The following is a 115343-nucleotide window of genomic DNA, read 5'->3' as shown; positions in this document are numbered from 1 at the left end:
CTCAGCAGGGCGAGCCCGTATCCCTGGGCGCGGGGCGCGCCGGCGATGTGCCGGTCCTCGATGAGGGCGTGCAGGAGCAGGGGGTTGCCTCCGCTGGCGCGGAAGAATGCGTCGGTGTCCCAGGGTGTCGCGTCGTCGGTGTGAGTGTCGGCGAGCGGGGCGCCGGCGGCGGGTGTCCCGGCCCCGCCGTGCAGCACCGCGGCAACGCCCTCGCGAGTGAGGGGTGCGAGGCGCAGCTGGTGGAAGTGCGGCTGACGGCGCAGCTCGGCGCGGAACGGCGAGTGCTGCGTCTCGAACTCCGCCTCGTCGGTGAGGACCATCAGGACGCGGGCCGAGCCGAGTCGGCGCGCGATGTAGAGGAGGCAGTGCAGGGAGGGGACGTCGGCGTGCTGGACGTCGTCGACGGCGATCAGCAGGGGCGTCTCGGCGGCGAGGTCGAGGACGGCCACGCCGAGGCCGTGGACGATGCGCACGACCGCCGCTTCGACGGCGTCGTGGTCCGGCCGGGGAGGGGCGTCCGCAGACGCCCCGTCCCTCAGTAACCGGTCCACTCGGGCCATGAGCTCGCCCGGCAGGGCGTCGCTGCGCAGGAGTTGGCTGAGCACCCCGAAGGGCAGGAACTGCTCGGCGCGCGAGCAGGTGGCACGGAGTACACGGACGTCCTCAGAGGCCCGGTCCGCGCACACTCTCAGGAGTTCGGTCTTGCCCGTCGTCGCCGGGCCGTTCAGCAGGACGATCTGTCCCCGCCGTCCGCGGCACTCGTCCACCAGGCGGTCCAGGTACCGCACCTGTTCGTCCCGCTCGACCAAACGCACCCGTTCACCCCTGCCACCGCTGTGTGCACCGCCGGTTGTAGCTGCCCGTCACTCCGCCGGCTTGTGCGCGACGGCCATGACGTAGTCGATGCCTGCGAGTTCCTTCTTCAGCAGGTCCTGGTCGCTCCAGTTGCGGACCATGCCCTTGTAGCTGGTGGAGCTGACCTTGGCCTTGTACGAGGGGCTGGCGAGCCTGTTGACCATGAACTGGCGGTACTGCTCCCACACGCGGTCGCGGATGGAGTCGACGCGTGCCTGCTCGAAGCCGGCGTCGGCGAGCTGCTTGGTGTAGGTGTCGGCGGTGTACCAGTTGGCCTCGTCGTAGCTGATGAGGATCCAACTCAGGGCGCGCGACTTGAGTTCCTTGCGCACCACGTCGTCGTTGGTGGGCAGGACATCGGCGACGGCGAGGACACCGCCGGGCCGCAGCACGCGGAACGCCTCCTTGAAGAAGTCGCTGCGCGGGTAGAAGTGGAAGGCGGATTCGAGGGCCACCACGCGGTCGAAGGTGTTGTCGGGGAAGGGGATGTCGGTGGCGGAGCCCTGCTGGAAGTCGAGCCTGTCCGCGACTCCTTCCTTCGTGGCCCTGCCGCGTGCGTGGTCGATCTGGTGGGGCGTGATGTTCAGGCCGTGGATCTTCTTGGGCTGTCGTTCGCGCAGCCAGGAGAAGTCCTGGTCGCCGTAGCCGAATCCGAGGTCGAGGACGGTGTCGCCGCTCTGTATCCCGGCGGCGTCGGCCAGCTTGGTGGCCATCTCCTCGGCTGCTTCGTCGAGGCTGGTGACGCCGTCGTTCCAGTAGCCGAAGTTGCAGTACGTCGTGGTGCGCTCGACGAACTCGAAGCTCGGCGGCATGAACTGGTAGAGGCGGCGGGTCCGTTCGACGGGGTCGCCCGTCGTGATCATCTGGACCAGCTTGCCGAACTGCTTCACTGCTTCGAACATCTGCGGAGCTGCCTTTCCCGTGCTGTGTGACATGAGGGGAGTTCAGGGCTGCGTGTGCCCGAGTCGGCCACGCAGATCTTCGACGAGCGCGGCCAGGTCGTCGCGGTCGTGGGCGGTGCCGAAGAGGTAGAAGTCGGGGCGCACGAGCATGCCGGTCGCGGTGCCTGCGGCCGCTTCGGCGAGGTAGGGGAGGTAGACGTCGTCGATGTCGACGACCTCGTGCTCCCCGGCCTTCTCCGGGGCCGTGCCCGCGGGCAGCACCCGCACCAGTTGGGTGTCCAGGGCGTCGAGGAACGCCAGGTCCGCGGGGTCGAGGAGGAGCCGCGGGTCCTCGGTGCAGAGCAGGGTGAATCCGGTGCCGACGACGTCGTCGAACAGGCCGGTCCTGCCGCCCTGTGCCACCCGTGCCTGCGGGACGAGGTTGCCCGCGCCGGGCTGGGGTGCGTGGCCGGCTCCGGTACGCAGCAGTCCGCCGGTGAGCGACTGGGCGAGGGCGGGGCCGCCGGACGCCGCCTGGTCGCGGCCGCCGCGGGCACGGGCGCGGGCGGCCAGCAGGAAGGCGTCGCGTCCCGCGGCCGCGGCCCGGTCGGTCTGGCAGATCACCTCGCCCAGGGCGATGGACGTCTCGATGGCCGACCGTACGTGGGAGTTGCGTTCGACGGTGTAGGTGTCGAGGAGCTGCTCGTCGGCGAGGCCGCCGAGTACGAGGTGCAGCTTCCAGGCGAGGTTGACGGCGTCGCGGAAGCCCGAACACATGCCCTGCCCGACGAAGGGCGGCATGACGTGTGCGGCGTCGCCCGCGATGAGGAGCCGGCCCGAGCGCCACTGGTCGGCGCAGCGGGCCTGTGTGGTGTAGACGGCGTGCCGTTCCAGGGTGGCGTTGTCGGGGTCGAGGCCGAAGAGTCCGAGGAGTTGCCAGATGTTGTCGATGTCGCCGAGTTCTTCGACGGTCTCGCCGGGTACGCGCATGAACTCCCAGCGACGGTGTCCGGGGCCTGCCGAGACGGCCGTGCGCGGCCGGGCCGGGTCGCAGATCTGCAGGTTGTTGGGCTTGTACGCGCGCTTGTCGTGTGTGACGACGTCGCAGATCAGCCAGTCGTGGGCGAAGGAGTAGTCGGTCACTGCGGAGTCGATGCGGCCGCTGACGAAGCTGTTGGCGCCGTCGCAGCCGATCACCCAGCGGGCGGAGTACGTGTGCCGGCCGCCGTCGGCGTCCTCGGCGACGACGTCGACCCGGCCCTCGTGCTCGGTCAGTTCCACGGCGACCTGACCGCGGTGCACGGTGACGCCGGGGAGTTCCGCGCCGCGTGCGGCGAGCTCCGCCTCCAGGCCCGGCTGGTACATGGATGTCGACTCGGGCCAGCCCGAGGGGCTCTGTCCGGGTACGTCCATGTGGATGAGGGTCTGGCCGCGGGCGTTCTCCCACACGTACTCGCCGGTGGGCTCGCGGATGCCGTCCAGGCGGCCGGCGACGCCCGTGGCGGCGAGGATCCGGGCCGCCTCGCCGTCGTACGCGACGGCCCGCGGCATGCTGTACGGCTGCGGCCAGCGTTCGACGACCGTGACGGTGTGGCCGTGCTGGGCCAGCAGGATCGTCGCCAGCTGGCCGACGGGCCCGTAACCGACGATCAGCACATCGGAGTTCACCACGTCTGTTCTCCCTGAGCGTTCACGCGAAGGGCCCGGACCATGTTCAGGACCCCAGTTCGTTGTCGATGAGCCCGAACATCTCGTCGTCGGTGGCCGAGTCGAAGTCGAAGTCCTCGACGTCTGCACCGAGTTCGTCGGCTCCGCCGCCCAGGGACCACCACTTGGCGGTCAGTGCCTCCAGGCGGGCCACGACGTGCGCATGCAGTTCGTCGTCGGCGCCCGCTGTGGCGAACGCCTCCTCCAGCCGGTCGAGTTCGGTGAGGACCGCGGGCCTGGCCTCGGGGACCGTGCCGAGCCTGCCGCCGAGGTGGTCGGCGAGGACGATGGGGGTGGGGTAGTCGAAGATCAGCGTGGCAGGCAGCCGCACACCGGTGGCGGCGGTGAGGCGGTTGCGCAGGTCCACGGCCGTCAGCGAGTCGAAGCCGATGCCGCTGAACGCCTGGGCGGCCTCGATCGACGCGGCGGTGTCGTGGCCGAGTGCGATGGCCGCCTCGGAGCGCACCAGGTCGAGGAGTGCCTCGGCCCGCTCGGCGTCGGGCAGGGCGGTCAGGCGCTGGATGAGCGAGGGCCCTTCGGCGGCCGCGGTGGCGCGTGCGGTTCTGCGCGGGGCGCGGACCAGGCCGCGCAGCAGCGGCGGCAGGTCCGCCGGGTCCGCGTCGCCGAGCACGGCGAGGTTCAGTCGGGCGGGCATCAACTGGGCGTGGCCCGACCGCAGGGCGGCGTCGAGGAGGCGCAGGCCCTCTTCGCTGCTCAGGGCGTCCATGCCGGCGCGTCCGCCGCGTCGCAGTTCGCCGGTGCCGAGCTGCCGTGTCATGCCGCTCGTCTGTGCCCACAGCCCCCAGGCGAGGGAGGTGGCGGGCAGGCCGTGCGCCTGCCGGCGCTGGGCCAGGGCGTCCAGGAAGGCGTTGGCCGCGGCGTAGTTGGCCTGGCCCGGGGTGCCGAGGAGGCCGGACGCGGAGGAGAACAGGACGAAGGCGGCCAGGTCGGTGTCCCTGGTCAGTTCGTGCAGGTGCCAGGCGGCGTCCGCCTTGGCGCGCAGCACGGGCTCGAAGCGTTCGGGGCCGAGGGAAGTGACCACGCCGTCGTCGAGGACGCCGGCGGCGTGCACGACGGCGGTCAGCGGGTGGGCGGCGGGGATCGCGGCGAGGACGGCAGCCAGGGCATCGCGGTCGCCCGCGTCGCAGGCGGCGAGGGTGACCCGGGCGCCCTGCTCGGCCAGTTCGGCGCGCAGGGTGCGGCTGGCTGCAGAGGCGTCGCCCGTCCTGCTGACGAGCAGCAGGTTGCGCACGCCGTGTTCGGCGGCCAGGTGCCGGGCGACGAGGCCGCCCAGGGTGCCGGTTCCTCCGGTGATCAGTACGGTGCCCTCGGTGTCGAGGGTGCGGCCGTGTTCGGGTGCGGTGGCGGGCAGTCGGGCGAGGCGTGGCACGAGTGCGCGGCCCGCGCGGATCGCGATCTGCGGTTCCCCGGAGGCGATGGCGGCCAGGGCGGCCTGCCGCGAAGCTTCGTGTCCGTCGAGATCGGCCACGGCGATGCGGCCGGGGTGCTCGGACTGCGCGACGCGCACCAGGCCCCACACGGCGGCCATCGCGGGGTCGGGGGCGTCGCTGGTCCCGGTCCCTTCGGGCAGGCAGCCGCTGCGGGTGAGGATCAGGAGGCCGGGTCCTTCATGCCTTTCGTCCCCTTCGTTCAGGTGGTTCTGGACGGCCCGCAGGACGCGGTCGCACAGTTCGCGTGTCCGCTCGGGGCCCTCGGCCGCCGTGGTGTCGGTGAGGTCGACGAGGAGCGGGCCCGGGGACTGCGGGGTGCGGTCGGGCAGGGGCAGCGGGGTCCAGTTGAGGTGGTGGATGAGGTCGTGGGGGCTCTGGTGGCCGCGCAGCTGGTCGGCGGCTACGGGTCGGAACACCAGCGAGGCGAGCGAGAGGACCGGTGCGCCCGCGGGGTCGGTGGCCTCCAGGGAGAAGGCGTCGGGTCCCGCCGGGGCGAGCGTGACGCGCAGCGCGGTGGCTCCGGAGGCGTGCAGGGTGAGGCCGTTCCAGGCGAACGGGAGGAGCAGCCGGTCCTTGCCGATGCCGGACAGGGCGCCGAAGCTCGCCGCGTGCAGAGCGGCGTCGAGGAGCCCGGGATGCAGGCCGAACTCCCGGGCGTCGGCCGCTCGTTCATCGGGCAGGGCGACTTCGGCGTAGACCTTGTCGCCGTGGGTCCAGGCGCTGTGCAGTCCGCGGAAGAGCGGTCCGTACGCGTAGCCGGCCTCACGCATGGCCGGGTAGAAGCCGTCGACGTCGGCGCTCTCCGCAGCCGGCGGCGGCCAGGTCCCGGTGGCAGTCGGCGGGGCGTCGGCCGTGGCGGGGGCGAGCAGGCCGTCGGCGTGCCGGGTCCAGGGCGCGTCGGGGGCCGCGTCGGCCGGGCGGGAGTGGACGGTCACGGGCCTGCGGCCCGTCCCGTCGGGGGCGGCGACGGCTATCTGGAGCTGGACGGCGCCCTGTTCGGGCAGGACGAGCGGGGCGGCGGTGATCAGTTCGTCGAGGTGGGGGCAGCCGGTTTCGTCGCCGGCCCTTACGACGGCGTCGACGAGTGCGGTGCCGGGCACCAGGACGGCGCCGCCCACGGTGTGGTCGGCGAGCCAGGCGTGGGTGGACAGGGAGAGCCTGCCGGTACAGAGCACTCCGTCGCTGTCCGGCAGGGTGACGAGGCCGCGCAGCAGCGGGTGTGCCGCGTCGGTGAGTCCGGCCGCGCCGGCGTCGCCCGCCGCCGTGCCGGAGTCCAGCCAGTAGCGGCGGCGTTGGAAGGCGTAGGTGGGCAGGTCGACGGGGCGGACGGCGCTGCCGGTGAACAGCGGGGCCCAGTCCACGGGGACGCCGCGGACGTGCAGCCGTGCGAGCGCGGAGACGACGGCCTGCGGTTCACTCCGGTCGCGCCGCAGCGTGGGTACGGCGGCGACGGCTTCGCCCGCTTCGGCGAGGCAGTCCTGGACCATCGCGGTGAGCACTCCGCCGGGGCCCAGTTCGAGGAACGTACGGACTCCGTGGTCGTGGAGGGTGCGTACGGCGTCGTGGAAGCGGACGGACTGGCGGATCTGGTCGGTCCAGTAGTCGGGCGAGCACAGTGTCTCGGCGTCCGCGGACGTTCCGGTGCTGGTCGAGACGAAGGCAACGGTGGGCGGCCGGAAGGTGAGCCGTTCCACGACGGCGCGGAAGTCGTCGAGCATCGGCTCCATGAGCGGCGAGTGGAAGGCGTGGCTGACGTGGAGCCGCTTGGTGACGTGGCCGCGTGCGGCGAGTTCCTCGGCCAGCCGCAGGACTTCGGTCTCGTCGCCGGAGAGCACCACGGACGAGGGGCCGTTGACCGCGGCGACGCTCACCCGGCTCTCAAGGCCGGCGAGCAGTGGCAGGACGTCGTCCTCGGACGCCTCCACCGCGACCATGGAGCCGCCGTGCGGGAGCGCCTGCATGAGCCTGCCGCGCGCGGCGACCAGGGCGCAGGCGTCGGTCAGCGAGAGCACTCCGCCGACGTGCGCGGCCGCGAGTTCACCGACCGAGTGTCCGGCGACGGCGTCGGGCCGTACTCCCCAGGACTCCATGAGCCGGTACAGCGCCACTTCCACGGCGAACAGCGCGGCCTGGGCCATCGCGGTCTGTTCCAGGAGCGCCGGGTCGTCGCCGAAGACCACGTCGCGCAGGGGGCGGGGCAGCCGTGGGTCCAGTTCGGCGCACACCTCGTCGAAGGCTTCGGCGAACACCGGTTGGGTGGCGTCCAGTTCGCGGCCCATGCCGATGCGCTGGGCGCCCTGTCCGGTGAAGAGCACCGCGCAGCGTCCGGTGGCCGGGGCGCCCTGGGTGAGCGCGGCGGCCTGTTCGCCGCGGGCCAGGGCCCGCAGTCCGGCGAGGAGCCCGTCCCTGTCGTCGGCGACGACGACGGCCCGGTGCTCCAGGGCGGAGCGGGAGGTGAGGGAGTACGCGATGTCGACAACGTCGGGCGCCAGGGGCCCTTCGGCGAAGTCCACGAGGCGTTCGGCCTGGGCGCGCAGCGCCTGCGGGGTGCGGCCGGAGAGCAGCCACGGCACGGCGGGCAGCTGCCGCGATCGGGTCGGGTCGTCGGCATGCTGCGGGGCCGCGGCGGATGGGGGGCCGTCCTCGGCGGGGGCCTGTTCGAGGATGACGTGGGCGTTGGTGCCGCTGATGCCGAACGACGACACTCCGGCCCGTCGTGCCCGGTCGTCGACGGACCAGTCGCGGGGCTCGGTGAGCAGTTCGACGGCGCCGGTGGTCCAGTCGATGTGCGGGGAGGGCTCGTCGACGTGCAGGGTGCGGGGCAGGACGCCGTGCCGCATCGCCATCACCATCTTGATCACGCCTGCCACGCCGGCGGCGGCCTGGGTGTGCCCGATGTTGGACTTCAGGGATCCCAGCCACAGCGGGTGGTCCGCCGCCCTGTCCTGGCCGTAGGTGGCGAGCAGGGCGTGCGCCTCGATGGGGTCGCCCAGAGTGGTGCCGGTGCCGTGTGCCTCCACGGCGTCCACGTCGGCCGCTGTCAGCCCGGCGTCGGCGAGGGCCTGCCGGATGACGCGCTGCTGCGATGTGCCGTTGGGGGCGGTGAGTCCGTTGCTCGCGCCGTCCTGGTTGATGGCCGTACCGCGTACGACGGCCAGGACCGGGTGGCCGTTGCGGCGGGCGTCGGACAGCCGCTCGACGAGCAGGAGGCCCGCTCCCTCGGACCAGCCGGTGCCGTCGGCCGAGGCGGCGAAGGCACGGCACCTGCCGTCGGTGGACAGCCCCTGCTGCCGGGAGAACTCGACGAATCCGTCCGGTGTCGCCATCACCGTCACGCCGCCGGCCATGGCCAGGTCGCACTCGCCCGACCGCAGGGCCTGGCAGGCCATGTGCAGGGAGACGAGGGACGACGAGCAGGCCGTGTCCACGGTGACGGCGGGGCCTTCGAGACCGAAGGTGTACGCCACGCGTCCGGAGAGCACGCTCGCCGCGTTGCCGGTGACGAAGTACCCCTCGACGCCGCGCCGGTCGGGGCTCTGTCCGGCGCCGTAGTCCTGATGCATGGCGCCGACGAACACGCCGGTCCTGCTGCCGTGCAGGGACTGCGGGTCGATGCCCGCCCGCTCCAGGACCTCCCACGCCGTCTCCAGGAGCAGCCGCTGCTGAGGGTCCATCGCCAGCGCCTCGCGCGGCGAGATCCCGAAGAAGGCGGCGTCGAAGTCGCCCGCGTCGTAGAGGAAACTCCCGTGCCGGACATACGACTTGCCGGTCTTGGCGGGGTCGGCGTCGTAGAGGTCGTCGACGTTCCAGCCGCGGTCGGTGGGGAACGCGGCCACGGCGTCGCCGCCGGCGTCGACGAGTTTCCACAGGTCTTCCGGGGAGGCGACGCCGCCCGGCAGTCTGGCGCTCATGCCGACGATGACGATCGGGTCGTCGTCGGGTCCCGCGACGGCCGGGCCCGACACGGGCGGCTGCTCAGGACCGGTCCCGAGCAGCAGGCCGCGCAGCCGGTCCGCGAGGGCCCTGGGCGTCGGGTGGTCGAAGACCAGCGTCGACGGCAGCGTCAGTCCGGCCGCCTCGGCCAGGCGGTTGCGCAGTTCGACGGCGGTCATGGAGTCGAAGCCCTGGTCGCGGAAGGCGCGGGCGGCGTCGACGACGTCGGCGCCGGTGTGGCCGAGCACGGCGGCGGCTTCGGCGCGGACCAGGTCGAGCACGGCCCGGTCGCGCTCGGGCCCGGTCAGCGCGGCGAGCCGCGCCGCCAGACCGGTGGCGGGCCGCTGTTCGTCCCCGTCGGGCGCCGTCGGCGCGGCCTGTGCGGCGCGTACGTCGGGCAGGTCCTGGAGGAAGGGGCTTGGGCGGCTCACGGTGAACGCGGCGTGGAACCGCACCCAGTCCATGTCCGCCACGGCCACGCAGGTGTCGTCGTGCTCGACGGCGCGCACCAGTGCGGCGAGGGCGCTGTGCGGGGGCATGCCGAGCAGGCCGAGGCGCCGCAGTCGTTCGGCGGTGCCCGCCGCGGCGCCGAGTCCGATGCCGCCTCCCCACGAGCCCCAGGCCACAGCCGTAGCGGTCCGGCCTGCGGCGCGGCGCCGCTCGGCGAGGGCGTCGAGGTAGGCGTTGGCAGCGGCGTAGGCGCCCTGGCGGCCCGCTCCCCATACGCCGGCGCCGGACGACATGAGGACGAACGCGTCGAGGGGGGTGTCGCCGAGAAGTTCGTCGAGCAGTGCCGCACCCGCGGCCTTGCCGGCCAGGACCCGGGTGAACTCCTGGGCGTCGGTGGCGTCCAGGGGGCTGTCCTGGCCCACGCCCGCGGCGTGCACCACCGCGGTGAGGGGGTGCTCGCCGGGCGCGTTCGTCAGGAGGTCCTTGAGGGTGTCGCGGTCGGTGGCCCCGCAGGCGGCGACCGTCACGCGTGTTCCCCGGGCGCGGAGTTCGGCGGCCAGTTCCTCGGCGCCCGGTGCGTGCGGGCCGCGCCTGCTGGTCAGGATCAGGTGTTCGGCGCCGGCCTCGGCGAGTCGGCGTGCCGCCTCGGCGCCGATGCCGCCGGTGCCGCCGGTGACCAGGACGGTGCCGTGCGGTTCCCATCGGCGGGCGGGGGGCGCGTCGCCGAGGGGTGCCGGTGTCAGGCGCCGTGCGAAGAGGCCGGTCGGCCGTACGGCCAGCTGATCCTCGCCGTCGCGCCGGCCGAGCGCTCCGGCCAGTCTGCTCAGGGCCCGCTCGTCGAGGGTCTGCGGCAGGTCCACGAGGCCGCCCCAGGTGTGCGGCCGCTCCAGGGCGGCGACCCTGCCAAGGCCCCACACCATGGCCTGTGCCGGGCTGATCGCCGGACCGCCGGGGCCGGTGGTGACGGCGCCGCGGGTGAGCGTCCACAGGGGGGCGCCGCTGTCCGTGTCGGCGAGGGCCCGCACCAGCGCGGCCGTTCCCGCCAGGCCCGCGGTGTGGCCGGGGGCCTCCGGCACGGCGCGTTCGTCAAGTGCGAGGAGGGACAGTACGCCGTCGAAGTCGCCCTTCTCGGGGGCGTGTTGCCGGATGACCTCGGCGAGTTCGCCGGCTTCGGCGTGGCGCGGGTCCACGGCGATCCGCTCGAACTGCGCGCCCAGGGCCCGCAGACCGTCGAGCAGCGTGTCCGTGTCCTGCCCGCCGGTGGCGGCGTCGGCGGCGCTCTCACCGGCGGTGGGGACGACGGCGAGCCAGCGGCCCGTGAGGGTTCCCGCGGTGTCGCCGGCCAGCCGCCGCCAGGTCACGCGGTAGCGCCACGCGTCGGCGGCGGACCGCTCCCGGTACCGTCTGCGCCAGTCGGAGAGCACCGGCAGCACGGCGGCGACCGCGCTCAGGTCGGCGCCCGCGTCCTGGCCGCCCGCCCGCAGGGTCGTGGCGAGGGCCTGCGGGTCGGCGCTGTCGACGGCTTCCCAGAACGCCGCTTCGGCGGGGTCTGCCGTCGCCGTGGCGCCGGATTCGGGGACCGCTTCGAGCCAGTAACGGCGGCGCTGGAACGCGTAGGTGGGCAGTTCCACTCGGCGCGCGCCGGTGGCGTGGGGGGACGGCGACCAGTGCACCGGGAGGCCGCGCACCCAGGTGGCGGCGAGCGAGGTGAGGAAGCGCCGCAGACCGCCTTCGTCGCGGCGCAGTGTGCCGCAGGCCAGTACGTCGGCGCCGGTGTGCTCGGCGGTCTCCTGGACCGCGGGGGTCAGCACCGGGTGCGAGCTGACCTCCAGGAAGAACCCGAAGCCCTGCGCCAGCAGGGCGCGGGTGGCTTCCTCGAAGCGGACGGTCTGGCGGAGGTTGCGGTACCAGTACCGCCCGTCGAGTTCGCGGGTGTCCAGCCAGCGGTTGTCGACGGTGGAGTAGAAGGGGATGTCCGAGGAGCGCGGGGTGATCGGCCGCAGGGCCCGGACGAGTTCGTCCTCGATCTGTTCGACGTGCGCCGAGTGCGAGGCGTAGTCCACGGGGATGCGGCGCGCCCGCACCCCGTCCTCGGCGAGTTCGGCGGCGAGGGCGTCCAGCGCGTCGAGGGCGCCGGCGAGGACGACCGAGGAGGGGCCGTTGACCGCGGCCGTGGCGATCTGTTCCCCGTACGCGGTGGCGGCAAGGCGCCGGGCGGCCTCGTCGGGGGCGAGCGCGACCGGCATCATGCCGCCGCGGCCCGCCAGGTGCTGGGCGATGGCCCTGCTGCGCAGCGCCACCACTCGGGCCGCGTCCGGCAGGGACAGCGCCCCCGCCACACAGGCGGCGGCGATCTCGCCCTGGGAGTGGCCGAGTACCGCGTCCGGTTCGACGCCGTGGGAGCGCCACATCCGGGCGAGGGAGACCATGACGGCGAACGACACGGGCTGGACGACGTCGCAGCGGTCGAGGGTGGGCGCTCCGGGGACCTGCCGGACGACGTCGAGGAGCGACCAGTCGACGTGCGGTGCGAGCGCGTCGGCGCACTCCGTCATGGCCTGGGCGAACACCGGCGAGGAGTCAAGGAGTTCGGCGCCCATGCCGGCCCACTGGGAGCCCTGGCCCGGCAGGACGAACACCACCTTGCCTTCGAGGTCCGCGCTGCCGGTGAGCACGCTCGGCGCGGGGGTGCCTTCGGCCAGGGCGGCGAGGCCGTGCCGGGCCTCTTCCCGGTCGGCGGCCACGACGACGGCCCGCTGCTCCAGGGCTGCGCGGGTGGTTGCCAACGCCTGTGCCACGTCGGTGAGTTCCTGCTCGGGCCGGGCGGTCAGATGGGCGTCGAGGCGGGCCGCCTGGGCCTGCAGCGCCTGATGTCCACGCGCGGACACCGGCAGCGGCAGGGGGCCTTCGTCACCCGTCCGCTCGCCGTCGCTGTCCGGGACGGGCGCGGGGACGTGCTCGAGGATGACGTGGGCGTTGGTGCCGCTCACTCCGAAGGAGGAGACGGCGGCCCTGCGGGGCCGTCCCGTCTCCGGCCAGGCGCGTGCCTCGGTGAGCAGTTCGACCGCGCCCGCCGCCCAGTCGACGTACGAGGAGGGCTCGTCGACGTGCAGGGTCTGCGGCAGCACACCGTGCCGCATCGCCATGACCATCTTGACGACGCCGGCCACGCCCGCGGCGGCTTGTGCGTGCCCGATGTTGGACTTCAGCGATCCGAGCCACAGCGGGCGGTCCGCGGGCCGTCCCTGGCCGTAGGTGGCGAGGAGCGCCTGGGCCTCGATGGGGTCACCCAGGGTGGTGCCCGTGCCGTGCGCCTCGACGGCGTCGACCTGGTCGGAGGTGAGCCGGGCCTGGGCCAACGCCTGGCGGATCACGCGCTGTTGGGCGGGTCCGCTGGGTGCGGTCAGGCCGTTGCTCGCGCCGTCCTGGTTGATCGCGGAACCGCGCAGCAGTGCGAGGACCTGGTGGCCGTTGCGCCGTGCGTCCGACAGCCGTTCCAGGAGGAGTACGCCGACGCCCTCGGACCAGGAGGTGCCGTCCGCGGCCTCGGCGAACGCCTTGCACCTGCTGTCCGGGGCGAGCGCGCGCTGCCGGGAGAACTCGACGAACGAGCCGGGCTCGGCCATGACGGCCGCGCCGCCGGCCAGTGCCATGGTGCACTCGCCCGCGCGCAGCGCCTGCGCCGCCAGGTGCAGGGCCACCAGGGAGGAGGAGCACGCGGTGTCGACGGTGATCGCGGGGCCTTCGAGGCCCAGGGTGTAGGCGACGCGGCCGGAGACGACGCTGCCCGCGGTGCCGATCCCGAGGTAGCCCTCGGTACCCTGCGGGGCGTGTGCGGCGCTGCTTCCGTAGTCGTGGTGCATCAGACCGGAGAAGACGCCGACGTGCTGGCCGCGCAGTGACGTCGGGTCGATGCCGGCCCGCTCGAAGACCTCCCAGGAAGTCTCCAGGAGCAGCCGCTGTTGCGGGTCCATGGCGAGCGCCTCGCGCGGCGAAATCCCGAAGAAGGCGGCGTCGAAGTCGCCGGCGTCGTGGAGGAATCCGCCCTCGCGGACGTACGTCGTTCCCTGCCGGTCGGGGTCGGGGTCGTAGAGGGAGGCGATGTCCCAGCCACGGTCGGCGGGAAACTCGGTGACGGCGTCGAGGCCCTGCTCCACGAGCTGCCACAGCTGTTCGGGAGAGGTGACACCGCCCGGCAGCCGGCAACCCATGGCCACGATGGCGACGGGGTCGTCGTCGGCGGCCGCCGTGACCACGGGGACGGGGGCAGGCACGGCGGTGTCGTCCAGGAGGACGTCGCGCAGGTGGCGGGCGAGCGCGGCCGGGGTGGGGTGGTCGAAGGCCACGGTGGCCGCAAGGCGCAGGCCGGTCGCCTCGGCCAGCCTGCCGCGCAGCTGGACGGCGCCCACGGAGGTGCAGCCGTGCTCCTTGAACGCCCGGTCGGCGCCCATGGCCTGGCCGCCGGGCAGGTCGAGGACTTGCGCGGCGTGGGTGCGTACGAGGTCGAGGAGCACGCGGTCGCGTTCGGCGTCCGGCAGGGCGGTGAGCTCCTGGCGCAGGGCGGCGCCGTCAGCGCTGCTGCGGGGGGCCGAGCGCTCGGTCAGCTCGATGATGTCGCGGAGCAGCGCGGGTATCTCGTCGGCGCGCAGCGCCTCGGGGACCGTGCGCAGCGCCACCAGGACGGCGTGGTCGGCGGTCCTTGCCGCGTCGAGCATGGCCCGGCAGTCGTGCGCGGAGAGCCTACCGATGCCTGTACGGGGCGCCGGGGCGTCGTCGGCGCCGAGTCCGTCGCCGGGTCCCCACGCCAGGGAGAGCGCGGGTTGCCCGGCCGCGCGGCGGTGCTGGGCCAGGGCGTCGAGGAAGGCGGCGGCCGCGCCGTGTTCGGCCTGCCCGGTCGCGCCGAGCAGGCCGGCCGCCGAGGAGAAGAGCACGAAGGAGGCGGGGTGGTCGTCGGCGGTCAGCTCGTGCAGGTTGAGGGCAGCCGCCGCGGCGGCGGGCAGGAAGCCGGTGGTCTGCGGGTCCTGGCGGCCCCAGGTGTGGAACACCGCGGTGAGGGGCCGTTTGTTGCGTGCCAGTACGTCCGCGAGCGCGGCGCGGTCGGTGAGGTCGCAGGCCTCCAGGGTGACCCGGGCGCCTGCGCGGGTCAGCTGGGCCTTGAGGTCGGCCGCGGCGCTGTCCGTCTCCCCTCCCCTGCTGACCAGCAGCACATGGCGTACGCCGTGGCCGATGACCAGGTGGCGGCCGGTCTCGGCGGCGGCCTCGCCGTCGGCCTCGCTGATCAGTACCGTGCCCCGGGGGTCGGGGGCGGGTTCGCGCTCGCCGGCCGCGAGGGTCGCCGCGCGGGCGAGCCGGGGCAGCAGGACGACTCCGGAGCGCACCGCGAACTGCGGCTCGTCGTGGGAGAGGGCGAACGGCAGCGCGGCGGTGGTCCGGTCGTCGCCGCCGTCCAGGTCGGCCAGGACGAGGCGGCCGGGATGTTCCGTCTGGAGGCACCGCGCGTGGCCCCACAGGGCGCTCTGCCACAGGTCTGCGATGTCCTCGTCGGGCGCGGCGGCGACCGCTCGGCGGGTCGTCAGGAGCAGTGTGCCGTCGGCGAACCGCTCGTCGCGGAGCCAGTCCACCAGGTCGCGGGCGTGCTGCCGCACTCCGTCGTGTCCGGTGTCCCGTCCCGCGGCGAGCACGGTGACGTCGGGGGCGGGTACGCCTGCCGTCACCGCGGTGCGCAGGGCCGCCGGGTCGGGGTACGCGGTCACTTCCAGGCCCCGGGTGAGGAGTTCGGCGGTGAGGTGCACGGTGTCCCGGCCGACCAGCGCCCAGCGTCCTGCGGGCACGGCCGGCGGGGGGACGGAGGGCAGGGGGACCCAGTCGAGGCGGAACAGCGACTCGTAGTGGCTGGTGCCGGACGCGCGCAGCCTGGCGGGCTGTTCGAGCAGGACATGGCGGGTGATCTTGCCGGATGCGGTGCGGGGCACCTCGGCGATCTCGTAGAGCTCCTCGGGCACCTTGAAGTACGAGAGCTGTTCCCGGCAGGCGGCGAACAGGGCCTGCGGGTCGAGCCCTTCGGGGCCGGGGACGATGCAGGCCACCGGTACTTCGCCGAGCGTCTCGTGCGGTTTGCCGACGACGGCGACGTCGGCCACGCCCGGCACCCGCCGCAGCACCGACTCGACCTCGCCGGGGTGGATGTTCTCGCCGCCCCGGATGATCAGTTCCTTGATGCGGCCGGTCACCGTGAAGTACCCGGCGGCGTCGCGGCGGGCCAGGTCGCCGGTGCGGTACCAGCCGTCCTGGATCGCCTGGGCGGTGGCCTCGGGCTGGTTGTGGTACCCGGCCATCACGCTTGGACCGCTCACCCAGACCTCGCCCTCGGTCCCGCTGCCCACGTCCAGGCCCGTTTCCGGGTCCACCAGGCGCACGCCGAGGCCGGGTACGGGCAGGCCGCAGGAGCCCTCGACGCGGGCGCCGCTGGGCCAGTTGATCGTGATCGAGCCGCAGGTCTCCGTGCTGCCGTACGCGTCGAGCAGCGGGGCGCCGAACGCCTCCTCGAAGGAACGGCGCAGCTCCGCCGTGGTGATCGCGCCGCCGACCAGGCACATGCGCAACTCGGGTGCGGTGAAGCCCTTTTGTCGGGCCGCCCGGACCAAGTGGTGGTACATGGTGGGCACTCCGGCCAGGAAGGTGGCGGAGTCCTCCCTGAGCGCGTCGAGGACCTCTTCGGCCTCGAACCCGTCGACGATCCTCGCGCTCGCGCCGACCGCGGTGACGCCCAGCACGCAGGCGATGTGGGACAGGCTGTGGAAGAGCGGCAGCGGCCACAGCACGCGGTCGTCGGCGGACAGTCCGGGGACGGGGGCGTAGCAGGCGGCCACCGACCACAGGCAGTTGCGCTGCGTGGACAGCACGCCCTTGGGGCGGCCGGTGGTGCCCGAGGTGTAGAGCATCCAGGCCAGGTCGTCGAGTCCGAGGTCGTCCCGCGGCCCGGTGGCGGGTTCGGTGGTGGCCAGCGCCTCGAAGGCGAGGCTTCCCGCGGGCGCGTCGGCGGGTACGCCGCGGCTGCCGATGACCACGACGCGCAGGTCGCGGCGGTCCTCCAGGACGCGGGCGAGCTGCGGGAGGTGGGCGGGGTCGGTGATGACGACGCGGGCGCCGCTGTCGTCGAGGAGGTGGGCCAGTTCGGCATCGGTGGCACGGGGGTTGAACGGCGAGCCGATCGCGCTGGCCCGGGTGATGGCGAGGTAACACTCCACCATCTCCACACAGTTGCCGAGGTAGATGGCCGCACGGTCCCCCGGCTGCAGCCGCAGTCCCGCGAGGTGGCCCGCCAGCCGTCCGGTGCGCTGTTCCAGCTCGGCGTAGGTCACGCTCCTGCGGGCGTCCCGGAAGGCGACCTTGCCCCCGAACCGATCGGCGTGCGCCCGCAGGAGTTCGGGCAGCGGCCGGATCAGTTCAGTACGCAGCATGTCACCACATCCGTCGGTTGAGCGGGGTACCTCGCGCGGCCCATATCCGCCGCCGACTCACGGCACAGGGCCGGTCGTCGATCAGTGTCGCGGCACGGCGCGCTGTTCTGTACCCCTGTCCTCCCCCTAGGTCATCCCTATGTTTCTCCCGTACCGCGAAGGAGAAGTTCTCAGGACCCCGGTGCGAAGAACTCCCCGGCGCGGTGAATTTCTTGGGCTCCGCGCATTCGGCACCGCCGCGGTACGCGCATTTCGGAATGCGGCCGCATTGTGCGCCGTGAACAATGCGAGGGCCCGGCCGTCGTGGACGGCCGGGCCCTGTCGGCGGTGCGGTCAGTCGGCGGCGACCGCCGGGCACAGAGCGAGCAGATCGGCGGGCTCGCGCAGCACGGCGTCGGGCCCGGCGGCCAGCAGGGCGGCCGCGTCGCTCTCGCCCCACAGGGCCGCGACGGCCGTCACGCCGGCGCCGCGGGCGCTGGCCAGGTCGGTCACGGCGTCGCCGACCATCATCGCGCTGTGTGCCTCGGCGCCGAGCAGGTCGAGGGCGTGCAGCACGATGTCCGGTGCGGGCTTGGGGCGGGCGATCTCGTCGGAGCCGATGACGTGGTCGAACAGGTCGAGGACGCCGAGCTGTTGGAGCAGCGAACGGGCCCGGGGGCCGCTCTTGCCCGTGGCGATGGCGAGCCGGAAGCCCCGCTCGCGAAGGGTGCGCAGCAGCTCGGGGACCCCGTCGAACATCGGGACCAGGTGGGCCATGCGGTAGCTCTCGCGGACGAAGGGCTCCTCCATGTCCAGCGGGAGGCCCATGATCCGCATGATGTCGGGGAAGTAGCGGCCCAGGTGGCGGTTGTACTCCTCGAACGGCGCCGGGCCCTCGCCCACGACCTCCGCGTAGGCGATCGAGAACGCCTTGCGCATCACCTCGGTGCTGTCCACGATGACCCCGTCGAGGTCGAAGACCACGATGCTCTTGGGGTGTTCCAGGGGTGCGGTGGTCGCGGTCGGGGTGTCCTGGGTGAGGCCGGTGGTGCGCGGGTCCATGCGGTACTCCCTCGTTGTCGCGTGCCGCCGGGCGGCGCGTCCGCGGGCCGAAGCGTAGAGGCGCTCGATGACCCCGATGGTCCTGCGGGCCTCGGCGACGGCCCGGCCTCTGCCGTCCGGGTCGGCCAGCTCGGCCGGGAGCGCGTCGAGTTGCCGGTCGTACTCGGCGCCGATCGGGTCCTGTGCGACGGGCACCTCGGTGCTCTCTCCGTCGCGGGTGTGTGTGAGGGCCGATCCGTCGTGGCGGTTCGGGCTGAAGCCGAAGGTGCAGCGCAGTGTCGTGGTGCCCGCGCTGCCCTCCACGCGGATGAGCGTGACGTCGCGCGGCTCGTGCGAGGCCCAGCTCGCGCGCAGCGAGACGGAGACGCCGTCCTCCGTGACGAGGAATCCGCGCGCGGTGTCCTCGACGTCGGCGGCCGCCTCCGGTGCGCCGTGGGGCTCCTTGTCGTCGCGCCAACGGGCCCGTGCGGTGCCGTTGTTGACGAAGTCGCCGGAGACCGTGCCGGAGACCTGCTCGACCGCGGTGGCACCGAGCAGCGGCGAGACGGTGTCGAGCAGGTGCCAGCCGAGGTCCACCAGCGCGCCGCCGCCCGAGAGCTGGGCCTGGGTGAACCAGCCGCCCGCGTCCGGCACTCCGCGCGCCCTGACCCAGGACGCGTCGACGTGGCGGATGCGCCCCACGGAGCGGGCCTGTTCGTACAGGGCGCCGACGTCGGCGCGGAAGCGGGCCGCGCTGCCGGCCAGCAGGACGGCGCCGCCCTCGCGTTCGGCAGCGGCCAGCCGGTCCGCCTCCTCGGAGGTGAGGCACACCGGCTTCTCCACGAATACGGATATGCCCTTGGCCAGCAGCTTCTCCGCGATGTCGGCGTGCAGGTGGTTGGGCACCGCGACGACCGCGAGGTCCACGGAGTCCGGGGCAAGCTCCACGACGTCCGTGTGCAGCGGGACGCCTTGGTGCTCGGTGCCTTCGACTGCCGGGTCCACTACGGCAGTGACTTCGTAGGACGGGTGCCCGACGAGCCTGGGCAGCCAGATCGACCTGCCCGCCCAGCCGAGACCGACCACCACCGTGCGTACGGGCCGCCCGCCCGCCGGTCCACCGGCCGGCCGCTCGCTCATGCCGCGGCCACGGTCTCGGCGATCACGGACGCGATGTCGTGCATCTGCTGTTCGGTGCCGAGCAGGGTGCGGTGGTGCAGCCAGATGGAGTCCCGCGTCAGGGCCTCGGAGTTCGGGCACCGGCGGGCCAGCTCGTCCACCGAGAGGTCCGGGGCGTTGGCCTCCCAGAACCCGTCGCTGCGGTAGACGGCGCGGAAGCCGACGAAGGCCGGCAGGCCGCGCTCGATCAGGGCGTCCACGAGAGCGTTGCGCCGCTCCTCGCCGAGCTCGGGGACCCGGAACATGGCCATGTAGTGCGGGTTGCGGTCGTTGCGCTCGTCCCTGGACTGCGGCACGACGCCCGGTATCTCGGCGAGCAGGCTCTCAAGGAGCGGCCACCGCTGCTCGCGGGTGTCGATCTGGTCGCCCAGGCGGCCCAGTTGGGCGCGCAGCACCGACGCCGAGAACTCGTTCAGGCGGAAGTTCGACCCGGATGTGCCGTGGAAGTACTTGCGGTCGGTGCGCGGCCGCCCGCAACTGTGCCGCAGGAACGCGGCCTCGTACTGCTCGGCGTCGGGGAAGAGCACCGCGCCGCCCTCGCCCGCGGTCATCAGCTTGCCGTTCTGGAAGCTGAAGGCGGCGACGGAGCCGAGCTCGCCGACCTTCTGGCCGCGCCACTGCGCGCCATGGGCGTGCGCGGCATCCTGGATCAGCGGGACGCCGGAGTCGGCCGACAGCTTCTGCAGGGCGTCCATGTCGGCGAAGTGCCCGGCCATGTGCACCGGCATGATGGCCCGGGTCCGGGGGGTGATGGCCGCCTCGACGGCAGCCGGGTCGAGGCAGTAGGTGTCCAGATCGACGTCGACGGGGACGGCGACGGCCCCCAGCCGCTGCGCCGCCTGCGAGGACGAGATGAACGTGAAGGCGGGGACGATGACTTCGGTTCCCGGGCCGACTCCGAGCACCTGCAGCGCGAGCTCCAGGGCGTGCGTGCCGTTGGTCACCGCGAGCGCGTAGCGAGCGCCGTGGTACTCGGCGAACTCCCGCTCGAAGGTGTCGACCTCACTGCCCCCGATCCGCCACCACTGGCCCTGTTCCAGCGCACGTTGCAGCCCCGTCCGCTCGGTGTCGTCGAACTGGGGCCAGGCGGGGAATTCAAACGTCTGCGGTGAACGACCAGTCATGATTTCCACACTTCCTCACGGATTCACTTCACTTGAGCCCGAAGCTACCGCAGGAAAAGAATCGCCCACCCCCCTCGATGACCCCCTAGAACCCCCCTTGACGGAAACCCGTGACGACAATCGACGGCACTTCAAAAAAAGTCCCCCTGTTCGCCATTCGACAGACAGGGGGCGCACCGGAATTCATAGGGGTTCTCAATTCTGTGCGCCGCCCCAGCATTTCAGGCAGGTCGCCGCCGCGTGCTTCCACCGGCTCGCCCCGGGCCCGCGAAGATCGGCAGGACAGGGCCTAGTCGCACGGCCCGGTCCGCGTCCCCCCGGGCCCTTTCCGTGTGGTGACCGCCGGGCACGACCGAACGCGCCGAGGACGCGGCGAAAGCGTGGCCGGCCGAACGCGGCTACCGCTACAAGAACCTCAGGAGCAACGCCGAGGACCTCTCCCAGGCGCCACTGGGCAAACGGCAGCGTCGGGCCGCAGCGCAGAAGGACGGCTGATCCCGCAGCGGCACTCCCGCCGACCGCCGGCGTCGACCCCCAGGCACGCGAGGACCTCTGGCGGATCATCGGGAGCGTGCACGAGGCCGGCCAGACCGTGGTGCTGACCACGCACCACCTCGACGAGGCCGAGGCCCTGTGCCGACGCCTCGCCGTCATCGCCCACGGGCGGCTGCGCACCCGCGACACCCCCGAGGCGATCAAGGCGACCAGCGGCGCGCAGACCGTCATCACGGTCCGGTACGACGCCGATGCCGCCCCCGTCGAAGACGCGGTACGGCGCATCCCCGGCGGCCCGCACGACGTCGTCGTCGTCGACGGCCCGACCCTACGGGTGCGCAACCACGCGCCCCGACGGCGTGCTGGGTCACCTGCTGCGCGAAGCAGGCGCCGCGGGTCTGACCGTCCGCGATGCCGCCACCACACCCCCCGGCCTCCTCACCCTGACCGGACGTGACTACCAGCCATGACCGACTCACCCCTCACCGCAACCGTCCCCCGCAAGCAGTCGTCCCGCCGGGCGGCCTGGCGTGCCTACCGGGCGCTGACCGCCCGCGACCTGCACGTCCTCGGCCGCAACCCTCCGGTCCTGCTCCTGCAGGTGGGTCTTCAGCCGCTGCTCTTCACCTTCGCCTTCGCGTACGTGATGCCCAGCATCGGCAGTGGGCTCGGCGGAGCCACCTCGTTCTCGACGATCCTGCTGCCCGGCCTGATAGCCGGCACCCTGACGCTGCAGCGCATCATGTCCGTCACCGGGCCGCCGGCCGCCGAACTCGGCCCCGGCCGCGAGATCACCGACCGCGCCCCGGCCCCGCTGCCCGTCTGGGCGCTGGGCCTCCAGAAGATCACCTCATCGGCGGTCTTCGGCCTGATCTCGTCCCTCGTGGTCATCCCGATCGTGTGGCTCGTGCACGCTCCGGGCGCCGCGCCGCGAGCCCAGGTCGACAACTGGCCCCTGCTCGTGGTCACCCTGGTCCTCAGCGCGCTGCTCGCGTCCGCGCTCGGGCTGCTGCTCGGTACAGCGATCGACGCCTCCGCCTTCGGCGCACTGCTGGGCCTGCTCCCGGCCGCCGGCACGATGCTGGGCTGCGTCTACTACCCGTGGACCGCACTGGACTCGATCGGCTGGGTCCAGGTGCTCACGCTCGCCAACCCGCTCGTCTGCATGAGCGAGGGCCTGCGTGCGAACCTGACGCCCGCCACCGGTCACATGCCGACCTGGGCCTACCTCACGGCCCTCACCTTCGGCACGGCCACCCTCGGTCACCTCGGCCTGCGCCGCTTCACCCGGCGGGTCCGGACCTGAGGCGCCCTGCCCCGGCTCCGGACCTGAGGCGCCCTGCCTCGGTGGACGCCGGATGCACTGCGACGCAGCACGTCGAGGACCTGGACCCGGCGGACAAGCACGGCACGACGATCAGCGCCGAAGACGGGGCGGCCGAGTGGATTCACCGGCAGTCCGGCACCGCTCGGCCGCTGCCCACCGGCCGACCCGATCGCCTCACCTCGAAGCAGGCTTGTCCGTACCGGTCTTGTCCGACCCGGGCTCTTCCATACCGGCCATGCCCTTACCGGCCGTTTCCTTACCGGCCGTTTCCTTACCGGGCTTGTCCGGAGCGGCCTTGTCCGGAGCCGTCTTGTCCGGAGCGGCCGTGTGGGTCGTCATGTCGTGCGGGTCGTACCCCGGCACGGTGCCGTCCGGCTTGGCGACCAGCAGCAGTCCGGCCATGCCCATGTCGGAGTGGCTCTGCACATGACAGTGGTACATCCAGGCACCGGCGCCCACGTGTTCGCCCGCGATGACCTGGAAACCGAAGGAGTCCGCCGGGCCCACGATCTTCGTGTCGATGACCCGGCTCGGATCGTCGGGGCCGGTGAGCAGGCCGGTCCGGTTGTCCGCCCAGCGATGACCGTGGATGTGGAACGTGTGGTAGTACTCGCCGTGGGTGATCATGACCACTTCCAGCCGGTCGCCCACCGTGGCCTCGAAGTTGGGGCTCTCATGGGCCGCCTTGTTGTTGATCGTCATGTCGTTGAAGACGATCGTGATCGTCTTGTCCGGCAGGATGTCTCCCTTGCGCCGGACGATCACCGGACCGTACAGGCCCTTCCGGATACCTCCGGTGCCGTGGTCCGTGCCGACGACATGGTCGTGGTAGTGCCAGTAGCCGGCGCTGCCCGGCTGCCAGGTGCCGTCCTTGCGCCGGCCCGGCGCATGGGTGCGCCAGGTGTAGGTGCGGGTGTCGCCCGGCTCGACGATGCTCTTGTTCATCCGGGTGCCGTCGCTCGCGATGTCGTAGTCGACGCCGTGCGCGTGAAGACTGGCCGGTACGTCCATCGCGTTCTCGAACTCGATGTGCAGGGTGTCGCCCTCGTTGATCTCGATGAGGGGTCCGGGCACCGACGCCTTGCCCTTCTCCAGGCCGTACCCCATCCGACCGTCCGCCAGCTTCTCCGCGTACAGCTTGAGATGGCGGACGACGCCGCCCGCCGGGGCGGTCTTCGGTGGGGGCTCTGCCGAACTGGCCTCGATCGCACCGAGCGACAACGATGTCACCCCGGTCGCGGCCGCCACTCCACCGCCTACCAGCAATCGCCGGTTGAAGCTCCTTCTGTCCATGTCGAACTCCCCACTGCACTAAGGAATTTACGGAGTCTTTGCGAACGCGCCCGGCTCTCGGGGACTGCGGAGATACGGAGGTTACGGGGATCACGGCGGCTTCAGGGGGCGCCGGAGCGGGCGGGGCGCGGGCTCCCCCCGGACGGCCCACACCGTAGCCGGGGGATCTTCGTTTATCCACACCCAGGACAAAGTTCGTGCCATTGCTGCCATAGCTATTGGCGAGTCGCGAAAAGAGGTCTAGCTTCATCCGCTGTTGCAGTGACCAAAGAGGGGTGGGTGACCACATGCAGCGCACACCACATCACAGGTCCAGATCGCGACGCGGACTTGCGGCGGCCCTGGCGGCCGGCGCACTGACCGCCTCCTTGCTCGGCGCCAACACCGCCGACGCCAGGCCCCATCCGGAGCCGCCGCGAAGTATGGCGACAACGTTGTCCCTCCCGTCGCCGCCGGGCGGCGCCAACGTCAAGGTGCTGGTGTTCCACGCCTCCGCCACCGAGGAGTCCCCGACCGTCGACGCCGGAATCGCGGCGATCGAGAAGATCGGGCTCACCGGACCCGAGGCGGGCCGGTTCCGCACCGTCGCCACCGACGACCCGGCCGTCTTCACCAACGGCAAGCAGCTCGGCAAGTACAACGCCGTGGTCTTCCTCACGGGTGGCGGCGATGTGCTCGACCCGGAGCAGGAGGCCGGCCTGGAGGCGTACATGGAGGCGGGCGGCGGCTTCCTCGGCATCCATGACGCGGCGCGCACCGAGCCGTACTCGGACTGGTTCACCGGTCTGATCGGAGCCCGTCCGGCGGCCGGCGGCCCGACGACCGTACAGCGAGCGACGGTTGAGATCGGTGACCGGCAGCATCCGGCGACCAAGACTCTGCCGCTGGAGTGGAAACGCCCGGACAAGTGGCTGAACTGGACGAAGAACCCGTCCGGCGATGTGCACACCGTGGCCCGCGTGCGGGAGATCACGTACAAGCCCGGCGCGAGCGCCAACGGCTGGGACCATCCGGTCTCCTGGTGCCGGGACTACGACGGCGGCCGGTCCTTCTACACGGCGATGGGCGGTACGGTCGACAGCTTCGCGGAAACCGACTTCCGCGACCATCTGCGCGGCGCGCTGGCCTGGACGACGCGGATCGCGCAGGCCGACTGCAAAGCGACGATCACCTCCAACTACAAGGCGCAGCGCGTCACCCAGCCCAATCAGCCGGGCCAGAACGACCAGATCGGCGAGCCGCACGGCCTGGTCGTCGCCCCGGACGGACGGGTGCTTTACATCGGCCGCGGCGGCGCCGACAGCAGCAAGCCGGTCGTCACCGACTGGAACGACCCGGAGATCGGCAAGGGGCTGGGACAGATCCATGTCTACGACCCGAAGACCGGGAAGGTCACCCTCGCCGGCGCGCTGACGATCTTCGGCAACAAGGGCGGCGGCGACGAGCTGGTCAAGGTCGAGGAGGGGTTGCTCGGGATCGAGCTGGACCCGGACTTCGAGAAGAACGGCTGGGTGTACCTGCATTACACACCCCACTCGAAGATCGACCGCGACAAGCAGATGGCGGTGCGTCAGGTCTCCCGCTTCACCCTGGACCTGGCGACCAACAAGCTCGATCTGTCCTCCGACAAGGTGCTGTTGCACTGGCCGGTCCAGATCCACAGCTGCTGCCACGCCGGCGGCGGGATGGCCTGGGACTCCAAGGGCAACCTGTACATCGCCACCGGTGACAACAACTCCTCCGGCTTCAGCGACGGTTACTCCGGCAACAACCCTGCACCCAACTACAAGGGCGTCTCGTTCGCCGATGCCCGGCGCACCGCGGGCAACACCAACAACCTCAACGGCAAGATCCTGCGGATCCACCCCGAGGACGACGGCACCTACACCCTGCCCGAGGGCAACCTCTTCACCGGCAAGGAGCCCGACGAGGGCGGCGGCAGGACGCGCGGCGAGATCTATGTGATGGGCGTGCGCAACCCCGCCCGGATCTCCGTCGACAAGGCGACCGACACGCTGTACGCGGGCTGGGTCGGCCCCGACGCGGGCGCGCCGTCCACCACCTGGGGTCCGGCCAAGTACGACACGTTCGCCGCGATCACCAAGGCGGGCAATCACGGCTGGCCGTACTGCATGGGCAACAAGCAGCCCTATCGGGACCGCAATCTGCCGGATCCGGGCAAGCCGCTCGGCTGGTACGACTGCGACCACCCCAAGAACGAGTCGCCGAACAACGACGGCCTGGTGAATCTGCCGCCGATCACCTCCAACACCATCTGGTACTCGCCGCAGGGCGGTGGCGTGGATTACCCGCGCGACGCGAACGGTATCCCGAGCTACAAGGCGGAGGAGCAGAAGCAGCTGCTGCCGTGGCTCAAGGGCGGCGGTCAGGCCACGATGAACGGTCCGGTCTACCGGTACGACGCGGCGAGCGCCAGCGCCGACAAGTGGCCCTCCTACTGGGACGGCAAGTGGTTCGTCGGTGACTTCTACGACGACACCCAGCCGCGGCACGCCGTGCTCACCGACCCGAAGACGGCCGGCAAGGGCGGTCTGCCCACGCACGCCGAGTCCCTGAAGAAGATCATCCCGGTCGGGGCGGACGGCATCCGCAACCTGATGGACTGGAAGTTCGCCCCGGACGGTTCCCTGTACGTCCTGGACTACGGGCGCGGCTTCTTCACCTCCGACTCCAAGTCCGCGCTGTGGCGTGTGACGTACAAGGGCGGCGGTCCGACCCCGGCCGCCGCGGACCTGGCCAGGAAGGCGGCAGTGGGATGAGACACCGTTCGATCCTCTCGCGACGGCGCTACCGGCCCGCCCGGTTGTGGCTCGCCCTGCTGGGTTCGTTCCTGATGGTCCTGGGGCTGACCTCGACAGCGGCGTACGGCCGCACGGCGGCTCCCGGCACCACGGCGGCCGACCAGGTCCTCACCTGGACGGCGGGCGACTCCATCGACCACTATCTGTCCGCTCCGAAGACCGCGGTGGCCGGCAAGGCGACCATCGTCTTCGAGAACAGCGCGGCGACCGGGAACACCACGGGAATGCCGCACACCCTCACCTTCAGCGTCTCGGACCCGGAGTTCAACAACGACGTCTCGCTGAACATCCTCGCCAACCCCGCCGACGACCAGGGCGGCAAACACACCGCCGAGGTCACGCTCTCCCCCGGCCGGTACTTCTACCACTGCACCATGCCGGGGCACGAGGCGATGCAGGGCATCCTCACCGTGACGGACGGCGGCGGTACCGACACCACCGCGCCCGAGACCTCGGCGAAGCTCGACGGCGACAAGAACGCCGACGGCGCCTACGTCGGCCAGGCGACGGTCACCGTCTCGGCGACCGACGACGGCTCGGGGGTGGACACCGTCGAGTACGCGGTCGGGGCGGACGGCGCCTGGCAGCCGTACACCACGCCGATCGTGGTGAGCGAGGTCGGCACGCACACCATCCGGTACCGCGCCACCGACAAGGCGGGCAACACGGCCGCCGAGAAGTCCGTCGACTTCGCGGTCGCCGCGCCGCCGACGGACGACAGGACGCCGCCGGAGACCTCGGCGACCGTCTCCGGGGAGAAGGACGACCAGGGGCGGTACCTCGGAATGGCGACGGTCACCGTGACCGCCTCCGACACCGGGTCCGGCGTCAACACCATCGAGTACGCGATCGGGGCGGACGGCGCCTGGAAGCCCTACACCGCCCCCGTGATGGTGCACGAGACCGGCACGCACCAGGTCCGCTACCGGGCCACCGACAGGGCGGGCAACACGGCCGCGGAGAAGTCCGTCGACTTCACCGTCGTCGCGCCGCCGACGCAGGACACGACGCCGCCGGAGACCTCGGCCTCGGTCCAGGGCGACAAGAACTCCGACAACGCCTACATCACCAGCGCCAAGGTGACCATCACCGCGACCGACGCCGAATCGGGCGTGGACAGGATCGAGTACTCGCTCGACGGCGGCCCGTACCTCGCGTACACCGGCACCGTCATCGTCGACCGCGTCGGCTATCACACCGTCGCGCACCGCGCGACGGACAAGGCCGGCAACACCTCCCTGGCGAAGCAGGTGTCGTTCACCGTCGCGGAGAGCGGGGGCGTACCGGCTCCGAACTGCCCGGAGTTCGACGAGCGGCTCACCGTCATCGTCGGCACGGTGGACACCGGGGTTCCCAACCGGATCACCGGCAATCGCTGCACGATCAACGAGCTGATCGAGGACGAGAAGGACTGGTCGTCGCACGCACTGTTCCTCAAGCACGTCGACACCGTCCTGGACAAGCTGCTCACGGCCGGTGTGATCGACGCCCGCGAGCACAAGAAGATCTACCGGGCGGCCAAGCAGTCCGGGATCGGCAACCCGGGCCAGGACGAGGGCTACAAGAAGCTCTTCGACGGCACGGCGGCGTCCTTCGCCAAGTGGCAGCAGGTGGGCGGCGGCAGGTTCGGGCTCAACGCCGACGGCACGATCACCAGCTCCACCACGGTGGACGGCATGGGCATGCTCTGGTTCCCGGGACGGCAGTACGGCGACTTCTCGCTCAAGCTCCAGTGGCGGGACGACGCCCCCGGCACCGGCAACGCCAACAGCGGTGTGTTCGTCCGCTTCCCGAACGTCCACGACAACCCGGAGGAGTCGCGTCCGGAATGGGTCGCCATCAAGTACGGCCACGAGGTGCAGATCCTCGACCGTCCGGACGGCGACATGTACAAGACCGGCTCGATCTACGGCTTCGACCGGATCGGTCTGGCCGGCGCCGGGGTCACCCCCAAGGGCACCTGGAACGACTACGAGATCCGGGTCGTCGACCAGCACTACTCGGTCTACCGCAACGGTGTTCTGCTGAACGAGTTCGACAACAACGGCGGTCAGGTCTTCGAGCCGCCGCGGGGTGACGACCCGGGAACCGACGGCCGGCGGTACGCCTCCGGTTACATCGGGCTCCAGGTCCACAGCACCACGGACGTGGTCTCGTACCGCGACATCCGGATCAAGGAGCTGTAGCCCGAACGGGTGTCAAGTGGCCGTGACCGCGTGCTGGGGCATGTGGTCACGGCCTCCCGGGTGCCGGTGGCGCCACACCCAGAACACCGTGCAGGAGACCAGCAGCCATCCGGCGAGCACCAGGTACGGGAAGATCCGCTGATGGCCCTGGTAGTAGACGGCAGCATGCTGGGCATTGACCGAGGCGCCCGGGGGGAGCCAGCGGCCGATGAAGCCGAGCACCGACGGCAGCAGCGGCCAGGACACCGCGCCGCCGGACGACGGGTTGCCGAGCATCACCATGAGTCCCCAGGTGGGGAGCATCGCCCAGCGCCCGATCAGGGTGTTGAACATGGTGAAGACCATGCCCGTGGTGAGCATGGTGAAGGCGAGGATCAACCACGACTGGACGAACGGCAGGTCGACGGAGCCGAGCAGCCAGTCCACCACGGCGGCGATGGCGAACCCGCCGAGCAGGGAGTAGGCGATGGTGAACCCGATCCGCTCCAGGGGCCGCAGCGCCTTGGCGTGCACGCTCAGCTGGATCGCGCCGACGAAGCCGACGATCACCGCGGCGAGCGAGATGTAGAAGAGAGCGAGGCCGCGCGGGTCGCCCCGCTGCAGCGGCTTCACGTCCGTGACCTTCACCGGCACATGGGTCGCTTGCCCCACCTTCAGCGTGGACTCGGTGAGCAGCTGGGCGACCGAGGCCCCGGACGCGCTCGCCACGTCCAGGCCGACCCCGCCGTTCTTCGACCGCAGGACGGCGAAGACCTTCTGCTCCTCCAGCGCGGTGCGGGCTTGGGCACCGTGCGCGTACGCGTGCAGCACCAGCGAGGTGTTGAGCGCGCCCTCCAGCCGGTCGAGGAAGACCTTGTCGCGCGGCGTGTCGAGCGGGCCGACCGCGGCGACCGGGATGTTGCGCGGAGTCGGGTTGGCCATCGCATATGTGTAGGAGCCCGCGAAGAGACCGGCCGCGGCCGCGATGATGAACAGGAGCACGACGGCGGGCAGATACGGGGACTCCTTGAACGCCGCCCACCGGTCACCGCGGGCCAGGGGCCGGCCGTGTGCTCCATGCGGGGCGGAGGGCTCCAGATCGGGTGCGCTCATGCAGCGCCGTCCTCGTCGCGCCGCGCCCGGCTCGGCTGAACCCGCTTCGGTTCGCCCGGCATCTTCGGGTACTCCGGCGGGTAGGGCAGGTCGCCGAGTCCGCGCTCCCGTTCGTCGCGGTCGGCCAGCTCCAGCAGCCCGTCGAGCCGGAAGGCGTGCTCGTCCATGTCCGCGTGGACGTCGCCCGACTCCGCGTACCGCTTCGGCATGGTCCGGATGTCGAAGTCGCGCGGTTCGGCGTCGTCGATCTCCGCCCAGCGCAGCGGGGCGGAGACCGGGGCGTGCGGGAAGGGGCGTACGGAGTAGGCGGAGGCGATCGTGCGGTCACGGGCGGTCTGGTTGAAGTCGACGAAGATCCGCTCGCCGCGCTCCTCCTTCCACCACGCGGTGGTGACCCGGTCCGGCATCCGGCGTTCCAGTTCGCGCCCGGCGGCGATGGTGGCGCGCCGGACCTCGGTGAAGGTCCACCGCGGCTCGATGGGGACGAAGACGTGGATGCCCCGGCCGCCGGAGGTCTTGGGCCAGCCGCGCAGACCGTGGTCGTCGAGGACGGACCGCAGCTCATGGGCGGCCCGCACCGCGTCCGCGTACTCCGTCCCGGGCTGCGGGTCGAGGTCGATGCGCAGTTCGTCCGGGTGGTCGGTGTCGGCGCTCCGGACCGGCCAGGGGTGGAAGGTGAGCGTGCCGAGGTTGGCGGCCCAGAGGACGGCGGCGAGTTCGGTGGGGCAGATCTCGTCGGCGGGACGACCGCTGGGGAACGTGATCCGGGCGGTCGGGATCCAGTCCGGGAGGTTCTTCGGGGCCCGCTTCTGGTAGAAGAACTCGCCGTCGACGCCGTCCACGAAACGCTGAAGGGTGGTCGGCCGGTCGCGCAGGGCGCGGGTGACGCCGGGGCCCACGGCCAGGAAGTACTCGGCCACGTCCCTCTTGGTGTAGCCCTTTTCGGGGAAATAGACCTTGTCCGGACTGGACAGCCGTACGGTCCGTCCGCCGGCTTCCAGCTCCACCGCATTTCCCGCTGCACCCATGACGGTCACGGTAAGTCGAGCTCACATATGCCGCATATCGGGAGACTTATGGGCACCCATGGACAAGAATCGGAGCCATGGATCTGCCGGTGATGCCGCCTGTGAAGCCGATGCTCGCCAAGTCCGTCCCGAAGATCCCGCCCGGTATGCAGTACGAGGCCAAGTGGGACGGCTTCCGTGCGATCGTGCACCGGGACGGCGAGGAGGTGGTGATCGGCAGTCGCACCGGAAAGCCGCTCACCCGCTACTTCCCCGAGCTGGTCACGGCCGTCCGGGAGAATCTGCCGCCGCGCTGTGTGATCGACGGCGAGATCGTGGTCGCGTACGACGGACGGCTGGACTTCGACCGGCTCAGCGAGCGCATCCACCCGGCCGATTCCCGGGTCCGGCTGCTCGCGGAGCAGACCCCGGCCAGTCTGGTCGCCTTCGACATCCTGGCGGTGGGCGACGATTCACTGCTCTCCACCCGGCAGTCCGACCGTCGTGCCGTGCTGGAGGCGGCCCTGTCCGGTGCGTCGGCCCCGGTCCATCTCGCACCTGCGACCACCGACCCGGCGCTCGCCCGGGAGTGGTTCGAACGCTACGAGGGCGCGGGACTCGACGGTGTGGTCGCCAAACCGCTCGATCTGCCGTACCGCCCCGACACCCGGGTGATGTACAAGATCAAGCACGAGCGGACCGCCGACTGCGTGGTGGCGGGCTACCGCTTCCACAAGAGCGGTCCGGTCGTGGGCTCACTGCTGCTCGGCCTGTACGACTCCGAGGGGGTCCTGCAGCACGTCGGGGTCTGTGCGGCCTTCTCGATGAAGCGCCGCGCGGAACTGGCCGCGGAGCTGGAACCGCTGCGCGTCGACTTCACCGGCCATCCGTGGGCGGCCTGGGCGGATGCCGAGGCGCACGAACGCGCCCGGCTGCCCGGGGCGCCGAGCCGCTGGTCCGGGAAGAAGGACCAGTCGTGGGTGGCGCTGCGCCCGGAGCGGGTCTGCGAGGTGGCGTACGACCACATGGAGGGCGACCGCTTCCGGCACACCGCCCAGTTCCGCCGGTGGCGGCCGGACCGCACCCCTGGCAGCTGCACCTACGCGCAGCTGGAGGAGGTGGTGCGGTACGACCTGGCCGAGGTGCTGTCAGCCGGCGGAGGCTGAACCCGACGGCGTGGCACACGGGTCCTCGCTCGTGCTCGGGTCGGGCGACGGGGACTCGGTGGCTCCGGCCGAGTCGCTCGGATCGGGTGACGGGGAGTGTGTCGGACAGCCCGGGCTCGTGCCCGGTTCGGGGGCCGAGGTGCTGGGGTCGGGACTCGTTCCGGGGTCCGGGGTGGCCGATCCGCTGTCGGTCGGATCCGGGGAACCGCTGCCCGGATCGGTGGGGTGCGGGGAGCCGCTCGGGGGCGGGGAACCGGTGGGTGAGCCGGAGGGCTTCGGCGACGTCGACGGCGAGGGACCGGGCGAACCACCGGGCTGCGGGCCGATGATGATGCCACCGCCGGGGGCGCCGGGACCGCCCACCGGGTGCGCCGGCTTGTTCGGTCCGCCCGCGCCGGGGCTCTTCGGCACGGTGCCCTTGCCGTCGGCCACCGGGTGGATGCCCTTGCGGTAGAACTCCAGCCAGGACAGCACGGTGCGCAGATAGGTGTCGGAGTGGTTGTAGCTGAGGATCGCCCGGTCCAGATCGGCCTTCACGGACAGATCCCGCGCACCGGCGCAGAGGTAGTACCCGGCGGCCAGGGCCGCGTCGTAGACGTTGTTCGGATCGCGGCGGCCGTCGCCGTTCCCGTCCCTGCCCCAGTGGGCCCAGGTGGACGGGATGAACTGCATCGGGCCGACCGCCCGGTCGTAGCGGGTGTCGCCGTCGTACACGCCGCCGTCGGTGTCCGGGATGCTGGCGAAGCCCGCGCCGTCGAGCACCGGCCCGAGGATCGGGCTGAGCGTCGTACCGTGGGCGTCGACCCGTCCTCCGCCCGCCTGGCCGGACTCGACCTTGCCGATCGCCGCGAGCAACTGCCACGGCAGATGGCATCCGGGGTCGGTGCGCCCCAGCACGCCCTCCGCCTTGCGGTAGGCGGCGAGCACCGTGGCGGGGATGCCCGCCTCGGCCCACGAGCGCGCGGCGGCCGGACTCTGCTTCACACCGTGCTGCGGCGGTTCGGGCGAGACCAGCGGTGGCAGTTCGGTGTGGTACGAGTCGTCGTTGGGCACATGCGTCCAGATGACCTCGTCGGCCTCCTGGCGTTCCTTCGCGGTCTGTTCATGGCGGATGTGTCCGGGCGCCTGGGACGCGGTGAGCGCGGCCATCGCGGCGACCGCGGCTGCTGTGCCGCCGAGTCCGCGGCGCATGGTGCCGATGAACCTCATGCGTGCTCCCCTCTGCGCCGGGTCACTGGGTGAACGTATCGATGGCGGAGATGCGCCAGGTGTCGCCGCGGCGAACAGCGTCCACGGCGAACATGGCCGCCGCGTAGGTCGTCTCGTCCGACGTGCCGGTACGGGTGTTGCTCTGGTCGGCGAAGATCAGCAGCCGGGCCCGGTCGCCGTCGAGGAGTTCCACGCCGCTGTCCGTCACGGTCGTGGTCAGCACGAGCTTCTGCTTCTGCCCCTCGGCCCGTACCTGGGCGAGCATGTCGGCGTGCTGCCGGACCGCCTTGCCGACCAGGTAACTCCTCACCGCGCGCTCGGACTTGCCGGGTGCGGCGTAGTTGTACGAGAAGACCGCGCCGACGGCCTCGGAGATCTGCCCCTTCACCTCACTGGTGCGGCCGATGTCGGTGAGGGCGGAGTTCCGGCGGGCCGGGTCGTCGCGCAGGCTGCCTGCCGAGCTGAACGCCCAGGCCGCGAAGGCGCCGAGCAGCACGGTGAGTGCGCACAGGACGGCGGGCAGCCGGATGCGCAGACGGGATGTCCGCCCGCCTCGCGGTTGTGCCTCCTTCTTCGCCGGATCCGGTGTACCGGTGTCGTCCGTGACGGCGTCGTCGGTGGGCGTCCGCTCCGCGGCGGGCGTCTTCCCGGGCGCCTCGGGTGAGGGGTCCGGTGTCGTGGGCTCGCGCGGCGGGGCGGAGGCGGTGGCGCGTTCCGCGGCGACGGTGGCCAGTCGGCGCTGACGATTGACGAGGTGACGGGTCGTCGGCATGTCGTGGGTCCTCTCGGTGGCGGGGTGGGGGCGTCACGGCCAGGGTTCTTCGTTCGGATCGGCCGGATCAGCGAGCGGGGCCCGGCAAGATCCGAACGAGAGGCCCTGAGGGCTGTCCCGTAATCCGTGGTGGACGCCAGGGATGACGGGACAGCCCTCAGCCGGCCGTGTTGCCGACGGGCGCCTGGCCGAGGGCACCGAGCTTCCACCCCTCGGAGGTACGGGTGAGCTGCCCCAGCATCCGACTCTCCTTCACCGCGGGCTTGCCCTTCGGCGCGGTCACGGTGACCCGGAGCGCCACCATGACCCCGGCCTTGCCGGCCCGGTCGTCGAGTTCCGTCACCGCCCCGGACAGGACCTGGGCCGTGCTGACGGTCTTCGCCTGCTCGATCTGCTTCGCGAACGCGTCCCGTCCGTCGACGAGTTGTTTGTGCAGATCACCGGTGGTGGAGTCCTCCCAGCTGTCGAGGCCCTTCGCCAGCTTCCGGTGGTCGAGCGTGTTCATGTTCTGCACGGCCTGCTCGCCCGCGGCCAGTGCGTCGTCGCGGGCCTGCGCGTACGCCGCCGATTCGTCGTGCGCGGCTTCGTACCGGGCCACTGCGCCCCAGCCGGCCGCGCCGGCCGCCGCGACGGTCAGCACGATCGCCACCGCCACCAGCGGGTTACTCGTCATCCGTACCCGTGCCATTGCTGTCTCTCCCCTGCCGGCCGATCCGTGCCGATTCGCGCGTGCGGGCTCTGTCATCTGGAGGTGATCTCGACGACGGTCCAGTGGCCGTCCCTCAGCCGGGCCGTGACGGAGAGCTGTGCCGCCGCCGTGGTGGCCGGTTTGCCCTCGCGTTCGTACACCTGGTCGAGGAAGACGAGCAGATGGGCGCTGTCGCCCGTCAGCCGGGTGACTCCGGCGCGTACGACGTGGGTGGTGAGCGTCAGCTTCTGGTCGGCGGCCTGCTTCTCGACCTGGCCGAACAGGGCCGCGTACTGCTGGAGGGCCTTGCCCGCCAGCAGTTGCTTCGCCGACTCCTTGGTGACGCCGGTGGCCTGAGGGCTGTACGAGAAGACCTTGCCGAGCGCGTCGCTGACATCGCCGGCGACCCGGCTGGTCCCCGCGCTGTCGGTCAGTGCGCGGTTCGAGGTGGCCGGGGTGTCCCGCAACTGCCTGCCCTTGGCGAAGAGCGTGCCGCCGGCCGCGAGGAGCACGACGACCAGCACCGCGGCCACGACGCGCGGCCAACGGCGGTCCGTCCCGGGCCTGTCCGTGCCGTCCTCGTCGGCGTCGGGTCCGCCGACCTCCTCGATCTCCTCGATCTCCTCGACATCCTCGGTGCTCTCGGTGTTCTCCGCCTCCACGTCCGTGCTCACGACCGCCGTCCCTCCGCGCTGCTTCATGCGCCGCCCCCGACCGGTATGGCGGTGAGCGCCTTGACCTTCCAGCCGTCCGGGGTCCGTGCGAGCGTGGCGCCGAAGCGTTTACGCTCGGTTCCGCCCCTGCCGGTGCGCGGGGTGACCTCGACGTCGACGGTGGCGATCAGCTCCGCCGTGCCGGTCCGCTCGTCGAGCGCGGTGAGCGCCGCGTCGGTGACCTTGCCGCGTGCGGTGGAACCGGACTTCGTCAGTTCGCCCGCGTCCTTTCCGCGGGTGCGCCTCAGCTGGTCGTGCAGCGGCCCGGTCGAGGAGTCGAGCCAGCCACCGAGGCCCGCGTCGACGCTCTTGGCGTCTTTGCCGTCCAGGCTGTTCAGCCGGGCGAGGTGGTGCTTTCCGTCGGTCAGCGCGGCATCGCGCGCCTTCGCGTACGCCAGGTCCTCGTCACCGCGCGCGTCGGCGTAGGACCAGCCGCCGAGTGCGCAGATCAGCGCGGCGGCGAGCAGTGCCGCCCAGACGCTCACGGTCTTCGTACGGGACGTCATGCGCCGCCTCCCTCTCCGAGTCCCAGCAGACCGGCCATGCCGTCGTCGGCCGTCGAGGTGTTCCCGGTGACGCCGAGTGCTCCGGGAAGCCGGTCCGCGGAGCCGTGCCCGAGGAGCATCGAGCCCGGCTTGGCGGGCGCGGGCACGGCGCCGCCCTTCGGCGCGTTGGCGCTGCCTCGGACATTGATCCCGGTCCCGGGCGACGAGGTGCAGCGTGCCTTGGTGTTGAACGGTTGGCCGGCCGAGGTGTCCAGGCCGCTGCGGTAGGGCGTGGAGCCGTACCCGGCGGTGCAGGGCAGCGGTTCGAAGAAGGTGACCGACATGCCGAACCGGGCGCCGTTCCCGTCCACCGCGCTCGATCCCGCCGCCGCCACCGCGGGCAGTTTCACCAGGAGTTCCTCCAGTCCGCGCTGCCGGGTGACGGCGACCTCCGAGGTGGTGAGGAGATTGGCGACGACGACACCGAAGCTCGGGTCGAGATCCCGCAGCAGTCCACTGATCTGGCCGGTCGCGTCGGGGGCGACCGCTATCAGCCTGCGCAGGTCGGTGTCGGATCCCTTGAGTTCGGTGGCCAGTTGCTGGGCACCGGAGGCGAAGCCCTTGAGTGCCTCGCCCTGTTCGGCCTGGGTGCGCAGCACGGTCTCGCCGTCGACCATCAGCCGGGTGTTGACGGGCAGCGCGTCGTCGGCCGCCTGCACGAAGTCGCTCCCGGTGTCCAGCAGCACCTGGAGGTCGTCGCCGCGCCCCTCGAACGCGGTGCCGAACTCGTCGACGACGGTGCGCAGGGATTCCAGGTCGACCGAGCCCGCCAGGTCGTTGACGCTGGTGAGGACGGTAGTGACGGGGGCCGGGACGGTGGTGTCGGCCTGCTCGATCACCGAGCCGTTCGCGAGGTACGGGCCCTCGGTACGGGTGGGCCGCAGATCCACGTACTGCTCGCCGACAGCGGACAGGTTGGCGACGACGGCCTTGAGGCTGTCCGGGATGGGCGGGGCGTCGTTCTCGATGCGCAGTTCGGCCTCGACCCCGTCGTCGGTGAGCTCGATCGGACCGACCCGGCCCACCGACACGCCTCGGTAGGTGACGTTGGAATGGGTGTACAGCCCGCCGGTCCGAGGGAGTTGCACCGTGACGGTGTAGTAGCCGCGCATGCCGATGTAGTGACCGAGGTCGGCGTAGCGCACCCCGAGATAGCCGAGGACGAGCACCGCGATGATCAGGAAGGCGATGTTCTTCAGCCGGATGGCGAGGGTGATCATCAGCTGGTCCCCTTCGTGCCCGACAAAGCGACCGAGGGCAGCGGCAGCGGCAGCGCCGAGCCGGATTTCGCGTTCGTGGGGGCTGGGATCGTGTCCGGGTCCAGTGCGGGGATGACCTGAGTGCCGGGCATGGCCGTCACATCCAGGTAGACATTGAGGTAGTCGCCCTTCACGCCACGCAGCACCTCGTCCGTGAACGGGTAGGTGAGCAGCACCTGGAGGGAGTCCGGCAGGTCCCTGCCGGAGTCGGCGAGCGCCTTGAGGCTGGGGGCGATGGCCTTGAGGTCGGCGATCATGTCGGCCTTGCTCTTGTTGATCGTGTCGACGGCGACGGTCGAGAGGGTGTCGAGCGAGCGCAGCATGGTGAGGAGCGAACCGCGCTGCTTCTCCAGGACCTTCAGGCCGGGGCTGAGCCCGGTGAGGACCGTGCCGACGTCCTGTTTGCGGGTGGCGAGGGTGGCGGCGAGCCGGTTGACGCCGTCGAGTGCGTCGGTGATGTCCTGCTTGTGGCCGTCCAGGTTCGTGACGAGGGTGTCGACCCGGTTCAGCATGGAGCGGACCTGGGGTTCCTGTCCGGCGAGTGCCTTGTTGAGTTCGGTGGTGATGGTCTTGAGCTGGTTGAGGCCACCGCCGTTGAGGAGCATCGACAGGGCGCCGAAGACCTCCTCGACCTCGGGATTGCGGTTGGTCCGTGTCAGCGGGATCCGGTCTCCGTCGGCGAGCCGGCCCCGGGCGGTGCCGGTCGCGGGCGGCGAGAGCTGGATGTACTTCTCGCCGAGGAGGCTGGACTGTTCGAGGTGGGCGTAGGCGTTCCGGGGCAGTTCGACCTTGCCGTTGACCCGCATGGTGACCTTGGCGTTCCAGCTGTCCGAGCCCAGCGAGATCTTGGTGACGCGGCCGACGGCGACGTCGTTGACCTTGACCGAGGACTGCGGGGAGAGACTGAGGACGTCCGCGAATTCCGCGGTGATCTCGTAGGGATGGTCACCGAGATCGGCGCCGCCGGGCAGCGGCAGCTGGTCCACGCCGGTGAACGTCGGCAGGCCGGCGCCGGTGACGACCAGGGCGAGGCCGACACCCACGGCCAGCACCGCGGCGACGCCGGCCGTGCGGGCTCCGGGTCTGCGCAGGGCCGGGCTCATCGGTTCGCCCCCTTCTTGTCCGTGGTCGTCTTCACCGGGGTCCCGTAGACGGTGCCGACGGTCGGCAGCGGCAGGGCGGGCAGCGCCTTCTGCCGTGCGGCGTCCACCGGTGCGAGGCCCGCGAGTCCGGTGGCCGGGCCCTCGGTGAGGGGTCCGCCCATGGAGAGCTCATTGAGGTTCGTGCGGCCGTTGAGGGTGCGGTTCACCGGGTCGTAGGCGTTGACCACGTTGTCCGCGGCGAGAGGCAGCGTGTCCATCGACTCGGCGAGTGAGGCGCGCTGGTCCACCAGGGTCTGGGTGAGCGGCACCAGGGCGTCCACGTTCGCCTTCAGGGCACCGCGGTTCTTCTGGATGAAGGTCTTGACCTGGCCCAGGGCGGTGCCCAGCTCCTTCAGGGCGGCGCTGAGGTTCTCCTTGTCGTCGGCGAGGAATCCGGTGACCGAGTTGAGCTGCTGTTCGGCGGCGCGCACATTGCCGTCGTTGTCCTTCAGCATGGTGGTGAAGGTCTGCAGGTAGGACAGCGTGTCGAAGAGGTTTCCGCTGCTCCGGTCGAGGGTCTTGGTCGCCTTGCCGAACTGTTCGATGGAGTTCCCGATGGCCTTTCCGTTGCCGTCGAGGTTCTTGGCGCCGGTGTCGAGGAGTCCGGAGAGCGCTCCGTCGGCGTTGGCTCCCTCGGGGCCGAGGGCCTTGGACAGCTTCGTGATGGAGTCGTACAGCTGGTCGACCTCCACCGGCGTGGCGTTCTTCGCGGCGGGCAGCACCGCGTGGTCCGCGATCAGCGGCCCGCCGTCGTACGCGGGGGCGAGCTGGACGTAGCGGTCGGCGACGAGGCTCGGGGCGACGACCACGGCGTGCGCCTCCTTGGGGACCTTGATACGCTTGTCGACCCGCAGGGTGACCCTGACCTCTTCGCCGCGCGGCGTGACCGACTCGACCCTGCCGGCCTTGACGCCGAGGATCCGCAGGTCCGATCCGGCGTACACACCGGTGGCCCGGTCGAAGTAGGCGGTGATGGTGGTCGTTCCCTCGTCGTCCATGGCCCTCACCCCGGTGGTGGCCGCGACGGCCACCACGACGAGTCCGGCGCCGATGCCGACGATGCGCGTCATTCTCATCTCATCGGCCGCCTTGCTGCTTGGGTGGCTTGCATTCGGGTCCTGCGGGTGTACCGGCGGGCAGGTAGTTCTTCGGGACGACCCCGCAGACGTAGTTGTCGAACCACCGGCCGCTGCCGAGGGTGTTGCCGACGAGGCGGTTGTACGAACCGGCGAGCGACAGCACCTTGTCGAGGCTCTTGCGGTTCTTCACCAGCACCGCCGTGACCCGGCCGAGCGAGTCCAGGGTGGGCCCCAGCTGCTTGTCGTTGTCCTCGACGAGGCCGGTGAGCCGGGTTCCCAGGTTCCGGGTGCCGGTGAGCAGCAGATGGATGGAGTCGCGGCGCGCCTGGATCTCGCCGAGCAGCAGATTGCCGTCCTCCAGTAGGGTTTCGAAGCTGCTCTTCTTGTCGGCGAGCGTCTTGGTGAGCTGCTTGCTGCCCTTGAGGAGGGTGGCGAGCTGGGCGTCCCGTTCGGAGACCGTCTTCGACAGGGCGGAGAGCCCGTCGGCGGCGCTCTTCACGTCCGGCGGAGAGTCCTTGAAGGTGGCGGAGATCGTCTCGAAGCTTTTGGCGAGCTGCTGGGTGTCGATCTCCCCGATGGTCTCGCCGAGTCCGTTGAACGCCTGGGTGACGTCGTACGGAGAGGTGGTGCGGCTTACCGTGATGCGCTCGTGCGGGTCCTGCGGGGCGTCGCCCAGTGGGTCGACGGCGAGGTACTTCTCGCCCAGCAGCGTCTTGATGGCGATGCCCACGGTGGAGGAGTTGCCGATCCAGACGTCCTTCACCTTGAAGCCGACCTTCACCTTGGCGCCGTCGAGCGAGACACCGGTGACCTCACCGACCTTCACTCCGGCGACCCGTACCTCGTCGCCCTCGCCGAGTCCGGCGGACTCGGTGAAGTCGGCGTGGTACGTGGTGCCGCCGCCGATGAAGGGCAGCGAGTCGGCGCGGTAGGCGGCCAGGCCGACGAGGGCCAGGACGATCAGTCCGACGACGGCCACGGCGACGGGGTTGCGTTCCCGTACGGGTTTGATCCTCATGCCCGGCACCTCGGTTTCGTGACCACGATGCCGGTGGGCGGGGCGCTGCCGTCCGAGGTCGTCACACCGCTGACCTTGGCCTCGCAGAGGTAGAGGTTGAGCCACGAGCCGTACGAGGCGAGGCGGCCGATCGCCTCCATCTTGGCCGGGGTCTTCCGCAGGAAGTTCTCGATCTGCGGCGTTCCCTTGCCCAACTGGTCCGACAGGCGGCCGAGTTGCTTGATGTCGTCCTTGAGTGGCTTGCGGCCGTCGTCGAGGAGGTCCGCAGTGACCGTGGTGAGCGCGCCCATCGCGGCCACCGCCTGACCGAGCGGTTTGCGGTCGCCGGCGAATCCGGTGACGAGTTTCTGGAGGGTGACGACGAGGTCGTCGAAGCCTGCCTCGCGGTCGTTGACGGTCTTCAGGACCGTGTTGAGGTTCTTGATCACCTCGCCGATCACCTTGTCCTTGGCGGCGACCGTTCCGGTCAGCGAGCCGACGTGCTGGAGGATGCTGTCGACGGTGCCGCCCTCGCCCTGGAGCACCTGGACGATGGAGCCCGCGAGCTGGTTGACGTCCGGCGGGGAGAGTCCTTCGAAGAGCGGCTGGAAGCCGTTGAAGAGCTGGGTGAGATCGAGCGCCGGCGTCGTGCGGGAGAGCGGAATGGTCGCTCCGGCCGCGAAGCTACGGCCGACCGGTCCCGCGCCCTGGTCGAGGTCGATGTACCGCTGACCGACCATGTTGAGGTACTTGATCGAGGCGGTCACCGAGGCGGGGAGCTTGCGTCCCTTGCGGACGGCGAAGCCGACCTCGGCGAGCCGCTTGTCGGCCACCTCGATGGACTCGACCTGACCGACCTTGACCCCGGCGATCCGCACGCTGTCACCGACGATCAGCCCGGTGACGTCGGTGAACCTGGCCCTGTACGTGGTGGTGTCACCGACCCCCGTGTTGGCGATGGACAGCGCCAGGACGGTGGTGGCCAGAACGGTCACCAGAATGAAGACGATCGATTTCGCGAGTGGTCCCGCGAGGGAGCGGCGCTTCACTTGAGCTTCACCTCCGCACCGCGGAAGGCCGGACCGATGAGCACGCTGCTCCAGTCGGGCAGGGTCTGCGGCTGGACTTTCAGTGAGGGAGCGACCAGTTCGTTGACCAGTCGGCTCTCCTGCGGGGAGTTGGGCATGCCGAGTGCGGAGTCCCGGTCCGAGGGTGTGGTGACGGCCGGTTCGCCGCCGCGCGGGCCGGCGGCCGGTTCGACCGCCCGCGTCGTACGGGCGTCGGCTGTCGGTACGGTCCGGCCCACGTACGGCACGGAGTAGCAGTGCGGTCCGCCGGTCGCGTCGTAGACCGGGGTGTCCCGGCCGGGCACGTACGTGCCCCTGGACTTCACGCTCTTGACGGTGACGTGAAGTCCGGGCCGGCTGGTGCCCTTGCCGAGCGCCTTGTCCATGGCCGGGACGAAGCCGGCCATGGTCCGCAGGGTGCAGGGGAATTCGTCGGAGTACCGGCCGAGCAGTTCCAGTGTCGGCCTGCTCGTCGCGGAGAGCCGGATCAGGTTGTCCTTGTTCTCCCGCAGGAAGGAGGTGACGTCCTGCGCGGAGGCGGTGGTGGCCCCGTACAGGTCGGCCAGTTCCGCCTGTTGTTCGGCGATCGTGCCGCTGGTGGTGGTGAAGTCGGTGAGTGCGTCGAGGACGTCGGGAGCGGCGTCCTCGTACACCTTGCTCACCTTGACGAGCTCCTTGATATCGGCGTTGAGCGTGGGGAGTTGGGGGTTGAACCTGGCCAGGTGGGCGTCGAGCGTGCGGAGTGTGTCGCCGAGCTTCTCACCGCGCCCTTCGAGCGCCTGGGAGACCGCGCCCAGGGTGGCGGCGAGCTTCTCCGGCTTCACCGCGGTCAGCAGCGGCAGGACGTTGTCCAGGACTTCCTCCAGCTCGATGGCGTTGCTGGAGCGGTCCTGCGGGATGACGGCCCCGGCCCGCAGTGTCTGCGCGGACGGCACCTCGGGCGGTACGAGCGCCACGAACCGTTCCCCGAAGAGCGTGGTGGGCAGCATCTGGGCGGTCACGTCGGCCGGTATGCGGTCGAGCTTGTCGGGTTTGATGGCGAGGGTGAGCCGGGCCCCGTCCCCGTCGGCCGAGATGGCGCGGACCTGTCCGACGACGACGCCGCGGAGCTTCACGTCCGCATTGTCGTGCATCTCGTTGCCGACGCTCCCGGTGCGTACGGTCACGGTGGCGTCATGGGTGAAGTCCTTCCTGTACACCGAGACCGACACCCACACGAGCACCGCGGGTACGAGGAGGAAGGTGACTCCGGCGAGTCTGCGGCGGACGGTCTGCGCGCGGCGAGCGTTCATCAGCCGGCCACCTTCACCGTCGTCGTGGCGCCCCAGATGGCGAGGGAGAGGAAGAAGTCGGTGAGGCTGATCAGCACGATGGCGTTGCGCACCGACCGGCCGACCGCCACGCCCACTCCGGCGGGCCCGCCCGTGGCGTGGAAGCCGTAGTAGCAGTGGGCGAGGATCACCATCACGCTGAATATCAGCACCTTGAGCACCGACAGCAGCACATCGTCCGGGGAGAGGAAGAGATTGAAATAGTGGTCGTAGGTGCCCGCGGACTGTCCGTTGAACAGGACGGTGATGTAACGGGACGCGAGGTACGAGGAGAGCAGCCCGATCGCGTACAGCGGGATGATCGCGACGACGCCGGCGATGATCCGGGTGGTGACGAGGTAGGGCATGGACCGCACGCCCATCGCCTCCAGGGCGTCGACCTCCTCGTTGATCCGCATCGCGCCGAGTTGGGCGGTGAAACCGGCGCCGACGGTCGCGGAGAGAGCGAGTCCGGCCACGAGGGGCGCGATCTCGCGGGTGTTGAAGTAGGCGGAGATGAAGCCGGTGAAGGCGGAGGTGCCGATCTGGTTGAGGGCCGCGTACCCCTGGAGGCCGACGACCGTGCCGGTGGCGAGGGTCATCGCGATCATCACGCCGATGGTTCCGCCGACGACGCCGAGACCGCCGCTGCCGAAGGCAACCTCGGCCAGCAGTCGCTGGACCTCGCGGAGATAACGGCGCAGCGTCCGCGGGATCCAGATCAACGCCCGGACGTAGAAGGCGAGTTGTTCACCCGATCGATCGAGCCAGCTGAGCATCGACATCGGTCAGCTCCCCTTCGCGGGGACGATCTGGAGGTAGATCGCCGTGAGGACCATGTTCACGAAGAACAGCAGCATGAAGGTGATGACGACGGACTGGTTGACCGCGTCACCGACGCCCTTGGGGCCGCCGCGCGGGTTGAGCCCGCGATAGGCGGCGACGATGCCCGCGATGAAGCCGAAGATCAGCGCCTTGACCTCGCTGATGTACAGGTCGGGAAGCTGGGCGAGGGCGGAGAAGCTGGCGAGATAGGCCCCGGGGGTGCCGTGCTGCAGCATCACGTTGAAGAAGTAGCCGCCGAGCGTCCCGACGACGGAGACCAGACCGTTGAGCAGAACGGCCACCAGCATCGTGGCCAGGACACGCGGGACGACGAGCCGCTGGACGGGCGAGACACCCATGACCTCCATCGCGTCGAGTTCCTCGCGGATCTTCCGCGAACCGAGGTCCGCGCAGATGGCCGAGCCCGCCGCACCGGAGATCAGCAGTGCCACGATGATCGGGCTGGCCTGCTGGATGACGGCCAGGACGCTGGCGCCGCCGGTGAACGACTGGGCGCCGAGCTGCTGGGTCAGTGAGCCGACCTGCAGGGCGATGACCGCGCCGAACGGGATGGAGACGAGCGCGGCGGGCAGGATGGTGACGCTGGCGACGAACCAGAACTGTTCGATGAGCTCCCGCACCTGGAAGGGCCTGCGGAAGATCTCCCGGCTCACGGTCCCGGCGAGGGAGAACAGCTTCCCGGTCTCGCGCAGCGGGGCGAGCAGCCGTGCCGGAGGCCGCTGCTCCGGTGTCTTCGGCCCGGCCGAGTCGGCCCCGGGCGGCTCGGGAGGTCTCACCGGCATGGGCGCCGTCATGGGCGTCCACCGCCCGCGGCCGGGGCGTAGCTGTTCATGATCGCCGTACGGGCGGCCTCCGGCAGCTGGCCCATCATCGACAGGACCCGTTCCCGGCGGCGCAGGGCGGCCTGCCGTACGGGCATGCCGGGCGACGGCTCCAGCTGCGGCACGACGGTGCGCGGACCGTTGGCGGAACTGATGCCGACGCCGTAGCCGTTCACCTCCTCGGCGGCGAGCGTCGCTGCGTCCTTCTCCTCGGCCATCCCGATGGGACCCTCGCGGCGTCCCGCGAGGAATTGGGAGACGACCGGCACATCGCTGGTGAGCAGTACCTCGCGCGGCCCGAAGGTGACGAGATTGCGGCAGAACAGCATGCCCATGTTGTCCGGGACGGTGGCCGCGATGTCGAGGTTGTGGGTGACGATGAGCATCGTCGCGTCGATCTGCGCATTGAGATCGATGAGCAACTGGGAGATGTAGGCGGTGCGGACCGGATCGAGTCCGGAGTCCGGTTCGTCGCAGAGAATGATCTGCGGGTCCAGGACGAGGGCTCGGGCCAGCCCGGCGCGTTTGCGCATACCGCCGGATATCTCACCGGGGAGTTTGTCCTCGGCACCGAGCAGACCGACGATGTCGATCCGTTCCATGACGATCCGGCGGATCTCTGATTCCTTCTTCCGGGTGTGCTCGCGCAGCGGGAAGGCGATGTTGTCGAAGAGCGACATCGAGCCGAAGAGGGCACCGTCCTGGAACATGAGCCCGAAGAGCTTCCGGGTCTCCATGATGTCGCGCTCGGGGCTGTTCACCATGTCGACGCCGTTGATGAGCACGCGCCCCTGCTCGGGCTTCAGCAGACCGATGATGGATTTCAGGAACACGGTCTTTCCGGTGCCGGAAGGACCGAGCATGACGCTCACCTCGCCGGCGGGCAGTGTGAGGGTGACGTCCTGCCAGATGTTCTGCTTGCCGAAGGACTTCGTGAGGCCCTCGACGACTACTTCGATTCCCATCGCCCCTCCTTCGAAGTTGTTGTGAACGAAGTCATCTGTCAGCGCTCCGGCTCTGAGAAATCCAATGGCGGCTCGTCACCCATGCACCAGGAGGCGCACGGTATGTCCGTCGAAACCGCCAGGACAAGCCGTTGAACAGCGGAAATCAACGAACGATGTGCTGGATGTGGATCACTTGTCACTCGTTGACAAATCAGTCGCCCGGATTTGTCGAAACTTGCGCAAGCACTCCGGTGGACAGGTCGGGGGCCCACGGCCCGTTGTGTCGGAGCCGCAGGAACCCGACAACCGCGGGCGCTGCGCCCCGGGTTCGGGGCGGGGATGCGTAGCCGCCCGTCGGGAATTCTGGGCATGGGGCGTGCGACCAGACGTCTCATGCGCCCGACATGCGGATACGGATACATTTCCGTGCTGGTCACATGGGACGCTACGGCTGAGTAACCTGACTTCGCAATACTGGATGCCGAACTTTCTCCACGGTGCCCAAGGGGCAGCGTCTCTTTGTAATCGAGTGAGTAATCTGCGGGACAGAGCTGTCCGGGAGTGAGGAATTCCGCAGGACGCGGGGGTGTCATTCGCTCGGGGATTGGCATCTGCCGCACATGCGGCGTCCGCGGCAAAGTGCCCGGCCGTACAGCTGCACGGCCGTCGGCCCCCGAGCCCTGAGGGGTTCGGGGGCCGACGGCCGCAGTGCCGGGTCAGCGTTCCGGAATGGGCTTCTTCGCGGGACAGTCCACGCTGTCGGGGTTGCTGAGCACACACAGCGGGGCCTGCGTCATCTTGATGTAGTTTCCGCTGCCGGAGATCGAGGCCGTCATCAGAGGTGACAAGTCCTCGTCGACACCGCAGCCCGTGAATGCCGGGATGTCTGTTTCACCGTTCATGGTGCCGCCGCGGTTGACCGTGTATCCCGAGGGCGGATTACCCGTACCGAACGCGTGGAGTGTCTGCTTGATCGGTTTGACCGTCCGGCAGTTGGGGCCCACGTCGAGGGGTTCGCCATTGACACGGACATCACTGAGCGTGAGCTGGAAATCGGCGGTGACGGTCGTGTCCTCCGGGATTCTGGGGTCGGCGTTGTGACTGACGGACTCGATGGAGGCGGGCGGGCCCACCTGGGACAGCACCATGGTCGCCGTGGTCGGCATGAATCCGTAGGTGAGGAACGTCCCCTTGGCCGGAGGGAGTTGCCGACGCCCGTTGTATTCGAAGTCCGCCTCGCTGAGCACGGTGAAGGTGTCCGTGCACGGATCGGCGATGTACGTCTTCATCAGGACGACGTTCAGCTTTGCGGGCCCGAGCAGCGCCGCGCCGTCGAGCTTCTTGACGTTCGTGAACCCTGCCACGTAGGCCTCGGCCGGCGTGGGAACGGAGAACGGCGGGAAGGGGCATGGTTCGGGGTCGGAGTCGGAGTCGGAGCCCCCCGCCTTGACCGCGCGGCGGGCGTCGTCCAACTTCTTCCGCTGGTCGGGCGGGAGTTTCCCGACGAGGTCGGGAAGGCCCGGGGCGGGCTCGACGGGCTCTTCCGCCGCCGGACCGCCGATGACCGGCGAGGCGAGCGTGCCGTCCGCCCCGTCCACGAGCCGGCAGGCCACGTCGATGGGTTTCGGGACGGCGGGCGAGCCGTCCTGTTTCAACGGGCTCAGGGTCAGAGTCAGGTCCGAGGCGGACAAGGTCGCGGTGCCGGGCGAGCCGAACGTGGCCGTCGGTACCTCGCCCGCGGCTTCGAGCCCGAGGCTGTCCCGCCCCGCGATGTCCTGGACGGGAGCCGCGAATCCGGACCAGTCGGCGGTGACGGAGTCCTTCGACGTGGTGTGCAGGACTTTCAGTTGCACGAGAGCCGACACGGCCGTGGCGTCGAGTCCCGCCAGCTCGTCCAGGGCGGCCTTCGGCAGATCGACCTCCACCGTCACATCGCGGGGCTGGATCGGCCGTCCCACCTTGCCGGCTGCCGGAAATCGACCTGCGACGACGGCCGTCACCGCATATGAATCGTCCGGGAATTGACAATTGTATTCGAGGGATTTCTCCGACCGTTGCGGCTCGGCCGCTGAATCCGCTCCGGGAAGTAAGGTGGCCGCGACAACCACGAGGCCACCTGCGGCAAATCGCGCCGGCCGGCGCGTTGTCCAGCGCACGTTGGCTGCCATGTCTCCATACCTCCGGGACTCACATTCGGCTCACCGCGTGGGCGTTTGATCCACCGGCAGCACCGCCCGGCCTACCGGACGGTACGGTACGCGCCGCCGCAACCGAGGGGAAGCGGTGAATCCTGAATGATCCACCGGCCGCGGCGAACGCCGTCATTCTTGGCAATCGGTGACAATCGACGAACAGGACACTGTCATTCATTGAGTGCCGGGACAGCTCCGGGGGCACCCACGTCACACCGGACGGCCCGGCCGCGACTGCGCGGCCGGGCCGTCCGCTACGAGCGGGTCATCGAGCGCGCGGCGGGTCAGCTGTACGTGATGACGGGCGACGCGCCGGAGGTGCTCTTGACGGTGTAGGTGCCCTTGAAGGTAGCCGTCGCACCGACGATTCCGCAGCCGGCGCCCACCTTGTTGCTGATGGTCAGTGTGCGCGGGCTGGTCGCGGCGGGCGCGACGGCGAGGGTGCCGTTGGCGCCCCCGGTGGTCGGGTTGTTGTACTCACCGTCCACCGAGCCCGTCACCACGAAGGTGCAGGGGCCGAGAACGCTGGAACCCGAGACCGTGGCCTTGATGTTGTCGATGTATCCCTTGGTCAGACCGGTCGCGTTGGCACCGGCGCCGGCCGTGTAGCCACCCGGCGTATTGCCGTTGATCCGCCACGGACCGTTGGCTCCGGAGGTCTCGCTGGTGACGGTCCAGGTACTGCTGAACGGACCGGTGCACGGCGCGTTGAACGTGGCGGTGGTGATCTGGGCGAGCACCGGCCCGGCGACGGGCGAGGCGGGGGCGGTGCCGTTGGCCGTGGCGGTGGCGCACTTGATCTGGTTGCCGACGTTGTCGGTGAGGATGGTCTGGCCGGCGGCGCCGGTGAAGCCGCCCGTCGGCGTGATGGTCCAGGCCGCGGTCGGACCGGCCATCGCCGACGGAGCGGTCAGGGCGACCGCGGCGGCAGCGGCGGCGGCCGCGGTCAGGATGCTCGTCTTCCTACGCATAGAACTTCTCCCTTTTCCTGTCCCGTTGCTGAATCAGTGGGGTGCGACGCAGACGGAAAGGACTGTCACGACCCACCGTGGAATTTTCTTGGGGAGGTGCTCCCGCCGATGTGGCGAGCGGGTCACTGCTTCGCCGGAAATAATTCGGACACATCATGTGTGCGATCGATTCCGACAGATTCGATAGTCCACCGAAATGGTTGACCAAGATCCGGGCGACGGTATTGATTGATCCGGCCTTGTCGCGACTACCGTCCGGTACGGTACTCCACCTATTCCGAGTTGAGAAGGGATTCGGCTCTTCCTGTCTTTCGCTTCCGCATTTCGGCGGTACGGATTTGGTCGTGAACTGCCCCACCACATCTGGTGACGCCGATCCGTCGAAATGACAGATGCTGCGCCCGATCGCCGGGCCGCTGTCCGCGGCGCGCTAAGGGCTGTCCCGTAATCCATGGTGGATCAGCGCGCGGCGTCAGATGCGGTGCATCGCAAGGCGGAGGGACGTCCGCATACTGGATGTATTCGGACGTTCCGACAATGCGGCGAGGATGGGGCCTCCCCTGTTCGAGCGCAGCCGAGAGCTTGGGGAAGTAGCTGCCGTCGCGCGCCCGCCAGGGATTACGGGACAGCCCTTGGTCCGACGGCCGGTCACAGCATCAGCGTGCGGCGGAGTGCCAGTACCGCGAGAGCGCCTTGCCCTCGTCCGGAGCCAGGGACGCCGGGTCGTACGGACTCGCGAAGTACGTCGCGGTGTTGTTCAGGACCACGTTGTTCTTGCCCGTCGCCGAAGGAAGGCCGGTCTTCAGGTTGACCGCCCAGTCCAGCAGGCCGGCGCCACAACCGCTGGCCCCCGGAACGGCATAGCCGGAGTCGCCCTGGTCGGCGCCGTCGAAGGTGTAGCGCCCCATCTCACCCGTGTCACTGGGCGTCCCGTCGCCCGCGAACTGCTGGAGCGAGAGGGAGGGGGCCGTCGTGTTCTGCGGCTTCAGCACGATCGGGTTCGAGGTCGTCCCGATGTAGCACTTGTCCCCGAGGAACGGGTTCCGCAGATGGATGCGGACCGGGATCGACAGGATCGGCTGGCCGGTGCCGAAGCTCGCGGCCATGTTGAAGTCCCCCGGAGCACCAGCCGGTTCGATCGTGGCGGTCACCTTGTTGAGGGTGCTGTTGGTGATCTGGTTGCAGATTCCCGAGACGACCGGGATACCGCTCGGGCACATGAGACCGAGCAGACCACCCGGGAGGTTCGCGGAGTCGGCGACGAGCGCACCCTCCGAGGGAGCCACCAGCGACGTGGTGCCGTCGCTGTGCTGGATCACTCCGAGCTGGAGGTCGGTGTTCCCGGTCGGTACCTGCGTGTTGCCGAGCTTGATCGACCCGCTGGCCGAATGCGAGGAGATGCAGGTCGCGATGTTCGTCACGCCGTCGGCCGCCAGCATGGCGGGCGCGTCCACCGGACACCGGTTGAACGGCGCCCAGTGCCCGTTCAGTTGAGTGGCCGCGGTGGCCGTTCCGGTGGACAGCACGGCGACGAACGCGGTACAGGCTGACAGCAGCCCCACGCGCGCTCCGGTCGAAGCGATTCTCATGTCGTCCCCTCTTGACTGCCGCCCCGTTGGACGGCGGTCGTACATGGAGTTGGCCGGTTTCAACGCAGGCGGCATCGGCGCCAGGGGCGACTGCATGCGTTGTGTGCGGGACTTTCTGGGGCACGGCCACGTCAGGTGAACGCCGACGGCCCGGTTTCAGTAGTGCGTCGCGGGTGGATCCGGAGCCCGGAGACCGAGCAGTCAATTACCGGCTAATTGCATGCCGTAATTGGCCGAGCCGTGATGTTACTTGCGGGAAACACGGCGACACAATCCTGCCGGTTAAGATCTTTTGCGATAATCGATTTTTGATCCAGAAATGAGCAGACGGAGCCTGGAGGCTTGTCAACGGATGCGCATGTGAAGGCGCGACGGATGGCATCGCGGGGTACGGGACCTCCCCCGCACGAGGAAGAGCCGGCCGGCGGCGGTCGCCCGAACGTGGTGAACGCGCCACTCGGCGCGGCGACACTCGGCGCGGCGACACTCCGGCCGGTGCGGCCACCCACGGCCGTCACGCGGGCGCGACCGCGTCCGGGAGGCCGTTCCGGAGCGGTGTGCACACGGCGGACGTCGTCGACCGCCCCGCTCCCGCCGCCCGCCGCGCCGCTTCACCGGTGCCGGAATTTTGTCGTCGAGGAACAAGCGGCCGAAATATGTTGTCCGGAAGTGAGTATTGCCGCCCCACCTGCACGGAAGCCCCACAACGCGGCCGAGATGCGTGCCCCTTGCACTCCGATCTTGCACAAGTGGTGGGCATGGCAGCTGACTTGGTCTATCTTCATCGCGAACTTGGTACGCACCTGCCGGTTGATGGGAGCGCTTTCCCCCCACCGCCTCACCCCCACCGGGCGCCGGAGAGCAAAAGGGGACAGTCATGCCAGAACTTATACAGCCGTCGGACATCGGAGACCCCCTGGGTCCGCTCCCCCAGGAATTCGCCGCAATCATGCGGCCCGAACTTCCGAGCCTGATCAAGGAAATCGGCGTCGAGGTCACCCGGGCCTATCCGGAATACGCGCGTCTACTCAACGGCCCGAACGGTCAGGCCATTCGTGTCGGCGTGGAACAGAGCCTTGCGTCGTTCGTCGATCTGGTCGCCGAGCCGTCCACCTCCACCACGCTTCGCGACGACATGTGCCGTCGTTTCGGGCGGTTCGAGGCCTATGAGGGCCGCAGTATGGAGACGCTGCAGGGGGCCTATCGGCTCGGCGCCCGGGTGGCGCTGCGCCGGGCCAAGAAGGTCGGCCGGACCTACAGCTTCTCCCCCACCCTGATGCTCAGTTTCGCCGACGCGCTGTTCGCGTACATCGACGAACTGGAGTCGCTCTCCCGCGAGGGTTTCCTGGAGGTGCAGTCGCAGTCCGGCGAGCAGAGCGAGGCCATGCGCCGCCGCCTGCTGCACCTGGTCCTCGCCGGGCGACCGGTGCCCCGGACCGCCATCGCCGAGCTCTGCGAGCAGACCGGCTGGACACTGCCGGAGCAGGTGACCCTGGTCGCCGCCCGAGCCCCGGCCGGGATCGACCGGGCCGGCCTGGACCGTGACGTACTGGTCGACCTCAGTGATCCGCAGCCCCACTTACTCATCCCGGGGCCGCTCGACGACGCGCGAAGACAGATGCTTGAGCGCGCCCTCCTCGGCACCCGGGCAGCCATCGGACTCACCGTCCCCACAGCGCTCGCCTCGGACTCAATCCGCTGGGCCCGCCGGGTCCTCGAACTCATCGACGCCGGGATCGTCGCGGACGCGCCGCTCGTACGGTGCGAGGACCACCTCATCACGCTGTGGCTCCTCTCCGACACGGCCCTCCTCGATCAACTCGCACGGCGCGAACTGGCTCCGATCGCGGGAATCAGCACCAACCGGCGCGAGCGACTGATCGAAACGCTCCGCGTCTGGCTCGAAACCAGGGGGACCGCGGCCCACATGGGCGAGCTGCTCAATGTGCATCCCCAGACCGTCCGGTACCGGATGCGCAATCTGGAGACCATCTTCGGTGCCCAACTGGTCGATCCCGAAAGCCGGTTCTCGACCGAGGCCGTACTACGGGCACTCCAACTGCGCGAGCGGGGCACCGACGTGTCTCTCTAGCTCCGTGACCGACCGGGGGCACGAGTCGGCCGCCGCGCGCCCGAGCACGGCGGGCCGGAACACAGATGCAGCACGTACGTCACGATGAGTCAACTTACTTACGGGTAAGAAGAAATACCCGATCACTCTCAAACGGTTGCCACACGGAGACGTTCTCAACAAGAAACCCGGAACTGCGTCCCGTACACATGGAGGAGTCGGCCGCCCACCCGGTGGCCACGCCGAGAACCACCTCCTGGCCAACCATCCGAGAGGGCACCCCTCATGACCGCCTCACACCTCCTCGTACCCGTGCCGATCCCGGACCGGGTCGCCGCGCTGATCGGGTCCTGCATCCCGCCGCACATCCTGCAGGCGGAGTTCGACGCCGCATGCGCCGCGCGCGAGGTGCGCAGCTTCCGTGGTCCACGGCTCTGCGGCGAGGACCAGGCCGACCGCGAACAGGCGCTCTCCGAGCTGGCGCGCGCGAACAAGATCCTCGCCGCCCACCACCCGGGGCTGCCGGTGCGTCCCGGCAGCTCCTGGTGACACGCCCGCACCCCTGCTCCCCACGCGCCTTGCGAAGGGTCGGCACGGCGCATACCTTACCCAGAAGTAAGCTTACTTCAGAGTAAGGAAGTGGCGTGGCCGACAACAGCAGCGACGATCTCGTCGGCGAACTGGCCGGGCTCGGCTTCGCGGCCGCCTCCCCCGAGGAGTTCGCCCGCATCGTCAAGGGCCTGTCCGCCAGGCAGCTCGGCGAGGTCATGCACGGCGAACTGCGCTCCCGGGTGCTCGGCGAGGTCTTCGGCCGGATGAAGCAGCAGTTCCGCCCGGAGGCGGCGGGGCAGCTGAAGGCACTGATCCGCTGGAAGACAACCGGCGACAGCGACGCGGTCTTCGAGACCTCCATCTGCGGGGGCACCTGCACCGTCAGCGAGGGGCGTTCCGAGGCCGAGCCGCGCACGACACTGGTGATGGGGGACGCCGAGTTCCTCAGACTGGTCTCCGGCAACGGCAACCCGGTGACGATGTTCATGATGCGCAGGCTGAAAGTGGCGGGCGACGTCGGGCTGGCCTCGGGCCTGACCCGCTGCTTCGACATCCCGAAGGCCTGAGCCCCTGAGCTGGTTCCCCCTTGCCCTCACCGAGGAGCAGCAGGACCTGCGCGACTGGGTGCACGGCTTCGCCGCCCAGGTCGTCCGGCCGGCCGCCACCGAGTGGGACGCCCGCGAAGAGACCCCGTGGCCCGTCATCCGGTGAGCCGCCAGGATCGGCCTGTACGGTTTCGAGTATGTCCCGCGATGCCAAGATCTACACGATCTTCGAGGGGACGAGCGAGATCCAGCGGCTGGTGATCACACGGGCGATCTCCGGGCGCCACATCCGCTGAACCGCTTCCGGCCGGCCCCTCGCCGGGATCAGCCGGGGACCGGGGTGAACCGGACCGGCAGCGATCGCGGGCCCCGGGTGAAGACGCCCTGCTCGAAGGGGGTGAAGCCGTCCGCGAGCCGCAGCTCCCCCAGCGCGTCGAGCAGCTGGTTCACCCCCGTCTCCACCTCCGCCCGAGCCAGCAGCGCGCCCACGCAGAAGTGCCGGCCGAGCGCGAACGCCAGGTGGTCGGCCGCCGCCGAGAACGCGGTGGTGCTGGTCAGATCGGAGCGGAAGATGTCGAAGCGGTCGGGCTCCCTGTAGCGGGACTCGTCGCGGTTGGCGGAACCGATCAGACAGGTGACGGTGGCCCCGGCGGGCACCGTGCCACCACTGAGCTCCACCTCGGTCGCCGTCTGGCGCATGATCATGTGGACCGGCGGGCTGTGGCGCAGCGTCTCCGCGAAGGCCCTCTCGATGAGGGAGCGGTCCTCCCGTACAGCGGCGAGCTGTTCGGGGTGGGCGAGCAGGTTGGCGAAGAGGGAGGCGATGGCCTTGTCGCTGGTCTCGCCGCCCGCCGCGAGCAGCAGGCTGCAGAACGCCTTGATGTCCTCGTCGCTCATCCGCACCCCGTCGACCTCGGCGGCGCAGAGCGCGGAGAGCAGATCGTCGCCGGGCGCCTTCCGGCGCTGCCGGATGATCGGGATCATGTACTCGGCGAATTCCTCGCGGGTCCGCTGACCTGCCGCCGCCACCTCCGGGTCTCCTGCGAGATTGCCGAGGAAGGCGATGACGGTGGTGTACCAGCCGTGGAAGCGGTCGTGGTCCGCCCTGTCCAGGCCGAGCATGTCGGCGATGACGAGGACCGGGAAGCGGGTTGCGAACGCGTCGACGAGGTCGGCCTCGCCGGTGTGCCGGAAGGCGTCGATCAGCTCGCGCGCGTTGCGCTCGATGACCGGCAGCACCTTCTCCTGAAGGTCCGCTCCCCGGAAGGCGGGGGCGACCAGGGCCCGGCGCACGGCGTGCTCACGTCCGCTGAGCTGGAGGATCGTCCGGCCGTGGACCGGTTCGATCTGCCAGTCGTAGTTCTCGGTGGTGAACTCGCCGGCCTTGTCCTTGAAGATCCGTGCCACGTCCTCGTACCGGGAGACGAGGTAGCTGTTCGTGGCCTCGTGCCGGATCAGCGGGGCGCTCTCGCGCATGATCCGGTAGGCCCCGTAGGGATCGGCCGCGAAGGCCGGCGAGAGAATGTCCGGAAGTGGCGACGCTTGCGATGCGGTCGACTCGTACGGGGCAGACGTCATGACGCTCCAGGGTCGTTGACGGGCAACGCCGTCAAGGTTATTGATCCGCCGTCCGCAGACACACCCTCTGGGGGAACACCATGTCCGAGCGCCCGCGCCCGTCCCTGCTCCTCGTCACCGACCTCTCCTACGAGGCTCGTGGCCGCCGCTACTGCGACGAGGACATCCATCTGTCGTCGCGGCTGCGGGAGGAGTTCGATGTCGCGCTCTGTCACCCCCGGGACGCCGCCGCGTTGCTCGACGGCTTCGACACGGTCGTCATACGCAACAGCGGTCCGGTGCTGCACTACCAGGAGGCGTACGACGCGTTCCGCGCGCGGGCGCTGGAGCTGGGCGTACCCGTCTACAACCCGCTGCACGGCCGCGGGGACATGGCGGGCAAGCAGTATCTGGTCGATCTGAGCCGGGCGGGACATCCGGTGATCCCCACGGTGGACCGGGCTGCCGATCTGGGGCTGCTGCCCGCGGCCTCCCACTACGTGGTCAAGCCGAAGCTGGGAGCGGACTCGGTCGGTCTGCGGTTCGTACCGGAGGCCGCACTGCCGGTGAGCGACGACGGCCTGACGCTCGTCCAGCCGCGGATCGACTTCCGGTACGAGGTGTCGTTCTACTTCGTCGACCGGGACTTCCAGTACGCGCTGTACGCGCCGCGTCCGGAGCAGCGGTGGGTGCTGGAGCCGTACGCCCCGAGTGCGGCGGATCTGGAGTTCGCGAGCTCGTTCGTGGAGTGGAACAGCCTCGACCACGGCATCCAGCGGGTCGACGCCTGCCGGACCGCGCAGGGTGAGCTGCTGCTCGTCGAGTTGGAGGACCTCAATCCGTATCTCTCGCTGGACCGGGTGGCAGAGCCGGTGCGGGAGGCGTTCGTGACCCGGCTGAAGGCCTCCCTGCGGGATCTGTCGGCCTGACGACACGTCCGGCCGTCCCCCACATGCGGCGGACGGGGCCCGGTGTGAGGGTGCAAGCGTGACCACTGCCAGCGAGACAGCCCCCGCCGCGCAGAGTGCCGCCGCGCCGCCCGTACTCGATCCGCGCCGCCGGAACATCGTCTTCGCGACGATCGTGCTCGGGCTTCTGCTGGCCGCCCTGGACCAGACGATCGTCGGCACCGCACTGCCGACGATCGTCTCGGATCTGGGCGGCGCCGCCCATATGTCCTGGGTCGTCACCGCGTATCTGCTCGCCGAGACGGTGGCGACGGTCCTGGTGGGCAAGTTCGGCGACCTGTTCGGCCGGAAGATCATCTTCCAGCTGTCCGCGGTCATCTTCATCACCGGCTCGTTCCTGTGCGGCCTCGCGACCAACATGACCTTGCTGATCGTCTGGCGCGGGCTGCAGGGCATCGGCGCCGGCGGGCTGATGGTCACCTCGATGGCACTGATCGCCGATGTGATCCCGCTGCGCGAGCGCGGCAAGTACCAGGGCGCGCTGGGTGCCGTCTTCGGGGTGTCGACGGTGATCGGGCCGCTGCTCGGCGGGCTCTTCACCGATCATCTGAGCTGGCGCTGGGCGTTCTACGTCAATGTGCCGATCGCGATCGTGGTGGTCATCGCCGCCGCCCGCACGATCCCGTCGGTGAGGGCCGTGGGGCGACCCGTGATCGACTATCTGGGCATCGCCCTGGTCACGGTCGGCGCGAGCGCGCTGATCCTGGCGACCAGTTGGGGCGGCAACACGTACGCGTGGGGCTCTCCCGTCATCCTCGCTCTCTTCGCGGGCGGCGCCGTCGCGCTGGCGCTCTTCTGCGTGGTGGAGTTCCGGGCGAGGGAACCGATGCTGCCGATGCGGCTGTTCCGGAATCCGGTGTTCACCGTCTGCTCGATCCTGAGCTTCGTCGTGGGGTTCGCGATGCTCGGCGCGATGACCTTCCTGCCGACGTATCTGCAGTACGTGGACGGCGACTCGGCGACCCTGTCGGGGGTACGGACGCTGCCGATGGTCGTCGGGCTGCTCGCCGCCTCGATCTTCAGCGGCAACGTGGTCTCCAAGACGGGCCGGTACCGGGTCTTCCCCATCGTGGGCTCGCTGGTCATGGCGGTCGGGCTGTATCTGCTCTCCCGGATGGGCCCGGACAGCGGGGTGTGGCTGGAATCGCTCTACATGCTGGTGCTCGGCGTCGGTATCGGGCTGTCCATGCAGGTGCTGACCATCGCCGTGCAGAACACGGTCGACTACGCGGACCTGGGTACGGCGACATCGGGCGTGACGTTCTTCCGTACGCTCGGCAGTTCCTTCGGCACTGCGGTCTTCGGCACGATCTACGCCAACGCGCTGAAACCGAATCTCACCGACGGCGTCGCCGCGGCGGCTCGGGCGGGCGGCGACCCCGCGGTGCTGGCGAAGGCCTCGCAGAGCCCGCAGGGGCTGCACGCTCTGCCGGCCGCGCAGGCCGCGCCGCTGGCCCAGGCGTATGCCGACACGCTGCACACCGTGTTCCTGTGGACGGTGCCCGTCGCGGTCCTGGGGTTCGTCGTGGCGCTGTTCCTGAAGGAGGTGAAGCTGCGGGACACCGCGCGGGTCGGCTCGACGGACATGGGCGAGGGCTTCGCCCAGCCCAGCGCGGGCGACTCGGCCCGGCTCCTGGAGTTCTCCGTGGCCAAGATCCTCCGTGACGCGGGTCCGGACACGGCACGGCGGATCGTCGCGGAGTCGGACACCCGGCTGGACGTGGCGGGGGCCTGGGCGGTGATGCAGGTCGAGCTGTTCACCCGAATGGTCGGTCACGCGGGACTCGGCCTGATCGCGACCCGGCACCGGGTCCCGCCGGAGGTGCTGGTCCCGGTCTTCGACCGGATGATCGAGGAGGGCTATCTCACCGGCGACGGCCACCTGTTCACGCATACGTCCGCCGGGAGCCGGGAGGCCGCGGCGATCAGTGTCGCGTGGGCGCGGTGGCTCAACGAACGCCTGGACGAGCACGGGTCACGTCCCGACGACCGGCAGCTGCGGGCCGCGGTGGACATGATCGCCAAACGGCTGCTGGCGGAGGATCTGACGCAGGAGCTCTCGCCGGAGAAGGCCCGGGTCGGGGCCGCCCTCTGAAGGGCTCGTCACCGCCCGTCCGGTTCACTCGACGAAGTCCGCCGTCGAGTACACCCAGGCACCCCCGGAGCGGACGAAGCGGCTCTTCTCGTGGAGCGAGTCCGGCCGCCCGCGGTCCGTGTAGTGCGCGCGGAAGGTGACCGTCCCGGTCGTGTGGAACGGACTGCCGTCCGTCGTCTGCAGGATCTCCAGGCGCACCCATCGCGTCCCGGGGTCGAAGTCGACGGCGGGCGGCCGGGTGTCCGGGTGCCAGGTGCGCAGCAGGTACGCCTCGTCCCGGACGACGAACGCGGCGTACCGGGAGCGCATGAGTGCCTCGCAGGTCGGCGCGGCGGCGGTCCCGGCGTGCAGGCGTCCGCAGCAGTCCCCGTACGCGGCGGGCAGGCCGCAGGGGCAGGGCGACTCCGCGGGGAAGGCGGATTTCCGCGCGCCGGCGGTGGCGGGCCGCCCCGGTCGTGTGGTGCGTCGTGACATGCCTCCATTGTCACCCGGGGAACGGGGGCTCAGCGGGCCGGGGTGAAGCGGCGACGGTACTCGCCGGGGGTCAGTCCGGTACGGCGGCGCAGCTGGATCCGCAGGTTCGTCGCCGTACCCAACCCGCTGGCACGGGCGACCACGTCGAGACGTTCCTCACCGCGCTCCATCAGCCGGCAGGCGAGGGTGATCCGGCGTTCGGTCAGCCAGCCGTGCGGGGTCGTGCCGAGCTGGGCGCGGAAGCGGCGGTGCAGGGTCGCCGGGCTGACGGCGGCGCGGGCGGCGAGGCCGGTCACGGTGAGACCGGTGCCGAGGTGCTCCTCGGCCCAGGCCAGGAGCGGGCCGAGCGAGGTGTCGGGGACATCGGGCAGGGGATGCTCGACGAACTGGCGCTGGCCGCCGTCGCGGTGGGCCGCGAAGACCAGGCGGCGGCTCACGGCGGCCGCGATCTCGGCGCCGTGGTCGGAGCGGATGATGTGGAGGCCGGTGTCGAGGGCGGCGGCGCTGCCGGCCGCGGTGATCACCCGGCCGTCCTCGACGAACAGCACATCGGGGTCGAGGCGGACCCGCGGGTGGCGGGCGGTGAAGGCGTCGGCCCAGCGCCAGTGGGTGGTGGCCCGCCGGCCGTCCAGCACCCCCGCCGCGGCCAGCGTGAACGTACCCGTGCAGAAGCTGACCAGTCTCGCTCCCCGGGCGTCCGCGCGCCTGATCGCGTCGAGGACGGCCGAATCGGGTTCGGTCTCCGGGTCGGGACGGTTCGGCACGACGACGGTGTCGGCCCGGTCGACGGCATCGAGCCCGGCGACGCCGGAGAGCTGGAAGAAACCGTGGTGCATGTGCACGGTCGGGGTCTCGGCACAGAGCTCGAACGCGTACCAGGGCACCGGCAGTTCGGGGCGGCGCAGCCCGAAGAGCTCCGTGGCCACGCCCATCTCGAAGGGGTTGGAGCCGGCGGAGACGATCATTGCGACCCGGTGCGAGGATTCTTTCGCCATGTGCGATTCCTAGCACTCGCCGGGGCGGGAGCCAAGGCCGAGGATGGGGATCATGAGCGATCAGACGACGAAGACCTCGCCCGACCCGATTCTGCTGAGCGATGCGCTGAAGACGTTCGAGGCGCTGTGGAGCCCCCGGATAGTGACTCGTGTCAACGACTACGACGTGCGCATCTCGAAGGTCCGCGGAGAGCATGTGTGGCACGTCCACGAGGACACCGACGAGTTCTTCCTGGTGCTCGACGGCACGCTGGACATCCGACTGCGCGAGCCGGACGGGGAGCGCGCGGTCACCCTCGCCCCCGGCGCCGTGTTCGTCGTGCCGCGCGGGACGTGGCACAAGCCGTCCGCCTCCGGCGATGCCTCGGTGCTGTTCTTCGAGCCCTCGGGTACGCCGTCGGTGGGCGACCGGCACGACGAGGTCCCCGAGCACGTGGACGCGACGACGGGACACGCGCTGGGGAGCTGAACACGCCGCCGGCCCGCCGGGGTTGACACCACGACGGGCCGCAGGTCAGAGTCCCGGCGATGGAGACCACCGAGCTGACCCCTGCCGAACGCCGTGTATGGGATGCCTTCCCGAGCGGCGTTCCCGTCGATTTCCGAACCGGCGTGGAGGCCGAGGACGACCCGGCGACCGGGGCGAGCTGGGGGCCGGAGCGCATCATACGCGGGGAGGTCCTGCGGGCCCTGCTGATCGGCAGCCCGCAGGAGGACGGCGAAGTGGCCGCGCTACGCGTGCTGGGCGCACGCGTCTCGGGCTCCCTGAACATGCGGTACGTGACGGCCGAGTGCCCCGTGCTGCTGGCCGGCTGCCACTTCGAACAGGCGCCGAATCTGTATGGGGCGCAACTGCGCCAGCTCAACCTCAGCGATTCGGTGCTGCCGGGCCTGACCGCCGCCACCATCAGGATCGACGGCGTGCTGAGGCTCACCGACTGCCGGATCTCCGGCCCCGTCAGGCTCGGTGGATCGAAGGTCACCCAGGCGCTGTTCCTCGACCGCACCCGGATCGGGGTGGCCGCCGACGGCACGACGGCTCACAACGACGAGACGGTCCTCCAGCTCAACCACGCGACCGTCGAGGACGACATATGGGCGCCGGGGCTCGTCGTGCACGGCGAGTCCCGTCTCGATGGTGCCGCGGTCACCGGGCAGGTCCTGCTGAACGACGCCCGGCTGCTGAATCCCGGGGGCGATGCTCTCCGGGCGGAGACCCTGACGGTCGGCTCCGACATCCACGCGATGCGGATCCGGGTCGAGGGGCGGACCGATGTGCGCGGCAGCCGGATACCGGGGCAGCTCAACTTCGCCCACGCGCGGCTGTCGAACCCCGGCGGTGTCGCCGTGCGCGCCAGCAGCTGCACGATCGGCGAGCTGTGGCTCCGGGATGCCTCCCCGATCGAGGGAATGGTGAATCTGCGTCGCGCACGGATCGACCTCATTCATGCCGCCCCCGCCGTCTGGCCGCGCGCCGTCCGCCTGGAGGGGCTGACATACACCGTGCTGCTTCCCCATCTGCCCGCCGAGCAGCGGCTGCCGCTGCTCGATCGCGAGGAGGAGGGATACGTTCCGTCCGCCTACGAGCAGCTGGCGGGAGCGTACCGGCGGATCGGTGACGACGACGCGGCACGGACCGTGCAGCTCGCCAAGCAGCGCACGCACCGCGTCACCCTGCCGGGGCACGCGAGGGTGTGGGGGTACCTGCAGGACGTCACCGTGGGGTACGGATTCCGGCCGGTCCGAGCGGCGGCCTGGCTCTTCTCGCTGCTGCTGATCGGGTCGCTGGCATACGGGCTGCACCACCCGCCCCCGTTGAAGGCCGACGAGGCCCCGCCGTTCAGCGCGTTGTTCTACACCCTTGATCTGCTGCTGCCGATCATCGACTTCGGGCAGGAGAAGGCGTTCAACCCACAGGGCTGGTACCAGTGGCTGTCGTACGTGCTGATCGCGGCCGGGTGGCTGCTCGCCACGACGATCGCCGCCGGCATCACCCGGTCGGTCAGCCGTCAGTGACGGGCCGGCGCACGAACGTCGGCCGTCGGCGACCGGTCGACGCCGACCGGTCGGGCGCGGATGACGGGCCGGCGCCGGACGGTCAGGGCTTGCGGGCGACACCCGCGTAACCCGGGATCGGCTCGTCGCCGGGCACCTCGACGACCTCGCCGAGTTCCGGGCGCCAGTCCGCGGAGAGCGAGACACCCGGCTCGACGAGTTCGAGTCCGTCGAAGAATGTGGTGAATTCGGCGTGGGAACGCAGCCGCAACGTCATCCCGCGCGCCTTGTACATGGCGGACGCCTGCGCCGCGCCCTCGGGATCGAAGTCCCCGGTGGTGTGCGAGAGCACCAGATAGCTGCCTGAGGGGAGCCGCTCGACCAGTCGGTCGACGAGTTCGGCGGCGCCGTCCTCGTCGCCCAGGAAGTGCAGCAGGGCCAGCAGCGAGAGCGCGATCGGCTGGTCGAAGTCGAGGACCCTGCCGGCCTCCTCCAGGATGACTTCGGGTTTGCGGGCGTCGGCCTGGATGTACTCCGTGGCGCCCTGGGGGGTGGAGCGCAGCAGGGCCGCCGCGTGCGCGAGAACGATCGGGTCGTTGTCGCAGTAGACGACGCGCGATTCGGAGGCGGTCCGCTGGGCGATCTGATGGAGGTTCGGCTCGGTGGGTATGCCGGCGCCGATGTCGAGGAACTGGCGAACCCCGTTCTCCGCCAGCCACCGGGTGGCCCGGTGCATGAAGGCCCGGTTGACCCGGGCCATGTCGCCCCCCCTGGCGTCGACGGCCAGCAACTGCCGGGCCATCTGCTCGTCGACCGGGTAGTTGTCCTTGCCGCCGAGGAACCAGTCGTACATCCGGGCGGGATGCGGCTTGCTGGTGTCGATCTCGATGGCTCGGGGATCCTGCCCGGTCATAGCACGCTCCATGGGTCCGTAGGTCGGCGAACAACAACAGTGTGGGACGGGGACGGCTCCGGGAGAGACGGATCGGGCCGGGAAGGCGTGGATTCAGGTGAGGAGGAAATCCGCCTGGCCGGACTTGGCGCCCTGGATGAAGGCGGCGATCTCACCGTGGGAATAGATCAGGGCGGGGCCATCGGGATCCGCGGACTGGCGTACGGCGACTCTCCCGTCGGACAGCTTCATGGCTTCGACGCAATTGCCTCCGTTCCCGCCGCTCCACGGCTTGTACCAGCCCTCGGAGCCGAGTTCGGCGGCCGGCATGCCGTTGTATATGGGATCCATCACAGCTCCTTGCGGAAGTCCCGGAGGATTTCCTTCGTGCGTTGTGCAGTTGCGGCCTGAGCCGCCATGCGGTCCATGACTTCGAGGTAGGAGGCCACCTCGGGGCGCGCGTCGAAGTAGACGGCACCGGTCAGGTACTCGCTGTAAACCATGTCGGGGAGTTCGGGGACGCCGAAGCGGAAGAGGACGAAGGGGCCGTAGGTTCCCGGGTGGTGTCCGGTCGAGAATTCCGCGATCTGCAGCGTCACATGCGGCATCTCGGTCGCCTCCAGCAGCCGGTCGATCTGCCCTCGCATGGCGTCGACGCTGCCGACGGGGCGGCGCAGCACCGTCTCGTCCATCACCACCCAGAGCTTCGGGGCGTCCGGCCGGGAGAGCAGGGACTGACGCTGCATTCGCAGCGCCACATGGCGCTCTATGTCCTCGGGTCTGGTCTGGCCCACGGCTCCGGTGCGCATCACCGAGCGTGCGTAGTCCTCGGTCTGCAGCAGACCGGGGACGAAGTGCGGCTCGTACATGCGCAGGAGGCTCGCGGCGCCCTCCAGGCTGACGTACATGCTGAACCAGTCGGGCAGCACATCGTGATAGCGCTGCCACCAACCGGGCTTGTTCGCCTCCTCGGCGAGCTCCACGAACGCTTCGGCCTCGTCGTCGCCGATCCCGTACGCCTTCAGCAACAGCTGGACATAGGGGATCTTGAGAGCGACCTCGGCGGTCTCCATCCTGCGTATCGTCGCAGGTGCGACCCGCAGCACCTTGGCAGCCTGGTCACGGCTCAGGCCGACCCGCTCCCGCAGATCCTGCAGGCGCTTGCCGAGAACGACCTGACCCACGGTCGGGGCGGACCGCGGTTCGCTCACTTCAGACCTCCCGATGCGCTGTTTGCCAGCAGTGTGCCATGCGCGGGGCTCCCAAGACACAGTCACTCTGGAATTTTCAGAGTGCCCCTTGCCAAGTGTTCTCGACAGAGGGAGAGTTGGTGAGTGAACCAGTTCACTTAGTCACGACCGTGCTCATTCGCGTGAGATCGCGGAGCGTGACGCAGCCCCCACTGTGAGGAATCGGTTGTGGCACCTGGCAGTGCGCTTATCCCCCGGCTCATGGATCTCAGCCCCGGGACGGAAGCGCTCCGGTACTGCTTCGCGCTGCCGGCGCACCCCGAATCGGTGGCCGGTGCGCGGCGGCTGACACGGGCCCGGCTCGACGAATGGCGGCTGGACGAGGACGCGCACGAGGCGGCGATCCTGATCGTCTCGGAACTGGTCACCAACGCGGTGGTGCACACCATGAGCGCTCGTGTCGTGTGCGAGCTGCGCTGCCTCGACGGACGGCTGCGCATAGCGGTGCAGGACCAGGGACACCAGCCCGGCGGGCCGCGGCTCTGCCGCACCTCCGACGACGAGCACGGACGCGGCCTGCTGCTCGTCGACGCGATGAGCAGTTCCTGGGGTTCCCGCGACGCGGGCAACGGCTCGGGCCGCATCGTCTGGGCGGAACTGCCGCACGGCTCGGAGCGGTCATGCTGAAGAACGCGATGTCCCATCTGCTCGGAGCGCGCCGCTCCCGGCAGCCCCTGCGCGCCACGGGCACGGTGCAACTGCCGCTGCCGCCCTCGCTGTCGGCGAGCCTGGGCTGCGACGCGGTGGGCGTGCCCTCCCGGTACGGCTTCCGGCTGATGTCTCACCTGCCTCGTACCGGTTGTGTCTTCGCGGACGCCGACCGCTGGTGGTGGATCGTGCCCGCGGGTTCCGATCTCGATCTGGACTGGCCCGCACAGGCCGCCTATGCGAAGGGGGCGTTCGTTCCTGCCGTACGGCCCCGGCTCATCCACCAGCCCGACAGCCGTACGCCGTACACTCCGCCCATCCCGCTCTTCCTGATGGTGTGCCAGGTGACGGGAGTGACGCCGTCGTGGGCACCGTCCGGCGACGCGCGCGCCGTCTCCGCTCCCTGACGCGGGCGAGGGGGCGGAGGATTCCCACGGGAATCCTCCGCCCCCTCGCCCCGCTCACTTACGGAACGTCAGCCAGTCGACGGCGCATCGGCGTTGACGGACGAGGTGGCGGCCGACCGGATCAGCGCCGTACTCGACGTCACCGATCCGGAACCCCTGCCACCGGACAGTCCGCTTCTCGACCTGCCGGGCGCCTTCCTGACACCGCATCTGGCGGGCTCGCTCGGCAATGAGCTGGAACGGCTCGGGAGCGCGGCGGTGGACGAGGTGGAACGGCTGGTCTCGGGACTGCCCTTCGCTCGCCCCGTGCACAGGGAAGAGCTCTCGCACAGCGGCTGACCTACTGCTTCCCTCCCCGGGCAGCCCGCTCACGCTGCGTTGTCAGTGGTCCGTTCTACTGTGGCACCACTGATCGAAAAGCCCGCCGCAGCGCGGGCTGTCCGGGTGTGAAGGGGACGGGACCGTGCGCCGCTGGGAGTACGTCGAGGGCAGTGCGTCGAAGTTCTGGGAGACCGAGGCCGAGGGCGTCGTGGTGACGGTGCGCTACGGGCGGTGCGGGAGCGACGGGCGTACGCAGACGAAGGAGTACGCGTCGGCCGAGGCCGCGTCGGCGCAGGTCCGCAAGACGATCGCGGAGAAGGAGAAGAAGGGGTACCGCGAGGTGGGGGCGGCGGCCGAGGGCGCCGCGGAGGCGGTCACCGCGACCGCGCCGGGCGCGGCTCCGGACGCGGGCCCTTCGGCGCCACCCGGAGCCGAGGCCCTTGTCCTGCCCGACGAGGACACCTTCGTGCTCCCCGCCAACTGGCGGCGGACGCTCCACCCTCGGCGCGGTGGTGCACACCGGGTGCCCGGCAAGGTGCGGCGGGAGACGCTCGACAAGGTCGAGGCCCGGATCGCCGAAGAGACCACCTGGATCCAGGAGTTCGTGGACGCGCCACGTTCGGCTGCCGGGCCCGCCGACCACCTGCGGTCGCATGTGGCCGGAAGCCCCTCGACGGTGGGGGCGGCCGCTCTGGCAGCGGTCATCGGGCTCTATCCCGTGCCCCACTCCGCGTGGGCGGACCACTGGTGCGAGCGTTACGGTCTGCCGTTCGCCGCGCGGGCCGCGGTGGAGATGTTCTCGGTCGATGCCAACTGGCAGCAGAGCGGCAGCCGGCGGAGCGACCCCTGGCTTGAGACGCTGGCAGGGCCGCGCCACGCGTACTGGGCGAGGGATCGCCGACCGGCGATGGACCGGGTCCGCGCGCTGCTCGCCGCGGCCGACGAGGAGACGTACCGGCAGACGGTCGAGGTGCTGGCCGGATGCCGCACCGATGCCCTGCGCAAGATCATCGTCTCCTATCTGGTACCGAGTGAGACCGACTGGGTCGAGGACCTCTGCGCGGATCCCGGAGTGGGTGCGGAACGGGACCACACCCTGAGCGCTATGGTGTTCAGCTCTCTGAACTCGGCCGCCCAGATGGAGCGGTTCCCCCACCGGCCGGGCTTCACCGACGGCGTCGCGTTCATCGCGACGGTCGCCGAGGGCATCGGACCGGCCGTCGCCACCCCTCTGGCCGAATCCCTCGACGGCAACCACTACTACTCCGACAGGGTGAAGCTCGCCGCCAACTCCCTGGTGGAGCTTCCCACCGACGAGGCGTTCCTCGGCCTGCTGGCCCATGCGGACTCGAAGCACGTCCGTCCCGCTCTCCTCGACGCCATGCGCCGCTACCCCGTCCGTGCGGTGCGGCTCCTGGCCGCCGAGCTGCACGGCGATCCGGCCGCGTCGTCCGGCCGGACGGCACAACTGCTCCGCGGTCATATCGGCGCCCACCACGAGCTGGTCACGCTCGCACTCGGGGACCTGGACCCCGAGGTCGTGGCGGTCGTCGAGCCCCTGCTCAACCCCGAGGATCTGATCGCCGACGCGCCCGTGGACGCGCTGCCCGCCGTGCTGACGGCGCCGCCGTGGTCCCGGCCCCGCACCACGGTGAAGGAAGTGGTCGTGACAGGTCCGGCCGCCGTGTCCGAGCCCTCGCTGGAATGGCTGCCCGAGGAGCGGGCCGCGTGGGCGGCCACCTCCTCCTGGTACACGACCGACCGCGTCCAGAACGACTGGGAGAAGGACAGCGCGGCTCTGCGGCGCGAACTGAGTCTGGGCGATCTGCGGCCCGCCCGGGTCTTCGTCCACGGGCCCGAGGAGGTGGTCGCACCGCTCCTGCCCGCCTGGGATCCGACCGACCTGTGGGACGGCCTGGACACCCTCAAGCCGGTCGTCGCACGCTTCGGCCTCGCCGCGTTGCCGCTGCTGTTGCGCGCCGTGCCCCGGCAGCCCAGCGCGCTCGCCCCGCTGCTGCTCCCGTTCGTCGACGTGCAGGTCGCCCGGCACATGGCGGACTGGGCGGTACGGCTCAAGTCCACCGCGACGACGGCTCGTTCCTGGTTCACCCGGCACGGTGTCGCGGCCGCGCCGCTCCTGGTGCCGGACGCCGTGGGCAGGAAAGGCGCCGCACGGCGCGCCGCCGAGCAGGCACTGACGCTGATCGCCGCAGTGCACGGCGACGCCGTGGTGCGCGATGCCGCGCGGGTGTACGGGGCGCAGACGGAAGCCGCGATGGAGGTGCTGCTGTCCGCGGACCCGCTGGAGCGGGGGCTGCCCGCCAGGATGCCGGTGCTGCCGGGCTGGGCGGAGCCCGCGCTGCTGCCCCAGATCGTGGTCCGGTCCGGCGGTGCGCTGCCGGTGCAGTCGGTGCGCCATGTCCTGACGATGCTGGCGCTGTCGAAGCCCGGCGAGGCGTACCCGGGGATCGCCCAACTCGTGGAGGCGGCCGATGCCCCCTCGCTCGCCGGTTTCGCCTGGGCCCTGTTCGAGCAGTGGCAGCTGGCCAATCTGCCCGCGAAGGAGTCGTGGGCGCTGCACGCGCTGGGGCTGCTGGGCGACGACGAGACGGTCCGTCGGCTCACCCCCGTGATCCGGTCCTGGCCCGGTGATGGCGCGCACCACCGGGCCGTGGAGGGACTCGATGTACTGGCGTCCATCGGCACCGATGTCGCTCTCCTGCATCTGCACGGCATCTCGCAGCGAGTGAAGTTCAAGGCGCTCAAGGCACGGGCCCAGGAGAAGATCGCCGAGGTCGCCGCGGGGCTGGGGCTGACCGGGGAGCAGCTCTCCGACCGTCTGGTGCCGGACCTCGGCCTCGACGAGGACGGTTCGACGGTCGTGGACTACGGCCCCCGTTCGTTCACGGTCGGCTTCGACGAGCAGTTGCGGCCCTATGTGCTGGACGGTGACGGCAAGCGCCGCAAGGATGTGCCGCAGCCGGGCGCCCGGGACGACGCGGAACTCGCCCCGGCCGAGCGCAAGCGGTTCATGGCGCTCAAGAAGGACGTCCGGACGATCGCCTCCGACCAGGTGCGCCGGCTGGAGGCCGCGATGGTGTCCGGGCGTCCCTGGACGGCCCAGGAGTTCCAGGAGCTGTTCGTCGGTCATCCGCTGCTGTGGCATCTGGTGCGCCGGCTGGTGTGGCTGAGCAAGGCGGACGACGGTGTGCGCACCGCCTTCCGGGTCGCCGAGGACCGTACGTTCGCCGACGCCCAGGACGATGTCTTCGCCCTGGCCGACGACGCGACCGTGCGGCTCGCGCACCCGCTGGATCTCGGGGATGAACTGACCGTCTGGTCGGAGGTGTTCGCCGATTACGAGATCCTTCAGCCGTTCGCGCAGCTCGGGCGCGCCGTGTACGAACTGCCCGAGGAGGAGGGCGCGGGATACCGGCTCACCCGGTTCGAGGGGCTCAAGGTGCCGACCGGGAAGGTCCTCGGGCTGCAGCGGCGTGGCTGGGAGCGCGGGGCACCGCAGGACGCCGGAGTGGAGCGCTGGATCTCCAAGCGGCTGGCCGACGACTGTTATCTGGTCATCGCGCTGCACGAGGGCATCGCGGTCGGGGTGGTCGACATGTTCCCCGAGCAACTCCTCGAAACGGTCTGGCTCGACGGCCGGCCCGATGATCACTGGGCCAGTGGCGCCCACCCGCACCGATTCACCGATCTCGACGCGGTGACCGTGTCCGAACTCCTCGCCGACCTGACGGAACTGACCGAGGGCGTCGCCTCATGACCGTGCAGAGGGAGACACATGTCGAGACGCCGGACGGCGGCCCGGTCGCGGTGCAGCGCCCACCGGCCGAGGTGCGGTACGCCGAGGAGCTGGCCGCGCTGCGGTCCGACGACCGCGATCCGCGACCGCCGGGCTGGGAGCTGAGCCTGCGCGCGGCGCGCCGTTTCGTCATCGGCGACGCGGAGGCGGGAGTCAGCCGGAAGTTCGTCGGCCACCCCTCGCTGGTGGACCGGGCGCTGGTGACACTGGCGACGAGCCGCGGGCTGATGCTGGTCGGAGAGCCGGGTACCGCCAAGTCGCTGCTCTCCGAACTGATCGCGGCCGCCGTCAGCGGCGACTCGACGCTGACGGTGCAGGGCGGCGCGGCCACCACCGAGGACCAGATCAAGTACGGCTGGAACTACGCGCTGCTGGTCGCCGAGGGGCCCTCCACCCGCTCGCTGGTCCCGGCGCCGATGCTGCGTGGCATGGCCGAGGGCAGGCTCGTACGGTTCGAGGAGATCACCCGCTGTCCGCTGGAGGTGCAGGACTCGCTGCTGTCGCTGCTCTCCGAACGGGTAGTGGCCATCCCCGAGCTCACCGGACCGGACGGCATGGTCTTCGCGCGGCAGGGCTTCAACGTCATCGCCACGGCCAACACCCGGGACCGGGGAGTCAACGAGATGAGCGCGGCGCTCAAGCGGCGGTTCAATTTCGAGACGGTGTTCCCGATCCCCGACCTGGACACCGAACTGGCGCTCGTCGAGGCGGAGGTGACGACGCTGCTGCGACGTTCGGGAGTGGAGCCACCGCCGGACCGCGATGTGCTGGAGGTCCTGGTCGGTACGTTCCGCGAGCTGCGCGCGGGGGCCGGTGAGAAGGGCGGGCCGGGTGGCGGCGCGGGCGCTCCTTCAGCGGTGATGAGCACCGCGGAGGCCGTCTCGGTCGCCCATGCGGTGGGCGTGCGCGGCTGGTTCCTGCGCGGCGAGCCGGGCAGTGTCGCCGATGTCGTGGCCTGTCTGGCCGGGACGGCGGCGAAGGACAGCCCGGAGGACCTGGCCAGGCTGCGCCGCTATCTGGAGCAGCAGGTGCCGCGTCGTCGCGGTCCGGTGTGGCAGGCCCTGTACGACGCACGCCATCTGCTGGCGGACTGATGCCGGCGCTGTTCCTGGGGGTGCGTCACCACTCCCCCGCCTGCGCACGGCTCGTCGAGCGGATCGTCGAGGAGCTTCGGCCGGCCCATGTGCTGATCGAGGGTCCTGCCGAGATGAACGGACGGCTGGACGAGCTGCTGCTCGGCCACGACCTGCCGGTCGCGGTGTTCAGTCACTACCGCGACGGGGAGCGGGCCGCGACGTCCTGGGCGCCGCTCTGCGACTACTCTCCGGAGTGGGTCGCTCTGCGGGCGGGACGGGCGGCCGGTGCCGAGGTCCGCTTCATCGATCTGCCGGCCTGGCATCCCGCGTTCGCCGAGCGCACCAACCGCTATGCCGACGCGGAGGTCCGCTACGCGGAGGCGACGGAGCGGCTGTGCCGGCAGTTCGCGGTGGATTCCTCCGACGCGCTCTGGGACCGGCTGTTCGAGGTCGAGCCCGAGGACGGTCTCGCAGCACAGCTCGATGCGTACTTCGCGCTGGTGCGCGGCGACGCGCAGGCCGACGCGGGCGACCGGGCGCGCGAGACGTACATGGCGGCATGGGTGCGGACGGCGGTCGCCGTGGCCGGGGACCGGCCGGTGCTGGTGGTGACCGGCGGTTTCCACCAGCCCGCGCTCCGTGCGCTCACCGCGTCCGGTGAGGAGGCCGGCGACGGCTGGGGGCGGGGCGCCGACGGATGGCCGGAGGTGCCCGCCCCACCGGACGGGGCCCTGGCGGGGAGTTTCCTCGTGCCGTACTCCTTCCGGCAGTTGGACGCCTTTACCGGCTACCAGTCGGGGATGCCGTCGCCGGGCTACTACCAGGAGCTGTGGGAGGCGGGCCCCGAGGCCGCGGCGGACGGTCTGCTGCGCATGGTCGTCGAACGGCTGCGGGCACGCCGGTTCCCGGTGTCCACCGCCGATCTGATCGCCGCGCGGAGCCTGGCACAGGGACTCACGGCGCTGCGCGGCCACCCGCGCCCTGCCAGGATCGATGTCCTGGACGGTCTCGCGGGCGCGCTGATCACGGACGACCTGGACCACCCGCTCCCGTGGACGAGCCGGGGCGTGCTGCCGGGCGGAGCCCATCCCGCCGTGGTCGAGATGGTGGCCGCCTGCCGTGGCGACCGCACCGGGCGCCTCCACCCCGGCACCCCTGCGCCGCCGCTGGTTCACGACGTGGCGGCTCAGCTCGCCGGGCTGGCGCTGGACGGCGGCCCCGGGACCTCGTACCGCCTCGATCTCACGGACGCCGCCGCGCTGGAGCGCAGCCGGGTGCTGCACCGGCTGCGGGTGCTGGGGGTTCCCGGTCACGGGAGGACTGCGGGCCCCGAGCACGGAAACGACCCGGTCTTCACCGAACGATGGGAGTCGCAGTCCGCCTCGGGGCGCGAGGCGGCGCTGGTGGAGGCGGGGGCGTACGGCGCGACCCTGGCGGAGGCCGCGGCCGCCGCGCTCGCCGAGCGGACCCACGATGCCACGGCCGAGGCCGATGAGCTGGCGCGGGCGCTGTTCGACGCCGTGCTGTGCGGGATGGAGGGGTTCTCCGAGCAGTTCCTCGGAGAACTCGCCTCCCGGGTGGGCGGGTTGAAGAACGTCGGTGCGCTCGGGGAGATCCTCTCCACAGCCCTGGGGCTGTGGCGGCACGACCGGGTGTTCGGGGTGGCGCACGGTCCGCTGCTCGCCGCGGTGATCGACGGGGCGGCGACGCGGCTGCTGTGGCTTCTGGAGGGGACACGCGGTGGGCGGGGCGTGGACTTCCCCCGTCTGCGGGCCGTGGTCGCGGCGCGGGACGCGGTGCTGCACGCGCCCGAGGTGCTCTCCGTCCGGCCGGAGACGGTGTGCGCGATCGCGTGGCGGATCAGTGGCGACCCGGAGGCGCCGGTCGATCTGCGCGGCGCCGCGTTCGGACTGCACCGGACCCTGACGCGGCACCCGGGCACCTCCGGGGATCCGGCCGAGGCGGTGCGTCCCGTGGCGAAGGCCGGCGCGGACGCGCTCGGCGACTGGCTTGCCGGGCTGTTCGCGCTCGCCCGCGACGAGCTGACGGGCGCCGTGGGACACGGGAGCGGGGACGGTGGCGCGGAGTCGCTGATCGATGTGCTGGACAGCCTGGTGTGTGCGCTGCCCGACGACGCGTTCCTGTCGGGTCTGCCCGCGCTGCGTCAGGCCTTCGCGTTCTTCCCGCCGCGCGAACGTGAACGGATCGCCGGTCGGCTGTTGGAACGGCGCGGGGTGCGCGGCTCCACGCGTTCCCTGCTGCGGACCGCCGCGGACCCGCTGCTGATCGCCCGTGCCCGTGATCTGGAGGAGTCCGTGTCGCGGCTGCTGGCCCGTTATGACCTGGGAGCCACCCCATGACCCTGCCCGAACACGTACCCGACCCGGCGCCCGCGCCCGGGAAGAGCCGCGAGACCGCGCCCGAAGCCGCTCCCGACGAGGGGCTGGAGCGCTGGCGACTGGTCCTCGGTTCCGCCGCCGAACAGCACACCGGACCGCTGGGACCGGGCAACGCGGGCCGGGACGCCGCACTCGACTGGCTCTACGGCCGCGACCCCGACCTCGCCCGACGCGGCGTGCGCCGCACCGGTACCGCCCCGCGCACGGGTGGTGACGGCCCGTCCGCCGTGACCGCGGTCGACTGGCTCGACGACGTCCATCGACTCTTCCCGAAGGAGACCATCGAGCGCCTGGAGCGGGACGCCGTCGAGCGGTACGGCATCCAGGAGATCGTGACCGACCCCGCCGTACTGGAACGGGTCGAGCCGAGCCCGACCCTGCTGCGAGCCCTGCTGCGCACCAAGCACCTGATGAACCCGCAGGTGCTGCGGCTGGCCCGGCGTATCGTCGAGTCGGTGGTGAAACAGCTCCTGGCCAGGCTCCGGCCGGAGATCCGCCGGGCCTTCCACGGCACCCGCTCCCGCAGGCCCAGCCGGGTGGCGGTGGCGAGGGACTTCGACTTCCGGCAGACCGTACGGGCCAACCTCGCCCATTACCAGCCGGCCGAGCGACGTCTTCTCATCGAGCGCGCCCACTTCCACTCCCGTACGCAGCGCCATGTGACGCAGTGGCAGCTGATCCTGCTGGTCGACCAGTCGGGCTCGATGGCCGGATCGGTCATCCACTCCGCGGTGACCGCCGCGTGTCTGTGGGGCCTGCCCGGTCTCAAGACGCACCTGATCGCCTTCGACACCCAGGTGGTGGACCTGACCTCCGATGTGACCGACCCGGTGGAGCTGCTGATGCGGGTGCAACTGGGCGGGGGCACCGACATCGCGCGGGCCGTGGAGTACGGCGCGGGTCTGGTGGAGAATCCGCGGCGCACGATCGTCGCGCTGGTCACCGACTTCTACGAGGGCGGTGACCCCTACCGGCTGTTGCGCACGGTGCGGGCGCTGGTGGAGCAGGGCAGCACCGTGCTGGGGCTGGCCGCGCTCGACGAGGACGCCAACCCCGACTACGACCGTCAGCTGGCCGGGCGGCTCGCCGCGGCCGGGGCGCACATCGGGGCGATGACACCGGGCCGCCTCGCCGAGTTCGTCGCCGGAAGGCTGGGCCGATGACCGGGACGCCGGGCGACACCACGCGCCCCGATCTGCTCGCCCTCACCCCGGACACGCTCGCGGCGCTGGCCAACCGGGGGCTGGTCAAGCGAGCCACGAAGGAATTGGACACGGGCACGGCGCCCGCTCTCACGACGGACCCGGACGCCACGGTGCGGGCCCGTTTCGAGGACGGCACCACCACCGCGCTGCCGCCCGGTACCGGTCTGGACGACGGCGACTGCAGTTGCGCCGCACCGGGCATATGCCGCCATCTCATCGCCCTGGTACTGGCCTACCAGCGCGGGGACGGGGTCGCGTCGGCCGGTGCCGCTCCCCTCACCGACTGGTCCCCGGGCGGCAGCGACGACGCGGCCCTCTCGGAAGCCGTGGGCGCCCGTCCGCTCGCCGCGGCCCGCCGTACCTTCGAGCGGGGTTACGCCGCCGTGGTGCACCGCCCGTCCCCGGAGCACCCCGAGCCTCGGGTCGAACTCCCCACCTGCTCGGTACGCTTCCCGGTCCCCGAGGAGATCGCGTACGCGCTGACGGACGCGGCCGCCGCGCTGCGCGGCGAGGCGGTGGCTCTCGCGGTCTGGGCGTTCCGGGCCGCCGACGCGGCGGGGAGCGACGGGCTCACCGTCCCCGTGCGGGTCGGCGGGCGCGCCACGGCACCGCCGACGGCCGGGCCCGCGCTCGACGCGGCCGTCGAGCTGGCGGACGAACTGCTGGCGGAGGGCGTGGCCCATGTCGGCCCGGTCCTCGGCGGAGCCCTGGCACGGGCCGGTGCCGGGCTGGCCACCGCGTCGATGCACTGGCCGGCTGGCGCGCTCGCCGAGTTGACGGACCAGCTCACGGCATACGCCGACCGCAATGCCCACTACCGCCCGGAGCTGGTCGCCGCCCTGCTCACCGAAGTCCATGCCCGGCGGCGCGCCGCCGCACTCCCCGGCGTGCTGGGCACCCGCGAGGCCGGCGACACCCCGCTGCGCCGGGTCCGGCTCGTCTCGCTCGGCTGCCGTGTGCACGGCACGCCGCAGTCCCTGGTCTCCGAGGTGTATTTCGCCCATCCCGGCGCGGGCACCGTCCTCGTCCTCCGCAAGGCCTGGACGGCCGCCGAGGGCCAGGAACTGACCGGCCACCGGCTGTCCACCCGCCGCGTCCTCGCCACGCCGCTGGGTTCCCTGGCCGCCGGGAGCCTGGTCAGCGAGAGCGTACGGCGCACGGCGAGCCGCGCGCTGACGATCTCCCGCGGCCGGCTCGGCACGACGACCATCACCCCCGTCGGTGCCGCCTGGGCGGAGCTGCCGGAACCCTTGCTCGTACGGGACCTGTCCGCGCTGACCGCGGGCTGGGAGGGGAGGCCGCCCCGGATGATCCGTCCGAGGGTCGAGGCGGAGTCGGTCCATGTCGTCGCGCTGTCGGCGGTGGAGAGCGTCGGTTACGACCCCGCCGAGCAGCGCCTCGAAGCCGTCGTGCGCGACGCCTCGGGGACCACCGCGCTGGTGACGTCGCGGTACCGGCCGGAGTGCCCCGGTGCGTTGGACGCCCTGGCCGATGCGCTGGAGGGCGGCGCCACGCATGTCAGCGGTGCGGTGCACCGCACCGGCGGTGGGATCGGGATCGACCCGATGGCGGTGCTCACCCCGGGCGGAGTGGTCGTGCCCGATCTCGCCGCCGGTGACGGTTCGGCGGCCCTGGCGGCGGCGGTGCGTCGCCCGTCCGATCCGCTGTCGGCGGTGCTGGACGAGGCGATGTCCGCCATGTCGGCCGTGCCGCACTCCGGGCTGCGCCGTCTGACGGGCCCTGCCCGCTCCCGTATCGACGAGGCGGCGACGGCGCTCTCGCGCACCGGTCTGACCCGTGCCGCGACGTTGTTGCGCGTCTTCCTCGACACGCTGGACGGCGCAGCCGCGCTGGACGGGGAGGGCCTCACCGGCCCCTCAGGTGCCTGGCTGGACGCCCAGCTCCACCTCCTGGTCAGCAGTGAAGTACGGTCCTCTCAGACCGACTTCACCGACGGCCCTCAGGGCCGGTTCAGATAGGCGAGGCCGGGATGCACCTTCATGTACCCGTCGAGGAGACGTCCGGCCACCGTCACCGAGTCGACCAGCGGGTGGAGCGCAAAGGCCTTCACGGCGGCGGCGCGCGAGCCGCTGTCCGCCGCGTCCAGCACCGCGCGTTCGACGGCCTTGACCGCGGTGACCAGTCCGACGGCGTGGTACGGAAGCGGGTCGACGGCGACGGGACGGGCGCCGTTGGCGTCGACCAGGCACGGCACCTCGATGACGGCGTCCGCGTCGAGCACGGAGAGCGTCGTGCGGTTGCGGACGTTGAGGATCAGCGAGGTCCGTTCGTTCCGGGCGACGGCCCGCATGAGGGCGAGCGCCACCTTCTCGTAGCCACCGGACTCCAGATCGCTCTCGTCCCGCTCGCCGACCCCGGCGACCTCCCGGTTCTCCGACATGTAGGTGGCTTCGCGTTCGGCGCGGGTACGGTCCCAGGACCGCAGAGCGGGGGCGGCCGGGTCCTTCATCCGGGCGTAGAAACCCTCCTGCTGTTCGCGGAGGAAGGCACCGCGGGTCTGCTCGGCCTCCTGGTAGGCGCGTACGGCTTCCCGGTTGAAGTAGTAGTAGTGCAGGTACTCGTTGGGGACGGCGCCGAGCGACCGCAGCCAGTCGGCTCCGAAGAGCCGGCCCTCCTCGAAGGAGCCGAGCAGGACCGGGTCCGCCAGCAGGCGCGGGAGTTCGTCCCGGCCGTCGACGTGCAGTGCGCGGACCCAGCCCAGGTGGTTGAGGCCGACGTAGTCGATCCGGGCCCGGTCGGGGTCGGCGCCCAGCACTCCGGCGATGCGGCGGCCGAGGCCCACCGGGGAGTCGCAGATGCCGATGACCCGGTCGCCCAGGTGGCGGGACATGGCCTCGGTGACCAGGCCTGCCGGGTTGGTGAAGTTGATGACCCAGGCCTGCGGGGCGAGCCGGGCGATGCGCTGCGCGAGGTCGACGGCGACGGGTACGGTGCGCAGCCCGTACGCGATGCCGCCCGCCCCGACCGTCTCCTGGCCGAGCACACCTTCGTCGAGGGCGACCCTTTCGTCGGCGGCCCGGCCTTCGAGGCCGCCGACGCGGATCGCCGAGAAGACGAAGTCGGCGCCACGCAGTGCCTCGTCGAGCTCGGTGGTGGCGGTGACGGCGGGAGCGTCGGGCACGTTCTCGGCCTGTTCGCCGAGCACCCGGGCGACGGCGGTGAGCCGGTCGGCGTCGGTGTCGTAGAGGGTGACCGCGGACACGCGGCCCTCGGCGCGATCGGCGAGCAGTGCTCCGTACACGAGGGGAACCCGGAATCCGCCGCCGCCCAGAATTGTCAGCTTCACGCTTCCGCATGGTACGGGGACCGGGCGGGACGGGGTCCGAGCGACTCCGCACGGCCGACTCCGCACGGCCGATTCCGCCGGACGTCCACGGCGGCCGGCCCGGTGGCCGCGGGCCGTTGGGCCACGGCCACCGGGCCACTGGTCGGTCCCGTCCGCGCACCGATGGGCGAGTCGGGTCAGTCGCCACTCCACCAGCGCGAGACGGCACGCCACAGCCTCGCCGGTGCGGTTCTGCCGCGCTGCTGCGGGATCCGGCCGGCGGCGGACGGCTCGGCGGAGGTGTCCCCGGACCTGTCGGTGGCCGTCGCCGTGGACATCGCTCGGGTCGTGGCGGGGGCCGGGGCCGGACCGGGTGCGCGTCCGGGCGTAGGGGCGGTGTGCCGGACCGTCGACTGCACCTCCCGGTCCTGCCGCTGCGGGTTCAACCTCCCCATGGACGGCGGTTCCTTGTCGTCCTGCGGCAGGCGCGCGGCGAAGTCCGCCGGAAGCTCCACCAGATGCCGGCTCATGATGTTCCCGATCCACCTCAGTTCGCTCTCGTCGACGGCGAGTTCGAGGTCGGGGAGCCGCATCAGCAGGGCATCGACGCCGACATCCGCGATGGCGCGTCCGATGTCCTGCCCGGGGCATTCATGGGGGCCGCCGCTGAACGCGAGGTGGGCCCGGTTGCCCGCCATGTCGGCGCCCAGGTCGGGCCGGACCACCGGATCGCTGTTGGCCGGTGCGATGCCCACGATCAGGGCGTCGCCCGCCTTGATCCGCTTGCCGCCCAGTTCCGTGTCGCCGACCGCCCAGCGGCCGAAGACCGCGGTGAACGGCGGCTCGTCCCACAGCGTCTGCTCGACCGCCTCCGGCACCGTCATGTGGCCGCCGCTGAGCCTGGCGCGGAAGCGGGGGTCGGTGAGCACCATGCGCAGGACGTTGGCGATCAGGTTGGCGGTCGACTCGTAGGCGGCGATGAGGAGCAGCCGCAGATGCTCACTGACCTCCTGGTCGTTCAACGCCGCAGGATGCTCGACGAGCCAGGTGGCGAAGTCGTCCGCCGGTTCGCGGCGGCGGCGCCGGACGAGCCGGGTCAGCGCTTCGAGGACATAGGCGTTGCTCGCGACGGCGGTCGCCGTGCCCCGGGTCATGTCTCGGGCGGCTTGGACCATCCGGTCGTTGTACTCCTCGGGCATGCCGAGGATCGCGCACATCACCATCATCGGCAGCCGCTCGGCGAACTGACTGACCAGGTCGACGCGGCCTTCCTGGCAGAAGTCGTTGACGAGCCGGTTGCTGTAGCGGTTGACGTGGCGGCGCACCCCGCGGGTGTCGATGCGGCCCATGCTGTCGGTGACCGCGCCGCGCTGGCGTTCATGGGTGGCTCCGTCGGCGAAGACACAGATCGGCTGCCAGGTGAAGATCGGTGCCAGCGGGTGGTCGGGGGCGACGGTGCCGTCCTGCAGGGCCCGCCACCGCCGGGAGTCGCGGGAGAACTGCGAGGGGGTACGGGTCATGTGCAGGTTCTCGCTGTGCCCGAGGACCAGCCAGGCGGGCACGTCACCGTGCAGCAGTACGGGGGCCACGGTGCCGTGCTCGGCGCGCAGTCTGTCGTACAGCCCGTTGGGGTCGCGCTCGGCCTCCGGGCCGTAGAACCGGCGCACACCGCCGCGGCCGGTACCGAGACCGTGGGCCGGGCACTCCGGGGGCGGAACCGGCCCCTGGGCCGCTCCGGACTCGTAGGGGAATGGGGTTGTCACGATCACTCCAGGATGAGGATTCCAAGGACCAGACGGATGGGACGCGCGGGGGGTGTGTACTGCGGTCAGGCGAGCGGCAGGGCCAGACTGTGCAGATAGCGCATCAGGGTCATCAGTACGTCTCGGCTGGAGGCGCGCAGCCGGGCGTCGCAGTCGATCACCGGAACCTCTTCGGGGAGGTCCAGGGCGCTGCGGAGCGCCTCGACAGGGTGTTTCGGCGCGTCGGGAAAGGTGTTGACGGCGACGACGAACGGCACGCCGCGCTCCTCCAGCCGTCCGATGACGTCGAAGCTGACTTCGAGGCGGCGGGTGTCGATGAGAACCACCGCGCCGAGGGCGCCTTCGAACAGGCCGTTCCACAGGAACCAGAACCGTTCCTGGCCCGGGGTGCCGAACAGATAGAGGATCAGTTCCTCACTGACGGAGATCCGGCCGAAGTCCATGGCGACGGTGGTGGCGGTCTTGCTCTCCACCCCGAAGTTGTCGTCCACGCCGACACCGGCCTGGGTCATGGTCTCTTCGGTGGTCAGCGGCCGGATCTCGCTGACGGATCCGACCATGGTCGTCTTGCCGACCCCGAACCCGCCGACGATCACGATCTTCACCGCGGCGGTCGCCGTGGTGGGTAGGACGTCCTCGCGCCGGGGGCCGGTGATCGTGTCAGAGTTTCTGAAGTCCATGCATCACCGCTTCGAGAAGGGACCTGTCCGGGAGAGTGGCGCGGACGATGGGCGCGCGCGATTCGATGAGTTCGGTCGCGAGGAGTTCCGTGAGGAGCGACGTCACCACGCTGAAGGGCAGACCTAAGTACGCCGAGACCTCGGCGACGGATAACGGCGCCTGGCAGAGCCTCAGGATGACCGCCTGCTCGGGCTGGACCGTCGGCGACGGCTGGGCCTTCGCGACGACCATCGTGACCAGGTCGAGCGGCGCCCGCTCGCTGCCGTCGGGATCGCCGGTGATCACGTACAGCCGTTCCGGATCGCTCAGCGCCGGATCGGCTTCTCGGCGTTCTCGTCGGGGAGAGTTCATCCGGCCTGCCCGTCGTGGCGGGGCGGACTCGTCAGATGGGCACCGATCCTGACGACCATGTCCCGCATCCGTGACCCGACGAGCCCCGCGTCGACCGTCTCACCGGCCAGGACCGCGAGGTACGCACCGGTTCCGGCGGCCATCAAGTAGAAGAACCCGCCGGTGACTTCGATGACGACCAGCCGCATGAGGCCGTCGCTGTACGGGATCTCGGAGGCGACAGCGGCGGCCAGGCTCTGCAGTCCGGCACAGGCCGCCGCGAGGCGGTCGGCGACATCGGGGTCGCCGCCGTGCCGGGCGATGCGCAGACCGTCGGCGGAGAGCACCACGATCTGATGGATGTCCGGCACGTCGTCGGCCAGTTCCTTGAGCATCCAGTCCATGTTTCCCCGCTGCTGGATCACTTCAGGTCTCCCTTGTCCCACGCGTCATCAGAGTCTTCGTCGGTCTTCGGCTCCTGCGGCACCCCGTTGACGGCGTTGGTGAAGGCTTCCAGCCAGAGGCCCGGGGGCTGCTCCTTGCCGCCGTCGTGCCCCTGGCCGTGGCCGGCGGGGTGGCCGTTGGTGTAGCCGTTGCGCTGTCCTGCGCCGGGGGCGGCGTGCTGTGCGGGAAGGTTGTGCGAGCCCAGGGGCGCACGACCGCGGCTGCGGCGTTGCGGGAGCCCGCCCGCGGTCCACTCGGTCACCACGGGGACGTCGTCCTCCATGGCTGCCGCGGGGAGTACCGGCCGGGTGACGGGTGCGACCGGTCCGGTGGCGGGACGCTCGGCCACGGGGCGGGGCTTGCGACGTGCGGGCACGACGTGCTTCATCGCCTCCTGGTCGATGTCGCTGGTCGGCCTCGACGTGGCGCCGATGCCGTGGGCGATGCCGGGAGCGGGTCCGGTGGTGATCATGGCGCGGGGCACGATGAGTACGGCACGGACGCCGCCGTACGCGGACTGCCGCAGCGAGACCTGGAGGTCGTACATCCGCGAGAGCCGTCCGACGACGGCCATGCCGAGACGCGGGGACTCGCCGAGGTCGTTCATGCTGGAGCCGGCCTGGGCCCTGGCCAGCATGTTCTCGGCCCGCGCGCGGGCCTCCTCACTGAGCGAGACGCCGCCGTCCTCGATCTCGATGGCGATGCCGGTCTGCACCTCGACGGCGGTGACGTGCACCCGGGTCTGCGGCGGGGAGTAGCGCGTGGCGTTGTCGAGGAGTTCGGCGCAGGCGTGGATGAGCGGTTCGACGGCCGTGCCGATGATGGCGACCTTGGCGATCGAGTGCAGATCGACCCGTGGGTACTCCAGGATCCGCGACATGGCGCCGCGCAGGACGCTGAACAGCGGTACGGGCTTCGGCCACTGCCGGCTGGGCCGGGCGCCGCCGAGCACCGCGATGGAGTCGGCGAGCCGGCCGATCAGCGCGGTGCCGTGGTCGATGCGGAGCAGGTCGTCGAAGACGTCGGGGTTGCGCCCGTGGTGCTCCTCCATCTCCCGCAGCTCGCTCGCCTGTCGGTGGACGATCGCCTGGACGCGCCGGGCGACGTTGACGAAGGCGCGCTGCGCGGAGTCGCGCATCGCCTCTTCGTCGTCGATGATGTTCAGCACCGTGTAGACGAGGGTGCGCTGGGCATCGGGCAGGTCGCGGTACAGCTCGTCCGCGTCCACCACGTCCCGGAGCACCTCTTCGGGAGAATTACCCACGCGCAGCCGGTGGATGGCGGCCGGCAGGAGCTCCTTGCTGATCCGTACGGTCTCGTCGTCGTGGGTGGCGATGCGCCGTTCCAGGTCGGCGAAGCGCCGTTCGTAGACCGCGCGCTGGGTACGCAGACCGCGCGCCCTGCGGGCGAGTTGAACGGTGAGTGCGACGACCACGACGGCGGCGAGCGCGCCGCACCAGACGACTGGTATCCGCGCGGCCGGGGAGACCAGTGCCACCGCGGCTGCGGTGGCTCCGCCCGTCAGCAGCACGGGCAGCAACATGGCACGAACGACGGGGATTCCTCGTTCGATCGGCGGTGATTCAACACGAACCATCTAAAACCTCTGGCGGTTGATTCTGGGAGGTATACGCGCGTACGAGACACTTGGGCACAAGCGCTCGAATTCATATCAACTCGACTGCGCTGCGCGTGAGCTTAGTCAGATCGAATCAGTGCTTCGGCACATTCACCCAACCCCCTGCGCGAGCGATCCCGCGGTTATACACTCACGAGTTTTTGCACGCACAGCCTCCACACATGCACAAGGAGTAACGATCAAGAGGGATGGGCGACCAGGACCCTCTTCCGTACCGCAGAGAGGTACGTGGCCACAGCCACTCACCGGGGCCGCTTCATCCACCTCTCACCTGGAGAGAGCCGAAACCCAGCAGAATCTGGCAGATCAGCACCAAGCGTTACTTATTCCATCCAGCAGGATGTCCCGCAGAACGGAACACGCGCACATGCGATCGAAGCAGATCGAAAGGCGCACATTCATGACTGAGGCGCGGGTGCACGGCAAGGTCGTGTGGGTGACGCGGCGCGGCTCATCGCCTCCCGCGTTCCGCCGCGGACCCGCGCACCGGTGCCGCCCACGGCACCTTCGACAGCCGCACCGCGATCCGGGCCGTCACCCCGGATCATGTGCGGGTACGTCCCGTCGCGGGGCGCACCGCAAGCGCAGAGGAAGAAGAACGGACACACCATGGAGCCGACGCGGGACTACACCATCGAATCGCTGGACACCGGGCTCAGGATGATGCAGCTGTTCCTCACCCACGACACTCTGACGGTCTCGCAGGCCGCCGGGCTCCTCTCCGTCGGCCGGTCCACCGCCCACCGGGTGCTCAGCACCCTGGAGGGGCGTGGCTTCGCGACCCGGGACTCCTCCGGCCGCGGCTATGCGGCCGGTCCCGAGCTGGTACGGCTCGGCCGCCCGGCGGGTTTCGGCACGGCCGTCCGCGAACGGCTCGGGGCCGTGCTGGACGACGCGGTGCGCCGCACCGGCGAGACCGTGCAGAGTGCGGCGCTGATCGGCGACCGGATCGTCATCACCGACGGCCGGGAGTCGCCGCATCCGGTGCGGGTCGTGCTGGAGAGCTGCCGCACGTACCCCGTCCACGCCACCTCGGGCGGCAAGCTGCTGCTCTCCCGCATGACGACGGAACAGGTCCACGCCCTCTGCCCGCAGGAGGAGCTGTCGGCGCTCACGCCGAACACCCTCACCTCACGGTCCGCCCTGCTCACGGAGCTCGACGGGATCCGTGCGCGCGGATACGCGCTCAGCCGCGGGGAGTCGGTCCCGGGCGTGAACACCGTCGCCGTCCCGCTGGCCGGGGCGATCTGGCGGGACCGGATCGCCCTGATGGCATCCTCACCTGTCGACCGCGGTGACGACGAGGCGCTCGTCCGCCGCGCCGAAGAACTGCTCCGCTCCGCCGCGCTGTTGGGCGCGGTCCGACTTCAGTGATCCTCCGGCGCCCCGGACCCGCGGCGATCACCCGACGCCCGGAGTCACGCCGATCTCGTGTCGCAGCCGATCGGTACGGGCGGTCCGCCGCCCGCCGGCCCGGTGGAGCCGCCGTGGTCCGTGCGCCGGTCGCGGCCGTGCGCCCACCCTGGGATTTGTCGATCCCTTCGCAGCCGACACCGATACTGGCCGTTCCGTCGGTCCCCGACGCCGGGGCAGGATGGTGGTGACGGCGATATGCGGGGAAGCGGGTGGGGTGATGCGGTCGGCGGGCCGGTTCGGCGCGTGCCTCGGGGGGATGGTGCTGGTAGCGGTCGCCGGTGTGTCCGGCTGCCAGAAGCCGGATGTCTCCCGTACCGAGGCGGAAGGTTCGGCCATCGCGATCCGGTACGAGGCACCGACGGGCTCCGACCGGGACGACGCCGCGTTCCTGCGAAGGCAGAAGGTGGTGGAGGAGGCCGCGTCGGCGATCGCCGCTCTGGTCACGGTGGACCGCCCGATATCCGTCGGCGTGGTCTCGTGTGATGGCGAAGGGTCCTCCTACGACCCTGAGCTCACCCGCGTGGAGGTCTGCTACGACGAAGTCTCCGAAACGCGGGAGCTTTTCCGGCGGGCCGGACCCCGGCAGGCGGACGACGACGTGGCGGCCGTCATGCTGGAAACGCTGTTCCACGAGACGGCGCACGCCCTGGTGGACGTCTTCGAACTGCGCGTGCACGGCCGGGAAGAGGATTTCGCCGACCAGTTCGCCGCCCTGATGCTGCTGCGCAAGGGCGCCTCCGGCGAACAGCAGTTGCTCGCGGCTGCCGAGGCCTGGCACCTGTCCGAGGTCACGAACGAGGATGTCGACGGCGGGCCCGACGAGCACTCCTCGGACGGTCGGCGTGCAGTCAACCACCGCTGCTACGTCTACGGCGCCGCTTCCGGCCGCCACCGGGGCTTGGTGGGCCCGGACGCCCTGCCCGCCGAGCGGGCGAAGGGGTGCGCCAAGGAATGGAACGCCGTACGCGCCTCGTGGATGACAGTACTCTCACCGCACCTGCGGGAGGGCTGAAACCCTCCGTACGCACCCGACGCGGCAGTCGTCCTCGACAGCACGCGAACGGGCCCGTACGGGGTGATCCGTACGGGCCCGGCGATCACTGACCGGCCGTCATCGCTGCGGGTGTACGCGGACGACGCGCGGCTTGCCGTGCGGGCCGGTGCTTCCCTCGGGGATTCCCACAGTGCCGCGGAGGAGCGGGAGCTCAGCGGCGAGAAGGGCGGTGGTGCCCGGAGTGACCAGGGTGTATTCCTTGCCCAGGCCGCCTTGGTCGGTGTCTATGTAGTTGGACACCTCGCCGTCGGTCCACACCACGATCAGGTCGTCCTGCCAGCCGTTGTCGGTGAACTCGCCGGCGGTGATCAGTTTGGCGTGGTCGGCCCAGAGGCTGTTGGGCGCTCTGATCTGGGTCTCCTTGTGAAGCCCCAGGTTGTCGACGTCCGTGTAGAGGGTGACTTCGCCGTCGACCCAGCGGACCATGAGGTCGTAGACCTCGGTCGAGGTGCTGCCGTCGAAATCGCCGCCGGTGATCACGGTGGCGTTCTTCCAGGTGGCGTTGGGCTTCGCCAGCTGGGTTTCGCCGTGGAATCCCTTCTCGTCCACGTCGGTGTAGAGGGTGACTTCGCCGTCCGACCAGCGGACGATCAGGTCGTCGGGCCACTTGTTGCCCGCGTACCGGCCGGTGGCCAGACCAAGCGCGTGCTTCCACGTGGCGTTGGGCTTCGCGAGCTGGATCTCCTGGCTGAGCTTCCCCTGCTCGGACACGTCCTTGTAGAGGGTGACTTCGCCGTCGGACCAGCGCACCAGAAGGTCGTAGAGGTCGGAGCCCGTGTAGTCGCCCGCGGTGATGGCTTCGGCGTGCTTCCAGGTCTCGTTGGGGCCGATCAGCTTGACTTCCTTCTCGAAGTCCCCATCCCCGTCTCCGATGTAGAGCGTGACTTCGCCGTCGGACCAGCGGACCACCATGTCGCTGCTGGTGTAGTCGGCAGGCGTGGTGGTGAAGTATCCGGACGCGATCTGGGTGGCGTGCTTCCACGTGCTGGCGGCGCCGAGTACCCCACCGGTCTGAGGCTTGTCACCGCGCACCGCCGAGTCGTACAGGGCCTTGATGTCCTTGCCGAAGTACGAGCTGTAGGACGTGTCGTCAGTGGCTCCGCCGGTCTTGTATCCGCCGATCACGCCGACGACGTCACCGGTCTTGGTCGTCGCGTCGAAGTTCGCGATGAACGGACCGCCGGAGGAGCCGCCGCTGTATCCATCGCAGTCGATCCGCAGGTAGGAGCCCGGCCAGCCGGAGAACGATTCCTTCCGGGTGGTGCTGGTGCAGGTGCGGGGCGGGGGATTCGCGCCGGGATACGCGACCAGGTGCACGTCCTTGTGGTCGTACCCGGCGTCGGTTCTCAGTCGGTTGCCTCCAACAGTGTCCTCGACCTGGCGGTTGTCCTTGCCCGGTCCGACCTCAAGGAAGGCCACGTCATACTGCGCGTAGGCCTGCTTGTCGGTCGCGTAACGCCGGTCCATCCATACCCGCGACCGCCCGCCTTCACGCTTGACGGAGAACAGGCCGTAGGGGGCGACGAGTTTCCCGGCGCTGTCCTTCTGGAGCTTGGGGGCAAAGGCGAGCTGGTTGGCGCTCTCCCGGCCGGTCAGGCAGTGCGCGGCCGTGAGCACGATGTTGTGCTTCGGGCTGGAGACGACACTGGCACTGCAGAAGTAGACGCCGCTGCCCTCGACACGGAACAGGGTTCCGGCTACCGGCAACCCCTCGAAACGCTCACTGGCCGTCCGCGGGGAAGGGGCCGTGTCGGGCTTGTCGCTGCCCGGCCAGGGCTTCGCCGCGGCCATGCGTTCGGGTGTGAGGTACGCCGTGGCGTCGGCGGAGGACCAGCGGTCGAGGTCCGGAACCGGCGTCGGTTCCTCCGGCGCCGGCTCGGAAGGCGACGCGGAAGCGCCAGGCTCGGAAGGGATGGCCGCGGACGTCGCGGGCGCAGAGGTGGCAGGTCCGGAGGCGGACCTGTCGGTCGGCGTCTCCTGCCGGCTCGGGGCGGAAGGGCTGCCGACAGGCAGTGGTGCGACAGCGGGCGACGCCGTGGGTGAGGGGGACACTCTCGCCGTGGCCGGCGGGTCTGCCGGGTCGGCGGCAGCGGCGGTGACACTGAAGACGCAGATCGCTGTGAGGCATGCGCCGATCCCCAGGGACCGGAGCGCGGAACGTATTCGCATGAGGTGCAGAAGTGCCTTTCGCTGGGCCGGGCGGACCGGAGACGTATCCCGGAACGTCCGGATGGGGATGTGATCGAGACGTGCGATCGGAAGGCGGCAGGCCGACTGAACCTGTGATACTGCCTAAATGATCACCACGCGCTATCGAACATTCGCACGCATACGAGGTGTATGGGCAGTGGTTTCCCTGCTCGGCGTGTCTGCCTGCACGGCTTCTTCCGGTGGCCCTTCCGGCGGGCCCTCCCATGCTCCCGCCGGCGCGGTCGGGAACGGCGGCGGATACACACTGACCGTCGAGAACGCGGGCGCTCGCTGTGCGTACGCCACGGTCAAGGTCCGTACCGCAGGCGGTGGTTCGGCCGGCGGGCGGCCCGGAGTGATCTACTCGAAGGCGTTCAGCGGCGGCAAGGTGTCTCTGTCAGACACGAGTTACGGCACTGACGGGACGGCGACCCCGCTCCCTGAAGGTGAGTGGGAGGGCCGCGCCTACATCTCCCGTCCTGTCGGCGACTACACGGCCGTGATGCGCAACGCGGGCGGTGAAGACATCGTCACCGCTGAGTTCAGCGTCACCAGGACCGCCGAGGAGAAGCAACGCGCCCCGTATCCCTACCTGGTGGAGCCGAGTCTCTTCTCGTCCGGCGAGGCCCACCCCGGCGAGCAGGTGGAGCTGACCGCGAGCGACGAGGGCCCCGACCCTGAGGAGAAGACGGTCTCCGCCTCCTCGGACGCCTTCGACGGACCGGCAAAGTTGACGTTCCGCGGCAAGGCCTACGAGGGGGAGACGACCATTCGGCAGGACGCGGGCCCCGGACGGTACGACGTGACGGTGCTGGACCACTTCGGCTGCGGCAGGATCACAGGGTCCGTCGAGGTCAGCGACTGAACCCCGGCTCGCGGACGCGCAGCGGGGGCGGGGGGGTCCGCCGGAGGCGTTGACGCCGGGGGTGCTGCCGTCGCAGTTCTCGCGGTGGACGGCAAGACCGTCCGCGGCTCCCACACCGCCGAGAAGACCGCGGCGGTCCTGCTCGCCGCGATGGACCACACCGGAACCGTCCTGGCCCAACACCGGATCGCCGACAAGAGCAGGGAGATCTCCTGGCCGCAGCCCTCCGTCAAGCTGCCCGCGACCACCGCCGCCCCTGAGCCGGCCTCGGCCTTACCTGACGAGACCGGACAAGATCACTTCGCGCAATGACCGCGTCCCGCATCGAGGCCGACCTGGTTCGCGAACGCGTCGCGGACCTCGCCCGGATGCTCGGCGCCCACATCAAGGTCGCCCTCCGATACAGAAAGGCATCCACTGACGACCGGGCCGTCTGCGCCGCCGATGCGAGTTCCGCGGCGCCTCCGGCCTGGGCCTGCGCCGACGCGCTTCGGGTCCGACCCCGGACCGTCCTGTCGGGCCCCGGTCCCGGTTCAGTGCCGGGCGCCGCCGATACGGCCCTCCAACTGCACCAGCAACTCGCTGAGCTGAGCGCTGAGTCGCGTACGGGACTGCTCGTCCAGACCGGACAGCACCGCGCGTTCGTAGGCCAGCTGCCGCGGCAGCAGCCGGTCGACCAGCTCACGGCCCTCCTCGGTCAGGCGGACATGGGCGACACGACGGTCGCGGTCGTCGCTGCGGCGATCGACCAGTCCGCGTTCCTGAAGGACCCGCAGGCGCTTGGTGACGGCGGCACCGGAGGAGAAGGTCTCCCTGGCCAGCTCGCCGGGGGTGAGCTCGCGGTCGGTACGGCGCACGGCACCGAGCAGGTCGAACTCGGCGCGGGTCAGACCGGCGGCTCGCAGGGGCGCGTCCTCCGCCTGCTGGAGCAGGGCCGCGCAGCGGTTGATGCGGCCGATGAGTTCCATCGGGCCGGTGTCCAGCTCCGGGTTGACGGCCTGCCACTGCCGTACCACCGAGGCGACGATGTCGTCGGTCACACCGCTCCGTTCTCCTGGGCGGAGGCGATCAGCCCCTGCCGTTTCGCTGTCGCCGCGAGCGTACGGTGTCCGGCCTGCTCGGCCGCGAGGACCTGCTCCTGGGGCAGGGCCCGCTGCCACCATTCGCCCGCCGCGATGTCGTCCGCCTCGCGCAGCTCGACGAGCGATCCCGTCAGCCTGCGCCGCGCGGCGTCGAGGGCGGTGGGCGTGGGCCGCGGTGCGGCGAGCGCGTGTACGGCGTGGGCGCGGGCCCGGTCGGTGGCGTCCAGCGCCATTTCGAGCCGTCCGGCGGCCCGCCGGTTGGTGACCAGCATGGCGGCGAGCATGCCCACCCCGGCGCCGATGAGGGTGTCCAGGACCCGGTCACCGATGAGTTCACCGGCCGGATGGGTGCCGCCGAACTCCAGGACCAGCAGGGCCATCGGGGTGACGGCGATGGAGCCCAGCCAGTAGTTGCGGGTGATCAGGGCCTCGGCCGCGAAACCGAAGAAGAGGCAGAAGCCGATGAGGGCCAGCGGCCCGGTGCGGCTGACCGGAAGGACCGCGGCGAAGACGAGGACGCCGATCAGATTGCCCAGGGTGCGCTGGAGAGCCCGGTTCCAGGACAAGGTCACATTGGCCTGGTAGAGGGAGGCCGCCGTGACGATCGCCCAGTAGGGGCGGCCGACGCCGACCGCCTGGGAGGCATATCCGGCCAGGGCGCAGCCGATGAGAGCGCGGGCGCCGATGGGCAGGAGCGGGGAGCCGGGGGCGAAGCCGCGCAGGAGCGCGCGGCGGGCGTCGCGGCGGCTTCCGGTGCCCCGGGCGGCCCGTTCGGCGTCGATGCCGAACAGCTCGTCGGACGTGCCCGGGGCGGGCGGCGGGGTGGGTACGGGACCGCGGGCGCGGGCCTGCCGGGCCCAGGCACGGAGCCGGTCGGGCTCAACGGCGGGGGCGGCCGAAGAGGTACCGAGGGCACCCCCGGCAAGCACGGCTTCGGCGTGGACGACGAGGCGTTCGAGCGCCGCTCGTGCGGGGGTGGGGCGCCCGGCGGCGAGCAGGGTCTGCCAGGCCGCGTGCACGGCGGTGACCGCGGCGCGCCGGGTGCGGTGACCGGGGGCGGCGGCGTAGGCCGCGGCCGCGTCGAGCGCGCGGGCCGTCGCCCGGCGCTCCGGGCCCTCCCTGCGGATCATCGCGGGACCCACCGTGACCAGCCAGGAGATCACGCCCGCCGCCAGCGTCAGCGCGAGGTGGCCGGGCACCTGAGCGAGGTGCTGCGGGGCGAAGAGCGCGGCCGACGTGACGAACGTGAAGATCACCGGTCCGGGCGGGCCGATGCGGGTGGCGTCGCACAGCGTCTTCTGCCCCGCCGCGAGCAGGGCGCCCACCGCGATCAGAACGGCGGTCGAGCCGGTGAGCGAGGCCGCGACCAGGGAGATCGCCATGCCGATGACCATGGAGACGACGACTCCGGCGACAGCTCGGGCACGGCGGACGTACGGCAGATTGTGGCCGTACAGCGCGCAGAGCGAACCGGCCATCGTGTACATCACGAGGTCGAGCCGGTCCATGGCGAACAGCACGAGATCCGGTATCGCGGTGGCGACGACGACACTCAGTGCCGGTTTGAACCACATGTCCGAGGGCCGGGCGAGGCGCAAGGGGGCTGCCAGCGGGAGTCTGCGGACGGAGGGCTGCCTGGACAGGATGGTTGTATCGCTCACTCAAATACCTTAGCAGGTATTACACCCGTAAAACAGTTCCTCCCCGCCCGCGCCCCCCGTCGCGGCACGGATGGCCGCCCCGGCCACGAGGACATAGCGTGCGACTGCACGAGGACATACCGACCGACGGACAGACATGCGCTCATGTTCCCGCGCGTCCACGGAGGAAACCGAATGAAGCTCACCAAACCGGTGCCCAGCGGTCCCTGCTGGATCGAGCTGAGCACCCCCGACATTCCGGCCGCCAAGTCGTTCTACGCGGCGCTCTTCGGCTGGCGCTCCGAGACCGATCCGCGCGAGGAGGCGGGCGGCTACACCATGGCGCACCTCGGCGACGCGCGCGTGGCCGCGCTCAGCCCGGTCTACCAACCGGGACAGCCACCCGCCTGGACGGTCTCGTTCGCCAGCGCGGACACGGACGCGACGGTCGAGAAGGTGAAGTCGGCGGGCGGCTCGCTCCTGGTCGGCCCGATGGACGTGTTCGACCAGGGCAGGTTCGCGGTGGTCGCGGATCCCTCGGGTGCGGTGTTCTCGTTGTGGCAGGGGCGCGCCTTCGCCGGTGCCGAGCGGCTGAACGAACCGGGCGCGCTCGGCTGGGTCGAACTCGTCACCCGCGAGGCCGACCCCGCGCTCGCTTTCTATCCCGCGGTCTTCGGGTGGACGGTCGACGCCGCGTCCGAGAGCTACACGCAGTGGGGCGTGGCGGGCGAGGACTTCGGCGGCATGCTGATCATGGACGAGAAGTTCCCGCCGGACGCGCCGTCGAACTGGCTGCCGTACTTCGCCGTGACGGACGTCGACGCGACGGCGGCCACCGCACAAGGGGCGGGCGGCGAACTGCTGATGCCGCCGACGAGCATTCCGGACGGGCCGCGCATCGCGGTGGTACGGGATCCGCAGGGCGCGGTGTTCGGCATCCACCGGGCGGCCGACGAGGGCTGAGGTCTGTCCCGTGATCCCGAGCGGGCGTGCGACGACAGCCAAGGCGCCTCGCCGCGTTGTCGGAACGCCCGGACACTTCCCGTACGCGGGCGCCCCTCCGCCTTGTGACGCACCGCATCCGACGCCGCACGGCGATCCACCAGGGATCACGGGACAGCCCTCAGGGTTGCTCGCCCGGATCAGGCCGGGCCACTCCGATCGCGACGCACCCGAGCCCGCGCGTCCACCGGTTCGACAGCCGCCCGCAGGGGGATGGCGAACGGTCTTCCTGGAGTTCAGCTGATGTACGAGAGCGATGCCGGACTGCTCGCCCCCGGGCGGGCGGGCTCCCCCGCCGAGACGGCCGGCGGCGACAGCGCCTTTCTGCAGGCGATGCTCGACGCCGAAGCCGCGCTGACCCGTGCCCAGTCGGGCTGCGGGCTCGCCCCCGCCGGGGCAGGGCGGGCGGTGACCGCGTCGGCCGAAGCGCGCCGTTTCGACGTACGGGACCTGGCGCTGCGCGCACGCGAGAGCGGCAACCCGGTCACCCCACTGGTCGCCGACCTGGTCGTCCTCGTGGAACCGGACGCCCGGCCCTATGTCCACCGGGGCGCCACCAGCCAGGACATCCTCGACACCGCCGCCATGCTGGTCGCCGCGCGGACCCTGGCCCCGGTGCTCGACGACCTGGTGCGGGCCGCGGACGCGGTGGCACGGCTGGCCGTCGCGCATCGCAACACCCCGATGGCCGGCCGCACACTCACCCAGCACGCCGTGCCGACCACCTTCGGGCTGAAGGCGGCGGGCTGGCGCGCGCTCATCCTGGACGCACGGGACCGGTTGTCGGCCGTGCGGGAGTCGCTGCCCGTACAGCTCGGCGGCGCGGCGGGGACGCTGGCGGCCTTCAACACCTTCGCCCCGGTCGACGAGGCCGAGGCAGCCGACGACTCCGCCGACGACGCGCGTGGGCTGGCCGTGCTCCAGGCGTTCGCGAACGAACTCGGTCTGGCCGAACCGCTGTTGCCGTGGCTCAGCCTGCGTACCCCGGTCGCCGACCTGGCGGGCGCGCTGGCCTTCACCGCGGGCGCGCTCGGCAAGCTGGCGGCCGATGTGCTCATTCTGTCCCGCACCGAGATCGGCGAGGTCACCGAGGGCCGGGGCGGTGGTTCGTCCACCATGCCGCAGAAGGCCAACCCGGTGCGCGCCACACTGATCGCGGCGGCTGCCCGTCGGGCCCCCGGCCTGGCGGCGACGCTGTACGGCTCGCTCGCCGCCGGGGACGAGCGGCCGGCCGGGGCGTGGCACGCCGAGTGGGAGCCGCTGCGCGAACTGCTGCGGCTCGTCGGCGGGGCCGCGCGCGATGCCGCCGAACTCACCGAGGGACTGCGCGTCGTCCCGTACGCCATGCGGGAGAACCTCCAGCTCACGGACGGGCTGATCGTCTCGGAGCGGCTCGCCGCCGTGTTCGCCGAGCGGATCGGCCGCAAGCGCGCCAAAGAGGTCCTGGTGAACGCGGCCGCTCGGGCCCGTGCGGAGACCACGGATCTGGCCGACGTACTCACCGATGTGCTCGACGAGGAGCCCGAGCTCTCCGGTCTCGATCTGTCCGAACTGACCGAGCCCGCCCGGTACACCGGCTGCGCGGGCCCCCTCACCGACCGCGCGCTGGACCGCGGATGACCGCACGCGCGGCCGTGCCGAGAAGGCGCCGCGCCTCCGCCGCACCCATTCCGGGCCGCTCAGGGGTGGATGCGGAACGGGTCCGGTCAGCGCGCGTCGCCGGCCCCGACGGTGGGGACGGGGCGGGCGGAGGTGGGGCGGCCGACCGCGGCCGGGGTCAGCCCGGGGCGCCGTCCCCGCGGATCCGGGCATGGACGTGCATGTCGTGCCAGCCGTCGGCGTGCAGATGGCCCCGGCGCTTGGTGCCCTCCAGGGCGAAGCCCGCTTTGGCCGCCACCCGACAGGACGCCTCGTTCCGCACGGAGTGATGGAGTTCGAGGCGCTCGAAACCGATCTCGTCGAAGGACCAGCGCGTCAGCGTCAGGAGGGCCCGGGGCGCGATGCCCCGTCCCCGGGCCGCCGGCAGCATCCAGTAAGCGCATTCGGCCTGACCGATGGCCGGTATCAGCGAGCGGAGCGAGATCCGGCCGAGCAGCTCCTCGGCTCCGCCGACGGTGCTCCCGGGGCGGACGACGGCCCAATGGGCCCCGGTCTCGCAGTACCAGGCGTCGCGCCACTGATCGATCCAGTCGCGTGCCTCGTCCTCGGTGTCGGCCCGGCGCAGATGCCAGCGCTGGATGGCCGGATCGGCGAAGGCGGCGAGAACGGCCGGCGCGTCCTCGTACCGCCACGGCCGCAGGAGCAGGTCTTCGGCGACGGGGAGAGCGGGTTGCAGGGAGTCCGCGAGGCGCCCGGGAGGAATATGGGGCGGCACCAAGTACGGCATGGCCGCATCATCGCACGGTGCGGGGCACCGCCCCGCCCTCGGCCGCGGCGCGCGAGTGCCGTCCGCCGGCCGCGGTGGCGCACTCCCCCACCCGGGACCCTCCCGCCCCTCATTGAAACTTCACACACCACGTACGATGGCGGGATGAACTCGCCGAGCGGAGGGACCCGCCGACCACGGCGGAGCGCCCACGCGTCGGCCGTTCTCGGCTGGCTGTTCGTACTGCTCGCCATGGTCTCCTGCTGCTCGATGGCGGCCCCGGGCTCGGCGGCCCACGGGTCCGGCACACACGCCACGGCTGCCGCCCGGGGCATGACACCGGTCCATCCGGCGGCCGTTCAGACCGTGGTCGCCCATGCCCCTGACGACCGGGGCATGGGCAGTTCCTGCCACGGGACGTCCGAGCACGCGACACCGGTCGTGCTGCCCGGCCAGAGCGCACCCGTGGCCCTTCCCCGCATGACCGCCACCGCCCCCGTCGCCCCGCTCACCGGCGCCGCCGCGATCCGCGGTCCGTCCAACGACGCCGTACGGGACGTCGACCATCTCCGTCTGCAGGTTCAACGGATCTAGAGGCAGGGCCCGTTCCTCGGGACACCGAGGACGTTCTCCCGCATGCCCTCGACTCCATCGATCGTGTTGAACCGAAGGACTTTCCATGGCTACCGCCAAGAAGCAGAACACCCCTGCCGCCGCGCGCCGCGCCAAACTGGAGGAGGCCCGCCGCAAGGAGCGGGCCCGCGAGCGGCGCGGCCGCGTCATCGTCCTCACCGCCTCCGTCGCCGTGGTGGCCGCACTGGTCGCAGGCGGCGGCTACCTCATGTCCGCCGCCGACAAGAAGGACCAGGCCGACGCGGAGGCCAAGTCCTCGCCCGTGCGAGGCGAGCGGACCTGGGACAAGCTCTCGCAGAACCATGTCGAGAAGAAGGTCGGCTACCCGATGAACCCGCCGGTCGGCGGCGATCACAATCCGGTGTGGATGAACTGCGACGCCGATGTCTACACCAAGGCGATACCGAAGGAGAACGCCGTCCACTCCCTGGAGCACGGCGCGGTCTGGGTCACGTACACGAGCGAGGCGAAGCCGGCCGACATCGAGAAGTTCGGTGAGCGGGTCAGGACGACGCCCTACTCGCTGATGAGCCCGGTCGAGGACCAGGCCGCCCCGCTCATGCTCAGCGCGTGGGGCAAGCAGGTGACGGTGACGAGTGCCGCCGACCCACGCGTGGCGCAGTTCTTCACCAAGTACGTGCAGGGGCCGCAGACCCCGGAGCCGGGCGCGGCCTGCACCGGCGGGGTCGCCCAGTGACGCCGGCGACGCGCTCCTCGCGCCCGATGGTGGTGGCGGGCGGTGTGGTGCTGCTGCTGGCCCTGGGCCTGGTCGCGCTGATGCTCGTACGGCCGTCCTCGTCCGCGGGCTCCGCCGCTCAGGCGCCCGCCCCCTCGGACGCGTCGGTCGACGTCGGGTTCGCCCGCGACATGTCGATCCACCATCAGCAGGCGGTCGAGATGTCGTTCATCGTGCGGGACCGTACGTCCGACGTGGCGGTGCGCCGGCTCGCGTACGACATCATCAACACCCAGGCCAATCAGCGCGGCATGATGCTCGGCTGGCTGGAGATGTGGGGCCGGGCGAAGTCGTCCGACGCTCCTCCCATGAAGTGGATGGGGCATGCCTTCACGCCCGGGGGTGACGGTTCACTGATGCCGGGCATGGCGACCGGCACCGAACTCGACGCACTGCGGACGGCGAAGGGCAAGACCGCCGAGGTGCTGTACCTGAAGCTGATGACCACCCATCACCGCGCCGGTGCGGAGATGGCACAGGCGGCGGCCGACGCGGCCGGCACCGACGAGATCAGGAACCTGGCCGCGGGCATGGTCCGCGGCCAGCAGTCGGAGATCGCGCTGATGGCGGACATGCTCAAGGAGCGTGGTTCGACGGCCTGAGCACCCGGCGTTGCGACGACCCGTGCGGCCATGTGCGCCGACGGGTTCAGCGGCGGCCCGTTCGCGGCGGTTCCTTCCCCCGCGGACGGGCCGTCCCCGGTCGGGGGAGGCGGCGGGCGACCGTCTGAACGGACGGCCCCGGAGACGCACCGGCTTGCCGGACGGATCGCACGGCCCATCACTTAGGCTCGGATCCAATATGAAGAGCAACCTCGCTCCGCTGGGGCCCAAGGCCGACAAGGACACCGTGCGTCGGAGCAATCTCAGCCTGGTGCTGCGGGCCGTCCGTGACGAGGACGAGGGCGAGGCGACCAGGGCCGGGGTCGCGGCGCGAGTGGGGCTGACCCGGGCCGCGGTGTCCTCGCTCGTCGAGCAGCTCCTCGACATCGGATTCCTCACCGAGTCCGGCAAGACCTTCAGCGGACAGGCGGGCCGCCCCGGGACCGCGCTCAAGGTGGCGCGCACGGGGCCGGCCGGGCTCGGCGTAGAGGTCAACATCGACTATGTGTCGGTGTGTGTCGTCGATCTGGCGGGCACCGGCCGGGTGCGGCTCACCGAGCACCTGGACAACCGCGGCGCGCCCCCGGCGGAGGTGCTGGCGCGGGCGGCGGGCATCGCCGCGCGCACTCTGGAGTCGGCACGCGAACAGGAACTGTTCCCGGTCGGGGTGGCCCTCGCGCTTCCCGGTCTGGTGTCCGGCGGCACGGTGCGCCAGGCACCCAACCTGGGCTGGAACCGGGTTCCGGCCGAAGAGCTCTTCGCCGCGTCGCTCGCCGCCGAACGCCCCGGTCACCAGGCGCTGCCGGTGGGTTCGGAGAACGAGGCCAATCTGGCGGCGCTGGCCGAACTCTGGTTCGGCGGGCTCGACGCCATCCGCAGCTTCCTCTATCTGACGGGCGAGATCGGTGTCGGCGGCGCCCTGGTCATCGACGGTGAACTCCTGCGCGGAGCACACGGGTTCGCCGGGGAGGTCGGGCATGTGGTGGTGGACGCGGCGGGACCGGAGTGCCGGTGCGGCTCGCGCGGCTGCCTGGAACAGTACGCGGGACAGGCGGCGCTCCTGCGGGCCGCCGGGATCGAGGAGTCCGGCAAGGGCGGTGGCGTAGCCGAGCTGGAGCGACGCGCCCGCGCCGGGGACGAGCGGGCGGTGGCCGCTGTCGCGGGGGCCGGCCGGATGCTGGGACGGGTGCTGTCCGGGGCGGTGAATCTGCTCGACCCCGACGCGGTGGTGCTCGGCGGGATCTACCGGAACCTGATGCCGTGGCTGTCACCGCCCGCCGACGAGGAGCTCACCGGCCGGGTGGTGTCGGGGCTCTGGTCTCCCGGGAGCGGCCGGCTGCGCGCCTCGTCGGTCGCGGGCGACGCGGCGCGGGGTGCTGCGGCGCTGGTGATGACGAGGGTACTGGCCGACCCGGTGGCGTACGCGAGGAGCCGGGAAACCGGCTGATGCGCCCCCGACCGCGGCACGCGCGGCGCGCACGGCCGGCCACCGACCGGGCCGGCGTCAGGCCGGGGCGGCGGGCGCCGACCGGACGAACTCCCGAGCCGCCTCAGCCTCCATGGGCCGGGCACCTGGCCGATCCGCCTCCTCTCCACCCGTTCCGCGACGGGCCGGACAACCGGTCCGACCGCCGCCGCGTCCCCGCCGGTCGTGCCATGGGGGTGGGCCGGACGCCGGATGTCCGGCCCACCCCCAACGACCCGCGTCGCCGCGGCGGAGATCAGCGGACCCCGAGCAGGTGGTCCATCGCCAGCTGGTCCAGGACCTCGAACGCCATCCCGCGTTCCGCCGCCGCGTCCACGTCGAACTCCTCGAACGCCGACCGGTCGGCCAGCAGCCCGGCCACGCCGTCCTCCGCGGTCGGACGGGCCAGCTCGTCGAGCCGGGACGCGCACAGCGCCTCCCGCACCTCGGGGTCGGCCCGGAAGGCGCTGGCGCGCTCCTTGAGGATCAGGTAGTTGCGCATGCAGCCCGCGGCCGACGCCCAGACACCGTCGTAGTCCTCGGTCCGCGGCGGCTTGAAGTCAAAATGCCGCGGTCCCTGGTAACCGGCCGTCTCCAGCAGGTCGACCAGCCAGAACGCCTGGCGCAGATCGCCCGCGCCGAAGCGCAGGTCCTGGTCGTACTTGATGCCGGACTGGCCGTTCAGGTCGATGTGGAAGAGCTTTCCCGCCCAGAGCGCCTGGGCGATGCCGTGCGGGAAGTTCAGTCCGGCCATCTGCTCGTGCCCGGTCTCCGGGTTGACGCCGACCAGCTCCGGGCGCTCAAGACGCTCGATGAAGGCGAGGGCGTGGCCGATGGTCGGCAGCAGGATGTCGCCGCGCGGCTCGTTCGGCTTGGGCTCGATGGCGAACCTCAGGTCGTACCCCTGCTCGGTGACATGGTCGCCGAGCAGGTCGAAGGCTTCCTTCATACGGTCGAGGGCGACCCGGATGTCCTTGGCGGCGCCGGACTCGGAGCCCTCCCGACCGCCCCAGGCCACATAGGTGGTCGCGCCGAGCTCGACGGCGAGGTCGATGTTGCGCAGGGTCTTGCGCAGGGCGTAGCGGCGTACGTCCCGGTCGTTGGCGGTGAACGCGCCGTCCTTGAACACCGGGTGGGTGAAGAGGTTCGTCGTCGCCATGGGGACGACGAGTCCGGCCGCGTCCAACGCCTGCCGGAACCGCTTCACGATCCCTTCGCGCTCGGTGTCCGTCGAGCCGAACGGAATCAGGTCGTCGTCGTGGAATGTCACACCGTACGCACCGAGCTCCGCGAGCCGCCGGACGGAGTCGACCGGGTCGATCGCCGTACGGGTCGCGTCGCCGAAGGGGTCACGACCCTGCCAGCCCACCGTCCACAGTCCGAAGGTGAACCTGTCGTCAGGGGTGGGCGTGAAGCGTTCCGTCATCGGCTGGCCGCCTTCGGTACTGGGGGTTCCATGGCTGGTCGAGATGACCAAACCCTATTTGTTCACCGTCATGACTAATCATGCACGCAATATCCCCGGCACATAACCCCCTCATCAGTGCAACCCCAGGGCGATCACTGTTGCCGACGGGATCGGTCGCGTAATTTGTTTTCCGCACGATCAAATCAATGGGCGGGCTCCTGCGGCCGCACCCCGAAGCGAGGAACGCTCCGCAGCCGCCTCCCCCGCGCCCCCGCCGCCCGCAGCACAGGAATGAGGTCGCCCATGCCGCCACGCACCGTCGTCATCGGTGTGGACAGCTCCACGCAGTCCACCAAAGCCGCCTTCGTCGACGCCGGGACCGGCCGGCTGCTCTCCGTCGGCCGCGCACCGCATGCCGTCACCGGCGAGGCGGGTGCCCGGGAGAGCGACCCGGAGGTGTGGTGGCGGGCGCTGTGCGACGCGGTCGCCGCCGGGCTGAAGGAGTCCGTCGTCGCCGCGTCCGCCGTGACCGGCATCGCGGTCGCCGGGCAGCAGCACGGCCTCGTGGTTCTCGGCCCCGGCGGGCGCCCCCTGCGCCCCGCCATGCTCTGGAACGACACCCGCTCCGCCCCGCAGGCCGCCGCCCTCACCGCGGCATTGGGCGGGGCCGCGCCCTGGACCGCACGGACCGGGTCGGTGCCGGTGGCCGCCATCACCGCGTCCAAGTGGCAGTGGCTGCGGGAGAACGAGCCGGAGAACGCCGCCGGGGCCGTGGCCGTCCGCCTCCCCCACGACTTCCTGACCGAACGCCTCACGGGCGCCGCCGTCACCGACCCCGGTGACGCCTCGGGCACCGGCTGGTACTCCACAGCGATCGGCGCCTACGACCCCGGATTGCTCGAACTCCTCGGCCTGGACACCTCGTTGCTGCCCGAGGTGGCGCAGACGGGAGCGGCCTGCATCGGCTCGCTGACGGCCGAAGCCGCCGACGCGCTCGGCCTGCCCGCCTCGACCGCCGTGGCCGCGGGCACCGGGGACAACATGAGTGCCGCCGTCGGCCTCGGACTCGGCGGCGCCGGACTGCTGGACCATCCCGTGCTCAGCCTCGGCACCTCGGGAACGGTCTTCGCGGCCTCCCGGACCCGGCCCGCCTCGACGGCGCTCTCCGGCTTCGCCGCCGCTGACGGTACGTATCTCCCGCTGGCCTGCACCCTCAACTGCACGCTCGCCGTGGACAAGATCGCCGCGCTGCTCGGCCTGGACCGCGAGGACGCAGTGCCCGGCGGCGAGGCGGTGCTCCTCCCCTATCTCGACGGCGAGCGGACCCCCGATCTGCCCACCGCCGCCGGCCTGCTCACCGGACTCCGGCACGACACCACCCCGCAGCAACTCCTCGGCGCCGCCTACGAGGGCGCGGTCGTCACCGTGCTGCGCGCCCTCGACGAACTCCTTCGGGCCTGCGGTCTCGACCCCGCCGATCCCGAGGTCGCCGCCCGGCCGCTGCGCCTGATCGGCGGCGGCGCCCGGGGGCGCGCCTGGGTGGAGACGGTACGCCGGCTCTCCGGGCGCCCGGTGATCGTGCCGGGCAGCGGCGAACTGGTGGCGCTGGGCGCGGCCGCACTCGCCGCCGCCGCGGCCACCGGCGACGACCCGGTCGCGATCGCCACCGAATGGGACACCGGCAAGGAGTCTCAACTCCCCCTCGTCCAGAAGGACTCGGCCACCTGGGAGCGGGTCGGCTCGGTTCTGCAGCGGGCCACGGACCCCTTGCTGGGCGGGGCCTGACTCCCGTACACCTGACACACCCGGCAAGGGGCGCTGACTTGCTGTCACTTCGTCCGGGCCGCCTCGGGCGTGGGCCCGTGGCCGCGGTCGGGCCGGTTTGGGGAAGCGAAGCGATCTTCAATAGTATCCGGCGATGATCATAAGAAGAAGGCTGACGGTCGGGGTGGGCATTCTGCTCGCCACCCTGACCGCCGGGCTCGGTACGGCACTTCCCGCCGCAGCCGATGAGACCCCCACCAAAGCCGCCCCGAAGGTCGAGTTGGTGCTCGACGTCAGTGGTTCGATGCGGACCCGTGACATCGACGGCCAGTCCCGGATGACCGCGGCGAAGCACGCGTTCAACGAGGTCCTGGACGCGGTGCCCGAGCAGGTGGAGCTCGGTATCCGGACGCTCGGCGCCGACTACCCGGGCAATGACCGGAAGGTCGGCTGCAAGGACACCAAGCAGCTGTACCCGGTCGGTCCGCTGGACCGCACCGAGGCGAAGACCGCGGTCGCCACCCTGGCACCCACCGGCTGGACCCCGATCGGCCCGGCCCTGCTGGGCGCCGCCGACGACCTCGAAGGCGGTGACTCCACCCGCCGGATCGTGCTGATCAGCGACGGCGAGGACACCTGTGGCCCGCTCGACCCGTGCGAAGTGGCACGTGACATCGCGGCCCGCGGCATCCACCTCGTCATCGACACGCTGGGCCTGGTGCCGAACGCGAAGATCCGCGAGCAGCTGACCTGCATCGCCGAGGCCACCGGCGGCACCTATACCGCCGTCCAGCACGCCGATGAACTCTCCGGCCGGGTCAAGCAGTTGGTCGACCGGGCCGCCGAGCCCGTCGTCACACCGGTGGCTACCGAGGGCGCGGACCGCTGCGCCAAGGCTCCCGAGCTCAAGGCGGGCCTGTACACCGACCGGGAGAAGATCGGCGAGCACCGCTGGTACCGGGTGGACGTGCGCCCCGGTCAGGAGCTGCGTGCCTCGGTCAGCGTCTCGGCGGACCGCGCCGTGAACAACGACTACGGTGTGCTGCTGCGCGCGGTGACCGTGCACGGGCGGGAGATCGTCCGGGGCTCGGAGTCGGGCACCGGCCGCACCGACGCGATCTCCTCCGGCCTGCGCTACCCGAAGCCGGAGCAGGACGCCGCGGACGACGGCACCGAGCCTCCCGCCGAGACCGTGTGCCTGCAGGTGAGCAACTCCTTCTCGGCCCCGGCCTCGGTGAAGACCGAGCCGGGCATGCCGGTCGAGCTGACCGTGGACCTGGTGGACGCCCCGGACGACGCGGCCGATGTCGCCGCGTTCGGCCTCGGCAACGGCTGGTGGCTGCTCGGCGTGCTGGTACTCACCGGGCTGATCGCGGGCCTGCTGACCGGCTGGATCTCGCGCTGGCGCATCGCCGTCTGGAGGACCAACTGATGATGCGTACGACACGTGTGCTCGCGGGCGCGCTGCTGACCGGCCTCGCCCTGCTGACGTCGGCGGGCGCCGCCTCGGCCGACACTCCGTCGGCGAGCCCTGACCCGAGCGCCTCCGACGGCGCGTCCGGCCCCACCGAGGCCGGCACCACCTTCCGTACGGCCACGGCGGTCCAGCAGAACCAGCGCGCCACCGCCGGTGCCTCCACGGGTGACTACCTGTACTGGGTGTTCCCCGCCGACGCGGGCCAGCGCGCCACCGTCAAGGCCAAGATCACCCTGCCGGAGACCGCGACCCGGCACGGCGCGTCGACCTGGCAGGTCGATGTCTACGACGGGCTGCGGCGCCGCCAGGCCTGCATGTACGGCCGCCAGACCGGGAAGGCGGCGGCCGACGCGTCGACCGTCGAGCTGACCTGCGTACTGCGGACCGTCCGCGCCTGGTCCGAGCCGTGGGCCAACGACCCGCTGCCGGGCAGCTACTACGTGCGCCTCACGGTCGTCGACCTGCCCTCGGCGGACCTCGGTCTTCCGGTGCAGACCGAGGTCGAGGTCACGACGGTCGACAAGGGAGGTGCCGCGGACGTCGACGGTACGCTCGCCCGGCCGCTGGTTCCCGGCACGTCCGTCGTCTCACCGGCCTCGGACGCATCGGACGCACCGGCCGACGGTGGTGACGACACGTCGGCCAAGGTCTCGCTCGGCAGCGAGCCCGAGGGCGGCTGGGCCTCCGGCTGGTGGACCGGTCGCTGGCTGTGGACGGTCGGCGGCGGCGTTCTGGGGGCGCTCGCGGCGGTCTTCGGTTACTCCCTCACGCGCGGCGGCGGCCGCCCGTCCCGGGTTCCCCCGGGCGTCTGACCCACGCGTCGCGGGACGGGCTCCGGACCGGGAGCCCACCGACAGGTGTCGCCGGACGGGGCTCAGGAACCGAGCCTCGTCCGGCGACGGCGTAAAGATCTCCCTCCGCTCCCCCACCGCCCGCGCGCTCCGGGCACCACGGCGGCTACCCTCGACAACTCACGTACCGCACACGGCCGATGACATGGTCCGCGCCGTGCGGTACCTCTGAGGTCAGGTCGCTGCGCACCCGGTCGGGCGCGCCACAAGGGAGCGGAGATTTTCATGTCCACGGAGACCGGTCCGGCCGTCGGCGCCGAACCGCGAGCCCACACGATCTCGCCCGGCCCGAAAGGGTTACCGCTTCTCGGCAGCCTGCCGTGGTTCGCCAAGAACCCGCTCGCCTTCTTCGAGCGGCTGCGCGGTCACGGGGACATGGTCGGCTGGCGATTCGGCCCCAACTCCTGCGTATACATAGCCGATCCGGAGTGCATCGGCGAACTGCTCACCGAGACGGAACGCACCTTCGACCAGCCCGCACTCGGCATCGCGTTCCGCACGGTGATGGGCAACGGCGTGGTGGTGGCCCGTGGTACGGACTGGCGGCGGAAACGGTCGCTGGTGCAGCCCTCCGTACGGCCCAAGCAGGTGCGCTCGTACGCGGCGACGATGGCGAGCAGCGCGGTGGAGCTGGCGGACACCTGGTCCATCGGTGAACGCGTGGACGTCAAGCGGGAGATGGCGGCGCTGACGCAGAGGATCGCGGTCCGCACGATCTTCGGTGTGGACACCCCTGCCGACGCCGACGCGATGGGCCGGGCCATGGACGTGGCGCAGCAGGAGATCGGCAAGGAGTTCGCGGGCATCGGCGCGCTGCTGCCGGACTGGGTGCCGACACCGGGCCGCGCCAGGATCAGGAAGGCCGCCGCGGTCATCGACGCCGAGGTGGGCCGGGTGGTCGCCCGGCACCGCGACGGCGGGGACGACCGCCCCGACCTGCTGAGCCGGCTGCTGACCGCGGTGGACGAGACGGGCGCGCACCTCACTGACCGCGAGATACGCGACGAGACGGTCACCCTGTACATCGGCGGACACGAGACGACCAGTTCCACGCTGGTCTGGGCCTGGTATCTACTGTCCCGCAATCCCCGGGCGCGCGCCGCGCTCGACGAGGAGCTGGACCGGGTCCTCGGCGACCGGGAGCCGGAGTTCGACGACTACGCCCGGCTGACGTACACCCAGTGCGTGGTCAAGGAGACCCTGCGTCTCTACCCGACGATCTGGCTGGTCACCGGCGTCGCCAAGGAGGGCGCGCGGATCGGCGGTGTCCCGATGCCGCGCGGCACCAGGGTGTGGACGAGCCAGTGGGCGACGCACCGTGACGAACGGTGGTTTCCCGAGCCGGAGGAGTTCCGCCCCGAGCGTTGGGATCCGGAGGCGGGCGAGGAGATCGCGGAGTACGCCTGGTTCCCGTTCGGCGGCGGCCCCCGGGTCTGCCTGGGCACGCGGTTCGCGATGGTCGAGGCGGTACTGATCCTGGCCGTGCTGGCCCGCCGCTTCCAGTTGGACGTGGACCCGGGCATCGTCAACCCCGTACCGGCACTGACGCTGCAGCCCGACCGCGAAGTGAGGGCGACGCTCCGGGCGCGGTAGCGGTGTACGGGGCAGGACGGCCGGGACGGGCGCGGGCTCCGAGATCGGCTCCGACGCCGATATCCAGGCATATCGAAGCGATATGGCGTGCCGGCCGCCGCCTGTCCTCGGACTGCATCCGCCGGCAGATCCCGACATACGCCGGTGCGCCCCTGTCCGGCCTCGCGTACAACACGGGTGACGTCGGCGGCATCTACCGGCACGACGCCAAGATGTGCACCCGTGACCTGCGGTGGAAAGCGTTCCGCCCGGCCATCACGGCCATGGACGGCTGGTCGGGCGACATCAAGACGCCGTCCGTGTCAACGGGTCACGCCGTCACAACCGTACGGGGTGGACGGCCCGGCCCCTTCACCGGCCCGCGGTGAGGGTGTCCAGGAGGGCGGCGGTGAACTCCTTGGGTTTGTCGACGTGGACGGCGTGGCCGGCGTCGGGGATGACGGTTTCGCGGACGGGGCCGCCGGTGGCGGCGTAGTGATCGAGTGCGTGGCGGGTCTGGGCGACCATGGGCTGGGCGGGGCAGTGCTCGGCGCCGGGCCAGCCGGGGACGGCGCCCAGGGCACCGAGGTGGGCGAGGTCGAAGAGAGAGGTGTCGGAGACGATGAGGTCGTCGGTGCCGCGGATCCAGCCGATGGGCGGTTTGGGGTCGATACGGTGCAGGTCGTCGATACGGAAGTGGATCGGGGCCATGGCGTTGAGAACACCTCGGGAGCCGGGGGCGGTGCCGGGCCAGTGGTCGCTGGGACGGGTGTCGCCCGGATAGTGGCTGTCTCCGGTGCGGGTGGAGAGCATGGCGTCGACGAAGGCGTCCTCAAGAGCGGGGCGGAGCGGCGGCTTGACGTAGCTGGAGGCGAGGACGGAGCGGGGGGAGAGTGGTGAGTCCTCGCTGCGGTCTCCGGCCTTGAGGCGCTGGACGAATTCGGGGTTGACGGTACCCGCGCCGGAGCCCGCGCCGTCGGGGTGGTTGAGCCGGCCGTCCGGACCGTGGGTGCCGCCGAAGCCGTAGGGGGAAACGGGGTTGACGAGGGTGAGGCTACGGACGGCGGTGGGGTGGTCGCGGAGGTGTTGGAGAGCGATGCCACCGCCCATGCTCCAGCCGACGAGGTGGACACGGTCGAGGGCGAGGGTGTCACGAAGGGCGGTGAGGTCGTCGCTGTAGTCCCGCAGGCCGTGGGCGGCGTCGACGGGGAGGGGATCGGTGTCGCCGAAGCCGCGGAGGTCGACGGCGAGGGGACGATAGGCCGGGGGAAGGTCGAGCATGGTCTGCTGCCAGAAGGTGGCGGCGGAGACGTTGCCGTGGACGAAGAGGACGGGTTCACCGGTCCGGTCCGGGAGTTCGAGGAGGTTGAGGGTGAGCCGGGGGGTGGTGATGCGTCGGGCGTGGAGGCCGGGGAGGAGTGCAGGCGGGGTCATGGTCCGTCCTTCGGTGTGGCGGGGTCAGCCGAGCCAGGCGGCGATCTGGGCGCAGGCGGAGGAGTGCCAGCCGAGTTGGAGGTGGTTGGCGGTGGAGATGAGGGCGGTGCCGGCGACGTTGGCGATGCCGGTGCGGTCGAGGGCACTGTCGACGAAGACCACGCCATCGCTGGGGCCGCGGTTCTCGTTGTAGATGCCGAGGACGCTGGGGGATCCACCGGCGAGCAGGTAGGTGGCGACGGTGCCGGGGACGCCTGCCTTGTGCAGAGGGGTGATCAGGGAGCCGGCGTCGATGGCGGTCTGGATGCCGGTGCCGGAGGTGTAGAAGCCCTGGCCACCGTGGTACGTGGTGTACCAGTCCTGTTGGGTCATGTCGATGCCGTAGGTGGCGTCCCAGCGCGCGAGCATCTGCCGCTGTCCCGGATAGACGTCGTAGCCGTCGGTGGGGGTGAAGGCGAATTCGGGATGCGCGGTGTAGGTGCCGTAGCACGTCATGTAGAGGTGGGGCGAGGGGGCGTTGACGGTGCCGCCGCACTGCGGCCAGATGCTGAAGTCGTGGGCCCAGCCGTGGGCGTAGGGGTAGTCGTAGCCGCCGTTGGGGCCGCCGAGGGTGATGAGGCGGCGTACGTCTGAGGCGTAGGGGCGTCCCCAGCTGGGGCGCAGTGAGGAGACGTAGGCGCGGGTGGACATCTCCCCCTTGCTCCAGCCGACGAGGTCCACCTGGCCGACCCCGAGCCGGTCCTTGATGACGGCGATGGCGTCGCCGACCTGCTGGGCCTGCATCAGGTTGTCGCCCTGCTTGTGGGCGAAGTTGACGGCGAAGACGCGGTAGCCGCGGGCGGCGAGGTACTGCATGAGTCCGGTGCTGGGGCAGGAGGCGGCACCGCAGCCGTAGCCACCGGCTTCGCCGGGGTTGGCCCAGGCGCGGTCGGCGTTGTCGTTGGCGCCGTGGACGAGGAGGACGGGGGTCTGGTGACTGCCGCTGTTCCAACCGGGGGCGGAGTAGAGGAGGAACCGGCCGGAGTAGGGCTGCTTGACGCCGCCGAAGAAGGTGCGTCGCTGACCGTCCTGGTCGCCACGGCCGTCCTGGGGGTACTGCTCGGCATGGAAGCCGCTGGTGGTGTCGAGGTAGCGGTCGACACGGTCCCAGCCGTTGGCGACGGTGGTGTAGGTGGCTTCGAGGCTGAGGTAGCCGGGTGGGGCGGCGTGGGCCGCTGTGGTGGCTGCTCCGAGGCTCAGCAGTGTGAGGAGCATGCCGAGCAAGGTGCTTGTCGCTCTGCGCATCGCGGCTCTCCCGTCCGGGGTGGGCTCGGTGGTCCGGGTCCGCCACGGTAGGACGGTGCGGGAGACCTTCCCATGGGGTGAGCAGCCATAGGTACGGGGCACAAGGGTGTGTCGTGTCGCCATGTGCCGGGTTCCGAAACCCGGGGCGGCCTCGTCGCCGAGCTCCGTGGCATGCTCAAGACCCCTTGCCCCGGCCGGAAACGGGCAGGCCCAGTCCGCTGCATGTGCCCTCGGCAGAGCGTTTCGGCCCACCCGCGCCTGGTGCGGGCATCGAGAACCGTGCGTTCGTACGGCACGCGGAGGAGGCGTGACGATACGTGTGCAGGGTCGACGCCGTAGGGCACGCCGACGACGCCCTGGGCGAGGCACAGCAGGGCGTTGTGTCCGGAGGTCGCACTGGTTGACTATCGTGATCCCGCGAGCGGGCCGGGGCGGGCAGGGGGTAGACGGATGGAGTACGGACGGGCGGGGTGGGTGCGCGTGCCGGTGGGGGCTGACGCGGCGCGGTGGGCCACCCGGGCCACGTGCCTGCGGGTCCTCGTCGTCGTGCACAACGTGACTTCCGCGACCCGGTTGCTCGATGTGCTTCCTCTGTTCGACGACGACCTGCGTGTCCAGCTGTTGGTGACCTGTACGGGCTCCTCGGCGTTCGCGGCCGGCACGGCCGAGTTGCTGGCCGAGACCGGGGTGCCGGTCCTGCCGTGGCAACAGGCGGTTGAGACTCCGGTGGATCTGGTCGTCTCCGCGAGCTTCGGCGGTCAACTGGAACGGTTTTCCGGAAGGTTGGCCATTCTCTCGCACGGTGTCGGATACACTAAGAGGCTGGCAACACCGGACACCGGACACCGGACACCGGACACCGGGTCAGGGGCGGGGGCGGCAGCGGCGCCCGCGCCCGTCTTCGGGCTTGCGCCGGAGTGGCTTCTGTCGCGGGGCGCCCCTGTCGCGGACGCGCTCGTCCTCTCCCATCCCGAGCAGTACGAACGCTTGAGCGTCGCGTGCCCCGAGGCGGCACCGACCGCCGTTCTCGCGGGGGACCCCTGCTACGACCGGATACTCGCCGCCCGGCCCTACCGTGAGCGCTTCCGCCGTGCGCTGGCCGTGCGACCGGGACAGCGGCTCGTCCTGCTCAATTCGACCTGGAACTCCGATTCGCTTCTCGGTGACGGTGGAGAAGACCGGGGCAGCAACGGGGACGATGCCGTGGCTGCCCTGCTGGATCGAGTGGCTGCCGAGTTCCCCGTGGACGAGTATCGGTTCGCCGCCGTACTGCACCCCAATGTCTGGCACGGCCACGGGCCCGGTCAGATCCGTGCCTGGCTCGATCGCGCGCGGCGCGGCGGGCTGACGCTGATCGATCCGCTGAAGGGATGGCGGCAGGCCTTGCTGGCGGCCGATGCCGTGATCGGGGACCACGGTTCCGTCACCTACTACGCGGCCGCCCTCGGCACCCCTGTGCTCCTGGGAGCCGCGCCACTCGACGCCCTCGATCCCGATGCGCCGATCTCCGCGTTCATGCGGGAGGCGCCGCGACTCGACCCCGCTGCCTCACTGGCCGCACAGATCGAGGAACTCATCAGCCGTCACCGGCCGTTGGCGGGGCCTGCCGTGTTCACCACCTCCGTGCCCGGCGAATCCGCAGTCCGGCTGCGCAGACTCTTCTACTCGATGATGGGCGCGCCCGAACCCGGCCGGCCTGCCTCGCTCGAGCCGCTCCCGCTTCCCGACTACGAGCCCGGCACGGTCACCGCCCCCTTGCACGTTCTGTCGCGGGTACTCGGACCGGGAAGGATCGCGGTCAGTCGCTGGACGGGCCCGCCGGGAGTGAGCCCGGACGAGGGCGGAGAAACGCACGTCGCCGTGCACGAGGACACCCGTGACGTGGACCAGTTGGATCTGGCCGATGTCATCTTCCGGGACGGGGCGCCCGACGATCCCCGTTTCGGGTCCCCGTCGGTCTGGACCGCCGAGGTGCTCCGCCGCCATCGCGGCTGTTCCCTGGCGGCCTACGTGACCGGGCCGTCCACGTGTGTGGTCCGGGTGCGTGGTGCGGAGCCGCTCGGACTGGTTGCGGCGCCCGGCGCAGGTACCGAAGGGGTGTCCGGTGTGGACCCCGCCGCCTGCGCCTCCGCCCTGTACGCGTGGCTCGCCACCGGCGGCCACGACACGGTCGCAGCCGCCGAGCGGCTCGCACGGGTGGTGGCCGACGGGCTCTGCGTGCGGACGGGTACCCGCCGGCACGGCGTGCGACTCGTTCCTCTGCCCTCTCCGGAATCAGCGACGTGAAGGCGCCGGAACGGCGCCAGGAACGAGGACTTACGAGGTGACGCAGCGCTCCCGCATGCGCAGCAGGTGCGACAGGTGATAGTCCGCACGCTGGCCGTCGAGCGTCGTGATCGCCTCGTCGATCAGGGGCAGTGCCGCTTCGGTGTCCTCAGCGTCCAGCCAGGTCTCGGCCAGATCGGTGAGCGTCCGGGCCGTGTTGTACGTGTCGCCGCTCGCCCGGAAGTGGCGCAGTGCGGTCCCCAGCCTTTCTCGGGCCTCCTCCCGCTGACCGAGCCCGCGGAGGGCTCGCCCGCGATGACGTTGCAACAGTGCCTGGGCACGTGGCAGGTCGGCGGTCCCGTCGTCGTGCGCGCCCATCGTGTTCAGGATGCCGTCCGCTTCGTCGAAGCACTCGTAGGCCTCCCGGTACCGCCACTGCCGCAGCCTGAGCAGGCCCAGGAACTCCACGGCCGAGGCGTGGCCTCGCGTGTGGTCGGCCGACTCCTCGGCCCGCGCCGCCGCGAGTGACTCCGTCTCCGCTTCTTCCCAGCGTCCCAACTCGGTCAATGAGTGCGCCAGTTGTGCGTGGAGAGCGCCGGCGTCGCGGCCTCCCGGAAGATGGGTGTCGGCCAGGCGGGCTCCGATGCGGAGCGCCGGTACCAGCATCTCGTGGTACCCCGCTTTGAGCTGCAACGGCCACAGGGAACGGCACAGGCGTACGGCGATGTGCGGGTCGCCCGACTCCTCGGCGCAGCGAACGGCCTCGACGAGGTTGCCGGATTCCGCGAGCAGCGCCTCCAGGGCCGCGGCCCGGCCCTCGTAGCGCTGCCCGGTGCGGTCGTCGGCGGGTGCCGGGACGCGCCAGCTCTCCGGGAGCGCCTGATGCGCCGCCGATGTCGCCAGGTCCGCGTAACCGAGCAGGGTGCGGGTGAGAGCCGCGGAGCAGGCCGCGATTCCGTCCTCGCGGATCGCTGTCGCCTCGGCGTGCGCACGGACGGCGGGGCGGTAGTGGTAGCGCCCGTCGCCGGTTCCGTCACGGCCGCGTTCCAGGAGCATCAGGTCGGCGAGGTCCGCGAGGAGCCCGGCGGCGACCGACGGGTCCTGGCCCGTGGTCCGCCCGGCCGTCGCGGCGTCGAAGGCGGGCCAGCCGCGCAGCGCCATCAGCCGGTACAGCCTGGCGGTCTCCGGCTCCAGGATCCGGTAGTTGTCCTCCGCCGCGCCGCGGACCGGGTCGCTCTCCTCCTCGGTCCGGTGGGGCGCGAGCGTCGGGGCGGACAGCCGGTCCGCCGCTGCGCGCAGGGCATACGGCGAACCGCCGCAGCGTGCGAGCAGCGACGGCAGCGTGGCACGGGCCGCTGCAACGGTTGACTTGTCGGTGACGTCGGTCAGCAGACGCACCGCGTCCCGGTCCGTGAGCGGCCCGACCGGGACCCGTACGGCGTCGAGGCCGGGGAACGGGGTCCGGGCGACAACAATGGTGAACACCCCCGGCGCCGACGTGAGGAACGGCCTCACCTGGGCCGCCGAATGCGCGTGGTCGAGCACGACCAGGAGCCGACGGTCCGACACGCACTGGCGGAAGAACTCACCGAGGCGGTCGGTCGCGGGCGGCATCTCCTCGTCCCGCACTCCCAGTTGGCGGAGCAGTGCTCGAAGTACGGTTCCGGCGTCACGTGCGCTCCCGGCACCCCGGCCGCCGAGGTCGGCGTAGATCCGGCCGTCGGGGAAGAGACGGGTCGGCGTGGATCCGAAGTGCACGGCGAGAGTGCTGGAACCCATGCCGTCGGGGCCGTGCACCAGGGCGAGCCGGGGCCGTCCGTCCGGGCGCCGGGATGCCTCGCGCCGCAGCCGCCTCATCGCCTCCCTGCGGTCCGTGAAGAACCTGATGGAGGCGGGGAGGTGTGACTGCGTGGCTCGGACCGGAGCCGGTCCGCCTGGCACTCGTGCCGCGAACGCACTCCAGGAGGCCGCGAGTTGCGGGTTCGCACGGATCTGCTCGTGGACCATGCGGGCCACGTCGTCCTGTTCACCCGGACCGACGGGCGCGGGGACCTCCCGGCCGATGATGCGCCGTACGACACCGCCGGTCGATTCCCAGGCCCACTTGCCGGCCTCGTTGGCCATCCCCGAACCAACCGCGCCGAGTACCGCCGAAATGGCCGCCACCGAAGTGGGATCCAGCATGTCGCGCACTCCTCGTTCCCGGTGTTCCGCGCGGTGCGCCTCCCCGGCACCGCCGCTGCCACCGTGCGGATCAACGTTAGCGTCAGACGGGTCAATATCCCCTGAACACGGGGAGGATGACCGTCTCGACGCGACATGGGGATTGCGCGCACACGCCCGAAGACGCGCGTTTCGTGAAGGTCCGGGCGGCTACGGCCGCCCGTGGCGCGTCGGTCGGTCGCTCAGGGCGCCCTGAACAGCCTCGGGAAGCGCGGGGCGAGCCAGGGCTTGCGGCCCCAGGCGAGGACATGGCCGCGGGCCATGGCTCCCCAGGGGTCGCTGCGTCCCAGTGCCATCAGGAGGAAGGCGACCGGCTCGGTGAGGATGGTGCAGTCCGGGCGGGTCGGCGGCTGGGGGGAGACGGTTACGGCGCCCTCGGAGAACGTGACGCCGAAGCGGGCGCCGCCCCGCAGACGGACCGTGTAGCGAGCCGTCAGCCGGGCGGTGGCCGAGGCGTCGGCCACCCGGGGCATCGCGGTGATCAGGAAGGGGAGCGACAGCTCGACGCGGGTGCGGTCGATCACGTGCGGGCGGCCCAGCGCGCGGGCCAGGTCGTAACCGTGACCGAGCATGTGTGTCAGCAGGTACGAGCCCAGCACCGCCCGGCTCATCGGGCCCAACGGGGTGACCACGGTCCCGTCTCCGTCCGTCGTGCACCGGTCCATCGCCGTGAGGTACGCCTCGGCGTGCGTCACGATCGACCCGGCCAGCGGAGCGGCGTCCCGTTCCCCGAAGGCGGCGAGCGCGCGCTCGTTGGCCGCGGCGAGACTCTGCGGCGTTCCGTCCCCGTAGCTGCGCTCCTGTCCGGCCGCGATGTCCGCCATCAGCTCGTTGGCCTGCGCCAGATGTGCCGCCGCCTGCCCAACGGTCCACTCCGAGCGGGGCACGGGAACGCTCGTGTCGGCAACCCCGCGCAGCAGTGCGGCGATGTCCTCGGCGGTGCCGCGTATCGCCTCGCCGAGCCCCTCGGGCAGCGTGCCCCGTGCATCGTGTCCGGTCACCGACTCACCACTTCCCCCGCCGGGGCCGCGTCTGCGCGCCTGCGACCGGCGGACCTCGTCGTCACGGACACCCCGCGGCGCCCGCGGTACACAAGACCAGTCGGCGGGGCCCACGGCAAGATCGCGGCATGGCGGAGGCACTCGGCTCGGTGCGCGTTCGGCGCGGTGGGAGGCGGCACGAACTGCCCCACGTGTCTCGCCATGACCAACGGTCCGGCCACCATCGCGTCCCCGCGGAGCGTCTTGTGCAACCGCCCCCTCGTCCGCGGCACCGCCGTTGCCGCTCACCCGTGCTCCCTCCCCGATCCGGTGTCCGCGGGTCGAGTCCGTGGGCCGGTGGTCCGCTCCACGGCTGAACCCGGCGGTCAGGCGCCACGAGCGGGTGCGCGCGGGCTCCTCTACGATCGTCCCCGTGTGCGCAAACGTCATAGTCGCCGAAGACGACGAGAAGCAGGCCGAACTCGTACGCCGATACCTCGAACACGAGGGTCACACGGTGAGGGTCGTCGGGGACGGCCTCGCGGTCCTCGCCGAGGTCCGGCACCGGGAGCCCGATCTGCTGGTGCTCGATGTGATGATGCCGCGGGCCGACGGCCTGGACGTGGTACGGGTGCTGCGCGCCGAGCAGTGGGAGGTGCCGGTGCTGATGCTGACGGCCCGCAGCACCGAGGACGATCTGCTGCTCGGTCTTGATCTGGGCGCGGACGACTACATGACGAAGCCGTACAGTCCGCGCGAGTTGATGGCGCGCGTGCGGACGCTGCTGCGCCGCACCCGGCGGGTCACGGCCGCCGAACCTGACGAGGACCAGGCACTGAGGGTCGGCGCGCTGACGGTCGACCCGGTACGGCACGAGGTGTCGGCCGAGGGCCGGTCCGTGGAGTGCACCCCCGGTGAGTTCCGCATTCTCGCCGCCATGGCGGCCGAGCCCGAGCGGGTCTTCACCCGGCAGCGGCTTCTGGAGGAGCTGCACGGCTTCGACCGGTACGTCAGTTTCCGCACCGTCGACGTACACATCATGAACCTGCGGAAGAAGATCGAACCCGCGCCGCGTCGGCCCGCCCGGCTCCTCACCGTCTTCGGTGTGGGCTACAAGCTGACGGACCCGGCGAGGAACCCCGCGCGTGCGTCGTCGTAGCGGAGTGGCCGACGTGTCCCCTCGCCGTGAACAGCGGGCGCGGCTTCGTCATGGGCATCGGACCGGTCCTGGGCAGCGGGCGCGGCTGCCGCTGCGCAAGAGTCTGTTCGGCCGTCTGCTCGCGGTGTCGGCCCTGGTGGCGGCATGTTCGGTGGCCGCGACCGCCTGGATCGCGGTACAGACCACCTCCGGCGCCATCAAGCAGGAGCAGGGGCAGAATCTCACCGCCGACGCCCGGATCTACAACACGCTGCTCGGATACGCGGCGACGCATCCCACCTGGGACGGCGCCGACAGCACCGTGCGCGACCTGGCGCGGCGGTCCGGCCGGCGGATCGCCCTCACCACCGAGCAGCGGCGGCCCCTCGCCGATTCCGACGACCGGCCGTCCCCGCTCGCGCTGCCGCCCCAGGCGTCGGCGATCGTCGATCCGCTGTCCATGGACACGGCGCTGTCCCAGACGGTGGGCCGGACGGGTGCGACGGCCGACCGTGTCGACCCGCGCGCGGTCGGTCCGTTCCGGCTGCCCGCGGCCGAACGTACGGAGTTGCGGCGTGCCGCCCAGCGGAGTGTGGCGTGTCTGAGCCGGTCCGGGGTGGCGGCGGACGCGGTCGAGGGGCCGAGTGGTCGCCCGCGCATCGAGGTCGTCGGCAACGATCCCGACCGGATGGACGGCACCCGGTGCGCGGGCGACGACCTGGCACACCCGACAGCGACCGAGCGCAAGGCGCTGGGGGAACTCAACCAGTTGGCCAACGCCTGCCTGAAACGTCAGGGTCGCGCGAGCGTGCAGCTCAATCTGGACCTGTCCTGGGGCGCGCGCCCCGAACCGGTGCCGGCCGCGCGTGCGGATGCCGGGGTGGTCGCCCCCGTACCGAGCGTCCGGACCGGCGACGACGACCGGGCCACCGCCTCCTGTGTGGGCACGGCCCGACGCGAACAGCTCAGTTCCTATGTCGCCTCACCCGCGCTGTTGTTCATCGGCGACGAGAGCAGTACGACCGTGCCGGGCTTCGATCTTTCCCCGGCGAACACCGCGAAGATCGCGGGTGCCGCGGCACTCGTCCTGGCGCTGACGGTCGGGGCCACGGTGCTGGCCGGGGCCCGGCTGGTGCGGCCGCTGCGCGCCCTCACCGGTGCGGCACAGCGGATACGGGACGGGGACGACTCCGCACCTGTGCGGGTCACCGACGACAACGAGATCGGGCGGCTCGCCGCGGCCTTCAACGACATGGCCGCCCACCGCGCCCGCCTCGAAGGGCAGCGCAAGGACATGGTCAGCGATGTCGCCCATGAACTGCGCACCCCGCTGAGCAATATCCGCGGCTGGCTGGAGGCGGCGCAGGACGGCCTGGCGGAGCCCGACCCGGCGTTCATCTCCTCGCTGCACACGGAGGCCGTGCAGTTGCAGCACATCATCGACGACCTCCAGGATCTGGCCGCGGCCGACGCGGGTGCGTTGCGACTGCACCCCGAGCCGGTGAGCGCCGAGGAGGTGCTGGGCCAGGTCGCCGCGGCCCACCAGGCGCGGGCCGAGATCGCGGGAGTCACGCTGACGGTCCTGAGGGCGGCGGCCGGCGCCCCCGCTGCCGAGCTGACGGCCGACCCGGTCCGGCTGCGCCAGGCCATCGGCAATCTGGTCTCCAACGCGATACGTCACACCCCGGCGGGTGGGCATGTCACCTTGCACGCCTACGTCTCCGGATCCGTGGCGGACGAGGTGGCGGCGCGTGAAGTCGTGGCGGGCGAAGTCGTTGCCGGCGAAGTGGCGGACGATGCGACCACGGGCGTCGGCGCGGTGAGCGACGTGGTGACGGGCGACGTGGTCGTGGAGGTCACCGACACGGGCAGCGGCATCTCGGCCGGTGATCTGCCCCATGTGTTCGACCGCTTCTGGCGTGCCGAGAAGTCCCGCAGCCGCCGCACCGGTGGCAGCGGGCTGGGCCTGGCGATCGTGCGGAAACTGGTCGAGGCGCATGGCGGCTCGGTGAGCGCGGTGAGCGTCGAGGGCCAGGGCTCGGAGTTCACCCTCCGGCTGCCGATAGGGCCCGCGCGCACGGGGCCGGGAGAGTTCGGCTCGACGACCGTGCCGGGAGGCATGGCAGAGCGCGGGCCGGACCAGACCTGATGCGATGACCACAGCGTTCTGACAGCTTCTTCATAACTTCACGCCAGCCTGTCGGCATGCCTCGCGCCCGGTGCGAACCGATGACCGGGCACCTTTGAGGCCGACCTGGAATGGAGCCATCCCATGTCCCACCGCCTGTCCCTGCGTACCGCAGTCCTCGCCGCCGTGGCGGCCGGCGCGGTACTCGTCCCGTCCGCCGCGGCCTTCGCCGACAGCACTCCCGCGCCGACGGCCCCGTCCGCCGCGCCCGCGCGGGCGGCTCAGCCGTCGGTGGTGCCGCGTGGCGGCGTCGCCGCGGGCGACCGTCCCACCTCGGCGCCCGCCGTCGAGCGAGCCGGCTCCGCCAAGGGTTCGGCCGGCGTCACTCCGCGTGGCGGCGTCGCCGCGGGCGACCGTCCCACCTCGGCGCCCGCCGTCGAGCGAGCCGGCTCCGCCAAGGGTTCGGCCGGCGTCACTCCGCGCGGTGGCGTCGCCGCGGGCGAGCGGCCGGCCGGCACCTCGGGCGACAGCACCACCGCCCTCGCCGGTTCGGCCGCCGCCGCTCTGCTGGTCGCGGGAGCGGGCACGGTGGTGCTGCGCCGACGCTCCGCCGCGCAGCGCAACGGCTGAAGCCGCCCGCGCCGCACCGCCTTCACGGCAACTGACCGCGAAGCACGGCGGTTGACGGCGTGCGGCAGTTGACCACACGCCGATCGGCCGCACATCGGTCGATCGCCGGCCACGGCCGCACCTCCCCCTGGTGG

Annotated in this window: 86 protein-coding genes and 2 pseudogenes (1 of these 88 only partly in view); 41 read left to right on the top strand and 47 right to left on the bottom strand. The window is 71.1% G+C overall.

What is annotated here, in order from left to right:
• From ACZ68L_RS01215 to ACZ68L_RS01190, 6 genes are all read right to left on the bottom strand, one after another.
• Nucleotides 1-815, bottom strand: partial view of a helix-turn-helix transcriptional regulator gene (locus ACZ68L_RS01215; RefSeq protein WP_469573164.1) — the 5' end (the start) only. Its footprint begins 2023 nt before the window's first position; 815 of the gene's 2838 nt are visible here — the first part of the coding sequence; it begins with the start codon at nt 813-815; its stop codon lies off the left edge, out of view.
• Between the two features lie 48 nt (nt 816-863).
• Nucleotides 864-1757 (bottom strand): SAM-dependent methyltransferase, encoded by an 894-nt coding sequence (locus ACZ68L_RS01210; protein ID WP_469573162.1) that lies wholly within the window; start codon nt 1755-1757, stop codon nt 864-866.
• Between the two features lie 42 nt (nt 1758-1799).
• Entirely contained in the window at nt 1800-3407 is a 1608-nt protein-coding gene (mhpA, locus tag ACZ68L_RS01205) for a bifunctional 3-(3-hydroxy-phenyl)propionate/3-hydroxycinnamic acid hydroxylase MhpA (protein WP_469573161.1), read from the bottom strand.
• Nucleotides 3408-3450: 43 nt separating this feature from the next.
• Nucleotides 3451-16737, bottom strand: coding sequence for a type I polyketide synthase (locus ACZ68L_RS01200; protein ID WP_469573159.1), 13287 nt, complete (start codon nt 16735-16737; stop codon nt 3451-3453).
• 333 nt (nt 16738-17070) lie between these two features.
• Nucleotides 17071-18897 carry an HAD-IA family hydrolase gene (locus ACZ68L_RS01195; RefSeq protein ID WP_469573157.1) on the bottom strand — a complete coding sequence of 609 codons (1827 nt, stop codon included), beginning with the start codon at nt 18895-18897 and terminating at the stop codon, nt 17071-17073.
• Nucleotides 18894-20060, bottom strand: coding sequence for a DegT/DnrJ/EryC1/StrS family aminotransferase (locus ACZ68L_RS01190; protein WP_469573155.1), 1167 nt, complete (start codon nt 20058-20060; stop codon nt 18894-18896). Before ACZ68L_RS01190 ends, ACZ68L_RS01195 begins: the two co-directional genes overlap by 4 nt.
• A gap of 351 nt (nt 20061-20411) precedes the next feature.
• Here ACZ68L_RS01190 and ACZ68L_RS01185 point away from each other — a divergent pair.
• The 3 genes and pseudogenes from ACZ68L_RS01185 to ACZ68L_RS01175 form a co-directional block, all read left to right on the top strand.
• Nucleotides 20412-20555, top strand: a pseudogene (locus tag ACZ68L_RS01185) (DUF6204 family protein); the annotation flags it as partial.
• A 76-nt stretch (nt 20556-20631) separates the two neighbouring features.
• Nucleotides 20632-21012: a hypothetical protein gene (locus ACZ68L_RS01180; RefSeq protein ID WP_469573154.1), complete on the top strand. Its 381-nt coding sequence runs from the start codon at nt 20632-20634 to the stop codon at nt 21010-21012.
• 9 nt (nt 21013-21021) lie between these two features.
• Complete coding sequence (locus tag ACZ68L_RS01175) at nt 21022-21861, top strand: ABC transporter permease (RefSeq protein WP_469573153.1); 840 nt, start codon at nt 21022-21024, stop codon at nt 21859-21861.
• 195 nt (nt 21862-22056) lie between these two features.
• Here ACZ68L_RS01175 and ACZ68L_RS01170 read toward each other — a convergent pair whose 3' ends face one another.
• Entirely contained in the window at nt 22057-23175 is a 1119-nt protein-coding gene (locus tag ACZ68L_RS01170; protein ID WP_469573151.1) for a multicopper oxidase domain-containing protein, read from the bottom strand.
• Nucleotides 23176-23462: 287 nt separating this feature from the next.
• On the opposite strand from ACZ68L_RS01170, the gene ACZ68L_RS01165 reads away from it, so the two are divergent.
• Both ACZ68L_RS01165 and ACZ68L_RS01160 read left to right on the top strand, forming a co-directional pair.
• Nucleotides 23463-25955, top strand: coding sequence for a ThuA domain-containing protein (locus tag ACZ68L_RS01165; RefSeq protein WP_469573149.1), 2493 nt, complete (start codon nt 23463-23465; stop codon nt 25953-25955).
• Nucleotides 25952-28183: an OmpL47-type beta-barrel domain-containing protein gene (locus ACZ68L_RS01160; RefSeq protein WP_469573147.1), complete on the top strand. Its 2232-nt coding sequence runs from the start codon at nt 25952-25954 to the stop codon at nt 28181-28183. Before ACZ68L_RS01165 ends, ACZ68L_RS01160 begins: the two co-directional genes overlap by 4 nt.
• 12 nt (nt 28184-28195) lie before the next feature.
• Here the strand turns inward: ACZ68L_RS01160 and ACZ68L_RS01155 are convergent, their stop codons facing one another.
• The gene (locus ACZ68L_RS01155) at nt 28196-29275 is read right to left on the bottom strand and encodes an ABC transporter permease (RefSeq protein WP_469573146.1); all 1080 of its coding nucleotides are present in this window, start codon (nt 29273-29275) and stop codon (nt 28196-28198) included.
• The gene (gene ligD / locus ACZ68L_RS01150) at nt 29272-30282 is read right to left on the bottom strand and encodes a non-homologous end-joining DNA ligase (RefSeq protein WP_469573317.1); all 1011 of its coding nucleotides are present in this window, start codon (nt 30280-30282) and stop codon (nt 29272-29274) included. The genes ACZ68L_RS01155 and ligD overlap by 4 nt, the downstream gene beginning before the upstream one ends.
• A gap of 98 nt (nt 30283-30380) precedes the next feature.
• On the opposite strand from ligD, the gene ACZ68L_RS01145 reads away from it, so the two are divergent.
• Nucleotides 30381-31448 carry an ATP-dependent DNA ligase gene (locus ACZ68L_RS01145; protein ID WP_469573145.1) on the top strand — a complete coding sequence of 356 codons (1068 nt, stop codon included), beginning with the start codon at nt 30381-30383 and terminating at the stop codon, nt 31446-31448.
• On the opposite strand, the gene ACZ68L_RS01140 is transcribed toward ACZ68L_RS01145, so the two are convergent.
• The 17 genes from ACZ68L_RS01140 to ACZ68L_RS01060 form a co-directional block, all read right to left on the bottom strand.
• Nucleotides 31431-32657, bottom strand: a complete 1227-nt coding sequence (locus ACZ68L_RS01140) for a lytic transglycosylase domain-containing protein (RefSeq protein WP_469573143.1) — start codon at nt 32655-32657, stop codon at nt 31431-31433. The genes ACZ68L_RS01145 and ACZ68L_RS01140 overlap by 18 nt on opposite strands.
• Nucleotides 32658-32679: 22 nt before the next feature.
• On the bottom strand, nt 32680-33429 hold the full coding sequence (locus ACZ68L_RS01135; protein WP_469573142.1) for a hypothetical protein: 750 nt from the start codon (nt 33427-33429) through the stop codon (nt 32680-32682).
• Nucleotides 33430-33586: 157 nt separating this feature from the next.
• Nucleotides 33587-34117, bottom strand: coding sequence for a hypothetical protein (locus ACZ68L_RS01130; RefSeq protein WP_469573140.1), 531 nt, complete (start codon nt 34115-34117; stop codon nt 33587-33589).
• Nucleotides 34118-34170: 53 nt separating this feature from the next.
• Nucleotides 34171-34818 (bottom strand): hypothetical protein, encoded by a 648-nt coding sequence (locus ACZ68L_RS01125; RefSeq protein ID WP_469573139.1) that lies wholly within the window; start codon nt 34816-34818, stop codon nt 34171-34173.
• Nucleotides 34815-35336 (bottom strand): hypothetical protein, encoded by a 522-nt coding sequence (locus ACZ68L_RS01120; protein WP_469573137.1) that lies wholly within the window; start codon nt 35334-35336, stop codon nt 34815-34817. Before ACZ68L_RS01120 ends, ACZ68L_RS01125 begins: the two co-directional genes overlap by 4 nt.
• Nucleotides 35333-36595 carry an MCE family protein gene (locus ACZ68L_RS01115; RefSeq protein WP_469573135.1) on the bottom strand — a complete coding sequence of 421 codons (1263 nt, stop codon included), beginning with the start codon at nt 36593-36595 and terminating at the stop codon, nt 35333-35335. Before ACZ68L_RS01115 ends, ACZ68L_RS01120 begins: the two co-directional genes overlap by 4 nt.
• Nucleotides 36595-37737, bottom strand: coding sequence for an MCE family protein (locus ACZ68L_RS01110; RefSeq protein WP_469573134.1), 1143 nt, complete (start codon nt 37735-37737; stop codon nt 36595-36597). The genes ACZ68L_RS01115 and ACZ68L_RS01110 overlap by 1 nt, the downstream gene beginning before the upstream one ends.
• Nucleotides 37734-38852 (bottom strand): MCE family protein, encoded by a 1119-nt coding sequence (locus ACZ68L_RS01105; protein WP_469573133.1) that lies wholly within the window; start codon nt 38850-38852, stop codon nt 37734-37736. Before ACZ68L_RS01105 ends, ACZ68L_RS01110 begins: the two co-directional genes overlap by 4 nt.
• A gap of 1 nt (nt 38853) precedes the next feature.
• Nucleotides 38854-39873, bottom strand: a complete 1020-nt coding sequence (locus tag ACZ68L_RS01100) for an MCE family protein (RefSeq protein WP_469573131.1) — start codon at nt 39871-39873, stop codon at nt 38854-38856.
• Complete coding sequence (locus ACZ68L_RS01095) at nt 39870-40901, bottom strand: MCE family protein (RefSeq protein WP_469573130.1); 1032 nt, start codon at nt 40899-40901, stop codon at nt 39870-39872. Before ACZ68L_RS01095 ends, ACZ68L_RS01100 begins: the two co-directional genes overlap by 4 nt.
• On the bottom strand, nt 40898-42211 hold the full coding sequence (locus ACZ68L_RS01090; RefSeq protein ID WP_469573128.1) for an MCE family protein: 1314 nt from the start codon (nt 42209-42211) through the stop codon (nt 40898-40900). The genes ACZ68L_RS01095 and ACZ68L_RS01090 overlap by 4 nt, the downstream gene beginning before the upstream one ends.
• Complete coding sequence (locus ACZ68L_RS01085; RefSeq protein ID WP_469573126.1) at nt 42211-43014, bottom strand: MlaE family ABC transporter permease; 804 nt, start codon at nt 43012-43014, stop codon at nt 42211-42213. Before ACZ68L_RS01085 ends, ACZ68L_RS01090 begins: the two co-directional genes overlap by 1 nt.
• Before the next feature lie 3 nt (nt 43015-43017).
• The gene (locus tag ACZ68L_RS01080; protein WP_469573124.1) at nt 43018-43869 is read right to left on the bottom strand and encodes an MlaE family ABC transporter permease; all 852 of its coding nucleotides are present in this window, start codon (nt 43867-43869) and stop codon (nt 43018-43020) included.
• Nucleotides 43866-44861: an ABC transporter ATP-binding protein gene (locus tag ACZ68L_RS01075; protein WP_469573122.1), complete on the bottom strand. Its 996-nt coding sequence runs from the start codon at nt 44859-44861 to the stop codon at nt 43866-43868. Before ACZ68L_RS01075 ends, ACZ68L_RS01080 begins: the two co-directional genes overlap by 4 nt.
• Nucleotides 44862-45559: 698 nt before the next feature.
• Nucleotides 45560-47011, bottom strand: a complete 1452-nt coding sequence (locus tag ACZ68L_RS01070) for a DUF6801 domain-containing protein (protein WP_469573121.1) — start codon at nt 47009-47011, stop codon at nt 45560-45562.
• 308 nt (nt 47012-47319) lie between these two features.
• Entirely contained in the window at nt 47320-48006 is a 687-nt protein-coding gene (locus ACZ68L_RS01065) for a hypothetical protein (protein ID WP_469573119.1), read from the bottom strand.
• A 656-nt stretch (nt 48007-48662) separates the two neighbouring features.
• A complete protein-coding gene (locus ACZ68L_RS01060) occupies nt 48663-49595 on the bottom strand; it encodes a hypothetical protein (protein ID WP_469573118.1) in 933 nt (310 codons plus the stop codon).
• Nucleotides 49596-50472: 877 nt separating this feature from the next.
• Here ACZ68L_RS01060 and ACZ68L_RS01055 point away from each other — a divergent pair.
• The 5 genes and pseudogenes from ACZ68L_RS01055 (at nt 50473) to ACZ68L_RS01035 (ending at nt 53059) form a co-directional block, all read left to right on the top strand.
• Nucleotides 50473-51687 (top strand): PucR-like N-terminal domain-containing protein, encoded by a 1215-nt coding sequence (locus ACZ68L_RS01055; RefSeq protein WP_469573117.1) that lies wholly within the window; start codon nt 50473-50475, stop codon nt 51685-51687.
• 264 nt (nt 51688-51951) lie between these two features.
• Nucleotides 51952-52215, top strand: coding sequence for a hypothetical protein (locus ACZ68L_RS01050; protein ID WP_469573114.1), 264 nt, complete (start codon nt 51952-51954; stop codon nt 52213-52215).
• A gap of 95 nt (nt 52216-52310) precedes the next feature.
• Nucleotides 52311-52784 (top strand): SCP2 sterol-binding domain-containing protein, encoded by a 474-nt coding sequence (locus tag ACZ68L_RS01045; protein ID WP_469573113.1) that lies wholly within the window; start codon nt 52311-52313, stop codon nt 52782-52784.
• Nucleotides 52785-52788: 4 nt separating this feature from the next.
• Nucleotides 52789-52926: pseudogene (locus tag ACZ68L_RS01040) on the top strand (acyl-CoA dehydrogenase family protein); the annotation flags it as partial.
• Between the two features lie 34 nt (nt 52927-52960).
• Nucleotides 52961-53059, top strand: a complete 99-nt coding sequence (locus tag ACZ68L_RS01035; RefSeq protein WP_469573111.1) for an acyl-CoA dehydrogenase family protein — start codon at nt 52961-52963, stop codon at nt 53057-53059.
• Between the two features lie 28 nt (nt 53060-53087).
• Here ACZ68L_RS01035 and ACZ68L_RS01030 read toward each other — a convergent pair whose 3' ends face one another.
• Nucleotides 53088-54341: a cytochrome P450 gene (locus ACZ68L_RS01030; protein WP_469573109.1), complete on the bottom strand. Its 1254-nt coding sequence runs from the start codon at nt 54339-54341 to the stop codon at nt 53088-53090.
• An 80-nt stretch (nt 54342-54421) separates the two neighbouring features.
• Between ACZ68L_RS01030 and ACZ68L_RS01025 the strand changes: the two genes are divergently transcribed.
• Both ACZ68L_RS01025 and ACZ68L_RS01020 read left to right on the top strand, forming a co-directional pair.
• The gene (locus ACZ68L_RS01025) at nt 54422-55249 is read left to right on the top strand and encodes an ATP-grasp domain-containing protein (protein WP_469573108.1); all 828 of its coding nucleotides are present in this window, start codon (nt 54422-54424) and stop codon (nt 55247-55249) included.
• A gap of 58 nt (nt 55250-55307) precedes the next feature.
• Complete coding sequence (locus ACZ68L_RS01020) at nt 55308-57383, top strand: MDR family MFS transporter (RefSeq protein WP_469573106.1); 2076 nt, start codon at nt 55308-55310, stop codon at nt 57381-57383.
• 24 nt (nt 57384-57407) lie between these two features.
• Here ACZ68L_RS01020 and ACZ68L_RS01015 read toward each other — a convergent pair whose 3' ends face one another.
• Together ACZ68L_RS01015 and ACZ68L_RS01010 are read right to left on the bottom strand one after the other, a co-directional pair.
• Nucleotides 57408-57857 carry a YchJ family protein gene (locus ACZ68L_RS01015; protein ID WP_469573104.1) on the bottom strand — a complete coding sequence of 150 codons (450 nt, stop codon included), beginning with the start codon at nt 57855-57857 and terminating at the stop codon, nt 57408-57410.
• Nucleotides 57858-57886: 29 nt separating this feature from the next.
• Nucleotides 57887-58852, bottom strand: coding sequence for a GlxA family transcriptional regulator (locus ACZ68L_RS01010; protein WP_469573103.1), 966 nt, complete (start codon nt 58850-58852; stop codon nt 57887-57889).
• Nucleotides 58853-58904: 52 nt separating this feature from the next.
• On the opposite strand from ACZ68L_RS01010, the gene ACZ68L_RS01005 reads away from it, so the two are divergent.
• Nucleotides 58905-59321: a cupin domain-containing protein gene (locus tag ACZ68L_RS01005; protein WP_469573101.1), complete on the top strand. Its 417-nt coding sequence runs from the start codon at nt 58905-58907 to the stop codon at nt 59319-59321.
• 59 nt (nt 59322-59380) lie between these two features.
• Nucleotides 59381-60868: a membrane-associated oxidoreductase gene (locus ACZ68L_RS01000; protein ID WP_469573099.1), complete on the top strand. Its 1488-nt coding sequence runs from the start codon at nt 59381-59383 to the stop codon at nt 60866-60868.
• Between the two features lie 82 nt (nt 60869-60950).
• On the opposite strand, the gene ACZ68L_RS00995 is transcribed toward ACZ68L_RS01000, so the two are convergent.
• The 3 genes from ACZ68L_RS00995 to ACZ68L_RS00985 form a co-directional block, all read right to left on the bottom strand.
• Nucleotides 60951-61760 (bottom strand): SAM-dependent methyltransferase, encoded by an 810-nt coding sequence (locus ACZ68L_RS00995; protein WP_469573097.1) that lies wholly within the window; start codon nt 61758-61760, stop codon nt 60951-60953.
• Nucleotides 61761-61853: 93 nt separating this feature from the next.
• Entirely contained in the window at nt 61854-62090 is a 237-nt protein-coding gene (locus tag ACZ68L_RS00990) for a DUF397 domain-containing protein (RefSeq protein WP_351072796.1), read from the bottom strand.
• On the bottom strand, nt 62090-62950 hold the full coding sequence (locus tag ACZ68L_RS00985) for a helix-turn-helix domain-containing protein (RefSeq protein ID WP_469573095.1): 861 nt from the start codon (nt 62948-62950) through the stop codon (nt 62090-62092). Before ACZ68L_RS00985 ends, ACZ68L_RS00990 begins: the two co-directional genes overlap by 1 nt.
• Before the next feature lie 207 nt (nt 62951-63157).
• Here ACZ68L_RS00985 and ACZ68L_RS00980 point away from each other — a divergent pair, with 207 nt between their 5' ends.
• From ACZ68L_RS00980 to ACZ68L_RS00945, 8 genes are all read left to right on the top strand, one after another.
• Nucleotides 63158-63616: an ATP-binding protein gene (locus tag ACZ68L_RS00980; RefSeq protein WP_469573094.1), complete on the top strand. Its 459-nt coding sequence runs from the start codon at nt 63158-63160 to the stop codon at nt 63614-63616.
• Nucleotides 63610-64044: a hypothetical protein gene (locus tag ACZ68L_RS00975; protein WP_469573092.1), complete on the top strand. Its 435-nt coding sequence runs from the start codon at nt 63610-63612 to the stop codon at nt 64042-64044. Before ACZ68L_RS00980 ends, ACZ68L_RS00975 begins: the two co-directional genes overlap by 7 nt.
• Before the next feature lie 93 nt (nt 64045-64137).
• Nucleotides 64138-64383: an NAD(P)-dependent oxidoreductase gene (locus ACZ68L_RS00970; protein ID WP_469573090.1), complete on the top strand. Its 246-nt coding sequence runs from the start codon at nt 64138-64140 to the stop codon at nt 64381-64383.
• A gap of 124 nt (nt 64384-64507) precedes the next feature.
• Complete coding sequence (locus tag ACZ68L_RS00965; protein ID WP_469573088.1) at nt 64508-68143, top strand: DUF4132 domain-containing protein; 3636 nt, start codon at nt 64508-64510, stop codon at nt 68141-68143.
• Nucleotides 68140-69276, top strand: a complete 1137-nt coding sequence (locus ACZ68L_RS00960; RefSeq protein WP_469573085.1) for an ATP-binding protein — start codon at nt 68140-68142, stop codon at nt 69274-69276. The genes ACZ68L_RS00965 and ACZ68L_RS00960 overlap by 4 nt, the downstream gene beginning before the upstream one ends.
• The gene (locus tag ACZ68L_RS00955) at nt 69276-71618 is read left to right on the top strand and encodes a DUF5682 family protein (protein ID WP_469573083.1); all 2343 of its coding nucleotides are present in this window, start codon (nt 69276-69278) and stop codon (nt 71616-71618) included. The genes ACZ68L_RS00960 and ACZ68L_RS00955 overlap by 1 nt, the downstream gene beginning before the upstream one ends.
• A complete protein-coding gene (locus tag ACZ68L_RS00950) occupies nt 71615-72820 on the top strand; it encodes a VWA domain-containing protein (protein WP_469573081.1) in 1206 nt (401 codons plus the stop codon). The genes ACZ68L_RS00955 and ACZ68L_RS00950 overlap by 4 nt, the downstream gene beginning before the upstream one ends.
• Nucleotides 72817-74841: a hypothetical protein gene (locus ACZ68L_RS00945; protein WP_469573080.1), complete on the top strand. Its 2025-nt coding sequence runs from the start codon at nt 72817-72819 to the stop codon at nt 74839-74841. Before ACZ68L_RS00950 ends, ACZ68L_RS00945 begins: the two co-directional genes overlap by 4 nt.
• Here ACZ68L_RS00945 and ACZ68L_RS00940 read toward each other — a convergent pair.
• The 6 genes from ACZ68L_RS00940 to ACZ68L_RS00915 all read right to left on the bottom strand — a co-directional run bounded on the left by ACZ68L_RS00940 (nt 74823) and on the right by ACZ68L_RS00915 (nt 80963).
• Nucleotides 74823-76169: a 6-phospho-beta-glucosidase gene (locus ACZ68L_RS00940; protein WP_469573078.1), complete on the bottom strand. Its 1347-nt coding sequence runs from the start codon at nt 76167-76169 to the stop codon at nt 74823-74825. The genes ACZ68L_RS00945 and ACZ68L_RS00940 overlap by 19 nt on opposite strands.
• 176 nt (nt 76170-76345) lie before the next feature.
• Nucleotides 76346-77911: a cytochrome P450 gene (locus ACZ68L_RS00935; protein WP_469573076.1), complete on the bottom strand. Its 1566-nt coding sequence runs from the start codon at nt 77909-77911 to the stop codon at nt 76346-76348.
• Between the two features lie 65 nt (nt 77912-77976).
• Nucleotides 77977-78591 (bottom strand): GTP-binding protein, encoded by a 615-nt coding sequence (locus ACZ68L_RS00930; protein ID WP_469573074.1) that lies wholly within the window; start codon nt 78589-78591, stop codon nt 77977-77979.
• Nucleotides 78572-78943, bottom strand: coding sequence for a DUF742 domain-containing protein (locus ACZ68L_RS00925; RefSeq protein WP_469573072.1), 372 nt, complete (start codon nt 78941-78943; stop codon nt 78572-78574). Before ACZ68L_RS00925 ends, ACZ68L_RS00930 begins: the two co-directional genes overlap by 20 nt.
• A complete protein-coding gene (locus ACZ68L_RS00920) occupies nt 78940-79347 on the bottom strand; it encodes a roadblock/LC7 domain-containing protein (RefSeq protein WP_093896207.1) in 408 nt (135 codons plus the stop codon). The genes ACZ68L_RS00925 and ACZ68L_RS00920 overlap by 4 nt, the downstream gene beginning before the upstream one ends.
• The gene (locus ACZ68L_RS00915) at nt 79344-80963 is read right to left on the bottom strand and encodes a sensor histidine kinase (protein ID WP_469573070.1); all 1620 of its coding nucleotides are present in this window, start codon (nt 80961-80963) and stop codon (nt 79344-79346) included. The genes ACZ68L_RS00920 and ACZ68L_RS00915 overlap by 4 nt, the downstream gene beginning before the upstream one ends.
• Before the next feature lie 651 nt (nt 80964-81614).
• On the opposite strand from ACZ68L_RS00915, the gene ACZ68L_RS00910 reads away from it, so the two are divergent.
• Together ACZ68L_RS00910 and ACZ68L_RS00905 are read left to right on the top strand one after the other, a co-directional pair.
• Complete coding sequence (locus tag ACZ68L_RS00910; RefSeq protein ID WP_469573068.1) at nt 81615-82379, top strand: IclR family transcriptional regulator; 765 nt, start codon at nt 81615-81617, stop codon at nt 82377-82379.
• A 298-nt stretch (nt 82380-82677) separates the two neighbouring features.
• The gene (locus ACZ68L_RS00905; protein WP_469573067.1) at nt 82678-83433 is read left to right on the top strand and encodes a DUF4344 domain-containing metallopeptidase; all 756 of its coding nucleotides are present in this window, start codon (nt 82678-82680) and stop codon (nt 83431-83433) included.
• Between the two features lie 99 nt (nt 83434-83532).
• Here the strand turns inward: ACZ68L_RS00905 and ACZ68L_RS00900 are convergent, their stop codons facing one another.
• A complete protein-coding gene (locus ACZ68L_RS00900; protein WP_469573065.1) occupies nt 83533-85266 on the bottom strand; it encodes a trypsin-like serine peptidase in 1734 nt (577 codons plus the stop codon).
• 574 nt (nt 85267-85840) lie between these two features.
• Here ACZ68L_RS00900 and ACZ68L_RS00895 point away from each other — a divergent pair.
• Together ACZ68L_RS00895 and ACZ68L_RS00890 are read left to right on the top strand one after the other, a co-directional pair.
• A complete protein-coding gene (locus ACZ68L_RS00895) occupies nt 85841-86530 on the top strand; it encodes a hypothetical protein (protein WP_469573062.1) in 690 nt (229 codons plus the stop codon).
• An 84-nt stretch (nt 86531-86614) separates the two neighbouring features.
• The gene (locus ACZ68L_RS00890) at nt 86615-86842 is read left to right on the top strand and encodes a hypothetical protein (protein ID WP_469573059.1); all 228 of its coding nucleotides are present in this window, start codon (nt 86615-86617) and stop codon (nt 86840-86842) included.
• A 221-nt stretch (nt 86843-87063) separates the two neighbouring features.
• On the opposite strand, the gene ACZ68L_RS00885 is transcribed toward ACZ68L_RS00890, so the two are convergent.
• Nucleotides 87064-87570: a MarR family winged helix-turn-helix transcriptional regulator gene (locus ACZ68L_RS00885; protein WP_351085938.1), complete on the bottom strand. Its 507-nt coding sequence runs from the start codon at nt 87568-87570 to the stop codon at nt 87064-87066.
• Nucleotides 87567-89273 carry an FUSC family protein gene (locus tag ACZ68L_RS00880; RefSeq protein WP_469573056.1) on the bottom strand — a complete coding sequence of 569 codons (1707 nt, stop codon included), beginning with the start codon at nt 89271-89273 and terminating at the stop codon, nt 87567-87569. The genes ACZ68L_RS00885 and ACZ68L_RS00880 overlap by 4 nt, the downstream gene beginning before the upstream one ends.
• Nucleotides 89274-89447: 174 nt before the next feature.
• Here ACZ68L_RS00880 and ACZ68L_RS00875 point away from each other — a divergent pair, with 174 nt between their 5' ends.
• Nucleotides 89448-90215, top strand: coding sequence for a VOC family protein (locus ACZ68L_RS00875; RefSeq protein ID WP_469573053.1), 768 nt, complete (start codon nt 89448-89450; stop codon nt 90213-90215).
• Between the two features lie 282 nt (nt 90216-90497).
• Nucleotides 90498-91874, top strand: coding sequence for a 3-carboxy-cis,cis-muconate cycloisomerase (pcaB, locus tag ACZ68L_RS00870; protein ID WP_469573051.1), 1377 nt, complete (start codon nt 90498-90500; stop codon nt 91872-91874).
• A 157-nt stretch (nt 91875-92031) separates the two neighbouring features.
• On the opposite strand, the gene ACZ68L_RS00865 is transcribed toward pcaB, so the two are convergent.
• Nucleotides 92032-92640: a GNAT family N-acetyltransferase gene (locus tag ACZ68L_RS00865; RefSeq protein WP_469573048.1), complete on the bottom strand. Its 609-nt coding sequence runs from the start codon at nt 92638-92640 to the stop codon at nt 92032-92034.
• A gap of 144 nt (nt 92641-92784) precedes the next feature.
• Between ACZ68L_RS00865 and ACZ68L_RS00860 the strand changes: the two genes are divergently transcribed.
• The 4 genes from ACZ68L_RS00860 to ACZ68L_RS00845 all read left to right on the top strand — a co-directional run bounded on the left by ACZ68L_RS00860 (nt 92785) and on the right by ACZ68L_RS00845 (nt 96037).
• The gene (locus ACZ68L_RS00860; protein WP_469573047.1) at nt 92785-93213 is read left to right on the top strand and encodes a hypothetical protein; all 429 of its coding nucleotides are present in this window, start codon (nt 92785-92787) and stop codon (nt 93211-93213) included.
• 85 nt (nt 93214-93298) lie between these two features.
• Nucleotides 93299-93949, top strand: a complete 651-nt coding sequence (locus tag ACZ68L_RS00855; protein ID WP_469573045.1) for a DUF3105 domain-containing protein — start codon at nt 93299-93301, stop codon at nt 93947-93949.
• Nucleotides 93946-94590 (top strand): DUF305 domain-containing protein, encoded by a 645-nt coding sequence (locus ACZ68L_RS00850; protein ID WP_469573044.1) that lies wholly within the window; start codon nt 93946-93948, stop codon nt 94588-94590. Before ACZ68L_RS00855 ends, ACZ68L_RS00850 begins: the two co-directional genes overlap by 4 nt.
• Nucleotides 94591-94789: 199 nt before the next feature.
• Nucleotides 94790-96037, top strand: a complete 1248-nt coding sequence (locus ACZ68L_RS00845; protein ID WP_469573041.1) for an ROK family protein — start codon at nt 94790-94792, stop codon at nt 96035-96037.
• A gap of 274 nt (nt 96038-96311) precedes the next feature.
• Here ACZ68L_RS00845 and xylA read toward each other — a convergent pair whose 3' ends face one another.
• Nucleotides 96312-97481 (bottom strand): xylose isomerase, encoded by a 1170-nt coding sequence (xylA, locus tag ACZ68L_RS00840; protein WP_469573040.1) that lies wholly within the window; start codon nt 97479-97481, stop codon nt 96312-96314.
• Nucleotides 97482-97766: 285 nt separating this feature from the next.
• Between xylA and xylB the strand changes: the two genes are divergently transcribed.
• From xylB to ACZ68L_RS00820, 4 genes are all read left to right on the top strand, one after another.
• A complete protein-coding gene (gene xylB / locus ACZ68L_RS00835; RefSeq protein WP_469573039.1) occupies nt 97767-99248 on the top strand; it encodes a xylulokinase in 1482 nt (493 codons plus the stop codon).
• Between the two features lie 133 nt (nt 99249-99381).
• A complete protein-coding gene (locus ACZ68L_RS00830) occupies nt 99382-100659 on the top strand; it encodes a VWA domain-containing protein (RefSeq protein ID WP_469573038.1) in 1278 nt (425 codons plus the stop codon).
• Nucleotides 100660-100661: 2 nt separating this feature from the next.
• Nucleotides 100662-101516, top strand: coding sequence for a hypothetical protein (locus ACZ68L_RS00825; RefSeq protein WP_469573315.1), 855 nt, complete (start codon nt 100662-100664; stop codon nt 101514-101516).
• Between the two features lie 264 nt (nt 101517-101780).
• A complete protein-coding gene (locus ACZ68L_RS00820; protein WP_469573037.1) occupies nt 101781-103148 on the top strand; it encodes a cytochrome P450 in 1368 nt (455 codons plus the stop codon).
• A 351-nt stretch (nt 103149-103499) separates the two neighbouring features.
• On the opposite strand, the gene ACZ68L_RS00815 is transcribed toward ACZ68L_RS00820, so the two are convergent.
• On the bottom strand, nt 103500-104561 hold the full coding sequence (locus tag ACZ68L_RS00815; protein WP_469573035.1) for an alpha/beta hydrolase: 1062 nt from the start codon (nt 104559-104561) through the stop codon (nt 103500-103502).
• 24 nt (nt 104562-104585) lie between these two features.
• On the bottom strand, nt 104586-105845 hold the full coding sequence (locus ACZ68L_RS00810) for an esterase/lipase family protein (RefSeq protein ID WP_469573034.1): 1260 nt from the start codon (nt 105843-105845) through the stop codon (nt 104586-104588).
• Between the two features lie 450 nt (nt 105846-106295).
• Here ACZ68L_RS00810 and ACZ68L_RS00805 point away from each other — a divergent pair, with 450 nt between their 5' ends.
• Entirely contained in the window at nt 106296-108131 is a 1836-nt protein-coding gene (locus ACZ68L_RS00805; protein WP_469573033.1) for a hypothetical protein, read from the top strand.
• 30 nt (nt 108132-108161) lie between these two features.
• On the opposite strand, the gene ACZ68L_RS00800 is transcribed toward ACZ68L_RS00805, so the two are convergent.
• Both ACZ68L_RS00800 and ACZ68L_RS00795 read right to left on the bottom strand, forming a co-directional pair.
• Nucleotides 108162-110294 carry a tetratricopeptide repeat protein gene (locus ACZ68L_RS00800; protein ID WP_469573030.1) on the bottom strand — a complete coding sequence of 711 codons (2133 nt, stop codon included), beginning with the start codon at nt 110292-110294 and terminating at the stop codon, nt 108162-108164.
• Between the two features lie 221 nt (nt 110295-110515).
• Nucleotides 110516-111334, bottom strand: a complete 819-nt coding sequence (locus ACZ68L_RS00795) for a maleylpyruvate isomerase family mycothiol-dependent enzyme (RefSeq protein ID WP_469573028.1) — start codon at nt 111332-111334, stop codon at nt 110516-110518.
• A gap of 412 nt (nt 111335-111746) precedes the next feature.
• Here ACZ68L_RS00795 and ACZ68L_RS00790 point away from each other — a divergent pair, with 412 nt between their 5' ends.
• The 3 genes from ACZ68L_RS00790 (at nt 111747) to ACZ68L_RS00780 (ending at nt 115209) form a co-directional block, all read left to right on the top strand.
• Complete coding sequence (locus ACZ68L_RS00790; RefSeq protein ID WP_469573027.1) at nt 111747-112472, top strand: response regulator transcription factor; 726 nt, start codon at nt 111747-111749, stop codon at nt 112470-112472.
• A complete protein-coding gene (locus ACZ68L_RS00785) occupies nt 112459-114600 on the top strand; it encodes a sensor histidine kinase (RefSeq protein WP_469573025.1) in 2142 nt (713 codons plus the stop codon). The genes ACZ68L_RS00790 and ACZ68L_RS00785 overlap by 14 nt, the downstream gene beginning before the upstream one ends.
• A gap of 123 nt (nt 114601-114723) precedes the next feature.
• Nucleotides 114724-115209: a hypothetical protein gene (locus tag ACZ68L_RS00780; RefSeq protein ID WP_469573024.1), complete on the top strand. Its 486-nt coding sequence runs from the start codon at nt 114724-114726 to the stop codon at nt 115207-115209.
• The last annotated feature ends 134 nt before the right edge of the window (nt 115210-115343 follow it).

The organism is Streptomyces sp. NPDC104309 (assembly GCF_055584025.1).
The sequence above is the reverse complement of the archived record's forward strand: the minus strand, read 5'-3'. Positions and strand labels throughout refer to the sequence as shown.

Bases quoted from the DNA above. Each gene is read 5' to 3' on its own strand.
- ACZ68L_RS01210 (WP_469573162.1), bottom strand. From the start codon at position 1,757: ATGTTCGAAGCAGTGAAGCAGTTCGGCAAGCTGGTCCAGATGATCACG.
- ACZ68L_RS01200 (WP_469573159.1), bottom strand. From the start codon at position 16,737: ATGCTGCGTACTGAACTGATCCGGCCGCTGCCCGAACTCCTGCGGGCG.
- ACZ68L_RS01195 (WP_469573157.1), bottom strand. From the start codon at position 18,897: ATGAGCGAGCGGCCGGCCGGTGGACCGGCGGGCGGGCGGCCCGTACGC.
- ACZ68L_RS01190 (WP_469573155.1), bottom strand. From the start codon at position 20,060: ATGACTGGTCGTTCACCGCAGACGTTTGAATTCCCCGCCTGGCCCCAG.
- ACZ68L_RS01175 (WP_469573153.1), top strand. From the start codon at position 21,022: ATGACCGACTCACCCCTCACCGCAACCGTCCCCCGCAAGCAGTCGTCC.
- ACZ68L_RS01170 (WP_469573151.1), bottom strand. From the start codon at position 23,175: ATGGACAGAAGGAGCTTCAACCGGCGATTGCTGGTAGGCGGTGGAGTG.
- ACZ68L_RS01165 (WP_469573149.1), top strand. From the start codon at position 23,463: ATGCAGCGCACACCACATCACAGGTCCAGATCGCGACGCGGACTTGCG.
- ACZ68L_RS01160 (WP_469573147.1), top strand. From the start codon at position 25,952: ATGAGACACCGTTCGATCCTCTCGCGACGGCGCTACCGGCCCGCCCGG.
- ACZ68L_RS01155 (WP_469573146.1), bottom strand. From the start codon at position 29,275: ATGAGCGCACCCGATCTGGAGCCCTCCGCCCCGCATGGAGCACACGGC.
- ACZ68L_RS01145 (WP_469573145.1), top strand. From the start codon at position 30,381: ATGGATCTGCCGGTGATGCCGCCTGTGAAGCCGATGCTCGCCAAGTCC.
- ACZ68L_RS01140 (WP_469573143.1), bottom strand. From the start codon at position 32,657: ATGAGGTTCATCGGCACCATGCGCCGCGGACTCGGCGGCACAGCAGCC.
- ACZ68L_RS01135 (WP_469573142.1), bottom strand. From the start codon at position 33,429: ATGCCGACGACCCGTCACCTCGTCAATCGTCAGCGCCGACTGGCCACC.
- ACZ68L_RS01130 (WP_469573140.1), bottom strand. From the start codon at position 34,117: ATGGCACGGGTACGGATGACGAGTAACCCGCTGGTGGCGGTGGCGATC.
- ACZ68L_RS01125 (WP_469573139.1), bottom strand. From the start codon at position 34,818: ATGAAGCAGCGCGGAGGGACGGCGGTCGTGAGCACGGACGTGGAGGCG.
- ACZ68L_RS01120 (WP_469573137.1), bottom strand. From the start codon at position 35,336: ATGACGTCCCGTACGAAGACCGTGAGCGTCTGGGCGGCACTGCTCGCC.
- ACZ68L_RS01115 (WP_469573135.1), bottom strand. From the start codon at position 36,595: ATGATCACCCTCGCCATCCGGCTGAAGAACATCGCCTTCCTGATCATC.
- ACZ68L_RS01110 (WP_469573134.1), bottom strand. From the start codon at position 37,737: ATGAGCCCGGCCCTGCGCAGACCCGGAGCCCGCACGGCCGGCGTCGCC.
- ACZ68L_RS01105 (WP_469573133.1), bottom strand. From the start codon at position 38,852: ATGAGAATGACGCGCATCGTCGGCATCGGCGCCGGACTCGTCGTGGTG.
- ACZ68L_RS01100 (WP_469573131.1), bottom strand. From the start codon at position 39,873: ATGAGGATCAAACCCGTACGGGAACGCAACCCCGTCGCCGTGGCCGTC.
- ACZ68L_RS01090 (WP_469573128.1), bottom strand. From the start codon at position 42,211: ATGAACGCTCGCCGCGCGCAGACCGTCCGCCGCAGACTCGCCGGAGTC.
- ACZ68L_RS01085 (WP_469573126.1), bottom strand. From the start codon at position 43,014: ATGTCGATGCTCAGCTGGCTCGATCGATCGGGTGAACAACTCGCCTTC.
- ACZ68L_RS01080 (WP_469573124.1), bottom strand. From the start codon at position 43,869: ATGACGGCGCCCATGCCGGTGAGACCTCCCGAGCCGCCCGGGGCCGAC.
- ACZ68L_RS01075 (WP_469573122.1), bottom strand. From the start codon at position 44,861: ATGGGAATCGAAGTAGTCGTCGAGGGCCTCACGAAGTCCTTCGGCAAG.
- ACZ68L_RS01070 (WP_469573121.1), bottom strand. From the start codon at position 47,011: ATGGCAGCCAACGTGCGCTGGACAACGCGCCGGCCGGCGCGATTTGCC.
- ACZ68L_RS01065 (WP_469573119.1), bottom strand. From the start codon at position 48,006: ATGCGTAGGAAGACGAGCATCCTGACCGCGGCCGCCGCCGCTGCCGCC.
- ACZ68L_RS01060 (WP_469573118.1), bottom strand. From the start codon at position 49,595: ATGAGAATCGCTTCGACCGGAGCGCGCGTGGGGCTGCTGTCAGCCTGT.
- ACZ68L_RS01055 (WP_469573117.1), top strand. From the start codon at position 50,473: ATGCCAGAACTTATACAGCCGTCGGACATCGGAGACCCCCTGGGTCCG.
- ACZ68L_RS01050 (WP_469573114.1), top strand. From the start codon at position 51,952: ATGACCGCCTCACACCTCCTCGTACCCGTGCCGATCCCGGACCGGGTC.
- ACZ68L_RS01035 (WP_469573111.1), top strand. From the start codon at position 52,961: ATGTCCCGCGATGCCAAGATCTACACGATCTTCGAGGGGACGAGCGAG.
- ACZ68L_RS01030 (WP_469573109.1), bottom strand. From the start codon at position 54,341: ATGACGTCTGCCCCGTACGAGTCGACCGCATCGCAAGCGTCGCCACTT.
- ACZ68L_RS01025 (WP_469573108.1), top strand. From the start codon at position 54,422: ATGTCCGAGCGCCCGCGCCCGTCCCTGCTCCTCGTCACCGACCTCTCC.
- ACZ68L_RS01015 (WP_469573104.1), bottom strand. From the start codon at position 57,857: ATGTCACGACGCACCACACGACCGGGGCGGCCCGCCACCGCCGGCGCG.
- ACZ68L_RS01010 (WP_469573103.1), bottom strand. From the start codon at position 58,852: ATGGCGAAAGAATCCTCGCACCGGGTCGCAATGATCGTCTCCGCCGGC.
- ACZ68L_RS01005 (WP_469573101.1), top strand. From the start codon at position 58,905: ATGAGCGATCAGACGACGAAGACCTCGCCCGACCCGATTCTGCTGAGC.
- ACZ68L_RS01000 (WP_469573099.1), top strand. From the start codon at position 59,381: ATGGAGACCACCGAGCTGACCCCTGCCGAACGCCGTGTATGGGATGCC.
- ACZ68L_RS00995 (WP_469573097.1), bottom strand. From the start codon at position 61,760: ATGACCGGGCAGGATCCCCGAGCCATCGAGATCGACACCAGCAAGCCG.
- ACZ68L_RS00990 (WP_351072796.1), bottom strand. From the start codon at position 62,090: ATGGATCCCATATACAACGGCATGCCGGCCGCCGAACTCGGCTCCGAG.
- ACZ68L_RS00975 (WP_469573092.1), top strand. From the start codon at position 63,610: ATGCTGAAGAACGCGATGTCCCATCTGCTCGGAGCGCGCCGCTCCCGG.
- ACZ68L_RS00960 (WP_469573085.1), top strand. From the start codon at position 68,140: ATGACCGTGCAGAGGGAGACACATGTCGAGACGCCGGACGGCGGCCCG.
- ACZ68L_RS00955 (WP_469573083.1), top strand. From the start codon at position 69,276: ATGCCGGCGCTGTTCCTGGGGGTGCGTCACCACTCCCCCGCCTGCGCA.
- ACZ68L_RS00950 (WP_469573081.1), top strand. From the start codon at position 71,615: ATGACCCTGCCCGAACACGTACCCGACCCGGCGCCCGCGCCCGGGAAG.
- ACZ68L_RS00945 (WP_469573080.1), top strand. From the start codon at position 72,817: ATGACCGGGACGCCGGGCGACACCACGCGCCCCGATCTGCTCGCCCTC.
- ACZ68L_RS00930 (WP_469573074.1), bottom strand. From the start codon at position 78,591: ATGGACTTCAGAAACTCTGACACGATCACCGGCCCCCGGCGCGAGGAC.
- ACZ68L_RS00925 (WP_469573072.1), bottom strand. From the start codon at position 78,943: ATGAACTCTCCCCGACGAGAACGCCGAGAAGCCGATCCGGCGCTGAGC.
- ACZ68L_RS00915 (WP_469573070.1), bottom strand. From the start codon at position 80,963: ATGGTTCGTGTTGAATCACCGCCGATCGAACGAGGAATCCCCGTCGTT.
- ACZ68L_RS00910 (WP_469573068.1), top strand. From the start codon at position 81,615: ATGGAGCCGACGCGGGACTACACCATCGAATCGCTGGACACCGGGCTC.
- ACZ68L_RS00905 (WP_469573067.1), top strand. From the start codon at position 82,678: ATGGTGCTGGTAGCGGTCGCCGGTGTGTCCGGCTGCCAGAAGCCGGAT.
- ACZ68L_RS00900 (WP_469573065.1), bottom strand. From the start codon at position 85,266: ATGGCCGCGGCGAAGCCCTGGCCGGGCAGCGACAAGCCCGACACGGCC.
- ACZ68L_RS00875 (WP_469573053.1), top strand. From the start codon at position 89,448: ATGAAGCTCACCAAACCGGTGCCCAGCGGTCCCTGCTGGATCGAGCTG.
- pcaB (WP_469573051.1), top strand. From the start codon at position 90,498: ATGTACGAGAGCGATGCCGGACTGCTCGCCCCCGGGCGGGCGGGCTCC.
- ACZ68L_RS00865 (WP_469573048.1), bottom strand. From the start codon at position 92,640: ATGCCGTACTTGGTGCCGCCCCATATTCCTCCCGGGCGCCTCGCGGAC.
- ACZ68L_RS00860 (WP_469573047.1), top strand. From the start codon at position 92,785: ATGAACTCGCCGAGCGGAGGGACCCGCCGACCACGGCGGAGCGCCCAC.
- ACZ68L_RS00855 (WP_469573045.1), top strand. From the start codon at position 93,299: ATGGCTACCGCCAAGAAGCAGAACACCCCTGCCGCCGCGCGCCGCGCC.
- ACZ68L_RS00845 (WP_469573041.1), top strand. From the start codon at position 94,790: ATGAAGAGCAACCTCGCTCCGCTGGGGCCCAAGGCCGACAAGGACACC.
- xylA (WP_469573040.1), bottom strand. From the start codon at position 97,481: ATGACGGAACGCTTCACGCCCACCCCTGACGACAGGTTCACCTTCGGA.
- xylB (WP_469573039.1), top strand. From the start codon at position 97,767: ATGCCGCCACGCACCGTCGTCATCGGTGTGGACAGCTCCACGCAGTCC.
- ACZ68L_RS00830 (WP_469573038.1), top strand. From the start codon at position 99,382: ATGATCATAAGAAGAAGGCTGACGGTCGGGGTGGGCATTCTGCTCGCC.
- ACZ68L_RS00825 (WP_469573315.1), top strand. From the start codon at position 100,662: ATGCGTACGACACGTGTGCTCGCGGGCGCGCTGCTGACCGGCCTCGCC.
- ACZ68L_RS00820 (WP_469573037.1), top strand. From the start codon at position 101,781: ATGTCCACGGAGACCGGTCCGGCCGTCGGCGCCGAACCGCGAGCCCAC.
- ACZ68L_RS00815 (WP_469573035.1), bottom strand. From the start codon at position 104,561: ATGACCCCGCCTGCACTCCTCCCCGGCCTCCACGCCCGACGCATCACC.
- ACZ68L_RS00810 (WP_469573034.1), bottom strand. From the start codon at position 105,845: ATGCGCAGAGCGACAAGCACCTTGCTCGGCATGCTCCTCACACTGCTG.
- ACZ68L_RS00805 (WP_469573033.1), top strand. From the start codon at position 106,296: ATGGAGTACGGACGGGCGGGGTGGGTGCGCGTGCCGGTGGGGGCTGAC.
- ACZ68L_RS00800 (WP_469573030.1), bottom strand. From the start codon at position 110,294: ATGCTGGATCCCACTTCGGTGGCGGCCATTTCGGCGGTACTCGGCGCG.
- ACZ68L_RS00780 (WP_469573024.1), top strand. From the start codon at position 114,724: ATGTCCCACCGCCTGTCCCTGCGTACCGCAGTCCTCGCCGCCGTGGCG.